Raw genomic sequence first — 114,226 nt, forward strand, 5'->3', positions numbered from 1 at the left:
CGACTCTTCCAGGGTCACTTCTCCGCCTTCCAGCAGGGTAATCACGCGCTCTACACCCGGGAAAAGTGAAAACTCGCCGTTTGCTGCGATGGAGGCGATACTCGCCCGCCAGTGAAAATCTCGTGTTGCTGGCGGAAAACAGCAAATCTCACGCGTTTCTCCCGCACCATTTCGCCAGAGATTAACCGGCATTTTGCGGATATCAAAGTATTCCATTATCCCTCCAGAAAGGAGCAGCATGGCAGCCTGCCGTAAACAGACAGCCATAAATCATCATTATTATGTTCACCCTGCAGATTATTGTTATCGGCAGCAGAGTTGATTTGCCTTAGCGATGAACCCGGCATTTTGCAAAAAAGAATAACGCGCTGATCCAGGTAGAATTTTCGCGGGCTTCAGGAGAATAGCGCGTCGTGCGTCCGGTGCAATAGGCAGAAATGAAAAAACCGCCGATCCTGCCCACATCGTTATACGTGTTGTGGACAAGAGCGGCGGTCTTGAGTTTTGTTTCACACTGTGCGGCAATCAGCGCGACACAGTGTGAATGATTTAGTGTAGACGCTGATCGATTACTCGGCAGCTTCCGGCATTTTACCTTTCTGCGCCGCACGTTCTGTCAGACGCTTCTCAAAATTGGCATTAAACTGCTTTTTCTGTTCCGGGGTCAGAATGTTGTAAATTTTGTTCTGAGTTTCCATATGCGCCAGCATGTTGGCTTTGCGCTGTTCTTCCATCTTCGCAATCTGCGCTTCGGCTTTCGCTTTATCGAAGCTATCGCTGGCGATGATATCGTGCATTGCACGGCGTTCTTCCAGCGGCGGACGTTTCATCTGATCGCGCTGGCCTTTCATGATCTCGCGAATCTGCTGTTTCTGCGCGTCGGTCAGGTTCAGGTCTTTAAACATCATGTCGTGATGCGGGGCAAATTTACCGTTGTGATGCATCATCGGTTTAGCATCCGCTGGTGCAGCTGTTGTAGTGTCAGCAGCATGAGCCAGGTTCGCAGCACCCAGCGCCAGAGTAGAGGCAACAAACAGAGCAGTCAGTTTACGCATAATTTCTATCCTTTCTTTCAGTTATTTTTACGACACTCATGCGACTCTTATGCAATGTGATGTCGTGTTGACGAGATTAACTTTACCGGCTTAAGCGTCAATTAATCAGAGCAACGGTAAAACAGTGAAAGTGTAAAAAACAAACTTTCATCAATTATGAAGAAAAAAAGAATAAATTGCGCAGAGTTGCAATAAAAAATTACAACAGGATGATTTTGAAAGGATTATGGAGAACTATACCTGAACCCTGTTTATTAAGAAAGCAACTCACCAGGAATAATCCGTAATAAATAAAAACAGCACGCAAAAATAAGCCCTAAAGGATAATCCTGCAGGGCGAATATATTGATCACAACTTTTCGAGCATCAATCCGGCACGTAAACCGCAGGCCACGTTAGGGTTGGGAAAAAGAACGTATTCAACATCATGGGTGACGATAAAACGTTCATCTCCGTCCTGCGCCAGCAAGGTGCCTTCTTTAAAGGGGGTAAAGTTTAGCGTCTGGTTATCCATGTGGAGAATGAAATCGTCGCTACGACGCGTGATTTGCGACACCACGCGATAACGCAGCGGGGATATTTCTCTCGTCGACACCCGCTCGCCCTGCAGCAGTTTCTCCAGCGCGTCTGCCGTTTGCGCAAACTGGGTGAGATCGTTTTGCCCGAACGGCAGCGCTTTCCCCAGTTCCAACGTACAGGCCAACGCACCAAAATATTCACCACTAAAATGGGTGAACGTGCCGCCAGGCGTCTGATGGAAAACCAGCGCTTCCAGTCCCGCATCTCCCAGCCATTCAAGAAAATCCTCGTCCCAGGCAACGTTGCGTTGTGGCAATACGCCAAAGCGCAGATGCTGTGAACCGCGGATCGCGGTGTGCAGATCCAAATGCCAGCGCACAGGCTCCTTTGCGCGCGAATAAAAATCTTCAAGACACAGCTCAAGCTCGTGGGCTCGGTGCGTTTCTTCACTCGCGGTAAAAATCTGCCACCGGCCGCCAAACATACGATTCAGGTCGCTATGACAATATCGTTTTCCCGCAGCCAGCGCATGCGGGTTTCCCAGAATCACCAGCAGCCGCCATGTCAGTGTCAGCTCGCCGCTAAACAGACTGGAAAGCAATGAATCGAGTATCTCTACCGGCGCGGTTTCATTGCCATGGATCCCCGCAGACAGCACCAGAGAATGTTCAACGGGTGCAAGCGGCGTCAGTTCCAGAATTCCGTGACCGATCCACTGCCAGTCAAAACCATGAGTGGTTCCTTGCGTTTTCTCTGGAGTGGCGCCTGCGAGCGTGATCGCCAGAAAGTTATCCATGGTGCATCCCCTCCTGCTGGAAAGGATACACTGAACCGAGGTTGAGCAATTGCGTCAGCGTATCCAGCGCTTCACGCCCCTCGCGCAACAGCTGTGGGTCGGCAAGGTCGGCAGCGGTAAGACGATCGCGATAGTAACGGTCAACCCAGTTATTCAACGTGTTAAACAGCGTGTCGTTCATGATAACCGCCGGATTCACCGCCTGCTGTTCCTGCGGGGTGAGCACCACTCTCAGGCGCAAGCATGCCGGACCACCGCCGTTGGACATACTTTCACGCAGATCGAATACCCGCAGATCATCGATCGGATTGTCTTCCTCGAGAAGCCGGTTCAAATACCGCCACACGCCAGCATGCTCCCGACACTCCTGCGGCAGGACCAGCATCATCGAACCGTCACTACGACTCAGCAACTGACTGTTAAACAGATAAGTGGTCACGGCATCCTGCACCGACACTTCCGCTGTCGGGACTTCCAGCGGGGTAAAACCTGCCACCTGACTGCGCAACTGCTCTAACAATGCCTGCTGTCTGACAAACGCCTGCTGATGACAAAACAGCACCTGGCGATTCGATACCGCAATCACATCGTTATGGAACACGCCAAGATCGATAACGTCCGGGTTTTGCTGGGCAAAAATGCGCTGATGTGGGTTGACCTGATTCAGTCGCGCGACCGCTTCGCTGGCCTCACGGGATTGCCTTGCCGGATAGCGCTTCGGTTGGGATGCATTGCCTTCTTCACGACCGTAAACAAACAGCTGTACGCCGGGGTCACCGTAATCTCCACCCAGGCGGTTATGGTTTGCCGCCCCTTCATCACCGAAAAGCGCAACCTGGGGCAACGCGCCGTGGACCGCAAAGCTATTCTCATCACGGAAAATCGCCCGTAACAATGCTTCGGTAGTAGGCGCTTCCAGTGAACGGTGGAACTTATTATTCAGATTTGCCACCGTCAGATGCACTTTCCCGTCCAGCGAGTCTGCCGAAGGGCAAACCGTTGCCGCATTCGCTACCCACATAGGCGATGCGGAGCTGGCACTGGAGAGCCAGTGAGGCGCCTGACGTGACACTTTCTCCAACACCTGTTCGTCACTGCCGCTAAAACCCAACTGACGCAGAACCGGAATATAAGGCCGCTCGTGGGGCGGGATCACCGCCTGAGGAAATCCCGCATCCGCCAGCGCTTTCATCTTTAGCAGACCTTGCTTTGCCGCCAGACACGGGTTCGACACCTGAAATCGATGTTTGGTTGAGGCCTCATTACCAAATGACAATCCAGCATAGTGGTGAGTTAGCCCCACCAGACCATCAAAATTTACCTCACGGGCTTTCATAGCTTATCCTCGCGAGAAAAATCCAGTCCGGGGCTAAGCGCCGATGGCAGCGTTAAGGCCGGGGATTCCAGACTTGCCATCGGCCAGGCGCAATAATCTGCGGCATACCACGCGCTGGCGCGATGGTTCCCGGAAGCGCCTACACCGCCAAACGGTGCGGTACTCGCAGCGCCGGTTAACGGCTTATTCCAGTTGACGATCCCTGCCCGCGCCTCCAACAGTAGCTGTTCAAACTGGCCGCGATCGGGCGAAACTAACCCACACGACAATCCAAAGCGGGTGTTGTTCGCCAGACGAATCGCATCATCAAAGCTGTCATAACGCCAGACGCCGAGCAGCGGACCGAAAACCTCTTCATCAGGTACGTTCCCCGCCCCGGTCAGTTCGATGATTCCAGGGGTCAGCAGTGACGTTCCGGCATTTACCAGACGTGGCGCTAACAACGTACGGCCGCCCAACGACGCCAGACGCTGCCAGGCATCATAGACGTGCTGCGCGGCCTGTTCGGAAATCAGTCCACCCATAAATGGCTGCGGTTGTGCATCCCAGTTGCCGGGCACTAAACGCTGACTAACCTCCACCAGACGCGTCAGGAACGCATCACCCTGCGCGCCTTTTTTTACGAGCAGGCGGCGGGCACAGGTACAGCGCTGTCCGGCGGTGACAAATGCGGATTGAATAGTCAGATGCACCGCGGCATCAATATCCTCCGGATTCTCAATAATCAGCGGGTTGTTGCCCCCCATCTCCAGGGCAAGGATTTTTTCCGGCTGGCCGGATAACTGCTTATGCAGCTGATAACCGGTATTCGCACTGCCGGTAAACAGCAGGCCATCGAGGTCTTCCAGCGCACTCAGCGCCTGCCCCGTTTCACGTCCGCCCTGCACCAGATTCAGCACGCCCGGCGGCAACCCCGCCTGCTCCCACAGTTTTATTACTGCTTCACCGGTCCACGGCGTCAACTCGCTGGGTTTGAAAATCAACGTATTGCCTGCCAGCAATGCCGGAACAATATGACCATTGGGTAAATGTCCGGGGAAGTTATACGGACCAAAAACCGCCAGCACGCCGTGTGGGCGATGGCGCAACGTTGCCGCACCATCCGGTAGTTCGCTGTGCTGCTCACCGGTACGGGCGTGATAAGCTTTGACGGAGATGGCGATTTTATTGATCATCGCCGTCAGTTCAGTCGCGGCTTCCCAATGAGGTTTTCCGGTTTCCTTGGCGATAATCTGAGTTAGCTCGGCTTTATTGCTTTCCAGCAATAAAGCAAACTTTTCAACAATAGTCTGGCGTGCGCTGAAAGGCTGTTTAGCCCAACCGGCAAAGGCTGCGCGTGCGGCCTGGCACGCTTGCGTCACCTGCATTGCATCTGCATCATTACCGTGCCACAGCACATCACCGCTTACCGGGTTGGTTTTCACCCGACGCTCGCCCAGACCCGTCACCCAGTCACCGTTTATCCATAGTGTCATGCTGTTTTCTCCTCTGCACAAAGACGTACAAAACGTACATGGTCGCCCGCGTGGCATTTCAGGGCATCCAGTTGCGCCGCCGTCAGTACCAGACGTTGGGTATCCGGGTCTGCGCGAACCAGCATGACGCGGAAATTTTGATAGTTTTCATTGGCAACCAGACAGGCCGGATAATCGCCGGTTGCTGGCTGACCTTCCGCCACTTCCACCAGCCTGCTTTTACGAATAGCCCGAACCCGGTCGATATCGCATTCCAGCGTTGGCCCGCCGTCGAAAATATCGACATAGTTGCGGTAGCGAAATCCTTCTTTCTCCAGCACCGCCCGCGCCGGGGCAGTTTGCGGATGCACCTGACCAATCACGCCTTGCGCTTCATCAGACAGAAAATGGGTATAAATAGGATGCTTGGGCATCAGTTCAGCAATAAAGGCTTTCTGCCCTGTCCCGCAGAGAAAATCCGCCCGGCTGAACTCCATTGAGAAAAAGCGTTTACCAAGGCTTTGCCAGAACGGCGAGTAACCGTGCTCATCAATCACGCCGCGCATTTCGGCCACGACTTTCTCATTAAATCGGTCGCGAAAAGCCGCCATAAACATAAAGCGCGATTTTGACAGCAAATAGCCGTTGCCTTCTTTTCGCCAGTCCGGATCGAGAAACAGCGTGCAAAGCTCGCTGCTACCCGTGTGATCGTTACTCAGAAACAGTGTCGGCAGCGCGTTATAGACATTCAGCTCTTTCGAGGCGTGGACCAGGGTACCAACCCGGTAGTTGTACCAGGGATCGTTAAGCCCTACCGCTACCTCAATGGCGCAAATCCCGGCCACGGTTCCGCTGGTACTGTCTTCAAGCACAAACACATATCCCTGCTCACTTTTTGGCAACTCACCGCGCCAGGTTTGGAGTGAACGTTCGATACGCGCCATCAGCGTAGCTTCATTCGCCGGTAGCGAGGTCAACCCGCCGCCGGTCTTACTGGCAAGCTGCATCAACGCGGTGATATCCGCGCGTTCAATGGGACGAATCACCATCATGATGAACCTCCTGCTTTAATGCGTTCGCAGGCCAGCGCAAAGCGATCCAGTCCGGTGGCGACTTCTTCTTCGCTGACGTTGAGCGCTGGCGCAAAACGCACCACGTTAGCGCCAGCGATCAGTACCATCACCCCGGCAACAGCCGCTTCTTGCGAGATGAGTTTCGCTTTCCCGGCAAATTCCGCGTTCAGCACGCAGCCGATCAGCAGTCCGAGTCCACGAATTTCACTAAACAGTCCAAAACGTTCGTTAATGGCGTTTATACGCTCCACAAACCAGTCGTGGCGCTGTTTTACTCCGTTGAGCACTTCCGGTGTATTCACAATTTCCAGCAATTTACCTGCCACCGCCGTAGCCAGCGGGTTTCCGCCGTACGTTGTACCGTGTGTGCCAACCGTCATCACGCTGGCGCAACGCTCTGTCGCCAGCAGTGCGCCGATGGGGAAACCACCGCCCAGCGCTTTTGCTGTCGTCAGAAGATCCGGCGTCACGCCGTAGTGCATATAGGCATACAGTTCCCCGGTACGGCCAACGCCGGTCTGAACTTCATCAAAAATCAGCAGCGCATTATGGCGATCGCATAACTCACGTAGCCCCTGCAAAAAGGCTTTTGTTGCCGGTACCACACCGCCTTCACCCTGCACAGGCTCCACGATAACCGCACAGGTGGTGTCATCAATCAGTTGGCTGGCAGAATCGAGATCGTTGTATACGGCATGACGGATATCCGGCGGCAGCGGCGCGAAATCCTGTGAGTAGGCAGGCTGTCCTCCGGCGCTGACGGTAAACAGCGTGCGTCCATGGAAAGCATTTTTAAACGCTACAATCCCGCTCTTCTGACTGCCAAAACGATCGTGGGCATATTTACGCGCCAGTTTTAGTGCCGCTTCGTTGGCTTCTGCACCGGAGTTACAGAAGAAAATGCGCTCGGCGAAGGTGGCGTCAATCAGCTTTTTCGCCAGACGCAGTACCGGCTCGTTGGTGTAGCCATTTCCCGTATGCCAGAATTTGCTCGCCTGGTCGTTTAATGCCTCGCGCAATGCCGGGTGGGCGTGACCCAGCGCGTTAACCGCAATGCCTCCCGCGAAATCGATATACTCTTTACCCTGCTGATCCCACAGACGTGAACCTTCACCCCGCACCGGAATAAAAGGGGCCGGAGCATATACGGGCATCATCCATTCATCAAAATTTTCACGCGTAATTGACAGAGACATAGCGACCTCAACGGTAAATAAAAGGTTATTTATATGTTAATAAATATAGTGTTTGCGGTGTAAATGTAGATTGCAGGGTTCGTGCCAGCCAGCGAAAAAAGTGCATAAACGGAGGTCGATGACGAAATATCAACAGGTTACAACGTAGCGATATTCACTACATGTGCATATAAAGTGAATATGTTTGCACATCAGGCGACTAAACAGAGGAAAAAACGCAGTTTTATTCAGTCGCCAAATATAATTCTGGAATTGTGATCGTATACGAAATTTTTCGGAAATTATTGCCCCATTCCGACGCGCTTCGCGCCAAAACGGTGCAGTTTTTGCTCCATCGTTAACACCATTAGCAATCATTGTTGGAATCAGGTGACAAGAAGCAGTCAGCCTGCAGAAATTCTGCTACCATCCTTGCACTATTCATCTTGCAAAGTGGCAGCGACTATGAAATTTGTCTCTTTTAATATCAACGGCCTGCGTGCCCGTCCCCATCAACTGGCAGCCATTGTCGAAAAACACCAACCGGATGTTATTGGCTTACAGGAGACAAAAGTCCACGACGATATGTTCCCTCTCGAAGAGGTAGCAAAGCTCGGTTACAACGTCTTTTATCACGGCCAGAAAGGTCATTACGGCGTGGCGTTGTTAACGAAAGAAACGCCAATTGCGGTACGTCGTGGCTTCCCGGGCGATGACGAAGAAGCGCAGCGTCGGATCATCATGGCAGAAATTCCGTCCCCTCTGGGCAGCATCACGGTGATCAACGGCTACTTCCCGCAAGGAGAAAGCCGTGACCATGAAACCAAATTCCCGGCCAAAGCCGCGTTTTATCAGAACCTGCAAAACTATCTGGAGACTGAACTGAAGCGCGACAATCCGGTATTGATCATGGGCGATATGAATATTAGCCCAACCGATCTCGATATCGGCATTGGCGAAGAAAACCGTAAACGCTGGCTGCGTACCGGTAAATGTTCCTTCCTGCCGGAGGAGCGTGAGTGGATGGAACGCCTGCTGGGCTGGGGTCTGGTGGATACTTACCGTCACGCAAATCCTGAAAAGAATGACCAGTTCTCGTGGTTCGACTATCGCTCAAAAGGCTTTGACGATAACCGTGGCCTGCGTATCGATCTGCTGCTGGCGAGCAACCCATTGGCGGAACGCTGCGAAGAAACCGGCATCGACTATGAAATTCGCAGCATGGAAAAACCGTCCGACCATGCGCCTGTATGGGCTAAATTCCGCGTCTGACCTTCTGCGTCTTTTTACTCTCCAGGCCTGGTCTGGAGAGTCTGTTTATTCTGTGCAAAATCAATAAAGTGACAGTAATACATTGTTACGGCCGGGAATTTATTATATCTTCGCGCGCGCTTTTCGCTGATGAAAATGCTCCATTGCCCTCGGTTTTACAGGAGAACCCCCATGAAAAAGAAGTTCGCATAAAGCAGAATACCGGCTGCTGATTGTCGCGGTCCTGTTCTGCGTTCTGGCGGGAGTTTTCCATCATTATGGTCTGACCGACCTGATAACCAATTTCCATCATTTACAAGACGTCATCCGCCAAAGCGGTATGTTCGGCTATACGCTTTATATCCTGCTGTTTATTGTTGCTGCGCTGTGTCTGATTCCAGGCAGCATCCTGGTGATCGTCGGCGGTGTGCTGTTTGGCCCCGTGGCTGGGACGCTTATCTCGTTAGTGGCAGCAACCATGGCCTCAGCGCTGTCGTTTTTGCTGGCTCGCTGGCTTGGACGGGATCTACTACTGAAATACGTTGGGCACACGGCGACGTTTCAGGCTATCGAAAAAGGCATTGCCCATAGCGGAGTAGACTTTCTAATCCTGACCCGGCTCGTACCGCTGTTCCCCTATAATATTCAAAATTACGCCTATGGGCTGACGGCCATTCCGTTCTGGTCATTTACCGTAATATCGGCACTTACCACCTTACCCGGCATCTTTATCTATACGCTGATGTCGCATGAACTCGCCAGCGAAGGCATTACCCTGGTATTCATCGGTAAGCTCAGCGTGGCAGGGCTGGCGTTATTCGCCCTCGTTCAGGCAGCCAAAGCCTGGGCCCGATATAAGCATATCGATCCGTCAGCCAACCATGAGTGTACGGGTAAATGATAAAACGGAATAAAGCGCGGCTGGCTCGCTATTACCGGGCGGGTTTGATTGCTCTGCTACTGCTCGGGCTAATGGCATGGGCATGGATACCTGGCGTGAGTGATTTTCTCCACAGCAGCCTGGCAGCATTTACCACACTCGATCAGCATGCTCTTGAGAACTTTATTCGTTCTTATGGAACCCAGGCGGCGGTGGTGTCGTTCTTCCTGATGATCTTACAGGCCATCGTTGCACCGCTTCCTGCGTTTGTGATCACGTTTGCCAATGCCTCGCTGTTTGGCGCATTTTGGGGCGGCGTACTATCCTGGAGCAGCGCAATGGCAGGTGCGGCGCTGTGCTTTTTTATTGCCCGCATTTTAGGTCGCGGTGCGGTAGAAAAGCTGACCGGAAAAACGGTGCTGAACAATATTGACGCTTTTTTCGAGCGCTATGGTAAGCACACTATTCTGGTCTGCCGCCTGTTACCTTTTGTGCCGTTCGACCCGGTAAGCTACGCGGCAGGCCTGACCTCAATTCGTTTTCGCCATTTTTTCATCGCCACAGGCATCGGACAGTTACCCGCCACTATCATCTACTCATGGGCGGGAAGCCTGTTAACCGGCGGCACATTTTGGTTTGTGACGGGTCTGTTTGTCCTGTTTGCCCTAAGCGTGGTGATATCGGTGGCGAGAAGCCTTTATCTTGAGCGCCAACGGAAAAAAAGCTGAGACCTTCCCCCATTTTTAGCCATGGAGATATTATGCGTTACTGCTTATTGTGTCTGAGTTTGTTGCTCTGCCCGCTGGCGACGTTTGCCCAGGACGCCAGCTGGCAACAAATCAAAAATGACGCCCGTGGTCAAACGGTGTGGTTCAACGCCTGGGGTGGCGACAATGCAGTTAACCAGTATCTCGACTGGGTTAGCGGCGAGATGAAAACGCACTACGACATTAACCTGAAAATCGTGCGCCTGGCGGACGCCGCCGATGCCGTAAAACGCATCCAGACGGAAGCGGCATCCGGGCGAAAAACCGGCGGCTCTGTCGATTTACTGTGGGTTAACGGCGAAAACTTCCGTACGCTAAAAGAAGCCGGGCTACTGCAAACCCAGTGGGCGCAAACGCTGCCTAACTGGCGCTATGTTGATACACAAAAACCGGTGACCGAAGATTTCTCCGTTCCAACAGAGGGGGCTGAATCACCGTGGGGCGGTGCCCAACTCACCTTTATTGCCCGGCGCGATCTTACCGCGCAGCCGCCGCAATCTCCGCAGGCACTGTTTAAATTCGCGCAGGCGCACCCTGGCACGGTGACCTATCCACGCCCGCCAGACTTTACCGGAACGGCTTTTCTTGAGCAGTTGCTAATTTCGCTCACCACCAAACCACAGGCATTGAAAGTTGCGCCAGATGCAGCGACATTCGCCGAAGTTACCGCGCCATTGTGGCAGTATCTTGATACCTTGCATCCTGTACTTTGGCGTGAAGGCAAAGATTTTCCTCCCACGCCAGCACGAATGGATGCACTGCTCAATAGCGGCACCCTGCGTTTATCATTGACCTTTAACCCTGCCCACGCGCAGCAAAAAGTGGCGAGCGGCGAATTGCCTAAAAGCAGCTACAGTTTTGGTTTCTCACAGGGCATGCTCGGCAACGTGCACTTTGTTGCCATTCCGGCGAATGCCCACGCCAGTGCCGGAGCAAAAGTCGTGGCAAACTTCCTGCTTTCTCCTGAAGCACAACTGCGCAAAGCTGACCCGGCTATCTGGGGAGATCCTTCGGTGCTTGATCCACAAAAATTGCCTGACGAACAGCGTGATGCGCTGCTGGCGCGGATCCCACAGGGGCTCCCTGCCGTGTTGCCAGAACCGCATGCAGCCTGGGTAAACGCTCTGGAACAAGAATGGCTACGCCGCTACGGTACGCATTAATTCTGCTACTCTGGGCCATCATGGCGGCAGTTTATCTGCCGTTGGCGCCAGCGGCATGGTCTCTGATAACACCGGCGCTTAGTACCACACACTGGCTGGCGCTCTTTGCCGATCCTCAACTCCCGCAGGCGTTACTGGCAACGCTGGTTTCCGTCGGCCTCGCGGCTGGGGGCGCGCTGATTATCGCGCTGCTGGCGATCCTCGCCTTGTGGCCCGGCGCAGGCTGGGTACGTCTGTATACGCGTCTTCCGTGGCTGCTGGCAATTCCGCACGTTGCCTTCGCCACGAGCGTGCTGTTGGTTTTTGCTGAAGGCGGCATACTTTGGCAATGGCTCCCGCTCCTCAGCCCACAGCCGGACCGCTACGGCATTGGACTTGGCGTAACGCTGGCGGTGAAAGAGAGCGCTTTTTTGTTATGGATTCTCTCGGCCCTGCTGAGTGAAAAACAACTTTCTCAGCAGGTTATCGTATTGGATTCGCTGGGTTACAGCCGACTGCAATGCCTGAACTGGCTGGTTCTGCCCGCTATCGGCCCGGCATTAGGTAAAGCTATGCTGGCGATTGTTGCCTGGTCACTCTCCGTTGTTGATGTGGCAATCGTTCTTGGCCCCGGCAATCCGCCAACGCTTGCCGTATTGAGCTGGCAGTGGCTCAGTCAGGGCGACGTCGAACAGCAGGCGAAAGGCGCACTTGCCAGTCTGTTGCTGGTGCTGTTACTCCTTGTTATCGCGCTGGTGGGTTATCTGCTCTGGCGTACCTGGCGACATACTATTCCGGCAGTAAACGGTGAACGCCAGCATTTTTCATCTATGACAATCGTACGCCCGCTGGTACAGATTTTGCCCGTCAGCGGTGTGGTATGCGCGCTGGTGCTGGCGCTTATCGCCAGCTATTCCTCGCTAAACAGCGAGGCGCTCAGCAACAGCCTGCAACTGGGGCTCCTTTCCAGCGTGCTGGCGCTTCTGATACTTTTTGCCTGGCTGGAATGGGGTCCACAAACCGGACACCGCTGGGTCTGGCTACCGCTCATTTTGCCTGCGCTACCGCTGGTAACCGGACAATATCTGCTGGCGTTATATGCCGAACAAGATGGACTGATGACTACCATTATCTGGGGCCACCTGCTGTGGGTGATGCCCTGGATGCTATTTGTGCTTAAACCGGCGTGGCAGCGCATTGACCCACGATTAATTTTGATTGCGCAAACCCTGGGCTGGACGCGGTGGCGGATATTCTGGCTGGTGAAATGCCCACAGCTGGCACGCCCTGCATTGATTGCCTTCGCGGTTGGCTTCTCGGTTAGTATCGCCCAGTATATGCCAACGCTGTGGCTAGGTGCCGGACGCTATCCCACGTTAACCACCGAAGCGGTGGCATTAAGCAGCGGCGGTAGCAGTGCGATTCTGGCAACACAGGCGTTGTGGCAGTTGCTTTTACCACTGCTCGTTTTCGCACTTGCAGCCTTTCTCACCGCGTGGATTGGCCGCTTTCGACAAGGACTTCGCTAATGCTTACTGTACGAGGCGCTTCGTTGTACCAGGGCGCGAAAGCGCTGGTGAAAGACGTTAATTTTCAGGTTAACAAAAGTGACATCGTCACTATTATGGGACCTTCCGGCAGCGGGAAATCTTCGCTGTTTTCATGGATGATCGGGGCGTTGTCTCCCCAGTTTCAGGCATCAGGCGAACTGTGGCTTAATGAACGACGCATCGATACGTTACCTACCGCGCAGCGCCAGATTGGCATTTTGTTCCAGGATGCGCTGCTGTTTGACCATTTCAGCGTTGGGCAGAATTTACTGCTGGCCTTACCCGCCAGCCTGCAAGGTCCCGCCAGACGCCATGAGATTGAATGCGCTCTCGCGCGCGCTGACCTGGCAGGTTTTTATTCGCGCGATCCGGCGTCACTCTCCGGCGGACAACGCTCACGTGTCGCCCTGCTCCGCGCACTACTGGCGCAGCCCCAGGCGCTGTTACTTGATGAACCCTTTAGCAGGCTGGATGCGTCGCTACGCGATAACTTTCGCCAATGGGTCTTCACCGAGGTGCGTAAGCTGGGGATCCCGGTGGTACAGGTGACCCATGACGCGCAGGACGTTCCGCCTGCAGGCCACGTATTTCAGATGGAAAACTGGGCGTGAATGTGGCGATATGCTGCGTTAACGCAAGGTTTTTACGTAACTGGCGGCACAGAATGTCGTCTTCTTTTTTTCAACGTCGGGCTATTCGATGAAACGTGTTTCTCAAATGACCGCGCTGGCACTGGCTTTAGGGCTCGCTTGCGCTTCTTCCTGGGCTGCTGAAACAGCACAGACGCTCACCCTCAACCAGTTACAGCAAAAGCAAGGCGCGGCGATCGATACCCGTCAGAGCGCTTTTTACAACGGCTGGCCACAATCGCTCAATAGTCCTTCAGGACACGAACCTTCCGCACTGAACCTGTCTGCCGCCTGGCTCGACAAGATGAATGATGAACAACTCAGCGCCTGGGTTAAGTCACATCAACTTAAGACCGACGCTCCGGTGGCGCTGTATGGCAGTGATAACGACATGCAGGCCGTTAAATCCCGTCTGCAAAAAGTTGGCTTTAACCAGATTTCAACCCTCAGCGATGCGCTGACAGATCCTGCGCGTCTGCAACGTCTGCCGCACTTCGAACAGTTGGTCTACCCACAGTGGCTGCACAATCTTCAGCAGGGTAAAGACGTGACTGCCAAACCGGCGGGTGACTGGAAAGTGATTGAAGCCGCCTGGGGCGCGCCGAAGTTGTATCTGCTCAGCCACATCCCCGGCGCGGGCTACATTGATACCAATGAAGTTGAAAGCGAACCGCTGTGGAATAAAGTTTCCGATGAGCAGCTTAAAGCGATGCTGGCGAAACACGGTATCCGCCACGACACCACGGTAATTTTATACGGCCGCGATGTCTATGCCGCCGCACGCGTGGCACAAATTATGTTGTACGCAGGCGTGAAAGACGTTCGTCTGCTCGACGGCGGTTGGCAAACCTGGTCCGACTCAGGTTTACCGGTCGAACGCGGCACTCCGCCAACGGTGAAACCAGAACCTGATTTCGGCGTAAAAATCCCTGCCCAGCCGCAGCTGATGCTCGATACGGAACAGGCGCGCGGTCTGCTGCATCGCCAGGATGCGTCTTTGGTAAGCATTCGTTCATGGCCAGAATTTGTCGGTACTACCAGCGGCTACAGCTACATTAAGCCAAAAGGCGAGATCGCAGGCGCGCGTTGGGGCCACGCGGGCAGCGACTCTACCCATATGGAAGATTTCCATAATCCGGATGGCACCATGCGCAGCGCGGATGACATCGCCGCCATGTGGAAGCAATGGAATATCCTGCCGAATCAACAGGTCTCTTTCTATTGCGGTACCGGCTGGCGTGCTTCAGAAACGTTTATGTATGCCCGCGCAATGGGCTGGAAAAACGTCTCTGTTTACGATGGTGGCTGGTACGAGTGGAGCAGCAATCCGAAAAACCCGGTCGCCAGCGGTGAACGGGGTCCAGACGCCAGCAAGTAAGACTGGCATTATTGCCGGATGCGGCGAGAACGCTTTACCAAGCCTGGATATATCATCGTTGTAGGCCGGATAAGCGAAGCGCATCCGGCAACGCATTACCTTACGCCTGACGCTGAACGGTTTTCAGCGTCAGATATCCGCTCCAGATCCGGGTGAACGTTGTCATCCAGCACAGCGCGCCAAAGACCCACGCCAGCACGGCAAAATAGTCCGGGAACAGACACCCCAACACAAACAGCAAAATTGTCTCAGTTCCTTCGGTCAGCCCGCCAAGATAATAAAACGATTTATGCGCGTAACCGGGGTTATCGATCTGATGTTTCGCTGCCAGTGCGGCGAAGGCCAGAAAGCTGCTACCGGTGCCAATAAACGCGAACAACAGCCAACTGCCTGCCAGCGCATTTTGCGCCGGAGCGGCAAGAATAAAACCAAACGGCACAAGGGCGTAAAACAAAAAATCGAGCGAAATATCGAGAAATCCGCCCGCGTCGGTTAGTCCTCTGCGCCGCGCCAGCGCCCCATCCAGCCCGTCAAACAACCGATTGAGCACAATGGCCACCAGCGCCGCCAGATACCAGCCTAACGCCAGAAATGGCAACGCCAGCACGCCAATGGCAAATCCGACCAGCGTAAGTCCGTCCGGGGTAATCGCCGGTTTATCGATAATACCTACGCACCGATGCAACAGCGGTTTTAATCGTGGATGAAGATGGCGGTCAAGCATGCGGGCGTCCTTTAAAACTGTCGCACAGTCCCTGCGAGGGAATATCGAGAGCGGCATTAAAACGCGCCGAGAGATTTTGAAACGCAATCAGCGCGGTCATTTCCGTAATGGCATCATCGGTAAAATGCTGCTTCATCTGCACTTTCAGCGCATCGTCAACCTGTGGAGGCGTTGCGGTAACCGCATCGGCATAGGCCAGCGCTACGCGTTCTTCAGCGCTAAACAGCGTCGAATCTTGCCAGGTGGCAACCTGCATGACTTTATCCAGCGCGCCACAGCGTTCTGCCAGCCGTAAACTATTCGCATCAATACAGAAAGCGCAGTGGCAGACCTGAGAAACGCGGGTCATCAACAGCGCACGCATCACCGGCGTTAAGCGCGCCTTTTTACGCTCCAGAAACCCGACAAACAGCGCCACCAGCCAGAACAGAAACGGCATCCGCCCCCACCAGCGCGTGGGATGCAGCACATCGCCATAATGTTTTTTCTGCGTTGCAACGAGCGGTTTTAAACTGGAAGGGATACGCGTTAACGGCTTTACCCACGACTGAGGTTCGTTCAACGGTGGCTCCTGAATACTTTAGATAAAACAAAGATAACGATAGTATGTCATTTTCTGCTGTTAGATCTTGATGAATATGATGAAAACCCTCGACGTGGTCGCCGCTATCATTGAACGTGATGGCAAAATTTTACTGGCTCAACGTCCGCTGCATGCGGATCAGTCAGGCATGTGGGAGTTTGCCGGCGGTAAGGTTGAATCTGGCGAAAGTCAGCCCGAGGCGCTGATCCGTGAACTGCGTGAAGAGTTGGGCATTGAGGCGGTCGTGGGGCGCTACATTGCCAGTCATCAACGCGAGGTTTCAGGCCGATTGATTCACCTACACGCCTGGCATGTACCGTCTTTTCAGGGGGAATTGAGAGCGTTTGAACATCAGGATATCGTCTGGTGCTCACCCGAAGAGGCGCTGCGTTATCCGCTGGCACCCGCCGATATCCCGTTGTTAGAGGCGTTTATCCTTTTACACGCCGCCAGACCAGCGGATTCGTGCTGATCGTTTTATCATCGCGCTGGCACTGCAACAGAACGCCATCGGCTTTAATCACCGCCCCTTCAGAGTAGTTTTGATCCTGATAAATACAGCACTGGCTACAGGGCTGCGCCCGCTGACCGCTGGAACTGAACACTTCCGGCGGTACATTCACCTGCACGTCCGGGCGATAAAGCTGATTTGCCAGCGTCGCGCAGGACACCAGTACCAACGCTCCTGCCATGATTAAACGGCGCATTGTCTTTCCTTTTTAACTGACATTTATGCTCAGTATAACGGTATAAATCGGCAGAAACTTTAGTCCCTTCCATCATCGCTTTTGGTTATGACCCACGGCGCAATATTAATTTACTTAGCGGGGTTAATTTTTTCTTGCGTCACGTCACACTGCTGATGGTATAGTCAAAAACTGCACAACACATAACATAAATATCAAAAATATAACCATATCAATACATAAGAGGTTCTTATATCTATGGATCAGACATGTTCTCTGGAGTCATTTCTCAACCATGTGCAAAAGCGCGACCCGAATCAAACCGAGTTCGCGCAAGCCGTTCGTGAGGTAATGACGACGCTGTGGCCCTTTCTTGAGCAGAACCCGCGTTATCGTCAGATGTCGTTGCTGGAACGTCTGGTTGAACCGGAGCGCGTGATCCAGTTCCGCGTAGTTTGGCTGGACGATCGCAATCAGGTGCAGGTCAACCGCGCGTGGCGCGTACAGTTTAGCTCTGCCATTGGCCCGTACAAAGGCGGTATGCGTTTCCACCCTTCCGTGAACCTGTCGATCCTGAAATTCCTGGGTTTCGAGCAGACCTTTAAGAACGCCCTCACCACGCTGCCAATGGGCGGAGGTAAAGGCGGGAGCGATTTCGATCCGAAAGGTAAAAGCGAAGGCGAAATCATGCGTTTCTGCCAGGCACTGATGACCGAACTGTTCCGCCATTTAGGTCCTGATACCGACGTTCCGGCGGGCGATATCGGCGTGGGTGGTCGTGAAGTCGGCTTTATGGCCGGGATGATGAAAAAACTGTCCAACAACAGCGCCTGCGTCTTTACCGGTAAAGGTCTCTCTTTTGGCGGCAGCCTGATCCGCCCGGAAGCCACCGGCTACGGTCTGGTGTACTTCACCGAAGCAATGCTCAAACGCCATGGTCTGGGCTTTGAAGGCATGCGCGTGGCGGTTTCTGGCTCCGGCAACGTAGCGCAATTCGCCATAGAGAAAGCCATGGAGTTTGGCGCGCGAGTAGTTACCGCCTCCGATTCCAGCGGTACCGTAGTTGACGAAAGCGGATTTACTAAAGAAAAACTGGCGCGTCTGTGTGCGATCAAAGACAGCCGTGACGGTCGCGTGGCGGATTACGCCCGTGAGTTTGGCCTGACCTATTTGGAAGGAAAACAGCCGTGGTCGGTTCCGGTCGATATCGCCCTGCCGTGCGCCACTCAGAACGAACTGGATGTCGATGCAGCGCGCGTACTGATCGCCAACGGCGTGAAAGCTGTCGCCGAAGGGGCAAACATGCCGACCACTATCGAGGCCACCGATCTGTTCCTCGAAGCGGGCGTACTGTTCGCACCGGGTAAAGCCGCCAACGCCGGTGGCGTAGCGACATCCGGTCTGGAAATGGCGCAAAACGCCGCTCGTCTGGGCTGGAAAGCGGAGAAAGTGGATGCGCGCCTGCACCACATCATGCTGGATATTCACCATGCCTGCGTTGAATACGGCGGCGAAAGCAAGCAGACCAACTACGTACGTGGCGCCAACATCGCGGGCTTCGTGAAGGTTGCCGACGCGATGCTGGGTCAGGGCGTGATTTAATATTGTCTCTGCAGGCCAGTAGGCCGGATTAGGCACGGGAGCCGCATCCGGCTAAGCCTGATGCGCTATGCTTATCAGGCCTACAAACTTACAGGCCCGCCTCTTCAGATGGCGGGCTTTTTTTCGCCGGACGTTTACGCGGCGCGCTTTTTTTCTTATCGCTACCACTACCGCCCGGCGCGGCAATTCCACGAAAGCGTCGTACCGGTGTGCTGCACGCCTGATCAATAAGCTGATACAGCGTCCCCACCAGCGGTTGCATGAAATCCTGATAGCGGCACTGCTTTTCGCTGATTTGGGTCAGGATAGATTCCCAGTGCGCTGTCATGTCCGGGCGCGTCGCCATTTCTGGCAGCGAGTGGAACAGCGCTTTTCCCGCGTCGGTCGAATGGATATAACGTCCTTTTTTCACCAGGAACCCGCGCTTAAACAGCAGCTCGATAATTCCGGCGCGCGTCGCTTCCGTACCTAAACCATCCGTTGCGCGCAGGATCTTTTTCAGATCTTTATCCTGCACGAATCGCGCAATCCCGGTCATCGCTGACAGCAGAGTTGCATCAGTAAAGTGCCGCGGGGGCTGGGTCTGACGTTCAACTACTTCGCCTTTTTCGCACAGCAGTTCGTCATCTTTTGCCACCACCGGCAGCGGCGTCCCGTCATTATCTTCGTCGCGCTCTTTGTTGCCGAGCAGCGTGCGCCATCCGGCTTCCGCCAGAAAACGCGCTTTGGCGACAAACTTGCCTTTGGCGATGTCCAGCTCAATGACGCACTTCCTGAATACTGCATCTGCGCAAAATTGCATCAGATACTGACGGGCAATCAGGTTGTAAATTTTCGCTTCGTTGTCATTCAGGTTGATGGATGAACTACGCGCGGTAGGAATGATGGCGTGGTGCGCATCCACTTTTTTGTCGTCCCAACAGCGATTTCGCGTATCGGGATTGACCGCCGGCTGCGGGAGCAAATCCGGCGCATGGACGCTAATCGCGTTCAGTACCGCGTGACGTCCGGCAAAGTGTTCTTCCGGCAGATAACGGCTATCCGAACGCGGATAGGTAATCAACTTATGGGTTTCATACAGCTTCTGGCAGATATCCAGAACGTTTTGCGCACTTAAACCGAAGCGCTTCGCCGCTTCAATCTGCAACGCAGACAGCGAGAACGGCAACGGCGCGGATTCTGATTCCCGTTTATCGTTATAGCTGGTGACTATCGCCGGCTGACCGTTAATGCGGTTCACCACGTGTTCAGCCAGCGTGCGGTTCAGCAAGCGCCCTTCTTCATCCTGATACGGCTCACACGCTTCGCTCGGCTGCCAGATAGCGGTAAACCGCTCATCGACGGGCGTTACGATATGCGCTTTCACTTCGAAGAAGTCTTTGGCGACGAAGTTCTCTATCTCTTCATCGCGGCGCACAACCAGCCCGAGCACCGGCGTTTGTACGCGCCCGACCGAAAGTACGCCCTGATAGCCCGCGTTACGTCCAAGAATGGTGTAAGCGCGCGTCATATTGATACCGTACAACCAGTCCGCACGCGCTCGCGCCAGTGCCGACACGCACAGCGGGATAAACTCACTGTTGGCACGCAGCCGCTCAATAGCCCGCTCAACGGCCTGCGGGTTGAGGTCGTTAATCAGGCAACGCTGCACCTTCTGACGCTTTTCAGGTGCCAGTTGCAGGTAATCCAGCACTTCATCTACCAGCAGTTGCCCTTCACGATCGGGGTCACCGGCGTGAATAACTTCGCTGGCCTCATGCAAAAAGCGCTTAATGACGTTGAGCTGTTTGGTCACCGAGGGGCGCGGTTGCAGTTGCCACTTTTCAGGGACAATCGGCAGATCGACCAGACTCCAGCGAGCATAACGACTGTCGTAGGCATCCGGCTGCGCCTGTTCAAGCAGGTGACCAATACACCAGGTCACCACTTGTCCATTTCCGCATTCGATAAAACCATCGCCTTTGCGATGCGGCTTCGGCAGCACATCGGCGATAGCACGCGCCAGACTTGGTTTTTCGGCAATAAACAACCGCATCGAGTTAACGAATCTCAACCATGGCGCGACCGCCACGAGCTTCCACTAACTCACCAATGGCGGTGAGATCGATACCGAACTGCGCCGCTGCCGCTTTCACTTCGGCTTCAGCTTCCGGCGTTACCGCCAGCAGTAGACCACCTGAAGTTTGCGGATCGCACAGCAGATCGCGTACCGATTGCGGCATTTCACCCATCAGGTGTCCGTAGCTGGCAAAGTTACGTTGGGTACCACCCGGCACCGCGCCCTGCGCGATGTATTCTTCAACGCCAGGCAGCTTAGGAATATCCTGGTAGACGATCTGTGCCTGAACGCCTGCGCCCTGGCACATCTCACTCAGATGCCCCAGCAGACCAAAACCGGTAACATCGGTCATGGCTTTCACGCCGTCAATATCGGCGAATGCAGCACCGGCAATGTTCATCCGGCACATCACTTCTGTCGCCAGTCCTTTATGTTCTTCCTTCAGCAGTGATTTTTTCTCTGCGGTTGTCAGAACACCTATGCCCAGAGGCTTGGTCAGGAACAACTTACACCCTGCCTCAGCGGTGCTGTTTTTCTTCACGCGTTCGGTCGGCACAACGCCGGTTACCGCAAGGCCGAAGATAGGCTCTGGGGCATCAATAGAGTGGCCGCCCGCCAGCGCAATACCCGCCTGACGGCAGGCAAAGCGTCCGCCTTCGGTGACTTCGCGGGCGATTTCCGGTGCCAGTTTATCCAGCGGCCAGCCCAGAATAGCAATTGCCATAATCGGTTTGCCGCCCATGGCGAAAATATCGCTGATGGCGTTAGTCGCGGCGATGCGTCCAAAATCAAACGGATTATCGACAATCGGCATAAAGAAATCGGTGGTGCTGATAACGCTGGTGCCGTTTCCCAGATCGTATACGGCCGCGTCGTCGCGGGTTTCATTACCCACCAGTAAGTTCGGATCAACAAACTTCGCCTGCTCGCTGTGCAGGATGGTTTCCAGCACTTTTGGGGAAATTTTACAACCGCAACCGGCTCCGTGGCTGTATTGCGTTAAACGAATAGCTTGCTCGCTCATGGACATCTCCTGTCATTGCAATCCGGATATGGTAGCGCTCATTCCTTGATGTGGTAAGAGTGACTGTCTGAATTCGGGTGTCTTTGCTCAGAATCCAGACAGTTTTGCCGTTGATATCAGAAATAACGGACGAATGCGCTCGGATCGGCAAGGTTAATCGTCGTGGATGCTTTTAGCTGCGGTGTGCCCAGATAGAGGAAACCGACGATTTTATCTTGCGGGCGACAGTCGAATGCTTCGCGAACGACCGCACTTTCGGTTAATGCACCACTGCGCCAGATACCGCCAAAGCCCTGGGCAATTGCGGCCATCTGCATAGCCATCACCGCACAACCGGCAGACATTTCTTGTTCCCACAGAGGAACCTTGTCGTTTTCTTCACATTTCGCCACCACGGTAATAATCAACGGCGCGCGAAACGGTGCGCTGCGCGCTTTTTCCTGGGCTTTCTCGTCACTGCCTGCGGCAATCGCCCCTTTTTCAAGCACCGCGCTAAAACGCTCACGCCCTTCGCCCTCAATGACAAAGAATTGCCACGGTTGCAGCGTTTTGTGGTCTGGCGCGCGCATTCCCGCACGCAGAATGTTTTGTAGCTGCTCTCCTGTCGGGGCTGGCTCGACGAGACGAGAGGCGCTACGACGGGTAATCAGTAATTCGAGTGCATCCATTTGCTTAACTCCAACAATGAGATTTGTTCACAAAATTAACACGTGAGCGGATTTTGTTACAGCACAGGCGGTGATTCCTGCTGACAAGTGCCTGTCGGGTCATTACGATAGCCTCATCTTATCGCCTTTCTCCGGAATTTCGGGGTGGCGTGTTGTTAATCGGTAGGGAGAATACATGCGAACCCTGTGGCGATTTATTGCCGGATTTTTTAAATGGACATGGCGATTACTCAATTTCGTCCGTGAATTTGTGCTTAACCTGTTCTTCATCTTCTTGGTGCTGGTGGGCGTGGGCATCTGGATGCAGGTCAGCAGCAGCAATACCAGTGAACACGCTGAGCGAGGCGCACTGCTGCTGGATATCTCGGGGGTGATTGTCGATAAGCCTTCGAGCACCAGTCGCTTAAGCGTTATTGGTCGTCAGCTGTTTGGCGCCAGTTCCGATCGTCTGCAGGAAAACTCCCTGTTCGATATCGTGAATACTATTCGCCAGGCAAAAGATGATCGCAACATCACCGGCATTGTGATGGATCTGAAAAATTTTGCCGGGGCCGACCAGCCTTCCATGCAGTATATCGGTAAAGCGCTGCGGGAATTCCGCGACAGCGGCAAACCGGTCTTTGCCGTGGGCGATAACTTCAGCCAGGGGCAGTACTACCTCGCTAGTTTCGCCAATAAAATTTATCTCTCTCCGCAGGGTTCCGTTGATCTGCACGGCTTTGCCACCAACGGTTTGTACTACAAGTCCCTGCTCGACAAGCTGAAAGTTTCCACACACGTGTTCCGTGTCGGGACCTATAAGTCTGCCGTAGAACCGTTCATTCGTGATGATATGTCTCCTGCCGCGCGCGAGGCCGACAGCCGCTGGATCGGCGAGCTGTGGCAGAACTATCTCGACACGGTCGCTGCCAACCGCCAGATCCCTGCTCAGCAGGTGTTCCCGGGCGCACAGGCCATGCTGGACGGTTTGACAAAAGTCGATGGTGATACCGCGAAATATGCGCTCGACAACAAACTGGTGGATGCACTGGCCTCCAGCGCCGAAGTCGAAAAAATGCTGACCAAACAGTTTGGCTGGAGCAAAGCGGATAAAAATTATCGCGCCGTCAGCTATTACGATTACTCGCTGAAAACGCCAGCGGATACTGGGGACAGCATTGGCGTCGTCTTCGCGAATGGCGCAATTATGGACGGTGAAGAAACCCCTGGGAATGTGGGCGGTGACACGACTGCCGCGCAGATCCGCGAAGCGCGTCTTGATCCGAAAGTGAAAGCAATTGTGCTGCGCGTGAACAGCCCTGGCGGCAGCGTCAGCGCTTCCGAAGTCATTCGCGCTGAGCTGGCTGCGGCAAAAGCGGCAGGCAAGCCGGTTGTCGTGTCCATGGGGGGCATGGCGGCATCCGGCGGGTACTGGATCTCCACCCCAGCAAGCTACATTGTGGCGAACCCCAGCACGCTGACCGGTTCAATCGGGATCTTTGGCGTGATCAACACTGTGGAAAACAGTCTGGATTCCATTGGTGTACACACCGACGGCGTGGCGACATCCCCACTGGCGGATATCTCCATCACCAAAGCGTTACCACCTGAAGTGCAGCAAATGATGCAACTGAGCATCGAGAACGGCTATAAGCGCTTTATCACGCTGGTCGCAGATGCGCGTAAGACAACGCCTGAGCAGATTGACAAAATCGCGCAGGGCCACGTCTGGACCGGCCAGGATGCGAAAGCCAACGGTCTGGTAGACAGTCTGGGTGATTTTGATGACGCCGTGGCGAAAGCGGCTGAGCTGGCCAAACTGAAGCAATGGCACATTGAGTATTATCAGGACGAACCGACATTCGTTGATATGGTGATGGATAGCATGTCCGGTTCCGTTCGTGCCATGCTGCCTGAAGCTATCCAGGCGATGCTCCCGGCGCCGCTCGCTTCTGCGGCGAGTACGGTTAAAGCGGAGAGCGATAAGCTGGCCGCGTTTAACGATCCGCAAAACCGCTATGCGTTTTGCCTGACCTGCGCCAACGTTCGCTAATCTGCCAATGCTGCCCCAAGTCGGGGCAGCATTTTTTATGCATTCTGATGTCGCGTACTGCGACAATCTCCAGGCGTACAGCCAAACTCCCGACTAAACAAACGAATAAAGTGCGCACAGTCGCTAAATCCCAGACGCAGCGCAATCTCCGTGACGCTCTCTCCAGAATTCATTAGCAGCCAGTGGGCATAACGCAAACGCGCACGTCGGATAAACTCTCCCGGCGATTGGGCGAACTCGGCGTTAAACAACCGGGTAAGCTGTCGCGGACTCAGGTTGACTTCAGCGGCCAGCCAGCGGGTCGAAATGGGCTTTACCAGTCCTTGCTCAATTAAAAAGACCGCTTTGCGTAACCGACTGTCGCTCACGTGGGTAAAACCTATCGCTCTGGAGACCGCCACTGACGTGCTGTCTATGCGGTTGGGGACGGACATCTGGAAGATGGCTTTTGTCGCCCTGTCGGGACCACAGTGGCGGCGAATAAGCTCTGTTGCCAGCCCTATCGTCGAAATGCCCCCCGGACATGTCAGAATCCCTTTTTCCTCAACAAAATCGATCCCGCTACGGGCAGCCAACTGAGGAAATTGCGTTTTAAAATCATTCAGATGCCAGGGATGGATCGCCGCCATCAGCCCATTGAGGAAACCTTCTTGCGCCAGAACAAAGCTCCCCGTGCAGATACCTACCAGCGGAACGTTGAGCTGATGCGCAAGATGCAGGTAACGTCGCGCGGCCCGATCGGCTTTCGCCATACTGCGCAGCAAGCCGCCAATCACCACCACATAATCAAATTGTTCCGGTGCAACGAATGCGCTATCCGGCATCATCGCCATTCCTGAACTGCTTAGAACTGGTCGGTCTGGTGTAGCGCTCATCAGACGCCAGGAGCAGCGAATTTTCTGGCTATCATCCCCCATATCCGCCGCATGACGTAACGCATCGGTTAGCCCCGCCAGCGCCAGCAGAGGAAATTCCGGCCACAGAAGAATGCCGACATTCAACTGTGGTCTGCGCGGTGTCTCTGTCTGACTCGCATCGATAGCCGTAATGATGTCTCCATCCGCCCACTCGCCTGGCTGAAAAATTCTCAGGTCTTTCTTCACTTCAGGCTCCCGTTATAAACGTGAAAGGCGGCGTAAATTCGCGCTGGGGGGTAATGAAACACAAAGCAATCCAATCAATATCAAGAGAGCGCCTGCGATAAACGCGGGCTGCAGGGATTCACCAAGAAAGAGTACCCCGGCAATGATTCCCATCGCTGGCGTCATTAAAATCAGGGTTCCCAAAGATGCGACATGATAATAACGCAGCAGGGTAAACCAGATCAGGTAACTTAAAAAGGCGACAATCACCGTCTGAAAAGTCAGACTCATCACCAACACAGTCGTCAGTTGTACCGTCGTTTCTCCCAGCATCAGTCCGATAAGCAATAAAATCAGCGCGGTAGTCGCCAGTTGATAAAACAGTGTGCAGGACGAGGGAATAGTGGCGAGTCGGCTACAGCGGATCGCCACACTGGACGCCCCCCACGCCATACCGGCGAAAAGCCCGCACAGATCGCCCGTCAGGCTCCATTGTGTATTGCCATTTTGAGGAACCATCGTAACGGCGATGGCGATGCCCAAAAAGGCGATCGCAAGCCCACACCATTGCAGACGACTCAGTCGCTCTTCAGGTAAAAGAAAATGTAATCCAATGGCCGAAAACAAAGGCGCAGTATACAGATAAAGCGCCATATGGGAGGCCGTCGTTAACGTGATCCCTACGGAAACCAGCACAAATTCAAGCGCAAATAGTAATCCAACGATTGCGCCCATTTTGGCGATATTACGGTCACGCAGAAGGCCAAAAATATTATCTCGTCGCTGAAACAGCAATCCAATAAACAGCGCGGCGATTGCGGAACGCAAACCGACCTGCAAAAAAGGTGACATATCATCAGCAGCCGCTTTAATTGCCACCTGCTGACTGCCCCAGACACCGCAAATCACCACCATCAGCAAAATAGCCGCATTATCAATTCTCTTTCTGATCATTTCTGCACTCGACAACAACACACACCATAGAAGGCTGCTACTGTAGGGCCGAGGGTGCAAAACCACACTGAACAAACGGGACAAGGCACTGAACATAAATGACATATTGATCGGATGGCAGGTATGCGTCATTTGCACTGTATTTTTTCGGGGGGGACTTTATACTGCGCCTGTTTATGCACAACTTAACCTGTGACGCCCATGCAAAAGAAATCGATTTACGTTGCCTATACCGGCGGTACCATTGGTATGCAGCGCTCAGAACAGGGTTATATTCCTGTTTCCGGTCATCTCCAGCGTCAGCTGGCACTGATGCCTGAATTCCACCGCCCAGAGATGCCAGACTTCACCATCCACGAATACGTCCCGCTGATGGATTCCTCCGATATGACGCCAGAAGACTGGCAGCATATTGCTGAAGACATTAAGACGCACTACGACGATTACGATGGTTTTGTCATTCTGCACGGCACTGACACCATGGCGTTTACGGCTTCGGCGCTCTCATTTATGCTGGAGAATCTGGGCAAGCCAGTCATTGTGACAGGGTCACAAATCCCATTAGCAGAGCTACGTTCTGACGGACAAATCAATTTGCTGAATACGTTGTACGTTGCAGCAAATTATCCGATCAATGAAGTGACCCTGTTTTTCAACAACCGACTGTTTCGCGGTAACCGGACCACTAAAGCGCATGCTGATGGTTTTGACGCGTTTGCCTCACCCAACCTTGCACCACTGCTGGAAGCCGGGATCCACATTCGTCGGCTGGGAACACCGCCCGCACCTCACGGCACAGGTGAGTTGATTGTCCATCCTATCACTCCGCAACCGATTGGCGTGGTCACTATTTATCCTGGGATCTCCGCTGATGTAGTACGCAACTTCCTGCGCCAGCCGGTAAAAGCATTAATTTTGCGCTCCTACGGCGTGGGTAATGCGCCGCAGAATAAAGAGTTCCTGAAAGAACTTGAAGATGCTAGCTCGCGTGGCATTGTGGTGGTGAACCTTACGCAGTGTATGTCCGGCAAGGTGAACATGGGGGGCTACGCGACAGGGAATGCGCTGGCGCATGCTGGCGTGATTGGCGGCGCGGATATGACCGTCGAAGCCACACTCACCAAACTGCACTATTTGCTGAGTCAGGGACTGGATACGCAGACAATTCGTGAAGCAATGACGCAAAATCTGCGTGGTGAGCTCACGCCTGACGATTAAAGGAGTCTATGCCCATGGCCCGAGCCTTACTGTTGGTCGATTTACAAAATGACTTTTGTGCCGGTGGTGCCCTCGCGGTCCCACAAGGTGACAGCACAATCGATATCGCCAACCGCCTGATTGACTGGTGTGCCATACGCGGCGACACGGTCGTTGCCAGTCTGGACTGGCACCCGGCTAATCACGGTAGTTTTGCCAGCCAGCATCAGGTCGAGCCCTACAGCCAGGGACAACTTGATGGTCTGGCGCAGACGTTCTGGCCCGATCATTGCGTACAAAACAGCGAAGGTGCTGCCCTGCATCCGCTGCTGAACCAGCGTGCGATAACTCAAACGTTCACTAAAGGTGAAAACCCGCTGGTCGATAGCTACAGTGCTTTTTTTGATAACGGTCGTCGTCAGGCAACCACGCTGAATGCATGGCTACTCGAACACCGCATTGCCGAGCTCATCATCATGGGTCTGGCTACCGAATATTGCGTTAAATTCACCGTTCTGGATGCGCTCGATCTTGGCTACACCGTCAGCGTTATAACCGACGGCTGCCGTGGCGTTAATATTCACCCCCAGGACAGTGCAAACGCCTTTATGGAAATGGCAGCTGCGGGCACAACGCTGTATACGTTGGACGACTGGCTGGAAACCCAGCCGTAAGCGATGCCGACAGGGTCACTCCTGTCGGCGCGTTATCTCAGGCCAGCGCTGAAATCTCTTCCAGCGATACTTTGCGTGTTTCGATGCCAAAACAAAAAAGAATCAGCGCGCATAGCACCAACATTACTCCTAGCACGATAAAGACCGTAACCGATCCATAGCGGGTCAACAAAATAGCGACGCCATAAGGCGTAAACACAGCGACAATCCTCCCCACCGCATTCACAAAACCCGATCCTCTCAATCTAAGATGCGTGGGCCATAGTTCCGGGACATAAACTGCAGAGGCAAAGCAGACATACATATACAGAAAAAAAATCATCACCAGCCCGTAGCTCAGAATTGCCCACTCTTCAGTTTGAAGCGAATAGAAATACCCAAGCAAGGCGATAATAATCAACAAGAATGAGCCAAACAATCGCCGAGGAAAGCGATCGATAATTAACGCGGCAATAAATATCCCAACCGGCGCGCCAATCATAATTATCGCGGTCATAAATATGGATTTCGTTACATCGATTCCCGAATTAACAAATATCGTCGGGATCCATACCGTAATGGTATAGAGCGAAATATTCATTGCAATAAGCACCGTGATCGCCACCAGTGTACAGCGCAACATTGGCCCCTTAAACAAGAGCCAAAATGAACCACTTATCGTGCTTAATTCCGCCGACGAGCATTCGTTCCGGCAGGATGGTAAAGTGATGTTTTTTTCTTTCTCAATTTGCGATTCCACCTGCATAAGATGTTTTTCAGCTTCGCTTCTCTGCCCTTTGCCAGCCAGCCAACGCGGGGATTCAATATAGTATTTTCCCGACAGATACCAAGCCAACAGCATTGCCATGCCGCCGAGCAGAAACATCACCCACCAGCTTAAAAGTGCAATAATCACGACGCCAATTGCCGCAGATAGCATTGGTGCCCAGTTGCCGACAAATGACAGACGGGCAGACCATTTCCCACGAACCGCGGGTGGAATGAATTCTGTAAATGAGGCATAGCCCACCATAATTAGCGCCCCCATTCCAATCCCCATCAGACAGCGGAAGAAAATAAGCCAGTACATGTTGGGCACAAACGTTGCAGCGCAGGCTGAGGCCCCGACGATTAACAAATTGACGCGGAACGCTTTGCGTCGACCGAGATAATCACCAATAAAGCCACCGGCTAGCGAACCGATAAAGTAACCGAACATCAGCGCTGAGGTAAACGCGGCATTGAGATAATTGTTTGACCAGCCTGTGCTGACTAGTTTTGCTAATACCACATTCCCGGAATAGCTGAGAAAACCAGTTATTAACAAACTAAAACTAATAATTCCAAAAATACGAAAATGAAATCGAGATAAAGGTAAGCGATCTAATCTTGCGCCGATAGGGTCACATTGTTCCATCTGGATGCCTCAAATTCAGCTAAATAGAAAGTATGGCGATCGCGGCAGAAAAATTTTTGCCGCGCCATCCATCATCATTAGATTCTTATGGCATTTACCAGGTGCAAACTTAAAATAATATCGACACAACCCTCGTTATAGCTAATAAACGAGTTGAATATTATTCTCTTTGCAAAATGCAATCCACTCTGCACCCGGTGCCTTATTGGTTATTAGGTAATTAATATGGCTAAAGTCCACGAGCTGAACGAAAGCTTTACGGTCAAACTTTGAGTGATCAACTAACAGGGCCACCTCAGTCGCCTGGCGGATCATGGTTTTTTTGATTTCCGCTTCCGCTTCATTAGAATCAAGCGCCCCACTCTGCATATCCAAACCTTTGCAGCTCATCACCATGATATCAACATGATAACGGCTGATAATCTCCTTGGTGATTCTTCCCTGCAGCGACAGCGTATTCTTATTCAACTCACCGCCGGTAGAAACCACGTTAATTTCTGACTGCGCCAACTCATGAAATGCTTCAGCCGAATTGGTAAGCAACGTCAGATCGTTTCTTTCCTTCAACAGCTTTAATAATTCCATCGCGGTACTGCTGGAGTCGGCAGCCATTGTGGTCTTATTTTTAATAAACGGTAATGCATTACGGGCAATAATCTGCTTTTCTTCGAAGAAAGATTTTGCACGCTTATAAAAATGAATATTGTCGGACAACGCGGTGGTATTGAGCACTGCACCGCCATATGTTCGGGTCAAAAAACCTTCATCTTCCAGTTTTTCAAGATCGCGGCGAATCGTTTCCTCAGTCACCTGAAAGATTGAACTTAAATTAGATACCGCCACTTTCTTATCGTTAGCCACCATTTGCTTAATGGCTTGAATCCTGTCTTTTGCCGCCACGATGACACCTCTGTTTCCTGCAAAGTAATAATAAGACCCTAGTATCTCACAGGCTATGTTTATTTTCAAAAGAACATGTCTGAATCACAGATTTCAATACTTTTTTACGCAGAAACAGAGGTCAATTCTATCCGACTTAATTTATATCCAACGCTTCCGCCATTCGCCTCATCAATAATGAATCATCATCTGTCAGGGGAATGGTTAACGCCTCGACGTTCTCGCGAACCTGTTCAGGTGCGGTTGCACCACTCAGTAAGGTGATCAAATCGCTTTGCTTTAAAATCCACGCCAGAGCTAATGCGGGGATTGTGCAGCGGTATTTTTCACACAGTGGCTGCCACTGCTCTAGCATATCAATCACCCGCAGCATATTTTCCCGCTGAAACCAAACCTTGTTAGCCCGTGCGCCGCCAGGAACATAATCTCGGGTGATAGTACCAGTCAACAACCCCTGCTCAAGCGGTGAATATACCTGCACGATGATGCCATTCTGCTGGCATAGCGGCAGCAGATCAGCTTCCAGCGCCCGGTCAAGAATGCTGTACTTGGCCTGGATGATATCCAGCTCACCGTGTTTGAGATACTCCCTTATATGCCCGGCATCGACGTTCGCCGCACCAATCGAACGGATTTTTCCCTCTTTTTTCAGTGTATTCAGCGTGTCTACGGTTTCCGCAATCGGCGTAAAACAGGGTTCAACCGACTGCCAGTGGGTCATATAAATATCAATACTGTCGATACCCAATCTTTGCAGGCTGGCATCAACCTCCTCACGAATCGACTCAGGCGTGAGGTTTTTATACAGCTGGCGATCGCCCACTTTGTTAAACAGGCTGCCTGTTCGCTCCCAGACGATGCCGCATTTGGTTTCAACCACTACCTCGCTGCGCGGCAGCTTTTTCAGCGCCTGACCGACTATCACTTCACTGTTGCCAAAGTTGTATCCTGGCGCGGTATCAATCAGATTAATACCGCAGCGATGCGCCTCAACAATGGTATCAATACAAATCTGCAAATCGAGATCGCCATTCCATGCCGGACCGCCGCCAATGGCCCATGTACCTAATCCCATGCGGGAAAGCGTAATATCCGTACTGCCTAAAGGAATCATTTTCATCTGCCGCTATTACCCTTCGTATTCGTCAAGAAGTTGTTCAACCAGCTTTCTGTTCTTCACACCCGTCGTCGCACCCACGCTCAGTACCGATATTGCCGCCGTTGCATTAGCAAACAGCGCGCAGTCGCGAAGCGGCTTACCTTCAAGCAGCGCGGAGATAAATCCTGAAGCAAAGTTATCCCCCGCGCCGATGGTGTCGATGGCGGTAATCCCCGACACGGCAGGGACTACCATTTTCATATCGACACGTTTGATAAAGCAGCCTCTTTTGCCGGTCTTAATCACGACGGTTTTCACACCACAGTTCAGGAAACTGTCGGCAATCTCATCCAGCGTATCTTTCCCGGTGAGCAGTTTTGCCTCTTCAAAATTGGGAAACAGATAATCCACGTAGCTCAGCGCTTCACGGATGTCGTCCAGCGTTTCGTTAAGCCGTGGCTTAATCATGTCGGCGCAGATAATTAATCCATGCACTTTGGCCTGAGTGAAAATATCCGTTAACGCCTGGCCATCAAGCAGCGGACTATTAAAAATACTCGCCAGCGACAGCAGCTTTGCCTGCGAGAATCGGTCAAAATCAACATCGTTTATATTCAGTTTCCATAAACTGCCGTTACGGTTAGTCACAAAGGTGCGTTCACCATCAGCGGTGACTAAACCCACGTTAATGGAAGTATCAATATCAACATCCTGCTTCAGGCTTTTAATATCAATATTCTCCCGATGGCAGTGGTCGACAATAAAATAACCGGCTGCATCATTACCTATCCGACTCATTAACGCCGTGCGATGGCCAAGGCGAGAAATAATCGTCGCCTCATTAATAGCGTCACCTCCCGTGGTCATTGCTATTCGTTCTAATGGATAAGAGTCAACATCAAAGATATTTTTACTCACTGGTTGCAAGGGAATATCAACAATTGCCGCCCCTATACAAATAACCTCGATATTATCCATATTGTCATTCCGCTTTACCGTCAGAGCCAAACAGTTTGATTTTCTCCAGCGCGCGCTCTTTTACCGCTTTGCGAACTTCACGCTCAACGTGCAGGAACGGCTGATTCTGGTTCTCCTGCACCGCCGCCATTGCCGCCTGGCACAGTTCGGTATGAATATTGATTTTCGAAATACCTAATGAAATGGCTTTTTTGATATCCGCATCGCTAATGCCGGACGCGCCGTGCAGCACCAGCGGAACGGATACCGCCTCGCGCACGCGTTTGACCACATCGAAATTCAGTTTCGGCTCAGAGGTATAAACGCCGTGCTGGTTACCAATCGCCACCGCCAGAGAATCGCAGCCGGTACGCTCGACAAATTCCGCCGCCTGGCTCGGGTCGGTATAGTGATAGCCCGCCAGCGCTTCTTCATAAACCGTTTCATTCCCCACGTGGCCCAGCTCCGCCTCAACCGGAATACCCAACGGATGGAAGAAGTCCACCGCCTCTTTAGTCAGGCGAATATTCTCTTCGAAATCAAAAGCGGAGGCGTCGCGCATCAGTGAATTCATGCCGTGAGTCCAGGCGTTATGGATAATTTCCATACTGCGCCCGTGGTCCCAATGGGTAATAACCGGCACTGAGGCTTTTTTCGCCATCGAAACCATCATATGCGAAAAATCTTCAAACGATGTATTACCCACAAAACCGGTGCCGAATGAAATAATTACCGGCGATTTAGACTCTTCCGCCGCATCCATCACCCCCATTAACATTTCCGCATTCCACACGTTAAAGTGGGCAATCGCATAATGTTTATTCTGGGCATCATTTTCCCAATATTTAATATCTGCCAGCATAGTTGTTTCTCCCTTTTCAATAAATTAATGGTTAACTTTAATAACGCCTTTGATAATTTCGCGTTTGTTGTTGACTGACTCATCAAACGCGCGCTGAACATCTTCATAATCATAAATATGCGTCACCATCGACTTGACATCGAAACGCCCGGAGGAAATGGCTTCAATAGTGACCGGATAGCGGTTGGCGTAGCGGAAAACGGTCTGAATGGAGACTTCGCGGTTAATTTTGAGGAAATTAATCGCCGAATCACCGGGAACTGTCCCAACGATCATGATTTTCCCACCGCGCATCACCAGGTACGGAGCCTGCTTAACGGTGATCGCCGAGCCGGCAGTTTCAAAAACAATGTCAGCCCCCATATCGCCGGAGAATTGCTGACAGCGGGCAACGGTGTCCTCTTTCGCCCCGTTGATCACAGTCGTCGCGCCAAGCTGCTCGGCCATGGCCAGACGCTTTTCCAGGACATCAACAACGGCGATGTCGGTAGCACCCAAACATTTACAGGCTTGCAGGGTCATTAAACCAATACAGCCCGCCCCCAAAATGACGATTTTCTTGCCCGGTTTAACGTCCGCCAGCATTGCGGCATGCATCCCTACCGCCGCAGGCTCTACCAGCGCGCCTTCCATGGTGTCCATGTTATCGGGCAACTTGTAAGTGAAGCTCTCCGGATGGCACAGATAGTGGGTTAGAGCGCCGCGATAATTAGGCTGCGTGGCCATAAAGTCGACATCAGGACAGATGTTGTATTTGCCCTCCAGACAGTAGCGGCAGTGACCGCACGGCACGCCGGGTTCAATGTTCACCCGGTCGCCCGGTTTAAATTTACTGACGCGATTTCCTACCGCCACCACCGTACCGGCACATTCATGTCCGAGGCCAATTTCCTGGTTCGGGTCTTTTGGCGGAATAAAGGGACCTGATTCGAAACCGTGAACATCTGAACCGCAAATACCTACGTATTCAATTTTGATCAGTACTTCATGCTCTTTGGGTACCGGGATATCGGCGGCAATAATTTTCATCGTGCCCGGCGTTTTTAATATCGCTTTTGAATTTTTCATTTTATTTCCCATCAATATTATTTGCTGGTAACTGCATCAATACCGAGACTTTCGACAGAGACGCCTTTGGTTTCAATTCCGATGGTAGCAATGGCGACAGCGACAATAATGGAGACCGCACCCAGCAGTACAAATACACCCGTCACTCCATAACCGTTAAGCAATACCGCGACCGCATAAGGCGCGGCGATACCGCTGATACGCCCTACCGCATTCGCCAGACCAGAACCGCGAAGTTTCGCTTCGGTCGGCCATATTTCCGGAACATAGACTGCCGAGGCGTAGCAAACGTACATATAGACAAAAGTAATCAGGAAGAAACCTATTAGCGTAATCAGTAGCATGCTGGTTTGCAGTGAATAGATATATCCCAGCACGGCAATTAACACTAATAATCCCACACCCGTTGTCTTCCTGGGAATTTTATCCATTACCAGCATGGCTATAAAAATCCCAAACGGCGCGCCGAACATACTCATGGTATTTAAGACAATGGAGTCTTTCAGATTAATTCCCTGAGTCATAAATATTGTCGGTAGCCAATTAATTAAGGTGTACTGGACGACGTTCATGGCAATCAGGACAAAGGAACCTAAAATAACGCGCTTCAGTAACACACCCGTTAATAAGGCCGAGTAAGGAACCGTGCGCGGGGCTTTGCCGTCATCTTCAAATACCACAGGCGGCAGTGGCTTGCCGGTCTGCTGAACAACCCCTTCTTCAATGGCCCGCATCACCTTTTCAGCTTCGGCGTAGCGTCCGCGGGATTCCAGCCAACGAGGCGACTCCGGGAAACTACGCCAGGCAATAACGGTCGCCACCAGCGACAGTACGGCCGGGATCAGCAACTGCACGCGCCAGTTCCATTCGGCGCTGATCAACGGCGTCAATCCCATCGCGATCAGCGAACAGAGCGGATAAGACCAGTTACCGATAAACGAGACCCGGCTTGACCAGGTGCCGCGATTCCTGCCTGGCATATATTCGGTGAACCCGGCAAACAGAGTCACCAGCAGCGCGCCTAATCCAACTCCCATTACAAAACGGCAGGCGATCAGGAAAGTCATATTGGGTGAAAACGCGCCAACGATCATAGAAATAATATGAATCGCTTCATATAAAATAAATGCGTTTTTACGTCCGGTTTTATCGCCGATAATTCCCCCACCGAGCGCGCCGAGAAACATTCCCGCTGTCGTAATGGCTGAAAACGTGGCGGTGGTGGAATTATCGGTCCAACCAAGCTCTTTTAACTGCGCGAGAATTAATCCGCCAACGGCATTACTCCAACAAACCAGTAATCCAAAGGCAACCATCGCAAACATCGATGTGTGCCAACGGCAGTCAGGTAGCCTGTCCAGCCTGGCGCCGCAGTGCGGTTTTGCTATTTGTTCCATGCGATAACGTCCTTTTAATAAACATGTTATTCATCAAAGTCGTAAGTCATGATGACTTTAATCGCGGTTTTATCGACCATGGCGTCAAACCCTTCGCGCCATTGCGACAGGCCGATACGGTGAGTGATCATCGGTTTAACGTTGATTGCGCCGCTGGCCAGCAGGCGTATGGCGTTGCGCCAGGATGTGGAATCGTAGGCCATATGGCCAATGATGCTTTTATTCCACGCGGTGATGTCGTTGATGGAGAAATCGAGAGGTTTAAAGCCCATACCGACGCGAACGACTTCACCATTCGGGCGCAGCATTTCGATTGATTGTTTAAGGGCGATATTCGCACCAGAGCATTCGATGACCAGCCCCAAATTGTCTTTACCGCAGATTTCCTGGCAGCGTGCAACCACATCTTCGGTCGAACCGTTAACGACAGCTGTCGCGCCCAGCTCTTTGGCGATCGGGAAGCGTACGGCAACATCCTCTTCCAGCCCGACCATCACAATATTAACGGCCCCCATAATGCGCGCCATTTGAACAGAAAAGAGTCCTAACGGACCGGTACCAAAGACCACCACATCCTGGCCTGGAAGAAATTTGGATTGCTGAGCGATAGATTTGTAGGCATTGCAGATAGGATCCAGTACAGACGCCTCTTCATAATCTACCCCTGCCGGGATTTCCCACAGAGCATGGCGGTGAATTTTGAGGATTTCCCCAGGGACCAGACAATATTTAGAAAACCCACCGCCCCAGGTATTGTTGTCCAGACCTAAATTCACCTTTTCTGTACAACAAAGAAAATCGCCCTGTTCACAGGCCGGACAAACGCCGCAAACGTGCCCGCTGTTGTCAGACACAACTCGCTGTCCCACCTTCCAGTCCTTAACCTTGTCGCCAACCTGCACAATTTGACCCGCAAATTCATGACCACGAATCGAATTAAACTGCTCGGATCCACTGTCGACATTGTAGTGTTTCATGTCAGCGCCGCAGATAGCAGCAGCCTTAATTTCAATCACAACGTCATCCGGACCACATACCGGTTCCGGAACATCAATCATCTTGTAGCCGCCAAAGGCCTTGCCAAATCTCGCCAGTGCTTTCATGGAATTTTCCTTTGTGTTTAGTTTTGCATCAGTGACCATCATACTTATCCATATAATTTTTGAGGTCAACACCAAATCTTTAAAACACAGATTTTGATCTGTATTTCACAACCAAGATCACAAATAAATGCAAAGATGAACTGAAACCCAAGTGAACGTGGCTGCCGCTTCGCTAAAATGGCGTGAACCCCTTCGCATTTTTCCTGTTATGAAACTGTTAACCTGCGGGTGCTGTTTTTTTCGCCACGCCATTTCCGTGGCATGTTTGCTTGTTTAAATGTCAAAGAGGAACACCGATGAAACTATTGCCTTTGTTGGCAGCATTACCCCTGCTCTGCGCCAACGTTGTTTCCGCCAGTTCACTGATGTCAGTTGGCTACTTTAATGGTGGTGGCGACGTCACTGCCGGTCCCGGTGGCGACATCAATAAACTGGATGTTCGCCAGATAACCCATCTCAACTATTCGTTTGGCCTTGTCTACAACAACGAAAAAGACGAGACCAATGACGCCTTAAAAGACACCAGCAAACTGCATCAGATTTGGCTTTCACAGAAAGTGCAGGATGATTTGCTGAAAATTCCACAGCTGCGTAAACAAAATCCAAACCTGAAAGTTTTGCTTTCCGTCGGCGGTTGGGGAGCGCGTGGATTCTCTGGCGCGGCAGCAACGAAGGAAACACGCGCAGTGTTTATTCAGTCTGCACAGGAGATAATTGCGAAATATGGTCTGGATGGCATCGATCTCGACTGGGAATACCCGGTTAACGGTGCCTGGGGACTGGTCGAAAGCCAACCGGCTGACCGCGCTAACTTCACCGCACTGCTAACAGAACTGCGCGCCGCATTGGGGCATAAAAAACTGCTGACCATCGCCGTGGGCGCGAATGCGGAAAGTCCGAAAAGCTGGGTGGATGTAAAAGCCATTGCCCCATCGCTCGACTACATCAACCTGATGACCTATGACATGGCTTACGGCACCCAATATTTCAACTCGAACCTGTATGATTCGACGCAATGGCCGACGGTCGCCGCGGCGGATAAGTACAGCGCCGATTTTGTGGTCAATAACTATCTCGCAGCCGGTCTGAAACCGAGTCAAATGAATCTGGGCATTGGCTTTTATGGACGCGTACCAAAACGCGCCGTTGAGCCAGGTATTGACTGGAGCAAACCTGACGCGCAGAAAAACCCGGCTACCCAACCCTATTTCGAGTCAGCTCAAATTGAGTTGTTCAAATCACTGGGCGTCGACCTGAGCAAAGACACCTACGTGAAGTACAACGATATCGTGGCGAAATTGATCAACGATCCGCAAAAACGCTTTAGTCAACATTGGGATGATGAAGCGAAAGTGCCGTGGCTGTCGGTACAGTCTGCGGATGGAAAAAAACTCTTTGCCCTCTCCTATGAAAACCCGCGTTCGGTGGCGATCAAAGCCGACTACATCAAAAGCAAAGGGTTGGCAGGCGCCATGTTCTGGGAGTACGGCGCAGATGACAATAATCAGTTGGCGAAGCAGTTAGCCGATTCGTTAGGCATCAAACACTGATCCCAACGCCTGACACAATAGGTTATGATTAGCGCATTCTGCTGCGCCAGCTTTTGGCGCAGCTCTTCATTTTCTACTGGAGGCATGCGCTTTTATGGCTTTTATCCCTAAAAATTACGCCCGTCTGGAAGTCGGTTACCGGGAAAAGGCGCTTAAACTCTTTCCCTGGGTCTGCGGACGCTGTTCCCGTGAGTTCGTGTATTCAAATTTGCGCGAGTTGACGGTACACCATATCGATCACGATCACTCAAATAACCCGGAAGATGGTAGCAACTGGGAAATGTTGTGCCTGTACTGCCACGATCACGAGCATTCCAAATATACGGAAGCGGACCAGTATGGTTCAACGGTGGTTGCAGGAGAAGATGCGCAAAAGGCCGTGGGCGAAGCGAAATACAACCCGTTCGCCGATCTGAAAGCGATGATGAACAAGAAATAACATCAACTGCAGGCCCGACACAGATGTTTGCCGGGCCTGGGTAATCAGGATTTAAACGTCGCAATCGGTTCTGGCGTAATACCAAACTCAACCTTCAACTGCTGCTTGCTCTTCATCACCATCTCACCGTTGGTATCAATCGTCATATGCTGCGCGTCAATATTGTTTCGCGCCTGCCATAACATCACCAGCTGTAAGCTATTCTCTTTTTGTTCTGCCGTTAGCGCTACGCCATCCGGCCATTTTCCGAGTTCAACGGCAGTCGATAAGCGCTGATAAACTTCCGGCGTCATGCTGTTGATCATCTCATCAAGATTCATATTAAAACCACTCTCCGTAGAATAATTTGCTGAATCGTTTCTTCAACCCTTGGTTTGCTCACCGTTTTCACCATCGGTGAAGTTCAAAGACGCTGAGTTAACGCAGTACCGTTCACCGGTAGGTTTCGGACCATCCGGGAAGACGTGTCCCAGGTGTGCATCACAGTTTCCGCAGCGGATTTCAATGCGCTGCATGCCGTGTGACGTATCTTTTATGTAACGGATAGCCTCATCGCTGACAGGCTCGTAAAAGCTGGGCCAGCCGCAGCCTGAGTCATATTTTGTCTCGGAACGAAATAGCGGATTGTCGCAGATCAAACAGTGGTAGATGCCGTCACGTTTGTTATGTAGCAAACGTCCGGTAAATGGCGGTTCTGTCCCGTGATTCTGCGTCACATAGAACTGCATTTCGGTTAAATTTTTTTTCAGTTCTTCTGGAGAAGGTTGATTAGCCATTTGCTCACATCTCGCTTTATCTAAACTCACATCGCGAGACAGATTCTAACAAAACATTAACACCGGAGTGCGAACTTTTGTTCTAAACTTGATCCTTGCGAAATGGCAGCCTGCAATTCGTGATCAGAATCACGTTTTTATCTTGATTGCCCTTTAAAATTCGGGCCGCCGACCCCATGTGGTTTCAAGCCCAAAGGAAGAGTGAGGCGAGTCAGTTGCGCAAAGCTTAGGCAGCAGATTGATTTGTCGCAATGATTGACACGATTCCGCTTGACGCTGCGTAAGGTTTTTGTAATTTTACAGGCAACCTTTTATTCACTAACAAATAGCTGGTGGAATATATGACTATCAAAGTAGGTATCAACGGTTTTGGCCGTATCGGTCGCATTGTTTTCCGTGCTGCTCAAGAACGCTCTGACATCGAGATCGTTGCAATCAACGACCTGTTAGACGCTGACTACATGGCTTACATGCTGAAATATGACTCCACTCACGGCCGTTTCAACGGTACCGTTGAAGTGAAAGACGGTCATCTGATCGTAAACGGTAAAAAAATCCGTGTTACCGCTGAACGTGATCCGGCTAACCTGAAATGGGACGAAGTTGGTGTTGACGTAGTAGCTGAAGCTACTGGCCTGTTCCTGACAGATGAAACCGCTCGTAAGCACATCACTGCTGGCGCGAAAAAAGTGGTTCTGACTGGTCCGTCCAAAGATAACACTCCGATGTTTGTTAAAGGCGCTAACTTTGACAAATACGAAGGTCAGGACATCGTTTCTAACGCTTCCTGCACCACTAACTGCCTGGCTCCGCTGGCTAAAGTTATCAACGACAACTTCGGCATCATCGAAGGTCTGATGACTACTGTTCACGCGACCACCGCTACTCAGAAAACCGTTGATGGCCCGTCTCACAAAGACTGGCGCGGCGGCCGCGGCGCATCCCAGAACATCATCCCGTCCTCTACCGGTGCAGCTAAAGCTGTAGGTAAAGTACTGCCAGAACTGAACGGCAAACTGACTGGTATGGCGTTCCGCGTTCCTACCCCGAACGTATCCGTTGTTGACCTGACCGTTCGTCTGGAAAAAGCTGCTTCTTACGAAGAAATTAAGAAAGCAATCAAAGCTGCTTCCGAAGGCCCGATGAAAGGCGTTCTGGGTTACACCGAAGACGACGTAGTATCTACCGATTTCAACGGTGAAGTTTGCACTTCCGTGTTCGATGCTAAAGCTGGTATCGCACTGAACGACAACTTCGTGAAACTGGTATCCTGGTACGACAACGAAACCGGCTACTCCAACAAAGTTCTGGACCTGATTGCTCACATCTCCAAATAAGTTGAGATGAAACAGTAATCTGTAAGAGCGACTCAGGTCGCTCTTTTTTTTGCCTGAAGAAAGGATTGCGTAATGATTAATAAAATTTTTGCACTTCCGGTAATCGAACAAATTACCCCTGTCCTCTCCCGCCGTCAGCTTGATGAGCTTGAGGTTCTTGTTGTCGATCACCCACAGGTTAAAGCTTCTTTCGCGCTGCAGGGCGCACATCTTCTTTCCTGGAAACCAAATGGTGAAGAGGAAGTCCTGTGGTTAAGTAATAATACCCCATTTAAAACCGGCGTAGCGCTGCGTGGCGGCGTACCAATTTGCTGGCCGTGGTTTGGTCCGGCTGCTAAGCAGGGCCTGCCTTCGCATGGTTTTGCCCGCAACCTGCCATGGACGCTGAAAGCGCACAACGAAGACGACAATGGCGTGGTGCTGACGTTTGAACTGCAAAGTAGCACTGAAACGCGTCAGCTTTGGCCACACGAGTTTTGCCTGCTGGCCCGCTTCAAAGTGGGAGCCACCTGTGAGATGGAGCTGGAAGCTCATGGTGAGTTTGAAACCACCTCGGCACTGCATACCTATTTCAACGTTGGTGACATTGCGGCAGTGAAAGTCAGTGGTCTTGGCGATCGTCTGATAGATAAAGTGAATGATGCTAAAGAAGATGTGCTGGCTGATGGTATCCAGACCTTCCCGGACCGCACCGATCGCGTTTATCTGAATCCGGAAGCGTGCAGCGTGATTCATGATGATGCGTTGAATCGCAATATAGATGTTGTCCACCACCACCATCTGAATGTCGTGGGCTGGAACCCTGGCCCGGCGCTGTCCGTCAGCATGGGCGACATGCCGGATGATGGCTACAAAACGTTTGTTTGTGTAGAAACGGCTTACGCGACCGCTCCGCAGAAAACCACCGAAGAAAAACCATCTCGCCTCGCGCAGACTATCCGTGTAGCTAAACGCTAACATAGCTCTGCGCACCATGCCGGATGCGGCTAACGCCTTATCCGGCCTACACACTACATGCAGCCGTAGGCCTGATAAGCACAGCGCCATCAGGCAGTTCCGCGCACCGTGCCGGATGCGGCCAACGCCTTATCCGGCCTACAAACTACACGCAGCCGCAGGTCTGATAAGCACAGCGCCCTCAGGCAGTTCCACGCACCATGCCGGATGCGGCTAACGCCTTATCCGGCCGACAAACTACATACAGCCGCAGGCCTGATAAGTGCAGCGCCATCAGACCGCTCTGCGCAACGTGCCGGATGCGGCTAACGCGTTATCCGGCCTACAAACTACACGCAGCCGCAGGTCTGATAAGCACAGCGCCCTCAGGCAGTTCCACGCACCATGCCGGATGCGGCTAACGCGTTATCCGGCCTACAAACTACACGCAGCCGCAGGTCTGATAAGCACAGCGCCCTCAGGCAGTTCCACGCACCATGCCGGATGCGGCTAACGCCTTATCCGGCCTACACACTACATGCAGCCGTAGGCCTGATAAGCACAGCGCATCAGGCAGTTACACGTCCCCATGCCGGATGCGGCTAACGCCTTATCCGGCCTACAAACTACATACAGCCGTAGGCCTGATAAGCACAGCGCATCAGGCAGTTCCGCGCACCGTGCCGGATGCGGCTAATGCCTTATCCGGCCTACAAACTACATACAGCCGTAGGCCTCATAAGCTGTGGGAACATCGGCATTTGGCAAATCAGGCCATATCCAGCGCGGTTTTACCGTTTGGCGCCGGATACGCCTTATCTAACTGCTTCAACTCATCTACAGAGAGCATTATCCCCAGCGCGGCGGCATTTTGTTCGACATGCGCTACGCTTGCGGCTTTCGGGATGGCTATTACACCCGACTGACGAATCACCCATGCCAGCAAAATCTGCGCAGCGCTAACATTGTGCGCACGCGCGATGTCATTCACCACAGAGTTAGAAAGCAAATCTCCACGCAGTCGTCCCGCCTGAGCCAGCGGACTGTATGCCATGACCGGCATCTGCTGCTGCTGGCACCACGGCAGTAAATCATATTCAATACCGCGCGAGGCTAAATGATAAAGCACCTGATTAGTGGCACACTCTCGTCCACCGGGTACCTGCCATAACGCCTGCATATCATCATAATCGAGATTTGAGACGCCCCAACGGCGGATTTTCCCCTGCGCAATCAGTGTTTCCATGGCATCGATGGTCTCTGCAAATGAAAAATCGCCCATCCAGTGCAGCAAATAGAGATCCAGATAATCAGTTTTCAGTCGACGCAGACTCGCTTCGCAGGCGGCAATGGCTTTCTGTCCACCGGCATTCCATGGGTAAACTTTCGAGACTAAAAAAGCGCTATCACGCCGTCCCGTTAATGCTTCACCCACCACCTCTTCCGCTGCACCATCAGCGTACATTTCTGCGGTATCAATCAATCGCAGGCCGAGATCCAGTCCGGCCTGCAGCGCAGACACTTCATCCCGGCGTCGGCTTGGATCCTCGCCCATGTACCATGTTCCCTGCCCAATAGCAGGAAGCGATACCTGGTTTGTAAACGTCACCTGTTTCGCTGTCATCGCACCCTCCTGTGTTAATGCACCACAGTAAAGCAAAACAACGTGCATGTGTCCTGTTAGGGTGCACAAATTGCACCATCATGGATTGGAAACCGATTGTTAAGGCGAGCGCAATAAAAAGCCCGGGAACAGCAGATGTTCCCGGGCCGAAAAAATACAAAATCTTATCTACGAAGTGGTTATTTCAACCGACCTAAATATTTCCCCTCTTTCATAGCGTTGATTTTTCCGTTTTTATAGACGATAACGGAAATCAAACCTGCGCTATAAGACTGAGCTTCAGCACTATTCTCATCATTTGCCGCAGGTTTGCCATTAATATAAGCAATGCCATCAGCACCACGTTTAAAGTCCACTCCAAGTTTATTCACATGCACGGGCGTGATTTTACTGGCGTGTACCGGGGCATTCGTGTCACTGACCATGGTTTTATGTTCATGCTGTAACTGTTGACGATAAGCCTCACTGATGGCATACGCAGGCGCAGCAGAGGAAGCCACCAGAGCAGCGATAATAATTAATTTCTTCATTAGTTAAACCTTAATATTTATCGTGTTTGTGGTGGTGACTGGAATTTGTATCATTTGTGCCATACAAGTTTTGCGCATTTTCCATAGCCTGTTTTTCAGCGGCAGCATTGATTGTCGCCTGACGGTTTTGCTCCGCAACATAACAGGCATCACGGCTCACACCCTTGCTTTCGCAAGCATTCATGCGTGAAGCCTCGGAGGAACAACCAACCAGAATCCCGCCCATCACAGCTATCATGATTAACTTTTTCATTATATATACCAGGTTTATTCTCAAAAAATCCACATGGCGAATTATATTTAATGCCATGAATAGTTGCTGTCGATACTTTAAAGTTTAATTAATATCTGCAATGGGATATTTAATGTCAATTTTATTTTTTTCAGATAAATACCTAAAGATGTAAAATTAAAATCAATCGATTAATTTTTGTTTTTTTCACATGAAAGTTAACTTTCGCCATGAGATAAACATGCTAAAAGAGTTATCAATAATTTTCATTGTGCTTAACAATAAGAAAATAACGCTTACCTCAATCATAAACCCTAGTATTATCAACGCATTGTATAGCTACAAACCATTACCTCATGACAATGACTTGCTAAACCTTCACGACTATATTTCATTCAAAAATGAATAGATAACAGGCTAATAAAATAGCAGGTTTATTTTTAGTAACAGCGACAGGAATAATACGTTAAAAATTCGTTGTCGCCTGACAGAATGCCAAAACAGCACAAAAAATCAAATCTCATGTTTTAGATCAATATTCATCTCCGTCACGCACAAAAAAGCCCGCACTGATGCGGGCTAGTGCTTGACGCGCAGTAGCATCAGAACTTGTAAGTTACACCCACCGAGAAGATGCCAGACCAGGACTTATCGACCATCGGACTGTCCTTCACTTCATCACTCAAGCGCACATAACGGCCAGTTCCGTATACGTTCCAGTTTCCAATGAAGTTATAGCTCGCGGTCAACTCCAGGTACGGATCCCATCCATCGTCAGCGTTGTAGCTTTTCAGACCACTGCGGCGAGACTCGTGATTGGACACGCCATAATAATAGTCGTTGTAGTTTTCGCTGCTGTACTGCACACCGATACCCGGCGTCAGAGTCAGCCCACCATTAGTGTAACGGTAGAGCCAGGCCAGATCCCAGATAAAGCCGTTGCTGTTATCCAGAGTATCACCCGCCAGTGCAGTACGCAGGAAACCATACTGGGTGTTATGTACATACGAAAGGCCAGCCATCATGCTGCTTTTACGCTTGTCGAGTTGGCGCAAAGCATGGCTATCGCTATCACCTGGCTTGAAATGCGTCGGATCATAGTACGCCATGATGGAAAGCTTATCTGTCGTATCATTCCACAAATAGTAACCGCCACCCAAGCCGTGGAACCAGACATTATCGCCTTCATAGGTGACAACCGGAACAGGGTAAACATCGCGGTCATACTGTTTGTACGGGCTGTTAATCACGCCGACACCCGCGCCAACAGTCCACTGACTTTCCGCCTGTGCGGTGCTAACTGCGGTTGCGGCAAGGACGCCAAGTGCCAGAAGTTTGAGTTTGGTCACAATCCATAATTCCTTATTCAAATGTGTAGCGGTCAAAGTGTAACCGCCAATACGCTTCAGCCCAACTATTTTACGTATTCGCCCCAGAATGTAACCCCCTAATTTCTCAGCGAGTGATGACATTTTGCTTGCAGGACGGTGAACACCGCATGAATCCCGCTCCAATTCTTTACATAAGATGTGCTTTTTTTGCTGATGAGTTATTGATATGCCATTGAAATTCATTTGCGCACACAGGCAAGTTTTGCAAATGCCATCTACGCTTAATTTTAGAAGGTGTATCACCGAATACGTTGATCTCCTGACCACCAAAATGGCATGAGAGTTGCTTATTTCTTCAGCAGCGACGTCGTTCAGTTTACCTCTTCAGGGGCCTCTACTATTCATATGAACGGCTCTTAACATGTGCTAAAAAACGAAAGGACGGCATACCATGAATATATTCGATCACTATCGCCAGCGTTATGAAGCTGCCAAGGACGAAGAGTTCACGCTGCAGGAGTTTCTTACCACTTGTCGGCAAGATCGCAGTGCTTATGCCAACGCGGCAGAGCGGCTATTAATGGCTATTGGTGAGCCTGTCATGGTCGACACTGCCCACGAACCTCGACTTTCTCGACTCTTTTCGAATCGGGTAATTGCACGCTATCCCGCCTTTGAAGAGTTTTACGGCATGGAAGATGCCATTGAGCAGATTGTTTCTTATTTGAAACATGCGGCTCAGGGTCTGGAAGAGAAGAAGCAGATCCTGTATCTGCTGGGGCCTGTGGGAGGGGGGAAATCATCTCTTGCTGAGCGACTGAAGTCGCTGATGCAGAGAGTACCGATTTATGTCCTGAGTGCCAATGGCGAACGTAGCCCGGTCAACGATCATCCGTTATGCCTGTTTAATCCGCAGGAAGACGCGCAGATCCTGGAAAAAGAGTATGGGATCCCGCGTCGCTATCTCGGTACGATCATGTCGCCCTGGGCTGCGAAACGTCTGCACGATTTTGGCGGGGACATTACAAAATTCCGCGTCGTCAAAGTCTGGCCGTCTATTCTGGAGCAGATCGCAATCGCCAAAACGGAGCCTGGTGATGAAAACAACCAGGATATTTCTGCGTTGGTCGGGAAAGTGGATATTCGTAAACTCGAACACCACGCCCAGAACGATCCTGATGCCTACGGTTATTCGGGTGCACTGTGTCGTTCAAACCAGGGGATTATGGAATTCGTTGAGATGTTTAAAGCACCGATTAAAGTGTTGCATCCTCTGCTGACCGCAACCCAGGAAGGAAACTACAACGGGACAGAAGGTATCTCCGCCCTGCCGTTTAACGGGATTATTCTTGCCCACTCGAACGAATCCGAATGGGTAACGTTCCGTAATAACAAAAACAATGAGGCGTTCCTTGACCGTGTTTACATCGTCAAAGTGCCTTATTGCCTGCGTATCTCTGAAGAGATCAAAATTTACGAAAAACTGCTTAACCACAGTGAGCTGACCCATGCGCCTTGCGCACCGGGCACACTGGAAACGCTCTCTCGCTTTACCATTCTTTCTCGCCTGAAAGAACCTGAGAACTCGAGCATTTACTCGAAGATGCGCGTTTACGATGGCGAAAGCCTGAAAGATACCGATCCGAAAGCGAAATCCTATCAGGAGTATCGGGATTACGCCGGGGTTGATGAGGGAATGAACGGTCTTTCCACGCGTTTCGCGTTTAAGATCCTCTCTCGCGTCTTTAACTTTGACCATGCCGAAGTGGCAGCTAACCCGGTACATCTGTTTTACGTACTGGAGCAGCAAATCGAACGTGAACAGTTCCCGCAGGAGCAAGCTGAGCGTTATCTTGAGTTCCTGAAAGGCTATTTGATCCCGAAATATGCTGAATTCATCGGCAAAGAGATCCAGACGGCTTATCTCGAATCCTATTCCGAGTACGGACAGAACATTTTCGACCGTTATGTCACTTATGCGGATTTCTGGATTCAGGATCAGGAGTATCGCGACCCGGATACCGGTCAGCTGTTTGACCGCGAGTCACTGAACTCAGAACTGGAGAAAATTGAGAAGCCGGCGGGTATCAGTAACCCGAAAGATTTTCGTAACGAGATCGTCAACTTTGTTCTGCGTGCCAGAGCGAATAACAGCGGTCGCAATCCAAACTGGACCAGTTACGAAAAACTGCGCACGGTTATTGAGAAGAAAATGTTCTCCAATACCGAGGAGCTGCTGCCGGTCATTTCGTTCAATGCTAAAACCTCGACTGACGAGCAGAAAAAACACGACGATTTTGTCGACCGTATGATGGAAAAAGGCTACACGCGTAAACAGGTGCGTTTACTGTGCGAATGGTATTTGCGCGTACGTAAATCGTCTTAACATAAGTGCCCGGTGGCGCATGCGCTTACCGGGCTTGCAAAACAATGTTCCGTAGGCCGGATAGCGCCAGCGCCATCCGGCACTTACAGGCATGGCGAACAGTTGGCAGTACGGGGGGCTTATGACCTGGTTTATTGACCGGCGTCTTAACGGCAAAAACAAGAGCACGGTAAACCGCCAGCGCTTCTTACGCCGTTATAAATCGCAAATTAAACAGTCGATCTCCGAGGCCATTAACAAGCGTTCGGTGACTGATGTGGATAGCGGCGAATCTGTCTCTATTCCGACTGATGATATTAGCGAACCAATGTTTCATCAGGGACGTGGTGGCCTGCGCCATCGCGTGCATCCGGGTAACGACCATTTTGTGCAGAATGACCGCATTGAACGCCCACAGGGCGGCGGTGGCGGTTCAGGAAGCGGACAAGGCCAGGCCAGCCAGGATGGTGAGGGTCAGGATGAGTTCGTCTTTCAGATCTCTAAAGATGAATATCTCGATCTGTTGTTCGAAGATTTAGCACTTCCTAACCTGAAGCAGAATCAGCAGCGTCAGCTAACGGAGTACAAAACGCACCGGGCAGGTTTTACCTCTAACGGTGTGCCTGCCAACATCAGCGTGGTGCGATCCCTGCAAAACTCACTGGCGCGCCGCACGGCGATGACAGCGGGTAAGCGTCGCGAACTGCATGCTCTCGAAGCGGATCTGGAAACCATCGCGAAAAGCGAACCAGCACAGTTGCTGGAAGAGGAACGGTTACGCAAAGAGATTGCCGAACTACGGGCAAAAATCGAACGCGTGCCATTTATCGACACCTTTGATTTACGCTACAAGAATTATGAAAAACGCCCCGACCCTTCCAGCCAGGCGGTGATGTTCTGCCTGATGGACGTTTCTGGTTCAATGGATCAGTCGACCAAAGATATGGCTAAACGTTTTTATATCCTGCTGTATCTGTTCTTAAGCCGGACCTATAAGAACGTGGAGGTGGTTTATATTCGCCACCATACCCAAGCGAAAGAAGTGGATGAGCATGAGTTCTTCTACTCTCAGGAAACCGGGGGAACCATTGTCTCCAGTGCGCTGAAGTTAATGGATGAAGTGGTGAAAGAGCGCTACAACCCTGCCCAGTGGAACATCTATGCTGCACAGGCATCGGACGGTGATAACTGGGCTGATGATTCACCGCTGTGTCATGAGATTTTGGCAAAAAAACTGCTGCCAGTGGTCCGCTATTACAGCTATATCGAAATCACTCGCCGCGCTCACCAAACCTTGTGGCGTGAATACGAACATCTGCAATCAACTTTTGATAACTTTGCGATGCAACATATTCGCGACCAGGATGATATTTACCCGGTATTCCGCGAACTGTTTCATAAACAAAGTACGACCAGCAATAGTTAACCACCTAAACAAATCAGCCAGAGGTTATCTTCTCTGGCTGATTTTTTACGGGTGCTGTTTTTTCATCTTATCAATATTCATCCGTTTATCCTTTTTATTTTCCCTTTACAGAGCAGCAGGCAATGTAATTGAGTTGATGACGTTGCGAACGGAAGAAGCGAAACATTTTCAGGAAACGACGACGATTTTCGCTCGTGCGTAAGCCGTTAAACACAATTTTTACCGCCCCCGTAAGCCCTTCATCACGAACTAATCCGCGCGGCGACATCAGCGACATGTTGCCATTCTGCTGCAGGACCTGTTCGAACCCGCAGTTAAGAAACAAATCACGCCAGCCTTGTCTGGTCATTGGGCTAACGTTTGATTTCACCACATCGACAAGCTGGCCCTGATCGCCCGCGCCCAGTTTTTGGGCGGTGAACATAATATCGTGGGTGAGCAGACGCCCACCGGGCTTCAACACGCGATAATATTCGGCAATTAACTTCGCCTTCGCTTTATCGGCATACATTGTCAGCATGGCTTCGTTAATCACAACATCGAAACTGTTATCCGCAAAAGGAAGAGTGTTGGCGTTAGCAGCCATCACATGAATATGATTTTCCAGACCATTTGCCGCTACGTTATTCCTTGCATTTGACAGTGCGGTTTTATCCATATCAATGGCGTATACGGTACAGCCATAGCGTTGAACTAACTCTATCGCCGTCGTGGCCATGTTGCACGCCACTTCAAGTACCTGGCTGCCGGGCGTCAGCTGTGACTGGCTAAACAACCATTCTGTTGCTTCAACACCGCCCGGACGCAGACGGGTTTTGCCCAGGCTGGCTAAAAATGTATGACCCGCTTTTTCAGTCGCGCTCATTGGCCTGTCTCCTTTTTATAAGTTGCATTATAAATACAACATTAAGAGTTAAAGGTGAAGTACGCGAATGATTTTTATTTCAAAATGTCCTTTCCCGTAGCGTTAGAGCGGATGTATGCCGTGTGATAGACTGAAGTATCAGACTTACAGGGCTGTAAATCATTATGAAATTGCATCATAAAGCGCTCAGGATCTTTATCTCCGTCAGCGTAATTGTTTTGACATCTTCTTTTTTGGTTTATGAGCTCATTGCTAGTGATAAAGCAATGAATGCGTACATGCGCTATATCAATGAGAAAGCCGACTCCTCGTTTCTCTATGATAAGTACACAAATCAGAGCATCGCAGCCCATCTGATGCGCACATTTTCGTCCCCTCAGGGGCCTGCTTCTCTCGAACAGCAAAAAGTACTTTGCAACGCTTTCGACAGCGTTAACGGCACTCATGGGCTCAATCTCACTAAGCGCAACTATCTGCCATTACACGGTACGTTGCAGACCACCTCAACAAAATGTAGCGAACAGCTTGATGACATTTTTCTGCTGCCCTCTTTTGACCGGGCGGTCAATGTTAATCGCCAGCAGAAAGATTACGGTCAGGGATTAGGGACGCTGGAGTATAAATTTCGATATTACGTCGATCTCAAAAATAACTACGTTTATTTCTATGATGTGATCGACTCGCGGAAATTTGCGATACACAACTGGTCATTTTTGCAAAAAGGTACTTTGGGGATCGACCAGAATGATATTGACGGTATTTTTACTGGCCGCACGGTGATCTCCAGTATTTATGAAGATAACCTGACCGAGAAAAAGGTGATGAGCTTTTTAACACCGGTTTACTACGCCAATAAGCTAAAAGGCGTGGTGATGGTGGATATTAATAAAGAGAATTTACAGAATATTTTCTATACCAGCGACCGCCCTCTCGTCTGGCGTTATCTTAACGTAACGGTCTCTGACACCAGTTCAGGTAAAGAGATCCTCGTTCACAAAAGTGAAACCGATCTGTTCCGCTATGTTCACTATGAGAAGGACATACCTGGCGGTATACGTATCACCCTCTCACTTGATGTTATGTACTTTATTGTCTCGTCCTGGAAGATATTCGCCTTCTATCTACTGGCAACGATATTGCTGCTGAATATGGTCAGAACGCATTTTCGCTTGTATCACAACGTCACACGGGAAAATGTCAGTGATGCGATGACAGGGCTCTACAACCGTAAAATTTTAACGCCAGCGCTTGAGCAGCGTTTGCAACAGTTGGTGAACACAGGAACGCTCGTGACCTTTATCGCCATTGATTGCGACAAACTAAAAGTTATTAATGATACGTTGGGGCATAAGGAAGGCGATCGCATTATCACCATTTTGGCCAAAGCTATTCAAACGTCCATTCGCAAAAGCGACTATGCCATCCGCCTCGGCGGCGATGAGTTTTGCATTATCCTCATCGATCATCCCAGTGAATTAACGCCCCGCCTGCTGGAGAGGATTCGCTATAACTTACAAATTATTGCGCAAGATAGATCAATCAGCTTCTCTGTCGGGATTTATAATATGCAGCCAAACGACACCATTGATGATGCCTACAAAGCATCTGATGCACAGCTCTACCTGAACAAACAGAAAAAACGCACCGATGCGTAATTATTTTTCTGACAGGATTTTCATTGTTGTACCAGGAGTAAGTCATGACGGAAGTAAACAAAGGTAACGCAACGCACCAGCGTTTAATCTCCCTGTTGTCAGAACACGGTGCGACCTACCGCGTAGTCAGCCATGAAGCCGTAGGCAAATGTGAAGCTGTCTCTGAAATTCGCGGTACCGCACTGGGTCAGGGTGCAAAAGCGCTGGTCTGCAAAGTAAAAGGCAACGGCGTCAATCAGCATGTTCTGGCGATCCTCTCTGCCGATCAGCAGGCCGACCTGAGCCTGTTGGCCAGCCATATTGGCGGGTTGAGAGCGTCACTTGCCAGCCCGGCGGAGGTAGATGAACTGACTGGCTGCGTATTTGGCGCTATCCCACCGTTCAGTTTTCATCCGAACCTCAAGCTGGTCGCCGACCCGCTGTTGTTTGAGCGTTTTAATGAAATTGCGTTCAATGCCGGAATGCTGGAAAAATCTGTGATCATGGATACCGCAGATTACCTGCGCATCGCGCAACCGGAATTAATCCCGTTCCGCAGAGAACAATAACTTCACAAGTTAGCAGTAAAAAACATCGCTTCGTGCGTTAGCCCAAAAAAAATCATAATCATTAAAAAAAGCCTGTTCCGTCACGCATTTACGCGTACAGTAAGCAGGCTTATTTTTTCTTTTGGCAAGGAAACTACGATGTTTGATGTCACTCTGCTGATCCTGCTCGGACTGGCAGCTCTGGGCTTTGTCAGCCACAACACCACTGTCGCTGTTTCAATTCTGGTGCTGATTATTGTCCGTGTTACCCCTCTGAATACCTTCTTTCCCTGGATTGAAAAACAGGGCCTGACCGTCGGGATTATAATTCTGACCATTGGCGTCATGGCGCCGATCGCCAGCGGAACGCTACCGCCCTCCACGCTCATCCACTCCTTTGTGAACTGGAAATCACTGGTTGCTATTGCCGTTGGGGTATTTGTCTCCTGGCTTGGCGGACGCGGCGTTACGCTAATGGGCAGCCAGCCTCAGCTTGTTGCTGGTTTACTGGTTTACTGGTGGGCACGGTACTGGGCGTGGCGCTGTTTCGCGGTGTGCCAGTGGGGCCGCTTATTGCGGCAGGTCTGGTCTCATTGATTGTTGGGAAGCAGTAGCCAGCCCGTTCAGGTAACGGCCTGGTGTCTGTCCCAGGCCTTTTTTGAACATAGTGATAAATGCCGTGGTCGAATCGTACCCGAGCATTTGCGCGACCTGTTGTACATTGCGACCATCAATTAACGCCTGCAGCGCCAGAATCAGCTGGAGCTGGTGACGCCAGCGCCGAAAACTCAACCCCGTTTCTTTGACGACCAGGCGAGCAAGGTTACGTTCACTCATCGCAAATACGCTGGCCCATTGCCCCAACGTCTGCCATTGTGCGGGCTCTCTCGCCATCGTTGCGACCATTCTGCGAATTTTCGGGTGATCGGAAACCGGCAACTGCATTTGCTCCTGGGGTTGCTGCGGCAGTTCATCAAACAACACTTGCGTCAGCCGCTGGGTTGCCGGTTCCAGCCGTTGGGCATCCGTTTTGGATGCCAGCGCCAGAATAAGCTCCCGGCACAACGGAGCAATTTTCAGCGTGCAGCAACGATCGGGCATCACGACGGCCTGCGGCTCAATAAACAAAAAGCACAATTGTGCGCCAACGGTAACGTGGTTGCTGTGTGGAATTTCACCGGGGATCCACACCGCATATTGCGGGGGCACCATCCACATAGCATTCTCAACCTCACAGGTGATCGCGCCATGCAACGCCAGAATCAACTGGCCTTTACGGTGCTGATGCAGCGGGCTGAAAAGTTCATCTTCACGGGCCTGAATACAAAACGCCACCGCCGGATCGTGGTGAAGATCGGGTTCGTATCCATCCAGCCTCAGTCCTAACATAAAAATGTCCGATTTAAGCGATAAACTGTCATTTTAGCTTGATTCATCCATTGAGTAAAAACGCTAAGGTATCGCCTCGCCTGACGATATGAGAAAAAAATGACAAATACACCTTCCTCCCGTGGCAAGAACGCAGCGTTGCTGATCGCGGGGATCCTGATGATTGCCACCACATTGCGCGTCACCTTTACCGGTGCAGCCCCGTTGCTGGATGCAATTCGCGCCGACTACGGTCTGAGCACCGCCCAGACGGGGCTTCTGACCACCCTGCCACTGCTGGCTTTCGCACTGGTTTCACCTCTGGCTGCCGCCGTTGCGCGCCGTTGGGGTATCGAACGCAGCCTGTTTGTCGCTATGCTACTGATTTGCGCGGGTATTGCGATACGTTCTCTGCCCTCACCAGGGTTCCTGTTTAGCGGCACCGCTATCATTGGTTGCGGAATCGCATTGGGAAATGTGCTTTTACCCGGACTGATTAAGCGTGATTTTGCTCAGCATGTGGCGAAACTCACTGGCGCATACTCGCTGACCATGGGCGCAGCAGCGGCACTGGGTTCCGCCATTGTGGTGCCGCTGGCGTTGAACGGGTTTGGCTGGCGCGGTGCGCTGATGGTACTGATGGCCTTTCCGCTACTGGCACTGATTATCTGGTTACCCCAATGCCGCCAGATGGCCAATGCCAGCTTGAGCAGCTCGCGCGCTCTGCATTCCCGCGCGATCTGGCGCTCCAGCCTCGCCTGGCAGGTGACGCTGTTTCTGGGGATCAATTCGCTTATCTACTACGTCATCATCGGCTGGCTGCCCGCCATTTTGATCAGCCATGGCTACAGCGAGGCGCAGGCCGGTTCGCTGCATGGTTTACTGCAGCTGGCGACCGCCGCGCCGGGATTATTGATTCCTCTCGTCCTGAACAGATTTAAGGATCAGCGCGCCATCGCCGCACTGGTTTCATTAATGTGCGCCGTCGGCGCGGCGGGATTCGCCATAATGCCCGACCAGGCATTGCTATGGACCATCCTGTTTGGCTTTGGCTCAGGCGCGACGATGATTCTCGGCTTGACCTTTATTGGCCTGCGCGCAAGCTCAGCGCATCAGGCTGCTGCCCTGTCCGGCATGGCACAGTCTGTCGGATATTTACTGGCGGCCTGCGGACCACCACTGATGGGGAAAATTCACGACCTCAACGATAGCTGGCTGATTCCTCTTGGCGGGGTCGCCGTGTTAGCGATGCTGATGGCGGTATTTGGTTTGTGCGCGGGGCGCAATCGGGAGATCGCGAGCGCATAATGCACAGGGCAGGTTCGTGAACAACCTGCCCGTTTTTTATCCGCGCGCGGCGCGCAGCATCGCCTGAACTAACGGTACGGGTTTTCCCGCCAGCGCTCCGCGTTCATGCTGAAAGAGCGTGCCAACATAAAATGGATGCGTCACCAGCTCAATGGCACGAATATCACCAGCCTCATCCCAACCGGTCACCCGAAGATCGCCGCTTTCAAGCTCGGCGGCAAAATCCTCCGATACGCCATAGTTGCAGTGATATCCCTCGGTGATAACATCCCGCCCGTAGGCTTTGGCAATCAGCGTATTGGCCCGCAGCTCAATATCATCCGTTTTTTCTACCAGCGAGCAGGTCAACGGTGCTATCACCATCCGACCCGTGGTGTCCGTCTCGGCGTGGGCGGCATCGCTCCAGCCCAGCACGTTGCGGGCGTACTCCAGAATCGCATGTTGAAAGCCGCCGCAGGTCCCCAGGAACGGGATGCTGTTTTCACGCGCGTAGCGTATCGCTATCAGCGCCCCTTCAAGATGGCGATATGGACTGCCTGGAACGACCCAGATGGCATCATAGCCAATCAAGTCCTCACTGCTGTTGATATCAGATGTAGTTAGCCAGTCATAATCAGCCACCAATTCCAGGACGGCGGCAGCATCATCGATAGCAAGGGGAATAGCCTGGTGCGCCACAATATCGGGGCTGTAATCGCCCACCAGCGCAATGCGAAGCGTATCTTTAATTGGGGAAATTTCCATTAAGCTTTCCTTGTGTCCTGACAATAAGGGACAGCATAAGGAGCCTCAGCCTACCGACTTTTTAGTGGTATCACAATCCCTTAAATTGGGAGTCAGGGCGGGCAAAATGCTATAATGGTCACGTTTTACGATCTTATTTAACCGTAATAAAGTTGATGATAAATACCTGAGCGGTAGCTGAAAGGAGCGGATGAAGAGATGAAGATTCAGTGTAAACGCGTGTATGACCCGGCAGAAAAAAGCGATGGTTATCGCGTGTTAGTCGACCGGTTGTGGCCACGCGGGATAAAAAAGACTGACCTTGCTTTCAAGGAATGGAATAAAACGCTGACGCCATCCTCTGAATTGCGCAAAGCATTCCACGCAGAACTGATCGATTTTTCACACTTTTCCGAGCAATATCGCGCAGAGCTGGCCCAACAGCAGCAGGAAGGAAAGCGCCTCGCAGAGATTGCCCGACAGCAAACCTTAACGCTACTGTATGCGGCGAAGAATACCCAGCAAAACCACGCGCTGGTGCTCGCTGAATGGCTACGTCAATGCTGACCGCGTATTACTTGGCCGTTGCCGGATGATCTCTACGCCAGAGTGACCATTCATCAATTACTTCCCCGTTGGGTAGTTTGCAGTCAGACTTAACACCTTGCGGAGTCTGCACCGCAATCAGCGAACCACCCTGTTGTTCGCAATACACCGATGCTGGATTCGCCATGCCAATTTTTGGTGGCACAGGCGCTTCCGGTTCCGTGGTACACCCCGCCAGCACCAGCAAGCCGGGCAAAACAATAGATGCCAGTTTCATATTTACTCCTGTTAAAAACCTTATCCTGGCAGGTTACCCCGACTTTCCATCTATCTCCATATTTTCCTGCCAGCTATCCATTTTATGTTTACATTCTGAGCTGGATGGCGTGTTTCATCTTTCACCTCGATGTTCTATCATGCGGGCAACGTCAGCCCAGTCATTACTCAGGAGCATTTACATCTCATGTCGGACATGATCCTTGCCAGAGTCTCACAATCCTTAGCCACGGAGCAGTCTGTTGAAAGTCTGGTTCGGCAACTTCTGGAGATGCTGGAGATGGTGACTGAGATGGAATCGACCTACCTGACCAAGATCGATCTGGATGCCCGTCTGCAGCATATTCTGTATGCACGTAATAGCCGCCAAATGCAGATCCCCGAAGGGCTATCCGTGCCGTGGGATGAAACGCTGTGCAAACGCGCTATTGAGGAAAACTGTCTGTACAGTGACAACGTGCCCGCACGCTGGCCGGAATGTACCGCCGCTCGCGCACTGGACATCACCACCTTTCTGAGCACTCCCGTTCATCTTCCTGACGGAACGTTTTACGGTACACTCTGCGCTACCAGCCGCCGCCAGCAGGCATTGAGCCAACGTGGAGAACAAGTATTACATCTGTTTGCCGGTCTGATCGCCCAGTCGATTCAAAAAGAGTCGCTGGTTGCTCAGTTACGTGAAGCGAACGCTGCGCTGATTGCTCACTCCTACACCGATGCCCTGACCGGTTTACCAAATCGGCGCGCAATATTTGAAAATGTGGAAACCCTTTTTTCGCTTGCCCGCCATCTCAGGCAGAAGATAGTTGTCGCCTATATCGATTTGGATGATTTCAAACTGATTAATGACCGCTTTGGCCACGAGGTTGGTGACCAGTTCCTGATCCAGATTGGGCAGCGCCTGCTCCGTGAATGTAATGATAATGACATTCTCGGTCGACTGGGCGGTGACGAATTTTTAGTCGTTCGCCTGTCAGCGGAAGATGAACTGGATCAACTTATGCGTCTGCAGCAGGTGAAAAATCAGCTACAACAGCAGATTTGCGGTGACTACCACCTGGGTGACATTCATCTGTATTATCCTGGTGCCAGTCTGGGTGTGGTGGAAATTGATCCGCTGGAGACTGATGTAAACTGTGCGCTTCATCTTGCAGACAGCGCAATGTATCAGGATAAAAAACGTCAGGATAAAACCCCTTTTGTCGTACATTAAGCCCTGCTATGCTGGCTCGTCTTTAAATAACTCTGGTAGATAATCGTATGCGACTCGGTATTATTTTCCCTGTCATTATTTTCATTTCCGCTGTCGTTTTCTTATCCTGGTTTTTTATTGGCGGCTACGCTGCGCCGGGAGCATAACGATGAAAAAAACAACGATTATTATGATTGGCGTGGCGATCATCGTGGTTCTGGGCACGGAACTGGGGTGGTGGTAACCAAAATAAAGGCCACTTCTCAGTGGCCCCTATTGTCTGTATGTTTAGTTAGCTTTTGATTTTTCTATAGATAAACAACACCACAATCGCACCGATAACCGCTACCACGAAACTGCCGAAGTTGAAACCATCAACTTTACCAAAACCAAAGAAGGTACTGATCCAGCCACCCACTACCGCACCGACAACCCCTAAGATAATGGTCATAAAGAATCCGCCGCCATCTTTACCCGGCATAATCCATTTTGCCAAAATCCCAGCGATAAGACCGAAAACCACCCATGAAATAATGCCCATAATTTTCCTCACTTATGTTTTTAAATTAACGATTCACTCGTTGTATAAAAGCATAGCATAGCGCTGAAAAATTAAAATTTGTGATCGTCATCACTTCATATTTTCATCTTTTTCCGATGTTTCATAAGGTTATGACTGCTGACCGGCAGGCTAAATTTTTGCCGCTCCTCGTCATTAATGTCGAATCGTCAGTCATTATGCTTAACTCTTTTGCCCTCAGCCCCGTTATTGCTGGGTTTTCACTTCTGGCACACTTTATGCTTAAACAACTTGTCGCTACGACAAATCGTAGTCCGCGGTGCTTATCGCGTGGCTGCGTCTACAATTCGCGCTATTTCAGCATTTAACAGGTCTGTTATTGATGAAAAAAATCACCAGTGTTTGCCCATACTGTGGGGCCGGGTGCAAGCTTAAGCTTGTTGTCGAAAATAACAAAATCATCCGCGCCGAAGCCGCAGAGGGTGTAACGAACCAAAATCAGTTATGCCTGAAAGGCTATTATGGTTGGGACTTTCTTAACGACACTCGCCTTCTGACTCCCCGTCTGACTCGCCCGATGATCCGTTATGAAAAAGGTGGCAAATTCACGCCCGTTAGCTGGGATGAAGCCATTCGTTACACCGCAAAACGCCTGTCTGAAATCAAAAATACCTATGGCCCTCGCGCCATCATGACTACCGGCTCTTCCCGGGGAACCGGAAATGAAACTAACTACGTGATGCAAAAATTCGCACGTGGCGTACTTCATACCAATAATGTCGATTGTTGTGCCCGCGTCTGTCACGGTCCTTCCGTTGCCGGGTTACAAGAAACGTTAGGCAATGGCGCCATGAGCAATTCCATCAGCGACATTGAAAACTCAAAATGCCTGCTGATCTTTGGTTATAACTGCGCCGACTCGCACCCAATCGTAGCCCGCCGGGTAATTAAAGCTCGCCAGAACGGCGCAAAAATCATTGTCTGCGACCCACGTCGTATTGAAACCGCCCGTATTGCTGACCAACATTTGCAGTTGAAAAACGGTTGCAACATGGCGCTGGTTAATGCCTTCGGTCATGTTCTTATCGAAGAGCAACTCTACGATCGCGAGTATGTGCAAAAGCATGCGGAAGGGCTGGAAACATACTGGGAAACCGTTAAGGACTATGCGCCTGAAGCCGTTGAACATTTAACCGGCGTTCCCGCACAGCAGGTTCGTCAGGCAATGCGTACATTTGCCGCAGCACCATCGGCAACCGTAATGTGGGGGATGGGCGTCACCCAGTTTGGTCAGGCCGTTGATGTGGTTCGCGGTTTGTCGAGCCTGGCGTTGTTGACCGGGAATCTGGGTCGCCCTAACGTCGGCGTTGGTCCGGTGCGCGGGCAAAATAACGTGCAGGGTGCGTGCGATATGGGGGTACTACCTAACCAGTTCCCGGGGTATCAGGATGTGACCGATTCCGCCGTCAGGGAAAAATTCGCCAGCGCATGGGGCATTGACGTTAATCAGATGGATGACAAGGTTGGAACGCGCATCACTGAAGTTCCACATCTGGCTCTCGAAGGCAAAATAAAAGCCTACTACATCATGGGAGAGGATCCGCTGCAAACTGAAGCCGATCTGGGCCTGGTCCGCGAAGGGTTTAACGCGCTCGATTTTATCGTCGTGCAAGACATCTTCATGACTAAGACAGCGGAAATGGCCGACGTTCTCCTGCCTGCCACCTCATGGGGCGAACATGGCGGCGTCTTTACCTGCGCCGATCGCGGCTTCCAGCGTTTTGAGAAAGCGATTGAGCCCACCGCTGACGTAAAGCGTGACTGGGAGATTATCAGCCTTTTGGCCAGCGAAATGGGCTATCCAATGCAGTATCAAAATAACCAGCAAATCTGGGATGAGATGCGCGAGCTGTGCCCGCTATTCTACGGCGTGACCTATGAGAAAATGGGGGAAATGGGGCATGTTCAGTGGCCGTGCCCCGATCTCGATAGTCCTGGTACGCCGTACCTTTACGCGCACAGCCAGTTTGATACCGCCAACGGCAAAGGCAAACTGTTTGCCGCACCGTGGCGAGCGCCCGCAGAAGTTCCGGATGACAATTATCCGCTGGTACTGTGTACCGTGCGTGAAGTTGGGCATTACTCCTGTCGCTCGATGACCGGTAACTGCGCAGCGTTACAAGCGTTGGCTGATGAACCAGGATATGTGCAAATCAATACCCAAGATGCCGAAAAGCTGGGTATTCGTCATCGTGATCTGGTGTGGGTCAGCTCGCGTCGGGGTAAGGTCATCAGCCGCGCAGACGTCTCCGAGCGCATCAATTCCGGAACGGTGTATATGACCTATCAATGGTGGATTGGAGCATGCAACGAGTTGACCCAGGATAACCTCGATCCAATCTCGAAAACGCCGGAAACCAAATATTGTGCCGTAAATATCGAGCACATTAGCGATCAGAGATGGGCTGAAAAGTATGCCGCTCAATCGTATAGCGACATGAAATCACGCTTATGTGAGGCCATTGCGTAATTCCCCACCATCGCGACCTGAGTCTGGTTACCCAGACTCAGGTCTTATCTCATTACTTTACCAGGTGAGGTTCGCTGAAGCGGATGGAGGCAGTTTCCTCCTGCTTATCCCGCTGCATAAAGCCAAGGTTCATCAGGAACAATCCCGCCATAAACGGTAGTTCATACAGTTCTTCAATCAGATCGCCATAATGGGCATTGTGCAGGAAGATGGGAGCCAGCAGACGATGATGCTCTACCGTATCGGAAATCAAAAATGCGCAGGCGGTAATCGCCAGCATCCAGATAGGTAACGGTTCATTACGTAGGCGTCGGACAATATCCAGGCGTAAACGCTTCGACAACAGCACCGGCAGAATAATCATGGCAATTAATACGACGGAGATGGCTCTGAAAAGGAGTTTAGGATGCTCAGGGAAATAGTCACGGCCCCAACTGGTGCTTCTCCCCAGCAATACCAACCACCACACGGCTGCCCAAAGCCAAAATTGCTTCTCTCCTTCAGGGCGTGATAAAGGCCGGATATAGCCAAGGGTAAATACCGCACCAAACAGTAGCCATAGCGCCTGCCCATTTTCGATCCATCTGACGACAGTGCCGTTAAGCAGCGGAAGATTCCAGTTCGCGGTGAACGGAATCGCCACAATGACCAGTCCTAGAATAAGTGTGGGGAATGTAATTTGGGTATTCAGTTTCATAAGCGCGATGTTCTGTATTGTTACTTTTTTGCGATCATAACGCCTGTGAATGATCGACAATTAGCATTCAATGCGGATTTCTTAAGGTATTCTTAAGGAATCTTTTTCGGACATCACTACGTTCAACACAAATAAAAAAACCGCACGGCGCCGTCAAAACGCTGTGCGGTTAGTACATTAAAATTCTGTGTATTCAATCAGTAAGAGTATTTAATACCTACCATCCGCAGACTTCGTGCTCATTCTCGGTATCGTACGAACGGACGGTATTGACCAAGTCTTTGACCACTTCTGCTGCCACATCCGGCACCAGTAATGTCATAGGCGCTTCTGTTTCATAATCCACAGAAACACCGTTGCTGTTATTGGTCACTGTTACGGTATAGGTTGCTTTCCCCATGATTTACTCCTTGCCGGTGCGCACGACTTTTCGTTGATTTGCGCTCTCCATCAGAACTTCCGGGGCAACGAAAAAATCGATATTAAAGTAAGTGTCGTCGGTCATCACTTCGATGTTATGCCATTTTTCCGGTGGAAAAACGCCAAACTGACCGGCTTCAATAACCATCACCTCTACTGGCTCCGGACTGTGTTCATCGGCGTATCCGAGATATTTGACCGCCCCCTGCATAACAGAAAGTCGTGGATAAACCCCGGCACGAGTTCCTTTATCAAGGTGGCGTTCGAAAATTCCGGCAGGCGCAGTTTCTTTGTTCCAGAATGGTGTAGAGCGTGTATGGATATGATTCTGTGGAATTTGAAGCATTTTTCTTCCCTTTTCCAGTCGACAACCAGCGAGTCTTATTGAATCGCTGCTGTACACAGGGTACGCCTCAAAATATACATTTAAAATACCATTTATTGGTTATAACCCTGCAATTACAAATGAAAAGCAAAGCGTCATATTGAAGGCCCGCCGCAACCAGCGGGCCGATAGCATCACGACTGAAGCGTGGCCAGACGAGCGGCAAAACCAACGAAAATCAGGCCGATTAGGGAATTACCCACTTTGGCCAGTTTTTTCTTGGTGCGAATATACTGCGTCACGAACGCGCCGGAGAAAATAAGGAAGCTCAGATAGAAAAAACTCACTACTTCAAGCGTAATGGCCAAAATAAAGAATGACAGCCCTGAGTGCGGTGCATTGACATCAATAAACTGCACGAAGAACGAAACATAAAACAAAATAGCTTTGGGATTCGTCAGGCTTAGAATTAATGCTCGCTTAAAAATAGCGCCAAACGGGACTTCCTCAGGTGCGGCGTCGCTTGCTTTCGATTTCAGTGTCGCATACAGGATCTTCGCACCGAGATACAGCAGATAAAAAGCGCCGAGATAACGAACGATGTTGAACAAAACGGGCGTTGTTTTGATCAATGCGGCAACACCGGCATAGGCCAAAAACATCAACACGGCATCACCGATAAACACACCGCTTGCGGCGAGATAACCACCCTTCACTCCCCGACCGACGCTGTTCTTCAACACAAATATCGTATTTGGCCCCGGTACCAACACGATAAAAATGGCTCCCACCAGATACGTCCAGTAATTCAGAACTCCATACTCTGCGAACACGTTAACCTCTTCCTGAAAAAACACATGCACTTGCTGCGATACAATATGCTAACGAATGCATCGGGTGATGGAAAGAGAAGGTTATGAATTAAAAAACCCGCCACTGGTGACGGGTGTGTACAGATAAGGTTAGTCCGGATTAATGGTGCAGCATCTCATCCACAACCTCTTCTCCCTTCAACTGATAAGGGTAGTAGGTAGGCCAGTTTTCCATCTCTTCAAGCAAGGCTGCCTGCGAGGTATTTCCCATAAAGATATGGAAGTGGCTCGATTTACGCGGCGCGATAATATGATCGCTAAATTGCACATATTTAGGCGCTTTGCTGTCAGCGGCTTTACACTCAAACAGATACCGTACACCTTTCTTGCCTGATTTATAATTCAGGATCTTATATCCGGCGTAGTCGTATTTACATGATGCAACCTGATTCCCGGTATGAAACTCCATCACGCCATTTTCAATACCGATAGTGTCTACGTTGGTTGCATAGCCTGTACGGTAATACGCTTTGATTTGTTCTGCCGTTTTGCTTTTATCTTTCTCCGCTTTCTTTTTGAATACTGGATCAAGTTCGCCGCTGACCAGATACGGATAAACAGATTGCCACATGCCATCCCAGTCGGTCAGCGCCCTGTTCTGCACCTGGTTATCATCAAATACCCCTTCCGACGCCTTTTGTTCTGCTTCACTCATTGGCGCACCATGGGAATGATGACCATGCGCCAGAACCGAACTACTGACTAAAAGCATCCCCAGAGCGATTGTCAGTTTCTTAAAACGAATAGCCAAAATTTCACCCTCAAATCATTTGCGAGTGAGTTGTTATAATATAACATCACATTTAAATCAACGGCGTTGTGAAGCATTTAACCGCTCTGGTGCGCGATTTTCCAACGGCTGTCAAAATGGGCCTGATACTGCGCAACAACGGCAGGTTCGTCACGAATAACTAACACATTTTCAGAGTTGGCAAATTCTGCGGATTTGGCAAAGTTGAATGAACCGGTTTCCAGCGTGTCGCCATCAATAATCATTACCTTGTCATGCTGGATGTGGTAGTGACCATCCAGTTGCACATCAACCCCATTCGCGGCAGCAAAAGCGATGGCCTTCTGGCTAACCTTGCCCTCGTTACGTTTCTTATCGATAACAGCCCGAACCACTACGCCTCTCTTTTCAGCGTTTACCAGGGCCTGAACAATATCTGCAGACTGAAATGAATAAGCCATCATATCGATGCTGTGCTGCGCATGGTTAATTGAATCCAGCACTAAAGCCCGAGCCGACCCTTCCGGTGAAAAACCCACCTGAATGGAAGCATGTGCTGCAAAAGCACCCGCCCCGTACATTAGCGCAGCCACAGCGATAGTTTTTACGATCACGTTAGTTATTTGCCTGAAATGCGAAAGAGACCTAAGAGAGTAGCGCTCGCGTGCAGATCTGATCAAGCAGCGCCTGCTGATGACTGATAATGAGCATACCCAATGGTCGACGCTGAGATTCTTCAAGCAGCAGCGCCCAGATATCCCGTTGAATAGAAGGATCAAGCTGGGCAGTAATTTCATCGGCAATAAGAAAACGTGTCCGCGGGTCCAGCGCACGAAGTAAAGCAATTCGCGCCAGTTCACCGCCAGAAAGTTGTCCGGGACGGCGGGTTAACCACTCTGGATTGATGTGAAGACGGGTAAGCATTGCAGCATCCGGTCGCCATGCATCATGCACCGCATCACCTGTGCTGCGTCGGGGGTTAAAAGTTAATTCTGGATGCTGTGGCACCAGTTGCACCGGACAATACTGGTGCATCGGCAACGGTTGGTCATCAATCAGAATGTCACCGGAAGTTGGTTTCTGCCAGCCCGCCAGCACGCGTCCCAGCGTCGTTTTGCCAGTTCCACTGGGCGCACAAATCCCAATACGTTCTCCAGGGCGTAGAGAAAAGGTCAGATTTTGCCACAGAACCTTTTCCCCCTGACGGATTGTTACATCACGACAGCACAGCATCGCGCTCTCCAAAAAGTTGATTTCTTTCAGGCAGCGCCCGCCATTGTCGTTGCAGGTGTTCGCTAATCTCTCCGCGTAACAGCTGTTCCCGGCTGACGTTATCCGACACCCTTCCCTGATGCAGTGCGACAATACGATCCGCATGGCGGGCCGCCAGCGTGAGGTCATGCGTTACCCACAAAACACCAGCCCCTTGCTCACATTGCTCACGCAACTGTTCAAGCAGTTGATTAGCGAGAGGTGCATCAAGCCAGGCGGTAATTTCATCCGCCAGAATATAGCGAGCCTGACTCAGAGACGCATGACAAGCCAGAACACGTTTTGCCATACCGCCTGAAAGCTGACGCGGAAAAGCATCTAATACGCGACTTTCCAGTCGGCTACGCTGGAGCAATCGTTCAATTTTTCCGGCATTCCATTGCTGGTCAGAAAGCTGGCATGCCCTGCGCAGATGCTTTTCAATCGAGAGCAGCGGGTTAAGTGCCTGAATACCTTGTGGGACGTAGCTGAAGGTATTGCCACGACATTTGCGAAGATCATCACTGCCCAGCGCTTTACCTTCCAGGGTAATAACGCCGTTGAAACGCAAATTGTCTGGTAAGAGATCGAGCAGACATTGCAGCAACAGGCTCTTACCTTCCCCACTTCCCCCAACTAGCGCCACCATCTGACCAGGCGCTACGTCGAAAGAGATATCCTGCAACAGCGAAGACCAGTTTTTCGCGCCGTACCAGCGATAACGCGCCACGTCCAGCGAGACCTGCCTTAAACTCAACATGCGTCACCTCGTAACCACAAACGATGCACCGCCCTTGCGAGCTGATCGAATAACATCACCAGACTGAACAGCATCAGTCCTGGAAACAGCACTAACCACCAGTCACCATGACTGATAAACCGCAGCGCATCCGCCAGCAGCAGGCCCAGCGACGGTTCATGCGGTGCCAGTCCAAAACCGAGGAAGCTTAACGCCGCGCTGTGCAACACTGCATGGGGAAACATCAGCAATGTCCCGGTTAGCCACTGGGGTAACAACGCCGGTAGATAGTGATGCCGCCAGCAGTAAAAATGGCCGTGTCCCAGACGCCAGGTCAACGTCAGATAGTCACTGTGGGCCACGCGCTGCGCTTCAGCACGCAGGATCAGCGCCAGACGCGGCCAGTGCGTTAGTGCAACCGCCATGATTACCCCGTTTTTCCCACCACCCAGCGTAAAACAGATCAAAATAAGCAACAGCAGATGCGGCATCGATAGCATGGCATCAGTAATTAGACGCATAAGCACATCCAGACGCGGATGTATGCGCGAAACCGCCGCCATTAGTAGCGCAATCAAGCCACTGCACAACGCCGCACCAATACCAATTTGCAGACTGGTTAGTGCACCCTGAAAACAACGGATCCACAGATCGCGACCGAGGTTATCGGTGCCAAACCAGTACATCGCATCAGGTGGAAGATGACGGGCAAGCAGATTAACGCTCAACGGGTTATCCAGCATTGCGGCACCATACACTGCAATGAATAACAGGCAGCTAAAAGAGAACAAAAGACGAATTAGCGTCGGCGTCGGGTTATAGAGCATCAGGTCGCTCCAGAGCACGGTTCAACATACGGACAAGCCAGGTAGACAGCGAGTTGCCAATGAACACCAGTACGGTACTGAACAACACAATCCCCATCAGTAACGGCAGATCGCCGCGTAACCCGGCATCAATAGTGGCCTGCCCCAGTCCTGGGTAAGCAAAGACTTTTTCGGCCAATAGTGCACCTCCCAACAGTTCTCCCAGTGAGGCAAACTGCAAACACAGCGCAGGCGTAATTGCATGACGCAGAACCTGATGGCGTAACAGTGACCAGCCTTTATCTCCCTGGGAATGCGCAAAACGGACAAATTCGCTTTTCATTACGCTGGCGATGCTTTCCCGCGTATGAAGCGTAATTTGTCCCAGCCCCAGCAAACTGAGCGCGCAAACGGGAAGCACCAGATGACGCAGACGCTCGGTCAGCGTCACCATATCGCCGCTGTTGCCCGGCTCCCACGCGCAGCAGACCGGAAATACCGGCCAGCGCACGGCAAATAGCGCCAGCAGCAACATGCCAATCCAGAAGGTCGGCAGCGAAGAAAGCAGATAGCTGAGGCGACAGATTGCTTTGTCCGGCCAGCGATTCAGGTAGCGACCCGCGACAAACCCCATTGCCGTTCCCAATATGCCGGAGAGTAGCCACGCGCCGCCAAGCAGCGCAAACGAGGTGGAAAAGCGTTCTTTGATCACGCTGGCAACCGGCGCATTAAACAACATGGAATAGCCGAGATCGCCCTGCAATACACGAACAAACCAGTGACCAAAACGCTCCCATAGCGGCTGGTCCAATCCCCAGCGAGCAGCAATGCGTGCATATTGCTCCGGCGGCACATGCAGGAGATCGTTGCCGATATAAGCACGAATCGGATCGACCGGAGAAAAGCTGAGCAGCACAAAAGTGCCAGCCGCAACCAGCACTAATAACACTATCAGCCGTAGAAAATGACCCACAACAGACTTCATCAACGGCAGGTCCAGGTCCATTCGTCCAGATTATTGAGCAGTGACCAGCTACCGTGAATCTCCGGTGCGCCTTTGCCTAAATCAATACACGGATTTGCCAGGTAGGTATGCTGAATATTCAGCAGCCATGCCCAGGCAGCATCGCCCTGCACGCCAGCCCCTTGCTTACCATCCCACTCCACCTGTTGCCAGAAAGGCAACGCCTTTTGCCAGTCTGGGGCGTCGATAGCCTGTTTAAGGTGCTGTTCAACAACAGGATTGCTGTAATAGCCTGGGTTGTAATATTCCACGCCCGCGGCCTGATTACTGTAATGATGGAAAAGCTCCATCGGATCCAAGCTTCCCCAACCAAATAACGTCGGGTTCGCATGCATGTGACGTTCAACGGTTTCCCAGCTTCCTGATTGCAGCGAGATCTGAATACCCACCGGCTCCAGCATTGCGCGAACAGCTTCGGCTAAATCCCGGCGCGTACTGTCACCGCTGGCGTACCATAAAGTCAGTCGAGCCTCTTTGCCGTCTTTCACTCGCACGCCATCTTTACCTACCTTCCAGCCGGCTTCTTCCAGAATCGTACGTGCTTTTTCGCTATCACCATCTTTGAACGCAACGGATTGCCCCTGCCATGGCAGCCCTTGCACTGCGCTATATGCAGGAATCGCATGACCTTCCATGACCTGATCGGCAAGCTGCTTACGGTCGATGGCATAGTTTATGGCGCGCCTGATGGCAACATCGGCAGTGATATCGTTCCCAATCGGATAGCCATTGGCATCTTTTTTACCTGCAGGAACCATCGGGAACACAATGCCCCGGTTTTCCACGCTATCGCGTACCCAAAGTTTCAAATTTGTCTGCTGAGGAGCGACCGCCATCGACGGCGCGATACGTACGAGTCCCAGTTGGCCACTGCGCGCTGCGGCATAAGCGTTATCTTCATCAAGGAAGACAAACACCAGCTTACTGAAATCATTTTTCTTACCGGCATACCAGGGATTAGCCTCCACGATCAACTGCTGTCCCGGCTGAAAACTCACCAGCCGATAAGGACCTGCGCCAATCGGATTTTTGGCAAATGTTTTTTCGTCATACCGTTTCGCCGGAACAATACCCAAAGAACCCAGCACATTCACAAAAGTGCTCTGTGGGCTATTCAGCATAATTTCTACCGTACGGTTATCTTTCAGGCTGGCATGGGTGAAGTTTCCCATGTCGATTTTGCCACCGCTTTTTGCTGCTTTGTTATAGGTGAACACCACATCTTCAGCGGTTAGCGGGGAACCATCAGAGAATTTAAGGTCAGGTTTTAACGTCAATGTCCAGGTTTTGCCGTCTGCGCTGGTCTCGACTTTTTCCGTCAGCAGGTTTCCCCAGCTCATATCTGCATTTTGTTTTAATAATGGTGCATGTAAAAGCAAATAGCTGCCATGACTCCAGCCCAGCATCGGGTCAAACCCTTCCGTTGGTTCTGGGCCAATTGCCAGTTTTAACGTCTGCCCTTCGTTCGCATTTTGCGCGGCAAGAAGTGGTGAAGTTAATGCGAGAGTCAATGCGCACGTAAGCAGTGCCAGCTTGCCTTTGATCATTATGTTATCCAGATTTACGTTATTTTTATGCCGCATAACGATTTACCGTCGTTAAGCAGTCTCCTGGGGAAGGGATTATGGCGGACAGAAATGATGAAAAAAATGATGCGGCGCAGAAAAGTATGACGATTTTCTAAAATTATCATACTTTTTTCTGATACTCCGTTATGAGTACGATGTGAATCTCAGAAAATAGATTAATCCCTCGCCATTTATTCACAGGAATATTAATCCCGAACTAATAATTGCCTGTGCGGACTATTGGCCCTTCCTGCTAATTCCTTATCTAAAACTCATGACAATTTATGTATATTTATTCAAGAAAAACACCAGAAGTGACAAGTTATGTAAATTTGTAATGATAATTATTTGTATTATCATTTCCATCAATTATCTTACTGCCTTTGAATTTTAACAAAGGAAGTTTGACTATGCGTTTAAAACCTGTTGCCTCTGTCGTTCTGTCCTGTTTAGGATTTTCCAGCCCCCTGGTATTTGCTGAAGATGTCATGGTGGTAACCGCTTCCGGTTATGAAAAGAAAATCACCAATGCCGCCGCCAGCGTCTCTGTTATTTCTCAGCAAGAGTTACAAACCAATAAATATAATGACTTAGGTGAAGCCCTGCGTTCTGTTGAAGGAGTAGATGTTGAAAGCAGCACCGGTAAAACCGGCGGTCTGGAGATCAGCATCCGTGGCATGCCTGCCAGCTATACCTTGATCCTGATTGACGGTATTCGTCAAAACGGCAGCAGCGACGTAACGCCAAACGGTTTCTCTGCCATGAATACCAGCTTTATGCCCCCGCTGGCGGCGATCGATCATATTGAGGTGATCCGCGGCCCGATGTCGACGCTTTATGGGTCCGACGCAATCGGTGGCGTGGTGAATATCATCACCAAAAAAAGCACCGATAAATGGAGCACTTCCATCAATACCGGCGTTAACCTGCAAGAGAGTAATAAATGGGGTAACAGTACGGTCGCCAACTTCTGGTCAAGCGGCCCGTTGATTGCGGGCGTACTGGATATGCAGGTTCGGGGGAGCACAACCCAGCGTCAGGGTTCCAGCGTCACCTCCCTCAGCGATACCGCCTCCACCCGCGTACCTTATCCTACCGAATCGGAAAACTATAATATTGGCACGCGCCTCGACTGGAAAACCAATGAGAACAATACGCTGTGGTTAGATCTCGACTCCGCCAGACAGCGCTATGACAACGATGACGGGCAGTTGGGCAACCTGACAGGGGGGTATGATAAAACGCTACGCTATGAGCGTAACAAAGTGACCCTCGGCCACGATACAGCCTTAACGTTCGGCACCTGGAAATCCTCCCTCGGCTGGAATGAAACCGAAAACAAAGGCCGGCAATTGGTATCTTCCGCACTCACACCAGAGAACGCAGGCCGGGCCGGTGACGCGCGTGAACTGAAGAACACCAACGTCATTCTTGACTCAGTGCTGCTGACGCCATTAGGTGATTCGCACCTCTTAACCCTTGGCGGAGAATACTGGGATGCCCGGATGAAAGATGGTGTGGTACTGGCCAATACCGGCGAGACGTTCCATCAAAAAACGTGGGCAGCCTATGCGGAAGATGAATGGCATATTCTCGACTCGCTGGCCTTAACCGCAGGAACACGCTATGAGCATAACGATGTCTTTGGCGGTCATCTCAGCCCGCGTGCCTATATGGTCTGGGACGCATCCGACGAATGGACCCTCAAAGGCGGTGTAACGACAGGTTATAAAGCACCATCACTAAGCCAGTTGCATAACGGGATCAGCGGTGTAACCGCACAGGGAACGGTGAATACGGTCGGTAACCCGGACCTCAAACCTGAGGAAAGTATCAGCTACGAAACCGGGCTGTATTACGAGAACGACGCCGGGCTTAACGCCAACATTACCGGCTTCTATACCGAATACAAAAATAAAATTGTCTCATATTCTATCGATGATAATACCAACAGCTATACCAACAGCGGCAAGGCAAGGACCGATGGCGTTGAATTTGCCAGCACCTTCCCTCTATGGTCGGATGTGCTGACCTTATCTCTCAACTACACCTACACTCAGAGCAAGCAAAAAGATGGTGACAATAAAGGCGCGCCATTAAGTTACACACCTAAACATATGGCTAACGCCCGTCTGAACTGGCAGGCAACGGAAGATATGAACGCCTGGCTCAGCGCACGTTATCGCGGCAAAGCCCCACGCTTTACCGAAAATTACGACAACCTTAGCGCGGTACAAAAGGCCGTCTATGACGATAAAGGCGCTGATTTAAAAGCCTGGACCGTTGTCGATATGGGGATGTCTTATAAGCTGACTAAAGATCTGACGCTTAATACGGCGGTTAATAACGTGCTGGATAAAGACTTTAGTGAGGTCAAATTGTACCAGGTGGGGCGTAATAGTACCTACGCAGGTGATTATTATCAGACTGCACAATCCACTACCGGATACGTAAACCCTGGTCGTAACTACTGGGTGTCTTTAAATTATCAGTTCTAATTTTATAAGATCCTGTTGGTCGGGGCACACTAATACCCCGACCAGCAGAATATTATTGAGAGAAGACACAAGATATAATCATCATCTTATTTTAACATATAAGAATATTTAAACAATTAATACAGAAATACCCCTTCCTGCACCATTAGATATAATGCCAAAACAATAATCCCGACGATACCGCCTAAAAACAGGACTGCGGCAATCGCAAGCTGATTGCGATTTGTGTTCTTCGCTTTGCTTCGCACATCCAACTTATTTTTCGCCGCTTTGTGACTTGAATCACGCTCCATCGCGAATGTTATATCTGCCATACCATTATCCAGTTGCTGTATATGAAAACACAAATAACCACCACATCGATAAGGGTATAGATTTTAAATAACAGAATCCGAGATTTGCCTCACGATAAAGATAATCGTCGGATTTTTGCTACCGAAGCAGATTTCATGCTCACTTTTCATCAATTAGGTTATCTTGTATTTATTCGACAAAAACCTTCACTTTAGGCTTTGACAGCAGAATCATGACGAACTCAGTGAAGGTTACTGGTTTATAGAAATAGTACCCTTGCAGGAAAACAATGTTGTTTTTGTTGAGATAATCAAGCTGAGCCTTCGTTTCAACCCCTTCAGCAACGATGCTTAAAGACAGCTTGCGCGCCAAATCGAGAACACAATCCAAAATTCGGGTTGAATCGGGAAGCTCATTTACCCTTCCCACAAAGCTCTGATCGATTTTAATGTAATCAATGTGCAGGTCATGCAAATAAGAAAGCCCAGAATAGCCCGTACCAAAATCATCCAGCGCAATCACAAAGCCATTCTCATGCAGGATATTGAGCCTCTGCACAAGATCTTCATCCACATCTAACGGCTCGCGCTCAGTAACTTCGATTACCAGATTGAGGTCATCGCGGTTAAAGCTATCCCTGTAATGCAGGCACTCCTGCACGAATGTAGGGGATGTGATATGGGATGCGCTGAAGTTAATGCCGACATGGAAGCCGGATGGCAGTTTGCTGGCAATGGCGTTCATATTCGCAGCGACCTGCCTCATCAGACTTTGAGTTAGTGGCACTATCAGGCCTGATTTTTCCGCTACAGGTATAAAGGATGCAGGAGAAATATACCCGGCTTTTGGATGTTTCCATCGGGCCAGCACTTCAACACCGCGTAACGTCCCCTCGCGACCATTTACGATAGGTTGATAAAAAGGCACGATCTCTCCTTTTACTATCGCCCTGCGCAACGTTTCTTCAGGGGTATCGTTCTTGTTCAGATACTTATCAATGGCATAAGCGGCTGCAAAAGACATTAACAGGATAAAAACCAGAATCCCTGAACCCTGTGTAACCAGTCTTTTTGCACTAAACAGTGGCGGTTTATTATAAATAATACTGAACGGATACTTTGCGGAATTAACTTGACCAGACGCACGTGCGCTTGTTGTAACGGTTTTTACATCGCCCAATAAACCGAGTGCTGCGTCACCCACAAGCAACGAGTACGTTACTCCCGCTAACGGGACATTCATTGCCCCTCGGATATGCACGCCACTTATGGTGACGATGATACGGCCTGTGTGAAAACGTGTTTGATACAGCAGAACAGGTATTTCATTCTCGGTATTGCTTGCGGGAGTCAGTTGTAAATTAGTATCAGCTATAACGGGAATATGCTTAAGTAATATCCGATTACCCGGCAAAGATGTACACCAAACCTTCCCCTGTCGAATAATGATCAGCGTTCGCAAATGGGGTCGGAGCGCAGCTTCGGTTCCAAGTTGGTATTGCCCCTCCAAATCGCATTTTTTTTCAGCGATGTTCATAGCGGTACGGGTTGCCTGGAAAGCTTCATCAAGTATGTTATCCATATTTTTCGCGGCATATCTGGCCCCCCCGAGGTTTTCCATCGAAGATGAATACCAAAGCTGCATATTAAGAATAAAAACACCGATTAAAAAAAGACACACCGCAGCAGTTACCGGTAAAAGTGCTTTGCGCATTCTCATATCCTGTGGTGAAAGCCGATCGGTCGTTGCGATGAGCATTGACGTGTTCTAATTTATATCTACAGAGCATGGTAGACAGAAACAAAAGCCGCCATGCGCCCAGTCACATTTCCTCAATAACAACGTAACTTACTAATTTATTGATAAAATCATTACTGAAATTTGCAGTACAAAACCGGCGTTGCACCTCATCCAATTTTGCTATCATAGGAATGCACTAATAAGAGGTAATCAAATGAAAATCTTTATCACTGACAATGACGGGCACCTGATTCCTGTTGACGGAAAAAGCGTTGTCATCGAATTGAATAGTGGCGGAACCATCGAGATCGCCGAGGAGTACAGCCGGGACGATGTTCCTGAAGGCATTAATCTGTGGGGCGGACGAGAACCCTCCCCTTCACTCTCTTTCGAGGAAATCAAAGCCAGAACAGAAGGCCTGGGCGTTTATCCCATCGCAGCCAACGCTCTGCATGTATTTCCGTACAAACTTTCATCAAAAGAATGATCGCACACAGCAGACGAAGCGTTTTTCTCAAACCAAAGTAAGGCCATGGTTATCAAAAAAAACTCTGGCTTTGGGGGAAGTCAGTTCGCCGATATCTGCTACTTTTTAATTGCAGCCCATGCCGGCGCTGCATTATTTCATCACTATATACAGAAGGATAATACGCTTTTGAGAGTGATGCCTGAGCATAACCATTTGAATAATTAATAGATGATTAAAATATCAAGAACATAAGCACTCAAGACCGTATGTGCATGTTCTTAAATATTAATCGTCATCATAATGCTTATGTTTCTTGTGATCACTCATAGCCTCTTTGAAAGCATCCGCTTGTGTATTAGCGGCCTGCAGTCGACTCATATTAGCACTGTAATTATTCCAATATTCTTTTTCTTCGTGATAACAAACATCACGGCTAATTCCCTTCGCTTCGCACTTTGCTAAGCGTTGTTCTTCTGATACACAACCAGACATCAATGAAACAGCAGAAAACGCAACCAATATTATCATTAATTTATTCATATAAATAACCTTAGAATGTCCAGCCGGCGCCGACTACAATACTATTAGCTTGTGCGCCAAAGACCTTAGAACCTTCATAGCCTGCATCAACAGTGAAACCTGCAATGGGGGTAAACTGAATACCAGCGCCATAGGCAAAACCTGTAGAAGTGTCAGTTTCACCATTAGCTTTGATCGCACCTCTCCCAATACCCGCCATTACATAAGGTTTTACCACATCATTTACTTTATAACTTGCGCCGACTAATGCAGAACCATAACCACGATCTATATCATTATCGTCATTTGCTGAAATGGTTAAGGATGTCATAACACCAAAATCACTCTCATCTGGGGTATAACCATATTTAGCGTTAAAACCATTAAGGTTCTGTCCATCTGTCCGGGTATGTACATAACCGCCGGTGACTACGCTTTCTCCTGCATAAACTGTCATAGCAAAACATAATGTAACAGCCACTAAACCTGTTTTTAAACTTAGCATTTTAATAACCATTTTCATCATCAACTAATAGTAAGTAACACACATAATAAGGAATCATGCTTTGAATTTTATTTCTCAAGCATGTTGCCAACAGAAAAACAGAAAGGTAAAAAAACATCAATCGGAGAAAATGTTCTTTTTTGGACATTACTAATATTCAGAATAATCAACTGTCATAACACGCTGATAAAAATGGACTTAAAATTAGAGTAAAAAATCTTAAAACGCTTCTTCCTTTTACATATTCCCGATATTTTCCTTATTGTTAAAATGATTATTTTCCATCTGATAATCAATAAGATACAAACACCACTCAATTATAGTTAGTTCTCATACCCGAATAGAGTTAAATAAAGAAATATTGACAGCCATGGATATTTTTTATCAAAAAATAAAATTGTAATGGCAAAGATAAAAATTTGATCTTCAGTGCTATTTAAATGAGTTTAATAGTATGAGCGCCAGGAAAGCATTTTACAGGTAAAAAAAACGGGAACCACTCGGCTCCCGTTCTCATACAACCCAGTATCTGGATTACATGTTTTCGATGATTGCGTCACCAAACTCTGAACATTTCAGCAACTTAGCACCGTCCATCAGACGTTCGAAATCGTAAGTTACGGTCTTGGCGTTGATCGCGCCTTCCATACCTTTAACAATTAAATCAGCCGCTTCGGTCCAACCCATATGGCGCAGCATCATTTCAGCAGACAGAATGATGGAACCTGGGTTTACTTTATCCTGACCTGCATACTTCGGTGCAGTACCGTGGGTAGCTTCGAACAGAGCGCATTCGTCACCGATGTTTGCACCCGGCGCGATACCAATACCACCAACCTGTGCGGCCAGCGCATCGGAGATGTAGTCACCGTTCAGGTTCATACAGGCAATCACGTCATACTCAGCCGGGCGCAGCAGGATCTGTTGCAGGAACGCATCGGCGATAACGTCCTTAACCACGATCTCTTTACCGGTTTTCGGGTTCTTGATTTTCACCCATGGACCGCCGTCGATCAGTTCACCACCGAATTCTTCACGCGCTAACTGGTAACCCCAGTCTTTGAACGCGCCTTCGGTGAACTTCATGATGTTGCCTTTGTGTACCAGGGTAACTGAATCACGATCGTTGGCGATGGCGTATTCAATCGCTGCACGTACCAGACGTTTAGTCCCTTCTTCAGAACACGGTTTGATACCAATACCGCAATGTTCCGGGAAGCGGATTTTCTTCACGCCCATCTCTTCGCGCAGGAATTTAATCACTTTCTCAGCATCGGCAGAGTCAGCTTTCCACTCGATACCCGCGTAGATGTCTTCGGAGTTTTCGCGGAAGATGACCATGTCGGTCAGTTCAGGGTGTTTAACCGGGCTTGGTGTGCCCTGATAATAACGCACCGGACGCAGGCAGACATACAGGTCAAGTTCCTGACGCAGAGCTACGTTCAGAGAGCGAATACCGCCGCCAACAGGGGTGGTCAGAGGGCCTTTAATGGCAACACGATATTCACGAATCAGATCTAAGGTTTCAGCAGGCAGCCAGACGTCCTGGCCATAAACCTGAGTGGATTTCTCGCCGGTGTAGATTTCCATCCAGGAGATTTTACGCTCGCCTTTATAGGCTTTCTCGACAGCAGCATCGACAACTTTGATCATCGGTGGGGTTACATCAACGCCGATACCGTCGCCTTCAATGAACGGGATAATCGGATTTTCAGGAACGTTGAGTTTGCCGTTTTGCAGGGTGATCTTCTTACCTTCCGCCGGAACAACTACTTTGCTTTCCATTCACCTCTCCTTCGAGCGCTTCTGGTTCTGCTCGTCTGTCATCACGCTGCATGTGCGTTTGCGTCCTGCTACACGGATGCGTTAGAGCAATTTTTTGTTAATGATTTGTAATGAGCGTGTCAATACTACCCTATTGTTCGCCGCCATGAAAGACACTCGTTCTTAGGCTATAATGCGGCAATTGATATAATCTGAAAATACCATGCAAAAAACTTCTTTTAGAAATCACCGGGTTGAGCGATTCAGCTCACGACAAGTCACTAAGCAGCGTAAAGAAAACCAGCCAAAACGCGTGGTTTTGTTCAATAAACCCTACGATGTTTTGCCACAATTTACTGACGAGGCTGGCAGAAGCACGTTAAAAGATTTTATTCCCGTGCCGGGAATTTATGCGGCGGGCCGACTCGACCGGGACAGCGAAGGGCTTTTGGTGCTGACCAATGACGGCGCTCTGCAGGCGCGGTTAACGCAACCCGGTAAGCGTACCGGGAAAATTTATTACGTCCAGGTTGAAGGTGAGCCGACAGCAGAAGCGCTGGACGCCCTGCGTAACGGAGTAACGCTCAATGATGGCCCCACTCTACCCGCAGGCATTGAAGTAGTAGAGGAACCCGTATGGCTGTGGCCGAGAAATCCGCCGATTCGGGAACGGAAAAACATTCCCACCAGTTGGTTGAAAGTTACCTTATATGAAGGTCGCAACCGTCAGGTACGTCGTATGACAGCGCATGTTGGATTTCCTACGCTGCGCCTCATCCGCTATGCCATGGGGGATTACACGCTGGAAAATCTTGCTAACGGCGAGTGGCGGGAACTGAAATCGTAACCGTATGGTTTAACGTGAGTGTTAACAGGGAAGAATGAAAAAAAATGGATAAGCAGCTTTTTGCAGCACTCATCCTGCTCGGCGTGTCACCGTTTTGTTCAGCAAAACTGGACTGTGAGACAATTGCCGGAACAGCAGCAGGAGAGGCAAACTACCTTTATGAGTCTGCCAAAGTAAAAACCGACTCACGCCTGCATTTCTATTCTGCACCAGCAACAGAGTGTCAACTCCCCGCGTTCATGGTCAATGGCGACACCGTCGAGGTACTCAGGAGTTCACAGCGCTACAAAAGCACGGACATGCTTTCCAAAGATGAGCCTTATCGTTACGTACGTTATCGGGACGCTAAAGGAACCTTCGCCACCGGCTGGGTCTCAGTTAATGGATTAACGCCGTTATCCAGTCCGCTTGCAGTAAGCGCGTCTTGCCAGACATGGGCAAATAAAGCGATGTCGCAGCGCGGGTTCTTACCCTCCTCCTCCGCAAACCACTATCAGGTAACAGGAGACACCCGCGCATGGTTCTATGCGATGCCAACCGAACAGTGTCGCAGCCCGTCCTTATTTTTAGTGCCCGGCGACCTCATCTCTGTACAAGAACAATCCAACGATGATTTTATGGAAGCGGTCTATTACACCACCGATCGCCAAATCATACGCGGCTGGTTAAAAAAGTCGCAGTTACAGGCTATAAACAGCGGTGACCACTATCGCGACGACATCAACCCGCTGTCGACAGAAAAGGCAACGAGAGTCGCCACCCTTGGGCTACGTCACGACCACCAATGTGTCTTTTATGAAAGCTGGAATGCTAAAAAGGCCATTGAGATTATCGTGCGCGAGGATCATCAAACCGCATTGTGCCGTGGAGGGGCCGACCCGCAAACGTCACCTCCCGTGGCTTATATCAGTATCGACAAGGCCAGCGGTGAAATTAGCTGGCCAGATGTTACCGAAGGATTTGCTGAGGAATAAGGGGAAAACATGTTCAAACCGCACGTCACGGTCGCCTGCATTGTGCATGCAGAAGATAAATTCTTAGTCGTTGAAGAAACGATCAATGGTAAAGCCTTGTGGAATCAACCCGCAGGACACCTGGAAGCCGATGAAACGCTGGTGCAAGCCGCAGCACGCGAACTGTGGGAAGAAACGGGCATTAAAGCGCAGCCACAGCATTTCATTCGTATGCATCAATGGATTGCGCCAGACAGAACGCCCTTTTTGCGTTTTCTTTTCTCTATCGAGCTTGCCAATATGTGCGCTACAGAACCCCATGACAGCGATATAGATTGCTGTCGTTGGGTCAGCGCAGAAGAGATTTTCTCTGCGCCAAACCTGCGTTCGCCGTTGGTTGCAGAGAGTATTCGCTGTTATCAGAGCGGACAGCGCTACCCACTGGCCATGATCGGCGAATTTAACTGGCCGTTTACAGAGGGTGTCAAGTAAAGGGCTGCGTGCTAGAATATGCCGCCTTGAAGTTCAATGTCGTGAGTATTCCTATGTCTGAAAGCCCAAAAAAAGTGATCGTCGGCATGTCCGGCGGTGTCGATTCCTCCGTTTCTGCCTGGCTGTTACAACAACAGGGCTATCAGGTAGAAGGCCTGTTCATGAAGAACTGGGAAGAGGACGATGGCGAGGAATACTGCACAGCGGCCGCCGACCTTGCGGATGCTCAGGCTGTCTGTGACAAACTCGGCATTGAACTGCATACCGTCAACTTTGCCGCAGAATACTGGGACAACGTCTTTGAACTGTTCCTTGAAGAGTACAAAGCGGGCCGTACGCCGAACCCGGATATTCTGTGCAATAAAGAAATTAAGTTTAAAGCCTTCCTTGAGTTTGCCGCCGAAGATTTAGGTGCCGATTACATCGCCACCGGTCACTACGTGCGTCGCGCGGATGTCGACGGCAAAAGCCGCCTGCTGCGTGGGCTCGATGGCAATAAAGACCAGAGTTATTTCCTCTATACGCTCGGCCATGAGCAAATCGCGCAAAGCCTGTTCCCGGTCGGTGAACTGGAAAAACCGCAGGTGCGTAAAATTGCCGAAGATCTTGGTCTGATTACGGCCAAGAAAAAAGACTCCACCGGCATCTGCTTCATTGGCGAACGTAAGTTCCGCGAGTTTCTTGGTCGTTACCTGCCGGCTCAGCCAGGCAAAATCATCACCGTTGACGGCGAAGAGATTGGCCAGCATCAGGGGCTGATGTACCACACTCTGGGTCAGCGTAAAGGTCTGGGTATTGGCGGAACGAAAGAAGGGACAGAAGATCCATGGTATGTGGTGGATAAAGACGTTGAGAACAACATTCTGGTTGTCGCTCAGGGTCATGAACATCCACGTCTGATGTCCGTTGGCCTGGTGGCGCAACAGCTGCATTGGGTCGATCGCGAACCGTTCACCGGCACCATGCGCTGCACGGTGAAAACCCGCTATCGTCAGACCGACATTCCGTGCACCGTTAAGGCACTGGATGCTGAGCGTATTGAAGTCATTTTCGACGAGCCAGTCGCGGCGGTCACGCCGGGTCAGTCGGCTGTCTTTTACAATGGCGAAGTGTGCCTCGGCGGCGGCATTATCGAACAACGATTGCCTCTGCCGGTATAATTACTTACACATTTGATACAAGGAAGCAGTGAACGTGGCAAAGAATTATTATGACATCACCCTCGCCCTGGCAGGCATTTGTCAGTCGGCACGCCTGGTGCAGGAACTGGCGCACCAGGGGCATTGTGATGCCGATGCATTACACGTTTCACTGAACAGTGTCATCGACATGAATCCCAGCTCTACGCTGGGCGTGTTTGGCGGCAGCGAAGCCAACCTGCGTCTTGGCCTTGAAACGCTGCTTGGCGTGCTGAACGCCAGCAGTCGTCAGGGACTGAATGCGGAACTCACCCGCTATACGCTAAGCCTGATGGTGCTGGAGCGTAAGCTGTCAGCAGCCAAGGGCGCTATGGACACGCTGGGAGACCGTATTAGCGGCTTGCAGCGCCAGCTGGACCATTTTGATTTGCAGTCAGAAACGTTGATGAGTGCGATGGCTGGCATTTATGTTGACGTCATCAGCCCACTCGGCCCGCGTATTCAGGTCACGGGTTCCCCGGCCATCCTTCAGAGCCCACAAGTACAGGCTAAAGTACGCGCTTCGCTGCTGGCTGGCATCCGTGCTGCCGTGCTCTGGCATCAGGTTGGTGGAGGCCGTCTGCAACTCATGTTTTCTCGTAATCGCCTGACGACTCAGGCAAAACAAATTCTTGCTCATTTAACCCCGGAGTTGTGATCTATGGAATTATCCTCACTGACCGCCGTTTCCCCTGTTGATGGACGCTACGGCGATAAAGTCAGCGCGCTGCGCGGGATTTTCAGCGAATACGGTTTGCTGAAATTCCGTGTACAGGTTGAAGTACGCTGGCTGCAAAAACTGGCCGCGCACGCAGCGATCAAGGAAGTTCCTGCTTTTGCTGCCGACGCAATCGGTTTCCTTGATGCGATCGTCGCTAACTTCAATGAAGAAGATGCTGCGCGCATCAAAATCATTGAGCGTACGACCAACCATGATGTGAAGGCAGTTGAGTATTTCCTGAAAGAGAAAGTGGCGGATATCCCGGAACTGCATGCTGTTTCCGAATTTATCCACTTTGCGTGTACTTCAGAAGACATCAACAACCTGTCTCACGCGCTGATGCTGAAAACCGCACGCGACGAAGTGGTTCTGCCGTACTGGCGTAAGCTTATCGACGCAGTGAAAGATCTGTCTGTACAGTATCGCGATATTCCTCTGCTCTCCCGTACCCACGGTCAGCCAGCCACCCCGTCTACGCTAGGCAAAGAAATGGCTAACGTGGCTTACCGTATGGAGCGTCAGTATCGTCAGCTCAACCAGGTTGAAATTCTTGGTAAGATCAATGGTGCAGTCGGTAACTATAATGCCCACATCGCTGCTTACCCGGAAGTTGACTGGCATCAGTTCAGCGAAGAGTTTGTCACCTCGCTGGGCATCCAGTGGAATCCGTACACCACGCAGATTGAGCCGCACGACTACATTGCCGAGCTGTTTGACTGCATCGCCCGTTTCAACACCATCCTGATCGACTTTGACCGCGATGTCTGGGGTTACGTGGCGCTGAACCATTTTAAACAGAAAACCATCGCGGGTGAAATCGGCTCTTCCACCATGCCGCACAAAGTTAACCCCATTGATTTCGAAAATTCCGAGGGTAACCTGGGTCTGTCTAACGCGGTACTGCAGCATCTGGCAAGCAAACTGCCGGTCTCCCGCTGGCAGCGTGACCTGACTGACTCTACCGTTCTGCGTAACCTGGGCGTAGGTATTGGCTATGCGCTGATCGCGTATCAGTCCACGCTGAAGGGCGTGAGCAAACTGGAAGTGAACCGCGATCATCTGCTGGATGAACTGGATCATAACTGGGAAGTTCTGGCAGAGCCGATTCAGACCGTGATGCGTCGCTACGGTATTGAGAAGCCGTACGAGAAGCTGAAAGAACTGACCCGCGGTAAGCGCGTTGACGCCGAAGGTATGAAGCAGTTTATCGACAGTCTGGCGCTGCCGGAAGAAGAGAAAACTCGCCTGAAAGCAATGACGCCTGCCAATTATATTGGTCGCGCCATCACCATGGTTGATGAACTGAAGTAATCTGTTTGATGCCGGAGCGCGCTTGCGCCTGTTCCGGCCTTCCGTTCATATCGTAGTAAGCCGGAAAGCATCAGCGCCTCCGGCTTTTTTTTGCCTGCGAGATTATCCCTTCCCCCGGTTTATTAAATGTTTATCCCCACAGCCACATAATCAGCGTTAAACTATTCATACCATTATTTTAGGGAGAAACGATGATGCGCGTACTGGTTGTCGAGGATAATGCTTTATTACGCCACCACCTCAAGGTTCAGTTACAGGATTTAGGGCATCAGGTGGATGATGCAGAAGATGCGAAGGAAGCGGACTATTATCTGAATGAACATCTGCCGGATATCGCGATCGTTGATTTAGGACTCCCCGATGAAGATGGTTTGTCGCTGATCCGCCGCTGGCGCAGTAATGAGGTTTCGCTGCCGATTCTGGTATTAACCGCGCGTGAAGGCTGGCAGGATAAAGTGGAAGTCCTCAGCGCCGGTGCTGACGATTACGTCACCAAACCGTTTCACATCGAAGAAGTGGCTGCGCGCATGCAGGCACTGATGCGCCGCAACAGCGGTCTGGCATCGCAAATTATCTCCCTTCCGCCTTTTCAGGTGGACCTCTCTCGACGCGAGTTATCCGTCAATGATGAAGTTATCAAGCTCACTGCATTTGAATACACCATTATGGAAACCCTCATCCGTAATAATGGCAAAGTGGTCAGTAAAGATTCGCTCATGCTGCAGCTTTACCCGGATGCCGAGCTGCGCGAAAGTCACACCATTGATGTTCTAATGGGGCGTCTGCGTAAGAAAATTCAGGCGCAGTATCCGGACGACGTCATCACCACCGTGCGTGGTCAGGGATATCTTTTTGAACTGCGCTAATGAATAAACTATTGCGTCATTTTTTCCCGCTATCGCTGCGGTTGCGCTTTTTACTGGCAACCGCAGGCGTGGTGTTGGTGCTCTCGCTGGCCTACGGCATGGTTGCTCTGGTGGGCTACAGCGTCAGCTTTGATAAGACAACGTTTCGCCTGCTGCGGGGTGAAAGTAATCTGTTTTATACCCTGGCAAAGTGGGAAAACGGCAAGATAAACGTCGAGCTGCCTGAACATCTCGATATGCAAAGCCCAACAATGTCGCTGATCTATAACGAAAGCGGTGAGTTGTTGTGGGCTCAGCGCAATGTTCCCTGGCTGACGAAAAGTATCCAACCGGACTGGCTAAAAACGAACGGTTTTCATGAAATTGAAGCCAATGTAGACGCCACCAGTACTTTACTGGGCGAAGATCACTCCGCTCAGCAGCAGTTAAAAGAAGTCAGAGAAGATGATGACGACGCCGAAATGACCCACTCCGTGGCGGTGAACGTCTACCCCGCCACAGCCAGAATGCCGCAACTGACCATTGTGGTTGTCGACACTATTCCTATAGAGCTAAAGCGCTCGTATATGGTCTGGAGCTGGTTTATTTATGTGCTGGTCGCCAATCTGTTGCTGGTCATTCCGTTGTTATGGGTGGCTGCGTGGTGGAGCCTACGGCCGATTGAATCACTGGCGCGTGAAGTCCGTGAGCTTGAGGAACATCATCGTGAGATGCTAAATCCCGCCACCACACGCGAACTGACCAGCCTGGTTCGTAATCTCAATCGGCTTTTAAAAAGCGAACGTGAGCGCTACGATAAATACCGCACCACATTAACCGATCTCACTCATAGCCTGAAAACGCCACTGGCGGTACTGCAAAGTACGTTGCGCTCAATGCGTAATGAAAAGATGAACGTCAGCGACGCAGAGCCTATCATGCTGGAACAAATCAGCCGTATTTCCCAACAGATAGGCTATTACCTGCATCGCGCCAGTATGCGTGGCAGCAGTGCCCTACTCAGTCGCGAGCTGCACCCGGTCGCGCCGTTGCTGGATAAGCTCACCTCGGCGCTGAATAAGGTGTATCAGCGTAAAGGGGTCAACATTAATCTCGATATCTCACCTGAGATCAGCTTTGTGGGCGAACAGAATGACTTTGTCGAGGTGTTGGGCAACGTCTTGGATAACGCCTGTAAATATTGTCTGGAGTTTGTCGAGATTTCGGCGCAACTGTCTGAGGATCAGCTGCATATTCTGGTCGAAGACGATGGTCCTGGTATTCCGCAAAGCAAACGGGAAGTTGTGTTTGACCGCGGACAGCGCGTAGATACGCTACGTCCAGGACAAGGCGTCGGTCTGGCGGTGGCGCGAGAAATCACCGAACAGTATGACGGGCAGATTATTGCTGGTGATAGCCTGCTGGGTGGTGCGCGCATGGAAGTTATTTTTGGTCGACAGCAGCCGGGCCAGAAAGACGAGTAATCGTCGCATGTAATAAATATGTACTGACTTCACGCTTGAGGTTAAGTATCCGTTATAATCGGTTGCAGATACCAGCCTGCGGGATGCTCACTATGGAATACCAACTCACACTTAATTGGCCCGATTTTCTTGAACGCCACTGGCAGAAACGCCCGGTGGTCTTAAAACGCGGGTTTAATAACTTTATTGATCCTCTTTCTCCTGACGAACTGGCTGGACTGGCAATGGAAAGCGAAGTCGACAGCCGACTCGTCAGCCATCAGGATGGTAAATGGCAGGTTAGCCATGGTCCCTTCGAAAGCTACGACCATCTTGGCGAGAACAACTGGTCTTTGCTGGTGCAGGCGGTCAACCACTGGCACGAACCTACCGCCGCGCTGATGCGCCCGTTCCGTGAATTACCGGACTGGCGTATCGACGATCTGATGATTTCTTTCTCTGTACCCGGTGGAGGCGTTGGCCCGCACCTGGATCAGTACGATGTATTTATCATTCAGGGAACCGGTCGTCGTCGCTGGCGCGTAGGCGAAAAGCTGCAGTTGAAGCAGCACTGCCCTCACCCGGATCTCCTTCAGGTCGACCCGTTTGAAGCTATCATCGATGAAGAGCTGGAACCCGGCGATATCCTGTACATTCCACCGGGATTCCCGCACGAAGGCTATGCGTTAGAAAACGCGATGAACTATTCGGTTGGCTTCCGTGCGCCAAACACTCGCGAGCTGATCAGCGGCTTCGCCGATTACGTTTTACAACGCGAACTGGGCAGCACCTATTACAGCGATCCTGATCTGCCACCGCGCGATCATCCGGCAGATGTTCTGCCGCAGGAAATGGACAAGCTGCGCGAAATGATGCTGGGCCTGATTAACCAGCCAGAACATTTCCAGCAGTGGTTTGGCGAGTTTATTTCTCAGTCTCGTCATGAGCTGGATATTGCTCCGCCGGAGCCACCGTATCAGCCAGACGAAATTTATGATGCCCTGAAACAAGGTGATGTGTTAGTGCGTCTGGGCGGATTGCGCGTATTGCGCATTGGCGACGACGTCTACGCTAACGGTGAGAAAATTGATTCACCGCATCGTCCTGCGCTGGAAGCGCTGGCCAGTCATATTGTGCTGACGGCTGAGAACTTTGAGGATGCGCTGGAAGATCCTTCTTTCCTTGCCATGCTTGCCGCGCTGGTCAACAGCGGGTACTGGTTCTTCGAAGGGTAATGCGGACTGTGCCTGATGCGACGCCATGCGTCTTATCAGGCCTACTGGAGTGAAATATTGTAGGCCGGATAAGCAAAGCGCCATCCGGCAACTACACATATTTTATTTTTGTTTCGCGGCCAATTCAGCAATACGCACAATCACCTGCACCGCTTTTTCCATTCCTTCCAGGGTTACAAACTCCTGCTTACCATGATAGTTGTAGCCACCGGTGAACAGATTCGGACACGGTAATCCCATAAATGACAGCTGTGCGCCGTCAGTGCCGCCACGGATCGGTTTCAGCACCGGCTCAATATCGCAATCGCGCATCGCCTGCTGGGCGATATCCAGCACGTGCGGATGCTCAATCACTTTTTCGCGCATATTGTAGTAACTGTCTTCAATCACCAGTTCGATATAGCAGTCCGGGTGTAACCCTTTGCCGACCTTCTTGGCGATATCCATGATCTTGCGTTTACGCGCTTCAAACTGCTTACGGTCAAAATCACGAATAATGTAGTGCATATCCGCCCGATCGACCGTCCCTTTCATGCTCGCCAGATGATAAAAGCCTTCGTAGCCTTCCGTCTTCTCCGGGCTTTCATCTGCCGGGACCTCAGCGTGAATACGCGCCGCCAGCGACAGCGCATTCACCATCACCCCTTTTGCGGTGCCGGGATGCACATTGTTGCCAACAATTTTGATATTGACCGACGCGGCGTTGAAGTTTTCAAACTCCAGCTCACCTACGCCACCACCGTCAACGGTATAGGCCCACTGCGCATCGAATGCCGCAACATCAAAATGCTTCGCCCCTTTACCCACTTCTTCGTCCGGCGTAAAGGCTACGCGGATATCACCGTGCGGAATATCTTTTTGGATAAGCACAGCCAGCGCGGTCATGATTTCCGCCACGCCTGCTTTATCATCCGCGCCCAGCAACGTTTTACCGTCTGTGGTGATCAGCGTCTGACCCAGAAGTTGATGCAGCACCGGGAACATCACCGGCGATAAAACTTCATCACCAATGCCTAACGCAATATCGCCACCGCGATAGTTTTCAACGATTTGCGGATTGACATTTTTACCGCTGAAATCCGGTGAGGTATCCACATGGGAAATAAAGCCGATCGCGGGAATATTGCCAGCAACGTTTGCGGGTAACGTTCCCATCAGCGTACCTTTTTCGCTCAGTGAAATATTAACCAGCCCCATCTCTTCGAGCTGTTGTTTGAGCAGTTGTAATAATTTCCACTGTCCTTCGGTGCTGGGAACCTGCCGCACGCCCGATTTTGATTGGGTGTCCAGCGACACGTAGTGTAAAAAACGCTCAAGTAGTTTATCCATGCAGTCACCCTCACTTTTTGTGACAACATTATCAATAAGCAACAAAAGACAAATATTGCGTCAGGTCACTTTTATCCCCGCAAGTGAGAATATTTCGCCCTGACATCCCCTCTGACTATAGGGCTAAGTCAGTAATTCGCAACAAGGATTGGCGATTACAATGGTTTGCCGTAGAATAACGGCCCTCATTAAGAGTCATCAAGGTGGTTAACCACAAACCCCGCATCGGTCAGCCATCCGTTGCGTTTACATGGGACAGAGTAAAAAATTGAATAAACAACCGCGTTCGCTTTCTCCACTGGTGCAATTAGCGGGAATTCGCAAAAGTTTCGATGGCAAAGAGGTGATTTCCAGCCTGGATTTGACCATCAATAATGGCGAGTTTCTTACGCTGCTTGGCCCCTCTGGCTGCGGTAAAACAACCGTTCTTCGCCTGATTGCCGGTCTGGAAACGGTTGATTCCGGTCATATTTTGTTGGACAACGAGGACATCACTCACGTTCCAGCGGAAAATCGCTACGTGAATACCGTCTTCCAAAGCTATGCGCTATTCCCCCACATGACTGTGTTTGAAAATGTGGCCTTTGGTTTGCGCATGCAAAAAACGCCCGCAGCCGACATTTCTCCCCGCGTTACCGAAGCCCTGCGCATGGTGCAACTGGAAGAGTTCGCCCAGAGAAAACCGCATCAACTTTCCGGCGGACAGCAGCAGCGCGTAGCGATTGCCCGAGCAGTGGTCAACAAACCCCGCTTACTCTTGTTAGATGAATCCCTCTCTGCGCTGGACTACAAACTGCGTAAGCAGATGCAGAATGAACTGAAAGCACTGCAGCGTAAGCTTGGTATCACTTTTGTCTTTGTCACACACGATCAGGAAGAAGCGCTAACCATGTCCGACCGCATCGTGGTGATGCGCGATGGTAAGATTGAGCAGGACGGTACGCCGCGCGAAATCTACGAAGAGCCAAAGAATCTGTTTGTCGCCGGGTTTATCGGCGAGATCAATATGTTTAACGCCACGGTGATTGAACGTCTGGATGAACAGCGTGTTCGTGCTAACGTTGAAGGCCGCGAGTGCAATATTTATGTCAACTTCGCGGTAGTTCCCGGACAAAAGCTGCACGTCCTGTTACGCCCTGAAGATTTGCGCGTTGATGAAATCAATGATGATAATCATATCGAAGGCCTGATCGGCTACGTGCGCGAACGCAACTACAAAGGCATGACGCTGGAGTCGGTTGTAGAACTGGAAAATGGCAAGATGGTGATGGTCAGCGAATTCTTCAACGAAGACGATCCTGACTTTGACCACTCGCTCGACCAGAAAATGGCAATTAACTGGGTAGAAAGCTGGGAGGTCGTACTGGCTGATGAAGAGCACAAGTAAATTCCAGAGTGTGGTGATCTTCACCATTGTCGGTTGGCTTGTGTTATTTGTCTTTCTGCCCAACCTGATGATCATCGGCACCAGCTTTTTGACCCGTGACGACGCCAATTTCGTCAAAATGGTCTTTACGCTGGAGAACTATACGCGCCTGCTCGATCCGCTCTATTTTGAGGTACTGGTTCACTCCCTCAATATGGCGCTGATTGCCACGCTCGCCTGTCTGGTACTCGGCTACCCGTTTGCCTGGTTTTTGGTGAAACTGCCGGAAAAAGTACGCCCGCTGCTGCTGTTCCTGCTGATTGTTCCGTTCTGGACCAATTCTCTGATTCGCATCTACGGACTCAAAATTTTCCTCAGTACCAAAGGCTATCTCAACGAGTTTCTGTTATGGCTCGGCGTTATCGATACACCCATTCGCATTATGTTTACTCCCAGCGCGGTGATTATCGGGCTGGTATACATCCTGCTGCCGTTTATGGTGATGCCGCTCTATTCCAGCATTGAAAAGCTCGATAAACCGCTGCTGGAAGCCGCACGCGATTTAGGCGCCAGTAAGCTTCAGACCTTCACCCGCATCATTATTCCGTTGACGATGCCGGGGATTATCGCCGGATGCCTGCTGGTCATGCTGCCCGCAATGGGGCTGTTTTACGTTTCCGACTTAATGGGCGGCGCGAAAAACCTGCTGATTGGTAACGTAATTAAAGTTCAGTTCCTGAACATTCGCGACTGGCCGTTTGGCGCCGCCACCAGCATAACGCTGACTATCGTGATGGGGCTGATGCTGCTGGTCTACTGGCGCGCCTCCCGCCTGCTGAATAAGAGGGTAGAACTCGAATGATCGGTCGACTGCTTCGCGGCGGTTTTATGACCGCTATCTACGCGTATCTGTACATTCCAATCATTATTTTGATTGTGAACTCCTTTAACAGCTCGCGCTTTGGCATCAACTGGCAAGGTTTTACGACCAAGTGGTACGGTCTGCTGGTGAACAACGACAGCCTGCTGCAGGCGGCGCAGCACTCGCTGACCATGGCGGTGCTCTCCGCCACGTTCGCCACGCTGATCGGTTCACTTACTGCGGTCGCGCTTTATCGTTACCGTTTTCGCGGTAAACCGTTCGTCAGTGGCATGCTGTTCGTGGTGATGATGTCGCCGGATATTGTGATGGCAATATCTCTGCTGGTGCTGTTTATGCTGATCGGCATTCAACTGGGCTTCTGGTCGCTGCTGTTCTCGCATATCACTTTTTGTCTGCCTTTTGTGGTGGTGACGGTTTACTCTCGCCTGAAAGGTTTTGATGTCCGCATGCTTGAGGCGGCTAAAGATTTGGGTGCCAGCGAAGTAACTATTCTGCGCAAGATAATACTGCCACTGGCTATGCCTGCGGTGGCTGCGGGTTGGTTGCTGAGTTTTACGCTGTCGATGGATGATGTTGTTGTTTCATCTTTCGTCACCGGACCGGGTTATGAAATTTTGCCATTAAAAATCTACTCAATGGTTAAAGTCGGCGTATCACCAGAGGTGAACGCGCTGGCGACCATTTTGTTGGTTCTGTCGCTGGTTATGGTGATTGCCAGCCAGCTTATTGCACGTGATAAAACCAAGGGCCGCTAAGGCCCTTAATTCAGGGGACGTTAAATGATGAAAAAATGGTCACGCCACCTGCTCGCGGCGGGTGCTCTGGCACTGGGCATGAGCGCCGCTCACGCGAATGACAACAACACGCTCTATTTCTATAACTGGACCGAGTACGTCCCACCGGGGCTGCTGGAGCAGTTCACCAAAGAAACCGGCATTAAGGTTATCTATTCGACCTACGAGTCGAATGAAACCATGTACGCCAAGCTCAAAACCTATAAAGACGGCGCATACGATTTGGTGGTCCCGTCCACCTATTACGTCGATAAAATGCGTAAAGAAGGCATGATCCAGAAGATCGACAAGTCGACGTTGACCAACTTCCACAACCTCGATCCGGAAATGCTCAACAAGCCGTTTGACCCAAACAATGACTACTCCATCCCGTATATCTGGGGTGCAACGGCCATTGGCGTCAACAGCGATGCTATCGATCCGAAAACCGTCACCAGTTGGGCCGATCTGTGGAAGCCGGAGTACAAAGGCAGTCTGCTGTTAACGGATGATGCGCGAGAAGTGTTCCAGATGGCGCTGCGCAAGCTGGGATATTCCGGCAATACCACCGATCCTAAAGAGATTGAAGCCGCCTATAACGAGTTGAAGAAGCTGATGCCTAACGTTGCGGCATTTAACTCTGACAACCCGGCCAACCCGTATATGGAAGGCGAAGTTAATCTGGGGATGGTGTGGAACGGCTCCGCGTATGTTGCGCGTCAGGCGGGCACACCGTTGGAAGTGGTATGGCCGAAAGAAGGTGGCATTTTCTGGATGGACAGCCTGTCTATTCCGGCTAACGCGAAAAACAAAGAAGGTGCGCTGAAGCTGATTAACTTCCTGCTGCGCCCGGACGTCGCGAAAGAAGTCGCAGAAACTATCGGTTACCCGACGCCGAACCTGGCAGCACGCAAGCTGTTAAGTCCTGAGGTCGCGAACGACAAAACGCTCTACCCTGACGCGGAAACCATCAACAAAGGGGAATGGCAAAACGATGTCGGTTCCGCCAGCGCTATCTACGAAGAGTATTATCAGAAGCTAAAAGCAGGACGCTAATACTCGTGCAACCCGGCAGGCGTCGCTGCGCCGGGTTGCTACCTGCCAATCCCTACTTTTTACGCCTTTCGGCTGATTCCCGCTCCCCAGTTTCTGGCTATGCTTACAGTATTCCAGGCCGGCTTCTGAGGCTTCCAATGACAACGCTCTGGCTGCTACTTGAGTTGGCTAATCTGATCGTATTTACGCTGGTGATTATCTCGTGCAGCCTGGTTTACATTACCCGACTACCCATGTGGCTGAGCGCACTGGGGCTGATCTGTTGTTTTTACATCGTTGGATTTTTGATTATGGCGGCCCTGCGTGAGGACCGCCAGCTTGTACAGGCTTAAACAGTATTATCCGGATAGCCGTTACAGCCCTTTCAATAACTTCTCAACGAACTCAGGCACTACCTGGCTTGCCGGACCGTAATACTTCTCTTCAAACTCACTGCCTACCTGGCTCGGTTCGAGATTGAGTTCTACCGTATGTGCCCCATGCAGCCGCGCCTCATGCACAAAACCCGCTGCCGGATAAACATGTCCCGATGTGCCAATCGCAATGAACACATCTGCCATTGCCAGTGCCATATAAATTTCATCCATACCCAGCGGCATTTCACCAAACCACACTACGTGTGGTCGCAGCGGTGCCGGAAACTGGCAGCAATGACATTTATCTTCCGGTGTCACATCGCCCGTCCATTCCAGAATCTGCCCGCTTTGCGAACAGCGAACTTTGAGCAGCTCGCCGTGCATATGGATAACGTTCTGGCTGCCCGCACGCTCATGCAGGTTATCAATGTTCTGTGTCACCAGTAAAAAACGATCGCCCAGCTCGGCTTCGAGTTTTGCCAGTGCGATATGCGCCGCGTTGGGTTGGATTTCAGGCTGCTGCAACTGATGGCGACGGGCGTTATAAAACGACTGAACCAGTTCCGGGTTTCGACTAAATCCTTCCGGAGTCGCAACGTCCTCTACCCGATGTTCTTCCCAGAGACCATCCGCCGCGCGGAATGTTCGAATTCCTGACTCAGCGGAGATTCCCGCTCCAGTCAGTACCAGCACTCTTGGTTTTTCCATCAATTCAGGCACCACTCTGTCTCTGAAAAAGATTCGTTGACGCAGGCGATCGCGCAAATGGCGTTTATTTTTACGAAAGCGGCTTAACCGATGACCCCGACGCGACAGCATAACAACCTCTTTGTATTAATCGGTAAGATGTAGGAAAGCAGCCCCGCGCATCCCGCCGGCATCACCGTGCCGTGCCTGCTCAATACGCGGTACCCGGGCAACCGGCAGCAGATGACGTGGCAGTCGATCCGCCAGTTGCGTCGTAATAGCGGTAAAATTCGACAAGCCTCCGCCAATCACCACCAAATCAGGATCGACGATAGTCAGGATATTCCCAAGACACACCGCCAGCAAATCCAGATAGCGTTCAACGTGGGCACGCGCGTGTTCATCACTCTGCTCCCACAGCGCGATAATTTCGCGGGCATCCAGCGGTTGATGGTAGTAATGCTGATACAACCACGCAAATCCACCGCCGGAAAGATAGCTTTCGATGCATCCCAGTTGACCGCATCCGCAGCGGCGCAGCGGGAAATCAAAGCCCATCAGCGTCAGCGCATCGACCGGCAAACGAATATGACCAAACTCACCGGTGATATAGCTGCGTCCGGTGATGGATTTCCCGTTAAGCACCAGGCCGCCGCCGACGCCCGTACCGAGGATCAACCCCATCATCAGCGGATATTGGGTGAACTCGTCATCCCAGGCTTCGGAGAGAGCAAAACAGTTCGCATCGTTATCCAGACGCACATCGCGGTCAAGGCGAGCGCTGAGATCGGCGCGGAGCGGTTTGCCACTGGCGGCAGGAACATTGGCCGCGTACAGCGTGCCGTCTTCGGTTTCCGGCATGCCCGGAATGCCGATGCCTACCGAACCTTTGATGCCGAACCGCTGATCCGCTTCCGTCACCAGATTGCAGACCGCATCAAGGAAAGCGTCGTAGCTGTCGCGAGGCGTAGGAACGCGAGTTTCCCATTGCAGACGACGTTGCTTATCAAACACGCCCAGCGCAATTTTGGTCCCGCCGATGTCAAATCCGTAATACATCACCGCTCCTTGATACACGTCATCCTTCGAGATGCCTCTACGTTAGTTACGCCTTGATGCAGCATGAATGCTGTCGTGTATTATTGTTGTTATTGGCCGCTAAGTACTCTCGCAGGATCAATATTGCTGGCGCGACGCGCCGGATACCAACTTGCCAAAAGACTCAGCACGAGTGCTGTCACCAGCACGTAAATCACATCCAGCCAGTGTAATTCCGATGGCAGGAAGTCAATGAAATAGATATCGCCGGACAGGAACTGATGGCCGATAAGCGCCTCAATCCCGTTTATGATCGGCGTCAGTTGCAACGAGACAACCACCCCGATGACGACGCCTATCAGGCTACCGAACAGACCCGCCAGCAGGCCGTACCAGACAAAAATGGCACGGATCAACCCATCTTTCGCCCCGAGGGTTCTTAATACCGCAATATCGCCGCTTTTGTCTTTTACCGCCATCACTAACGTGGAAACGATATTAAAACAGGCCACGCCAATCACCAGCACCATAGCCAGATACATAATGGCGCGGATCATCTGAATATCGCGGTACATATAGCCGTAGGTGCCGATCCAGCTCTTGATGTAAACATAGTTATTGGTGACTTCACCCGCGTCTCGCACCAGCTTATTGGCGTTAAACACGTCGTTAACCTTCAGCGCGATCCCGGAAACGCTGGTTCCCATATCAAGATATTGCTGCGCATCTTCCATTGGGATCATGGCAAAGCTGTGATCGAGCTGACCGCTCAGTTGCAGGATCCCCATCACGTGCAAACGCACGCGTTTAGGCTGCTGTAGCTTATGATCCGCACTGGCGTTAGGGATCATAATCGACACCCAGTCACCCTGCTTCACCTTCAGCGCATCGGCAATACCCTTACCAATGATGATTTGTTGTTCACCGGCTTTAAAATTATCCCAGGCGTGGTTTTGCACAAAGGATGGCAACGCGCTTAAACGCTGTTCCTGTTTCGGGTCAACGCCCTTCACCTGCACCGCGCGTAAGTTCGCCCCGCTCTCCACCAGTCCGGTAAAGTTGATATAAGGCGCCGCGGCGACAATACCCGGCACTTTTTGTACCTTGTCGAGCGCTTCCTGCCAGTTATTCCACGGCTGATTTACGGCTTCAATCTCTCCGTGTGGGACTACGGCCAGAATACGGTTGTTCAGCTCACGCTCAAATCCGTTCATGGCACTTAAACCGACGATCAACACCGCCACACCTAACGCGATGCCAACGGTAGATATCACCGAAATTAACGAAACCATACCGCCGCGCCGCCGACCACGGCTAAAGCGCAGACCAATCAATAACGATAAAGGCGAAGCCATTACTCAGCTCCCATCAGGCTCAGTTCAGCCGTCAGGCGACCATCGCGCATTTCAAGCTGGCGACTCATCCGCTTCGCCAGTTGCAGATCGTGCGTCACCACCAGAAATGCCGTGCCCTGAGAGCGGTTCAGCTCACCCAAAAGCTCGAAAATGCTGTCCGCGTTACGCGCATCCAGGTTACCCGTTGGCTCATCTGCCAGGACCAGACGCGGGTTATTCACCAGCGCACGTGCGATGGCCACCCGCTGGCGTTCGCCGCCAGACAGTTCAGACGGGCGATGACTGGCACGATGATCCAACCCTACCGCTTTCAGCATATCCCGTGCGCGCTCGGTGATTTCAGCCGGTTTTTTCTTGCCGATCAGCAGCGGCATCGCTACGTTTTCCAGCGCCGTAAAATCCGGCAGCAAATGGTGGAACTGGTAAATAAAGCCAAGCTTCTGATTACGCAGTTCCGCTTTCGCCGCCGACGAGAGCTTACTCATTGGCTGACCGCTAAAAATGACGTCGCCGGAAGTCGGGGTATCCAACCCACCTAACAGATGCAGCAACGTACTCTTGCCGGAGCCTGAGCTGCCGACAATCGCCATCATCTCACCTTCGCCGACGCAAAAACTGACATCGTGCAGTACATCGGTCTGCACAGTGCCTTCCTGATAGCGTTTGCACAGGTTGTCGCATTGCAACAGGATCTTATTCATAACGTAAAGCCTCAGCGGGTTGAGTGGCGGCAGCGCGCCAGGAAGGATAAAGCGTAGACAGCAGCGCGATGGCCATCGCCCCCAGCGCAATGACGATAACCTGCAGCGGCTCGATAGCGACCGGCAGCGCAGCGCCATCCAGCAGCACACCAATAATTGGCATCAGATTGTTCAGTTGGCTGGCGAGCAAGGCACCCAGTACAGCGCCCAGCAGCGCGCCAATCACCCCGGCACTGGCCCCCTGAACCATAAACACCATCATTATCTGCCGCGGCGTTAGCCCCTGCGTTTGTAAAATCGCCACTTCCCCTTGCTTCTCCATTACCATCAGACCCAGCGAGGTAATAATATTAAAAGCCGCCACCGCCACGATCAGGCTAAGCAGCAGCCCCATCATGTTCTTTTCCATGCGCACGGCCTGGAACAGTTCCCCTTTGCGCTCGCGCCAGTCCTGCCATTTGGTGCCCTGCGGCAGCGTTTGCTGGCTCAGCGTGTCAACTTTTAACGGTTCGTTCAGCCACAGACGCCAGCCAGTGATATTACCCACCGGATAACGCATCAGACGCGAGGCATCCTGAATGTTGGTCAGCATCTGGTAACCATCGACTTCGCTGTTGGCGGCGAAAGTGCCAATCACCGTAAACAAACGCTGGCTCGGCAAACGCCCCATCGGCGTAAACTGGCTGGCCGAGGGCACCATCACACGGATTTGATCGCCACGGTTCACGCCCAACTGCCCGGCAAGCTGCTCGCCGAGGATGACATTATACTTACCCGGTTGCAGATCTGTTTGCTTCACATTGACCAGATACGGCGTTAACGGATCTTTTTGCGCCGGATCGATACCGAGCATCACGCCGACCGCCACGCTACGCGCACTTTGCAGCACCACATCTCCCGTAGTTATGGGTGCAACGCGGTTGACGCCGTTCAACACCACCGCTTTTTCCGGCAGTTGTTGCGGGTTGAGGGAACCCTGTTCAGACGAGAGTACGGCCTGAGGCATCAGGCCAAGAATATTGTTTTGCAGCTCGCGCTCGAAACCGTTCATCACCGACAACACCGTGACCAGCGCCATTACCCCGAGAGTAATGCCTATGGTGGAGAGCCAGGAAACGAAGCGACCGAAGCGATCTGCTGCACGCCCACGCATATAACGCAGGCCGATGAATAGAGCGACAGGTTGGTACATGAAATCCGTCTGGTTGCTGTTAGCAAAGTCACGAGTATATAAGCGAAAGCGGAATGGGTAAATGACTGAACCGTAAGTGTTCGTCAGCACTATTCCTAAAAGTATAAATAAATCAATTCGCTAAAGTTGTCCCTCTACCCTTCAGCCCGGATCCCTGATCTTTATCTTAAAAAAACAAAATGCAGACAGTTACGCATTACAGCGCACAGCGGGTTGCGCAGGATGGCAGGCTATAGCCAACAATATGGATACGCCGTCTCGATGAAGAAAAAAGAACTATGGATTAATCAAATCAAAGGGTTATGTATTTGTCTGGTGGTGATTTACCACTCGGTAATCACGTTTTACCCGCACCTCACTACTTTTCAGCATCCGCTTTCAGAGCTGCTGAGCAAATGCTGGATTTACCTCAATTTGTACCTGGCGCCGTTTCGCATGCCGGTCTTTTTCTTTATTTCGGGGTATCTGATCCGTCGCTACATTGATAGCGTCCCGTGGACCACCTGCGTGGATAAGCGGATCTGGAGCATTGCCTGGGTGCTGGTGCTTTGGGGAGTAGTGCAATGGCTGGCGTTAGTCGCGCTCAATAACTGGCTGGCCCCACAGCGCGATCTGAGCCATGCTGCCAACGCCGCGTATGCCGATTCGATCGCGGGTTTTACCCACGGAATGCTGACCGCCAGTACCAGCTTGTGGTATCTGTACGCGCTGATTGTCTATTTTGTTCTGTGTAAAATTTTCAGCCGCTGGGCGGTGCCGCTGTTGGCGGTATTTGTGGTGCTAAGCGTGGCGATCAATTTTGTCCCGACGCCGTGGTGGGGAATGAACAGCGTGATTCGCAATCTGCCCTGGTACAGCCTCGGTGCATGGTTTGGCGCAACGCTGATGGTATGGATTAAGGAGGTGCCCCTGCGCCGCCATGCGGTCATTGTTCTGGTTAGCGCAATCGCCGCCGTCGTCGCGTGGCTGGCAAATGTCTCACTATTACTTTCTCTGCTTTCCATTGTGCTGATCATGAAGCTGTTTTATCAATTTGAGCTGCGCTTTGGTATGCGTGAGTCCGGCCCGTTAAGCGTGATTGGTGCCAATACCATCGCCATCTACACCACCCACCGTATTCTGGTTGAGCTGTTCAGCTTAACGCTAATCCCCAAAATCAATCATACCGCCTGGCCTGCATATGCGGAGCTGGCCCTGCTGCTGGTGTATCCGTTCGCCTGCCTGCTACTGTGCACCTTGTTTGGCCTGTTGGTACGTAAAATTTCACAAAAAACAGTGGCCGACCTGCTCTTTTCCCCGCCTTCTTTATCGGCTGTCTCGCGCTAACCCCTACGCGCTTTTTGCCCCCATCAGGGGGCGAATCAATTTGCTTATGAGAAACGATCACGGATAATAAAGAACATTGCTTATCAGATGTATATCTAAACGAGATCCTGACAACCGAATGCCTGAACAACATCGTTACACGCTCCCGGCGAAAGCTGGCGATCAGCGCCAGTTAGGTGAGCTTACCGGTGCCGCCTGCGCAACGCTGGTCGCCGAAATCGCCGAACATCACGCGGGTCCAGTGGTGCTGATCGCGCCGGACATGCAAAATGCGCTGCGTTTGCATGATGAAATTCGTCAGTTTACTGACCAGATGGTGATGAACCTGGCCGACTGGGAAACGCTACCCTACGACAGCTTTTCTCCCCATCAGGAGATTATCTCCTCGCGGCTCTCCACGCTGTATCAGTTGCCTGCCATGCAGCGCGGCGTGCTGATCGTTCCGGTAAATACACTGATGCAGCGCGTTTGTCCGCACAGCTATCTGCACGGTCATGCGCTGGTCATGAAAAAGGGCCAACGACTTTCACGTGATGCTCTGCGTGAACAGCTGGACAGTGCGGGCTATCGCCATGTTGATCAGGTCATGGAACACGGCGAATATGCCACGCGCGGCGCGTTGTTGGATCTGTTCCCAATGGGCAGTGAATTGCCTTATCGTCTGGATTTCTTTGATGACGAAATCGACAGCCTGCGTCTGTTTGATACCGACACCCAGCGCACGCTGGAAGAAGTCGATGCCATTAATTTGCTTCCCGCACACGAATTCCCGACTGACAAAACGGCCATCGAGCTATTCCGCAGCCAGTGGCGTGATACCTTTGAGGTGAAACGCGACGCCGAACATATTTACCAGCAGGTCAGCAAAGGCACGTTACCTGCGGGTATTGAATACTGGCAACCGCTGTTTTTCAGCGAGCCGCTGCCGCCGCTGTTCAGCTACTTCCCCGCCAATACGTTATTGGTGAATACCGGTGATATCGAGACCAGCGCAGAACGCTTCCAGGCCGATACCCTGTCACGCTTTGAAAATCGCGGTGTTGATCCGATGCGCCCGCTTCTGCCGCCGGAATCGCTGTGGCTGCGGGTTGATGAGCTGTTTTCTGAACTTAAACGCTGGCCGCGCGTTCAACTGAAAACCGAGAGTCTGGCGAACAAAGCAGCGAATACTAACCTCGGGTTCCAGAAGCTGCCGGATATCGCCGTTCAGGCACAGCAAAAAGCGCCGTTAGATGCGTTACGTAAATTCCTTGAAGGCTTCACCGGTCCGGTGATTTTCTCGGTGGAAAGTGAAGGCCGCCGTGAAGCACTTGGCGAACTGCTCGCCCGTATCAAAGTGGCGCCGAAGCGGATATTGCGACTCGATGAAGCCGTAGATAACGGTCGTTATCTGATGATTGGCGCAGCTGAGCACGGCTTCATCGATAGCAAACGCAATCTGGCGCTGATTTGTGAAAGCGATCTGCTTGGGGAACGCGTGGCGCGCCGCCGCCAGGATTCTCGTCGCACCATCAACCCGGATACGTTAATTCGTAACCTCGCAGAGCTGCATCCCGGTCAGCCGGTGGTGCATCTGGAGCATGGCGTGGGTCGTTATGCCGGTATGACCACGCTGGAAGCGGGCGGCATCACCGGTGAATATCTGATGCTCACCTATGCCAACGACGCCAAACTGTACGTGCCGGTGTCGTCACTGCATCTGATCAGCCGCTATGCAGGTGGCGCAGAAGAGAATGCGCCGCTGCATAAACTTGGCGGCGATGCCTGGTCACGTGCCCGACAGAAAGCCGCTGAGAAGGTGCGCGATGTTGCGGCAGAGCTGCTGGATATTTATGCCCAGCGCGCGGCGAAAGAAGGCTTTGCCTTTAAGCATGACCGTGAACAGTATCAGCTGTTTTGCGACAGTTTCCCGTTTGAAACCACGCCTGACCAGGCGCAGGCGATTAACGCGGTACTCAGCGATATGTGTCAACCGCTGGCCATGGACCGCCTCGTGTGCGGCGACGTCGGCTTTGGTAAAACCGAAGTCGCGATGCGCGCGGCCTTTCTCGCCGTAGAGAACCACAAGCAGGTTGCCGTGCTGGTGCCGACCACCCTGCTCGCACAGCAGCACTTCGACAACTTCCGCGACCGCTTTGCCAACTGGCCGGTACGCATTGAGATGTTGTCCCGTTTCCGTAGCGCCAAAGAGCAAGCGCAGATTCTGGAGCAAGTTGCCGAGGGAAAAATTGATATTCTCATCGGCACGCACAAACTGCTGCAAGCGGATGTGAAGTTAAAAGATCTGGGTCTACTGATTGTCGATGAAGAGCACCGTTTCGGCGTGCGCCACAAAGAACGCATCAAGGCGATGCGCGCAGATGTCGATATTCTGACCCTGACGGCAACGCCAATTCCACGTACGCTCAATATGGCAATGAGCGGCATGCGCGATCTGTCGATTATCGCCACGCCGCCCGCTCGTCGTCTGGCGGTCAAAACCTTCGTGCGCGAATACGACAACCTGGTGGTACGCGAGGCGATCCTGCGTGAAGTTCTGCGCGGGGGACAAGTTTATTATCTGTTTAACGACGTCGAAAACATCCAGAAAACCGCTGACAGATTAGCTGAACTGGTGCCGGAAGCGCGTATTGGTATCGGTCACGGACAAATGCGCGAGCGCGAACTGGAACGCGTGATGAATGATTTCCACCATCAGCGTTTTAACGTGCTGGTGTGTACCACCATTATCGAAACCGGGATCGACATCCCCACCGCTAACACCATCATCATCGAACGAGCGGATCACTTCGGTTTAGCGCAATTACACCAGTTGCGCGGTCGTGTGGGACGTTCTCACCACCAGGCTTACGCCTGGCTGCTGACGCCGCATCCGAAAGCAATGACCACCGACGCGCAAAAACGTCTGGAAGCCATCGCCTCGCTGGAAGATTTGGGCGCAGGTTTTGCGCTGGCGACCCACGACCTCGAAATTCGCGGCGCCGGGGAGTTACTGGGTGAAGATCAGAGTGGTTCCATGGAAAGCATCGGCTTCTCACTGTATATGGAACTGCTGGAAAACGCGGTCGATGCGCTCAAAGAAGGGCGTGAGCCGTCACTGGAAGATCTCACCAGCCAGCAAACCGAAGTTGAGCTGCGCATGCCGTCTCTGCTGCCGGATGACTATATCCCGGATGTAAACACCCGACTGTCGTTCTACAAGCGCATTGCCAGTGCGAAAGGCGAAAACGAACTGGAAGAAATTAAGGTTGAGCTGATAGACCGTTTTGGCTTGCTGCCCGACCCGGCTCGTACGCTGCTGGATATCGCCCGTTTACGCCAGCAGGCGCAGAAACTGGGGATCAGAAAGCTCGAAGGCAATGAAAAAGGCGGTACCATTGAATTTGCCGAGAAAAACCACGTCAACCCGGTCTGGCTGATTGGTTTACTGCAAAAGCAGCCGCAGCACTTCCGTCTGGACGGTCCAACCCGGCTGAAATTTATGCAGGAGTTGAGCGAGCGTAAAACGCGGATCGACTGGGTCCGCCAGTTTATGCGTCAGCTTGAAGAAAACGCCGTAGCATAGTGAACAGGCCGGGTGAGCACACCACTCACCCGGCCTGATGAATTTACAAACTCTTTGCACTTCCCTGCACTTCCCGACACAGCAAACAGCCATAATTCTCGTTTACTTTTACATAATAAAAACCACGTAAAAACAATGGATTTATGGTGATGTTAAACAATAAACGACTCTCTCGCTGGCTCGCGTTTTTTACGCTTGCAGCGACATTCGCGTTAGCACTTCCGGCTCAGGCAAACACCTGGCCGCTGCCGCCACCGGGAAGCCGTCTGGTGGGTCAGAATGCCGTTCACGTTGTTGAAGACAATGGCGGTTCTCTGGAAGCGATTGCAAAAAAGTACAATGTCGGCTTTCTCGCGCTGCTGCAAGCCAACCCTGGCGTTGACCCTTACGTACCACGTCCGGGCAGCGTTTTGACGATCCCGTTACAAACTCTGCTACCTGATGCCCCGCGCGAAGGTATTGTTATCAACCTCGCCGAACTGCGTCTTTATTATTACCAGCCGGGGACCAATTCGGTGACCGTGTATCCTATTGGGATTGGCCAGTTAGGTGGTGACACGCTGACGCCTACGATGGTAACCACCATCTCTGATAAACGCGCCAACCCCACCTGGACGCCGACGGCAAATATCCGCGCGCGATACAAAGCAAACGGGATTGACCTGCCTGCCGTTGTGCCTGCCGGTCCGGATAACCCGATGGGCCATCATGCGATTCGCTTAGCGGCATACGGCGGCGTGTACCTGTTGCACGGTACAAATGCTGATTTTGGCATCGGAATGCGCGTCAGCTCCGGCTGTATTCGTCTGCGCGACGGTGATATAGAAACCCTGTTCCGTCAGGTAACGCCCGGAACTAAGGTCAATATTATCAATACGCCGATCAAAGCATCCGTTGAGCCTAACGGCGTGCGCCTGGTGGAAGTACACCAACCGCTGTCCGAAAAAATCAATGACGACCCGCAACTGCTGCCGATCGTGCTGAACGCGTCCATGCAGACATTTAAAAATGCGGCGCAAACAGATACCGCCGTCATGGATCATGCGATGGAGATTCGCTCAGGCATGCCGGTCGATGTGACCCGTCATCATGACGTTGCTCAACAACCGCTGTAAACGTAGCGTATAAAAAAACCCCCGCTGGATTTTATTCCGCGGGGGTTTTTTATTTAACTCGCAGTGGCATTGCGATGGGTTAAATCTTATTTGTAGATAACAGCAGTTCCGTGAAGAGTGTTAGGACCGGTAACGGAAGTAATACGGAAAGACTTCGCACCCATCTCATCGGCTTTCTGCGCCAGTTGATCTTCCAAAGAACCTAAGTTAGTCCCCGCATTCGCAGAAATAGTACCGACTTTCTCTTGACCCGCAGGGGTGGACTGAACTTCAACAGCGGCAAAGCTTGCAAATGACAGTGAGCTAAGAACAGCAGCGACAAACAGTGTTTTTACGTTTTTCATGATAGTGACCTTTAGCAGATGAATGGGTGTCGAAAAGATTAACTTAACGATCGATAGGTAAATCATAGATGTGATCCAGGTCACACGTCAACATTTTTTTATAATGATCGTTATATAAAATATAAAGGTCTTATTTTTCATGCTAATAGCTATAAATTATTTTTATCGTGAATCCGCTGGAGTGTGCAGTCGAATATTTTTATAATGGTTATTCAATAAACCCAACAAAGGTACATCGGCACCATGACAACTGAAACGACAGGTTGTGCAAAAAAAAGCCGTGGCCGACCAAAAGTGTTCGACAGGGAAGCCGCGCTTGATAAGGCCATGACACTCTTCTGGCAGCACGGATATGAAGCGACCTCGCTCGCCGATCTCGTGGAAGCCACCGGCGCAAAAGCGCCTACGCTGTATGCGGAGTTCACCAATAAAGAAGGGTTGTTCCGTGCCGTACTGGACCGCTACATCACCCGCTTTGCGGCGAAACACGAAGCCCAGCTGTTTTGTGAAGAAAAAAGCCTTGAGTCCGCACTGGAAGACTATTTCACCGCTATAGCGACCTGCTTTACCAGCAAGGACACCCCGGCTGGATGTTTCATGATTAATACTTCTGCGACGCTGGCAGCCTCTTCCCGCGATATTGCGTACACGGTGAAATCCCGCCATGCAATGCAGGAACAGACGCTTACCCAGTTCCTTCACCAGCGCCAGCAACGAGGCGAAATTCCGGCCCATTGCGACGTGCAAAAACTGGCCGAATACCTGAACTGTATTTTACAAGGTATGTCGATCAGCGCCCGTGAAGGCGCAACGTTTGAAAAACTGATGCAGATCGCGCACACAACTCTGCGGCTGTGGCCCGAACTCGTCAAAGCTTAACCCTTTCCCGCAATTCCCCGCTGTACTCACACCACCGGGAGCTGATAAAGCCCCCGGTTAGATTCCCGTTCTATTGTCCCTACATTTCTCATTGTTTTCATCGTGTTACCCGATCATTTTTTGTAAAAAGTATTGATAACGACAATTATTATCAGCAATATTCGCATTTGTTTTAATACCTGTTTCACAATGTAACCATCGGTTTCTCTACCGCTATAACAAAAACAGACCGACTTTTTTTAAAAGGAATACAAATGCATAAGCGTCTCTGGGTGCTCAATCCTCTTCTGTTATCTTTAACTCTACCCGCTGTTGCGGCTGAGGAAGAGAACCTCATCGTCAGCGCCAACCGTAGCCAGCGCACAGTGGCAGAAATGGCGCAAACGACCTGGGTTATTGAAGGAAGCGAGATTGAACAACAGGTTCAGGGAGGTAAAGAGTTCAAGGATGTTCTTGCTCAGCTAATCCCAGGAATCGATGTTAGTAGCCAGGGACGCACAAACTACGGCATGAACATGCGCGGTCGCGCCATTGTCGTGCTAATTGACGGTGTCCGTCTGAACTCCTCGCGAACCGACAGCCGTCAGCTTGACTCCATTGACCCATTTAACATTGCGCACATTGAAGTCATTTCAGGCGCAACCTCACTTTATGGCGGTGGCAGTACCGGCGGATTAATCAACATTGTTACCAAAAAAGGTCAGCCGGAGCGTGAAGTAGAACTCGAACTGGGGAGCAAAAGCGGCTTCAACAATAGCAACGATCATGATGAACGCGTTGCCGCGGCGGTGAGTGGCGGAACCGATCGCGCTTCCGGGCGTATGTCCGTCGCGTATCAACGATTTGGCGGCTGGTATGACGGTAATCACGATGCCCTGCTGCTCGATAACACCCAAACCGGGTTACAGCACTCCGATCGTCTGGACGTCATGGGCACAGGGACGATTGAACTTGACGACAACCGTCAGTTGCAACTGGTTACGCAGTACTATAAAAGTCAGGGGGATGACGATTACGGGCTGGATCTCGGCGAGAACATGTCCGCCGTGACCGGAAACGGCAAAGCATATACCAGCAGCGGACTGAATTCCGATCGTATTCCCGGCACCGAACGTCATCTTATTAGTCTGCAATATTCAGATGCAGATTTTTTTGGCCAGAACCTGGTCAGCCAAATCTATTACCGTGACGAATCGCTGAAATTCTACCCCTTCCCTACGCTCAGCAAAGGCAAAGTCACCAGTTTCTCCGCATCACAGCAGGACACCGACCAGTTTGGTGCCAAAATTACCCTCAACAGCCAGTTGATGGATAACTGGGAGCTGACGTGGGGTGTCGATGCCGATCACGAAACCTTCGACTCCAATCAGAAATTCTTCGATCTGGCCTGGTCCCTGCCCTCCGGCGGCATGGACAACCGTACCGCTTATACCACCGGGCGTTACCCCGGTTACAGCATCACCAACTTCGCGCCTTTCCTGCAAAACAGCTATGACATTAACGACATTTTTACCCTCAGCGGCGGCGTGCGCTATCAGTGGACCGAAAACAGGGTTGATGATTTCGTTGGCTATGCTCAACAGCAGGGAATCGCGACCGGGCTTGCGAACTCTGCCGATACCATTCCGGGCGGCAAAACCGATTACGATAATTTCCTGTTCAACGCCGGTATCCTTGCCCACCTGACCGACCGTCAGCAAACGTGGTTTAACTTTTCTCAGGGCGTGGAGCTTCCGGACCCAGGGAAATATTACGGTAACGGTACCTATTTGCTGGTTGGCGATCATTACCAGCTCCAGCGCAGCGTCAACGTGGCGGATTCACGTCTGGAAGGGATTAAAGTTAACTCGTACGAACTGGGGTGGCGCTACACCGGCGATAGTCTGCGCACGCAACTGGCCGCTTACTACTCGACTTCAGATAAATCGATCGTTATCAACCGTAGCGATATGACCATTAACGTTCAGCCCGACGATCGCCGCATTTATGGCGTTGAAGGTGCGGTGGATTATTTCATTGCGGACACGGACTGGAGCCTGGGTGGCAACTTCAACGTCATTAAATCGGAAGTGAAACAGAACGGTAAATGGCAAAAATGGGATGTCACGCTGGCCTCACCGTCCAAAGCAACCGCGTGGGTCGGCTGGGCACCAGAACCGTGGACCTTGCGCGTACAGAGCCAGCAAACATTTGATCTGACCGACGCCAGCGGTAACAAGCTGGATGGCTATAACACGATGGACTTTATCGGCAGCTATCAGCTCCCGTTGGGTAAGCTGACCTTCAGCGTGGAAAACCTGCTGAATGAAGAGTACACCACACTGTGGGGACAACGTGCGCCACTGCTGTATAGCCCAACCTACGGCAGCCCGTCACTGTATGAATACAAGGGCCGGGGTCGTACTTTTGGTCTGAACTACGCCTTAACCTTCTGATAAAAAAAGCCCCCCAGCCTGAGCGAATGGGGGGCTAATGTTCAGGATAATGCTATTTTACGCTTTGTTATTCAGTACCAACTGTCCGTTGTTATCCAACGGAATTTGCGCGCCGGGATCCTTATCCATACGGATTTTCCCCTGCTGATCGCCAATTTTGTACGTCACGTCGTAGCCCAGCATCTTTTCAGATTTGTCATACACCGTTTTACAACGCTGCTGCGTGGTGGTGTAAGTATCGTTTTCCTGCATCGAACCCTGAATCTGGTTACCTGCATAGCCGCCGCCTAAAGCACCGGCCACGGTAGCAATATCTTTACCACGTCCACCGCCAAACTGATGCCCAATAACACCACCCGCAACCGCGCCCAGTACGGAACCCGCGATACGGTTTTCATCTTGTACCGGCTTGCGGTGGGTGACCGTTACGTTCCGGCACTCCTGACGCGGTGTTTTTACCGACTCTTTAATCGGTGTTGCAGAGACAACTTGCGCATACTGTGGGCCACGCTCGAAAACGTTCAGACTGGCCACCGCTGCAACACCCAGCGCAGCAGCTACGCCAATCCCTATACCCGCCAACATTGATTTATTCACGGGACTACCTCCTTTTTTGCTATTAGCAACAACTTTGCAACAGAAGGTAAGGAATGCCAATCAGATTACGGATGAAAATAGCGGGAGGTGGAGCGAAAGCGGAATGATTCAGACAACTCTGAAGGAAGGCGTCGGATGCGTAAAATCATCCGACGCCACAGGTCGATATTAATGCAGTTTCAGACGCGGGCGAATCACCCGGTTGATACTGCCGACCAGCATCATCAGCCCGGTTTTGAAGTAGCCGTGCAAAGCAATCTGGTGCATGCGGTACAGTGAGATGTACACAAAGCGCGCAATACGTCCTTCCACCATCATCGAACCACGGGTCAGGTTGCCCATCAGGCTACCCACGGTAGAGAAGTTAGAGAGCGAGACCAGAGAGCCGTGATCTTTGTACTGATACGCTTTCAGCGGCTTACCGTTCATCTGTGCCAGAATATTGTTCATCGCGCAGGTCGCCATCTGGTGTGCTGCCTGAGCGCGCGGAGGCACAAAACCGCCTTCCGGGCGAGCGCAGGAAGCGCAGTCGCCAATCGCGTACACGTCAGGATCGCGCGTGCTCTGCAGAGTTGGCTCAACCACCAGTTGGTTAATACGGTTCGTTTCCAGACCGCCAATGTCTTTCATAAAGTCTGGCGCTTTGATACCCGCTGCCCACACCATCAGATCGGCTTTAATGTATTCGCCATCTTTGGTGTGCAGTCCGCCTTCATCAGCGCTGGTTACCATCGTCTGGGTCAGTACGCGTACGCCCAGTTTGGTTAACTCATTATGCGCAGCACCGGAAATACGCGGCGGCAACGCAGGCAGAATACGCTCACCGGCTTCGACCAGCGTAACGTTCAGCGCGTCATTGGTCAGCCCTTTGTAACCATAGCTGTGCAGTTGTTTTACCGCATTGTGCAGCTCAGCGGAGAGTTCAACACCCGTCGCACCGCCGCCCACAATGGCGATATTCACTTTTCCGTTAGCGCCCAGATTCGCGGAATACTTCAGGAACAGATTCAGCATCTCCTGGTGGAAACGACGCGCCTGATGCGGGTTATCGAGGAAAATGCAGTTTTCTTTCACGCCAGGGGTGTTGAAATCGTTGGACGTACTGCCCAACGCCATCACCAGCGTGTCATACGGCACTTTACGCTCAGGAACCAGCAGCTCACCCTTCTCATCGCGCAGCTCAGCGAGAGTAATGGTCTTCGCTTCACGATCGATATCCACCACCGAGCCTAACTGGAACTGGAAGCCATGGTTACGAGCATGAGCCAGATAACTCAGCGCATCCACACCTTCGTCCAGTGAACCCGTCGCCACTTCATGCAGTAACGGTTTCCACAAGTGACTGTGGTTTCTGTCTACTAGTGTGATTTTGGCCTTTTTCTTACGCCCGAGTTTTTTACCCAGCTGCGTCGCCATTTCCAGTCCGCCAGCACCGCCGCCGACAATCACGATCCTTTTCAATGGTGTAGTCAACGTGACCCCCTCAAATTTATTAACCAATTGTTAATTAAAAGTTATGAGTATAGCCTTTAATTAACAACAAGTTACGGTAATGAAAATGTTCTTCGAGAGTGAGAATAACACGAACGGTGCATTGGTCATACCAAAATTGATATGTATCAAGTTTTGATGCTGAAAAGATAGACAACCGGAACTTTAAGAACAAAAAAACCAGCCCGATGGCTGGTTTTTTACACACTCAATAAGGATTAACCTAACGTCTTGAACGCTTTAATGCGCTGCAAATGCGGAGAGATATTCTTAAACTTATGCGTCTGCTCTTCGTCCCAGACTATCTCGTAAAAATGATGCAGCTCTTCCGACGAACGCTGACTGTTAAGCACTTCATCATGACGTGACAGGATCACCAGGCAGCGATCGCGATTCTTCTCACGGAAATTGGTCACGCATTTTGTTGCGATGTCTGCATACTCCTCAGGTCTGTCGATTTTGCCTTCCATGTTCTCATACGGGAACAGGTTGGGATTAAACACTACCTGACGAATATCACACAGGAAACCAATCCGTTCAGCCCAATATCCCCCGAGCCCCACACCACAAATCAGCGGACGGTCATCCACATTCAGCTGCAGCATTTTGTCCACTTCTTTCAGCAGATGCTGCATATCATGTTTAGGATGCCGCGTACTGTAGCTAATCAGCCTGACATCCGGGTCGATGAATTGCAGCTGCAACACCTTCTCATGGTTGCCCGGGCTGTTAGAGTCAAAACCGTGTAAATAGATAATCATCGCATCCTCGCCAAACTTGCGTTAATGACCTGCTTTCTCTTCCTGCCAGCGCTCATGAAGCTGGTTAAGCTGAGCGCTTACCGTCTTCCAGCGTGCCGAGTCCATCAGTTCCTGACGTGAAAATGAACCTTTATGATACAAACGTGTAACACGTTCTGCATTGATCGGCGACAGATTATCTAACACACTGACCGCTCCCTTACGATTATTGCAGACCAGGATCATATCGCAACCTGCATCCAGCGACGCCTGTCCACGCTCCGCATAGCTTCCCATAATCGCCGCCCCTTCCATCGACAAATCGTCGGAGAAAATGACACCATCGAAGCCAAGTTCCTGGCGTAGCACCGTTTTCAACCAGTGAGGTGAACCACTCGCCGGACGCGGATCGACATCACTGTAGATGACATGCGCAGGCATAATGGCATCCAGTTTGTTTTCCGTAATCAACGTCTGGAACACGGACATATCTTTCGCACGAATCTCGGCTTCTGGGCGTGGATCGGTTGGGGTTTCTTTGTGTGAATCCGCCGTCACCGCCCCATGTCCTGGGAAATGTTTACCGGTCGTTTTCATGCCAGCAGCATGCATCCCGTCAATGAAGCGGGTCGCCATCGCCAGCGCTTTTAGCGGATCGGCATGGTAAGAACGCTCGCCGATTGCCGCGCTGATATGGCCCACATCCAGCACGGGTGCAAAGCTGATATCAATGTCCATCGCGATCATTTCGCTGGCCATCAACCACCCGGCGTCCTGAGCCAGTTTGCCGCCCTCTTCCAGACCGTGCAACGCAGCAAAGGATTGAGCTGCAGGCAGGCGGGTAAAGCCCTCACGAAAACGCTGTACGCGTCCGCCTTCCTGATCTACCGCCACCACCAGATGGTTACGTGACGCAGCCCGGATCTGACGCACTAATTCACGCAGCTGTTCCGGGTCATGATAATTTCGGGTAAAGAGGATCAACCCACCTACCAGCGGATGTGCCAGAATCTCACGCTCTTCAGCGTCCAGCTCATACCCTTCGACATCCAACATTACTGGGCCCACACTGCTCTCCTTATCCTTTCATTGTTAGCTGCCGCCAGGTTTCATCGGCCAGCCTGATAAATTGTCGATCGCCGGTTTGCCGCCAGCGATACTCAAACCACCCCGCCTTCAGCATCATTATCCAGGGTTGCCATTGTCTGACCTGTCGCCACAAAACGTCTGGCTCAATGTGCGCTCGTTGGGCGTAGGTGCTAACCAACTGTTGGTGCTGGGATTCATCGCTAACCCATACTGCCGCCAGCTCCAGGGCAATATCACCGTCTCCGGCGTATTCCCAGTCAATCAGCCGCAGCCCTGATGCCGTACGTACGATGTTGTCACCGTGAACATCCATATGCAGCGGCCCCAGACGCAAAGGTCGAGGCTCACCTCGTTTCCTTAGCCGCTTCAGCGCGCGCAGCCAGCATGGTGTACGACGCGCCGGATCGCCACACTGCCAGTACTGTTCAAGTAGCGGAAGCAGGTTGATTCGCCAGCCCAATCGGGGTTGCTGGTGCAGATGAGACAGTAAGCCTGCGAGTTCGTCGGCTTCCGGTAATCTGGATTCTACCTTACCGTGAAAAAACTCGACTGCCATCCACCCACGCGTATAAAAATGGGGACGTGGCGCAAGGCTTTCTGGCAGGTGTTTTAGCGCATGATATTGGCGTAAGAAATGAGATTCCGGCGCGTCAGGGTCGTGATGGCAGCGCAGTACCAGTCGGTGGGAACGGTGTTCAATGATGCAGCTCCCGCCGCTCAGGCCGGTTTGGCTGGTTGCGACGGGATGATACTGCGGGAAATAGCGCGACAACACTTCGCCGCGCGTGAGTCTGTTATTGTTGCTGAACGGCACCTTTACCTGACCAGATTATCTCGCCAGTTTGTACCAGCATTAATTGCATTTGCAGCGCAGGCGAATTGACGTTGCCGGATGCGCTGGAATAAAGCACATACTGCGCGCCAACGTTACGGGCGATACCAATCGCTTTACTGCGCGTTCCCAGACTGTCATTCGGCGACAGACCTAACTGCTGTTTGGCGACAGCCAGCTGTTGGGCAGAAATCAGCGTAAACTTACCGTTATTCGCCAGCGCGTTACGTAAGGTTTCGGTGGCCTCACCCGCGTTCAACGAGCCGTTGGTGCGGTTATTCACGCTATCAACCAGCAGAACGCCGCCCGCTTTGACGCCGTCTGCCTGCAGCATTTTGCCGACCATCGGCTGCATAGCCCCGTTCCAGTCATAGTGACGTTGACGTGGCGTAGGCTGCGCCGTTTGGTCCTCGTGCTCAATTGGACCCGGCTGCTGCGGTATGCTTGGCACCGTTGGCACAACCGGCACCGGCTGTTGCGGCTGCGCAGGCTGTTCCGGTACCGGCTTCACTTCCTCTACCGGCGCGGGCTCACGTTGCACCACACAGCCTGAGAGAAACATCGCCAGCGCGGCAATCAGTGCGTAGCGATTCATTTTGTTCATCAAGATTCACCCCTTACAAATAAAGATAAAGTCTAACCTTGTGCGCCCCCAGAAAATTGGCGCTGCCGTACAGCGTCACCGACGAATGGGCCGGAATAATCACACTGCGTGGCGCTTCCAGAGGGTGCATTTCCAGCCCTCTGGCGTCATACCAGTAAAACCGATAATGAACGGTAACGGGTTCTTGCCTTTCGTTATAGAGTCGCGAGGATGCCGAGGCCTGAATATCAGACGTTGTTAACGTAGGCTGCTCTGCTGTAATACCCGCCGCCAGAATTGTTGATTCCATCACCAGCGACTGTTCATCACTTACTGGGATTTCAGGGTGTGAACGACAACCCGCCAGCAACAACAAACCCAGTGAAAGCGCAATGCATCCTCTGGTCATGCTTACAGACCTTTATGCGCAAGCATTGGGCCAAGCGCACGTCCACCCAGCAGGTGCATATGAATGTGATACACCTCCTGCCCCCCGTGGCGGTTGGTGTTCATGATTAAGCGGTACCCATCTGCAGCAATGCCTTCCTGCTCAGCAATTTTCGCCGCAACGGTGATCATGCGGCCCAATGCCTGTTCATGTTCCGCCGTCACATCGTTGACAGTTGGGATCAGAATGTTAGGAATGATCAGGATATGCGTTGGTGCCTGAGGGGAAATATCACGAAACGCAGTGACCAGTTCATCCTGGTATACGATATCCGACGGAATCTCACGACGAATAATTTTGCTGAATATAGTTTCTTCTGCCACGACGTTTTCCTTTTTCATTAACAGCCCAAGCGTTTTGCCATGCTACGCCGGGTAACTCTGCGAGTATAGAGTATGAGCGAGTTACTCACGCTCTTTCAACTTTAACCCTCGATTTTTTAAGCGAAAACCCCAGTCAGTGCTGCTCTTATAACCATTTCCCTGCGCTATTGCTCAAGCATAGTACTGAAACAATATTTCATTTATGCCGTAGCATCTGTTTACACATTGAGTGCTAATGCGTATATTTCGCATTTGTATTTACATGCGCATTTAATAATTTACAACCAAAGGGTTCATCACAACTACCGGTGATTTGAACTTAATATTAATAATTATCAAGGACTTTTCGATGTCTTTCACAACACTCAACGGGAATGTTCAACGCCAACCGGGCCTTGCCCCTTCTTTGCTGGCAGCATGCATCACGCTAGCGCTTTTACCTTCCACCAGCCTCGCAGCCCCTGCTGAAGAGACAGTGATCGTGGAGGGTTCTGCTCCAGCCGCATCCAGTGAGGAGCAGGATTACAGCGTTAAATCGACGACCGCTGGCACAAAAATGCAGATGACACAGCGCGATATCCCGCAATCAGTCAGCATTGTCAGCCAGCAGCGCATGGAAGATCAGCAGTTGCAAACGCTGGGCGATGTGATGGATAACACGTTGGGGATAAGCAAAAGCCAGGCGGATTCAGATCGCAGCAGCTATTACTCGCGCGGATTTCAGATTGATAACTATATGGTCGATGGGATCCCGACCTATTTTGAATCCCGCTGGAATCTCGGTGACGCCCTTTCTGACACCGCCCTTTTTGAGCGTGTCGAAGTGGTCCGTGGCGCAAACGGGCTAATGACCGGGACGGGTAACCCTTCAGCCTCCATTAACATGATCCGTAAGCATGCCTCCAGCCGCGAGTTCACCGGTAATGTTTCAGCGGAATATGGCAGTTGGAACAAACAACGCTATGTGACCAATCTGCAAAGCCCGCTTACAGCAGACGGCAACGTGCGCGGCCGCATCGTGGCGGGTTACCAGAATAACGACTCCTGGCTTGATCGCTACAATAGCGAAAAAATGTTCTTCTCCGGGATTGTCGATGCCGATTTGGGTGACACCACCAGCCTGTCTGCGGGCTATGAATATCAGCGCATTGATATCAACAGCCCAACCTGGGGTGGATTGCCGCGCTGGAATACCGACGGCAGTAAAAACAGCTACGACCGTTCGCGCAGCACTGCGCCGGACTGGGCTTACAACGATAAAGACTTCAACAAAGTGTTTGTCACCATCAAACAGCGTTTTGCCGATACCTGGCAGGCGACCATGAACGC

At 51.2% G+C, this 114,226-nt stretch carries 112 protein-coding genes and 3 pseudogenes (2 of these 115 running past the window's edge); 50 read left to right on the plus strand and 65 right to left on the minus strand.

What is annotated here, in order from left to right:
• From ves to ACHHZ7_RS07925, 7 genes are all read right to left on the minus strand, one after another.
• Positions 1–216: the 5' portion of an environmental stress-induced protein Ves gene (ves, locus tag ACHHZ7_RS07895; protein ID WP_008784560.1), read on the minus strand. Its footprint begins 360 nt before the window's first position; 216 of the gene's 576 nt are visible here — the first part of the coding sequence; its start codon is at positions 214–216; its stop codon lies off the left edge, out of view.
• A gap of 353 nt (positions 217–569) precedes the next feature.
• Complete coding sequence (gene spy / locus ACHHZ7_RS07900; RefSeq protein WP_003832537.1) at positions 570–1,055, minus strand: ATP-independent periplasmic protein-refolding chaperone Spy; 486 nt, start codon at positions 1,053–1,055, stop codon at positions 570–572.
• Positions 1,056–1,404: 349 nt separating this feature from the next.
• Positions 1,405–2,370: a succinylglutamate desuccinylase gene (gene astE, locus ACHHZ7_RS07905; RefSeq protein WP_020996447.1), complete on the minus strand. Its 966-nt coding sequence runs from the start codon at positions 2,368–2,370 to the stop codon at positions 1,405–1,407.
• Positions 2,363–3,706, minus strand: a complete 1,344-nt coding sequence (gene astB / locus ACHHZ7_RS07910; protein ID WP_060682308.1) for an N-succinylarginine dihydrolase — start codon at positions 3,704–3,706, stop codon at positions 2,363–2,365. The genes astE and astB overlap by 8 nt, the downstream gene beginning before the upstream one ends.
• Positions 3,703–5,181: a succinylglutamate-semialdehyde dehydrogenase gene (gene astD / locus ACHHZ7_RS07915; RefSeq protein WP_048214343.1), complete on the minus strand. Its 1,479-nt coding sequence runs from the start codon at positions 5,179–5,181 to the stop codon at positions 3,703–3,705. Before astD ends, astB begins: the two co-directional genes overlap by 4 nt.
• Positions 5,178–6,212 carry an arginine N-succinyltransferase gene (gene astA / locus ACHHZ7_RS07920; protein ID WP_060682309.1) on the minus strand — a complete coding sequence of 345 codons (1,035 nt, stop codon included), beginning with the start codon at positions 6,210–6,212 and terminating at the stop codon, positions 5,178–5,180. The genes astD and astA overlap by 4 nt, the downstream gene beginning before the upstream one ends.
• Positions 6,209–7,429 carry an aspartate aminotransferase family protein gene (locus ACHHZ7_RS07925; protein ID WP_048214345.1) on the minus strand — a complete coding sequence of 407 codons (1,221 nt, stop codon included), beginning with the start codon at positions 7,427–7,429 and terminating at the stop codon, positions 6,209–6,211. Before ACHHZ7_RS07925 ends, astA begins: the two co-directional genes overlap by 4 nt.
• Positions 7,430–7,873: 444 nt before the next feature.
• Here ACHHZ7_RS07925 and xthA point away from each other — a divergent pair, with 444 nt between their 5' ends.
• From xthA to ACHHZ7_RS07960, 7 genes are all read left to right on the plus strand, one after another.
• Entirely contained in the window at positions 7,874–8,680 is an 807-nt protein-coding gene (gene xthA, locus ACHHZ7_RS07930; RefSeq protein WP_003030642.1) for an exodeoxyribonuclease III, read from the plus strand.
• Positions 8,681–8,903: 223 nt separating this feature from the next.
• The gene (locus ACHHZ7_RS07935; protein ID WP_192464029.1) at positions 8,904–9,560 is read left to right on the plus strand and encodes a TVP38/TMEM64 family protein; all 657 of its coding nucleotides are present in this window, start codon (positions 8,904–8,906) and stop codon (positions 9,558–9,560) included.
• Complete coding sequence (locus ACHHZ7_RS07940; RefSeq protein ID WP_060682312.1) at positions 9,557–10,267, plus strand: TVP38/TMEM64 family protein; 711 nt, start codon at positions 9,557–9,559, stop codon at positions 10,265–10,267. Before ACHHZ7_RS07935 ends, ACHHZ7_RS07940 begins: the two co-directional genes overlap by 4 nt.
• Before the next feature lie 32 nt (positions 10,268–10,299).
• Positions 10,300–11,469 (plus strand): ABC transporter substrate-binding protein, encoded by a 1,170-nt coding sequence (locus tag ACHHZ7_RS07945; protein WP_008784548.1) that lies wholly within the window; start codon positions 10,300–10,302, stop codon positions 11,467–11,469.
• A complete protein-coding gene (locus ACHHZ7_RS07950; protein ID WP_060682313.1) occupies positions 11,442–12,977 on the plus strand; it encodes an ABC transporter permease subunit in 1,536 nt (511 codons plus the stop codon). Before ACHHZ7_RS07945 ends, ACHHZ7_RS07950 begins: the two co-directional genes overlap by 28 nt.
• Positions 12,977–13,609: an ATP-binding cassette domain-containing protein gene (locus ACHHZ7_RS07955; protein ID WP_060682314.1), complete on the plus strand. Its 633-nt coding sequence runs from the start codon at positions 12,977–12,979 to the stop codon at positions 13,607–13,609. Before ACHHZ7_RS07950 ends, ACHHZ7_RS07955 begins: the two co-directional genes overlap by 1 nt.
• A gap of 88 nt (positions 13,610–13,697) precedes the next feature.
• Positions 13,698–15,005 (plus strand): sulfurtransferase, encoded by a 1,308-nt coding sequence (locus ACHHZ7_RS07960; protein ID WP_060682315.1) that lies wholly within the window; start codon positions 13,698–13,700, stop codon positions 15,003–15,005.
• A 100-nt stretch (positions 15,006–15,105) separates the two neighbouring features.
• Here the strand turns inward: ACHHZ7_RS07960 and ACHHZ7_RS07965 are convergent, their stop codons facing one another.
• Positions 15,106–15,729, minus strand: a complete 624-nt coding sequence (locus ACHHZ7_RS07965; protein WP_060682316.1) for a CDP-alcohol phosphatidyltransferase family protein — start codon at positions 15,727–15,729, stop codon at positions 15,106–15,108.
• On the minus strand, positions 15,722–16,291 hold the full coding sequence (locus tag ACHHZ7_RS07970) for a carboxymuconolactone decarboxylase family protein (RefSeq protein ID WP_032943126.1): 570 nt from the start codon (positions 16,289–16,291) through the stop codon (positions 15,722–15,724). The genes ACHHZ7_RS07965 and ACHHZ7_RS07970 overlap by 8 nt, the downstream gene beginning before the upstream one ends.
• Positions 16,292–16,370: 79 nt before the next feature.
• Here ACHHZ7_RS07970 and ACHHZ7_RS07975 point away from each other — a divergent pair, with 79 nt between their 5' ends.
• Positions 16,371–16,784, plus strand: a complete 414-nt coding sequence (locus ACHHZ7_RS07975) for a pyrimidine (deoxy)nucleoside triphosphate diphosphatase (protein WP_048227038.1) — start codon at positions 16,371–16,373, stop codon at positions 16,782–16,784.
• Here the strand turns inward: ACHHZ7_RS07975 and ACHHZ7_RS07980 are convergent.
• A complete protein-coding gene (locus ACHHZ7_RS07980; protein ID WP_171846094.1) occupies positions 16,744–17,004 on the minus strand; it encodes a YnjH family protein in 261 nt (86 codons plus the stop codon). The two genes, ACHHZ7_RS07975 and ACHHZ7_RS07980, sit on opposite strands and share 41 nt — an antisense overlap.
• A gap of 252 nt (positions 17,005–17,256) precedes the next feature.
• Between ACHHZ7_RS07980 and gdhA the strand changes: the two genes are divergently transcribed.
• Positions 17,257–18,600, plus strand: a complete 1,344-nt coding sequence (gene gdhA, locus ACHHZ7_RS07985; protein WP_003832501.1) for an NADP-specific glutamate dehydrogenase — start codon at positions 17,257–17,259, stop codon at positions 18,598–18,600.
• A gap of 88 nt (positions 18,601–18,688) precedes the next feature.
• Here gdhA and ACHHZ7_RS07990 read toward each other — a convergent pair whose 3' ends face one another.
• From ACHHZ7_RS07990 to ACHHZ7_RS08000, 3 genes are all read right to left on the minus strand, one after another.
• A complete protein-coding gene (locus ACHHZ7_RS07990; protein ID WP_060682317.1) occupies positions 18,689–20,635 on the minus strand; it encodes a DNA topoisomerase III in 1,947 nt (648 codons plus the stop codon).
• Positions 20,636–20,639: 4 nt separating this feature from the next.
• Positions 20,640–21,683, minus strand: coding sequence for a selenide, water dikinase SelD (gene selD, locus ACHHZ7_RS07995; protein ID WP_003832497.1), 1,044 nt, complete (start codon positions 21,681–21,683; stop codon positions 20,640–20,642).
• 116 nt (positions 21,684–21,799) lie between these two features.
• Positions 21,800–22,351: an NAD(P)H nitroreductase gene (locus ACHHZ7_RS08000; RefSeq protein ID WP_008784540.1), complete on the minus strand. Its 552-nt coding sequence runs from the start codon at positions 22,349–22,351 to the stop codon at positions 21,800–21,802.
• 175 nt (positions 22,352–22,526) lie between these two features.
• Here ACHHZ7_RS08000 and sppA point away from each other — a divergent pair, with 175 nt between their 5' ends.
• Entirely contained in the window at positions 22,527–24,383 is a 1,857-nt protein-coding gene (gene sppA, locus ACHHZ7_RS08005; protein ID WP_008784539.1) for a signal peptide peptidase SppA, read from the plus strand.
• A gap of 35 nt (positions 24,384–24,418) precedes the next feature.
• On the opposite strand, the gene ACHHZ7_RS08010 is transcribed toward sppA, so the two are convergent.
• Complete coding sequence (locus ACHHZ7_RS08010; protein WP_060682318.1) at positions 24,419–25,486, minus strand: GlxA family transcriptional regulator; 1,068 nt, start codon at positions 25,484–25,486, stop codon at positions 24,419–24,421.
• A gap of 12 nt (positions 25,487–25,498) precedes the next feature.
• On the minus strand, positions 25,499–26,419 hold the full coding sequence (locus ACHHZ7_RS08015) for a DMT family transporter (RefSeq protein ID WP_048214359.1): 921 nt from the start codon (positions 26,417–26,419) through the stop codon (positions 25,499–25,501).
• Positions 26,420–26,620: 201 nt separating this feature from the next.
• On the opposite strand from ACHHZ7_RS08015, the gene ansA reads away from it, so the two are divergent.
• Positions 26,621–27,637: an asparaginase gene (ansA, locus tag ACHHZ7_RS08020; RefSeq protein ID WP_060682319.1), complete on the plus strand. Its 1,017-nt coding sequence runs from the start codon at positions 26,621–26,623 to the stop codon at positions 27,635–27,637.
• 14 nt (positions 27,638–27,651) lie between these two features.
• A complete protein-coding gene (gene pncA, locus ACHHZ7_RS08025; protein WP_060682320.1) occupies positions 27,652–28,290 on the plus strand; it encodes a bifunctional nicotinamidase/pyrazinamidase in 639 nt (212 codons plus the stop codon).
• A 37-nt stretch (positions 28,291–28,327) separates the two neighbouring features.
• On the opposite strand, the gene ACHHZ7_RS08030 is transcribed toward pncA, so the two are convergent.
• The 8 genes from ACHHZ7_RS08030 to ACHHZ7_RS08065 form a co-directional block, all read right to left on the minus strand.
• Positions 28,328–29,686, minus strand: a complete 1,359-nt coding sequence (locus ACHHZ7_RS08030) for an MFS transporter (RefSeq protein ID WP_192464020.1) — start codon at positions 29,684–29,686, stop codon at positions 28,328–28,330.
• Positions 29,687–29,827: 141 nt separating this feature from the next.
• Positions 29,828–30,586: a DeoR/GlpR family DNA-binding transcription regulator gene (locus ACHHZ7_RS08035; protein ID WP_032943120.1), complete on the minus strand. Its 759-nt coding sequence runs from the start codon at positions 30,584–30,586 to the stop codon at positions 29,828–29,830.
• Positions 30,587–30,722: 136 nt separating this feature from the next.
• On the minus strand, positions 30,723–31,706 hold the full coding sequence (locus tag ACHHZ7_RS08040; RefSeq protein ID WP_060682321.1) for an aldo/keto reductase: 984 nt from the start codon (positions 31,704–31,706) through the stop codon (positions 30,723–30,725).
• 9 nt (positions 31,707–31,715) lie between these two features.
• Positions 31,716–32,663, minus strand: a complete 948-nt coding sequence (locus tag ACHHZ7_RS08045) for a sugar kinase (RefSeq protein ID WP_057068373.1) — start codon at positions 32,661–32,663, stop codon at positions 31,716–31,718.
• A gap of 4 nt (positions 32,664–32,667) precedes the next feature.
• A complete protein-coding gene (locus ACHHZ7_RS08050) occupies positions 32,668–33,504 on the minus strand; it encodes a ketose-bisphosphate aldolase (RefSeq protein WP_003832486.1) in 837 nt (278 codons plus the stop codon).
• Between the two features lie 24 nt (positions 33,505–33,528).
• On the minus strand, positions 33,529–34,572 hold the full coding sequence (locus tag ACHHZ7_RS08055; protein ID WP_003832485.1) for an NAD(P)-dependent alcohol dehydrogenase: 1,044 nt from the start codon (positions 34,570–34,572) through the stop codon (positions 33,529–33,531).
• Positions 34,573–34,589: 17 nt separating this feature from the next.
• Positions 34,590–35,969: an MFS transporter gene (locus tag ACHHZ7_RS08060; protein WP_060682322.1), complete on the minus strand. Its 1,380-nt coding sequence runs from the start codon at positions 35,967–35,969 to the stop codon at positions 34,590–34,592.
• A 26-nt stretch (positions 35,970–35,995) separates the two neighbouring features.
• Positions 35,996–37,072 (minus strand): zinc-binding dehydrogenase, encoded by a 1,077-nt coding sequence (locus ACHHZ7_RS08065; protein ID WP_060682323.1) that lies wholly within the window; start codon positions 37,070–37,072, stop codon positions 35,996–35,998.
• 296 nt (positions 37,073–37,368) lie between these two features.
• Here ACHHZ7_RS08065 and ACHHZ7_RS08070 point away from each other — a divergent pair, with 296 nt between their 5' ends.
• A complete protein-coding gene (locus ACHHZ7_RS08070; protein ID WP_060682324.1) occupies positions 37,369–38,622 on the plus strand; it encodes a glycoside hydrolase family 18 protein in 1,254 nt (417 codons plus the stop codon).
• Positions 38,623–38,716: 94 nt separating this feature from the next.
• A complete protein-coding gene (gene yajD / locus ACHHZ7_RS08075; protein WP_003832478.1) occupies positions 38,717–39,061 on the plus strand; it encodes an HNH nuclease YajD in 345 nt (114 codons plus the stop codon).
• Positions 39,062–39,105: 44 nt separating this feature from the next.
• Here the strand turns inward: yajD and ACHHZ7_RS08080 are convergent, their stop codons facing one another.
• Positions 39,106–39,381, minus strand: coding sequence for a YeaC family protein (locus ACHHZ7_RS08080; RefSeq protein ID WP_003030693.1), 276 nt, complete (start codon positions 39,379–39,381; stop codon positions 39,106–39,108).
• A 42-nt stretch (positions 39,382–39,423) separates the two neighbouring features.
• On the minus strand, positions 39,424–39,837 hold the full coding sequence (gene msrB / locus ACHHZ7_RS08085; protein ID WP_003832475.1) for a peptide-methionine (R)-S-oxide reductase MsrB: 414 nt from the start codon (positions 39,835–39,837) through the stop codon (positions 39,424–39,426).
• 341 nt (positions 39,838–40,178) lie between these two features.
• On the opposite strand from msrB, the gene gapA reads away from it, so the two are divergent.
• Positions 40,179–41,174 (plus strand): glyceraldehyde-3-phosphate dehydrogenase, encoded by a 996-nt coding sequence (gapA, locus tag ACHHZ7_RS08090; protein WP_003030697.1) that lies wholly within the window; start codon positions 40,179–40,181, stop codon positions 41,172–41,174.
• Positions 41,175–41,246: 72 nt separating this feature from the next.
• Positions 41,247–42,131: a D-hexose-6-phosphate mutarotase gene (locus tag ACHHZ7_RS08095; RefSeq protein WP_060682325.1), complete on the plus strand. Its 885-nt coding sequence runs from the start codon at positions 41,247–41,249 to the stop codon at positions 42,129–42,131.
• Positions 42,132–42,879: 748 nt separating this feature from the next.
• On the opposite strand, the gene ACHHZ7_RS08100 is transcribed toward ACHHZ7_RS08095, so the two are convergent.
• The 4 genes from ACHHZ7_RS08100 to ACHHZ7_RS08115 form a co-directional block, all read right to left on the minus strand.
• Positions 42,880–43,734, minus strand: a complete 855-nt coding sequence (locus ACHHZ7_RS08100; RefSeq protein ID WP_060682326.1) for an aldo/keto reductase — start codon at positions 43,732–43,734, stop codon at positions 42,880–42,882.
• A gap of 179 nt (positions 43,735–43,913) precedes the next feature.
• The gene (locus tag ACHHZ7_RS08105) at positions 43,914–44,264 is read right to left on the minus strand and encodes a hypothetical protein (protein WP_032943110.1); all 351 of its coding nucleotides are present in this window, start codon (positions 44,262–44,264) and stop codon (positions 43,914–43,916) included.
• A gap of 10 nt (positions 44,265–44,274) precedes the next feature.
• Positions 44,275–44,517, minus strand: coding sequence for a hypothetical protein (locus ACHHZ7_RS08110; RefSeq protein ID WP_032943109.1), 243 nt, complete (start codon positions 44,515–44,517; stop codon positions 44,275–44,277).
• A 581-nt stretch (positions 44,518–45,098) separates the two neighbouring features.
• Complete coding sequence (locus ACHHZ7_RS08115; protein ID WP_032943108.1) at positions 45,099–45,845, minus strand: MipA/OmpV family protein; 747 nt, start codon at positions 45,843–45,845, stop codon at positions 45,099–45,101.
• A gap of 433 nt (positions 45,846–46,278) precedes the next feature.
• On the opposite strand from ACHHZ7_RS08115, the gene yeaG reads away from it, so the two are divergent.
• Both yeaG and ACHHZ7_RS08125 read left to right on the plus strand, forming a co-directional pair.
• Positions 46,279–48,213, plus strand: a complete 1,935-nt coding sequence (gene yeaG, locus ACHHZ7_RS08120; protein WP_003030707.1) for a protein kinase YeaG — start codon at positions 46,279–46,281, stop codon at positions 48,211–48,213.
• A gap of 121 nt (positions 48,214–48,334) precedes the next feature.
• Positions 48,335–49,618 (plus strand): YeaH/YhbH family protein, encoded by a 1,284-nt coding sequence (locus ACHHZ7_RS08125; RefSeq protein WP_008784519.1) that lies wholly within the window; start codon positions 48,335–48,337, stop codon positions 49,616–49,618.
• 94 nt (positions 49,619–49,712) lie between these two features.
• Here ACHHZ7_RS08125 and ACHHZ7_RS08130 read toward each other — a convergent pair whose 3' ends face one another.
• A complete protein-coding gene (locus ACHHZ7_RS08130; RefSeq protein ID WP_008784518.1) occupies positions 49,713–50,483 on the minus strand; it encodes a class I SAM-dependent methyltransferase in 771 nt (256 codons plus the stop codon).
• Between the two features lie 164 nt (positions 50,484–50,647).
• On the opposite strand from ACHHZ7_RS08130, the gene dgcJ reads away from it, so the two are divergent.
• The 3 genes and pseudogenes from dgcJ (at position 50,648) to ACHHZ7_RS08145 (ending at position 53,279) form a co-directional block, all read left to right on the plus strand.
• Complete coding sequence (gene dgcJ, locus ACHHZ7_RS08135; protein ID WP_008784517.1) at positions 50,648–52,138, plus strand: diguanylate cyclase DgcJ; 1,491 nt, start codon at positions 50,648–50,650, stop codon at positions 52,136–52,138.
• Between the two features lie 44 nt (positions 52,139–52,182).
• Positions 52,183–52,686, plus strand: a complete 504-nt coding sequence (locus ACHHZ7_RS08140) for a YbaK/prolyl-tRNA synthetase associated domain-containing protein (RefSeq protein ID WP_032943105.1) — start codon at positions 52,183–52,185, stop codon at positions 52,684–52,686.
• A 138-nt stretch (positions 52,687–52,824) separates the two neighbouring features.
• Positions 52,825–53,279 (plus strand): annotated as a pseudogene (locus ACHHZ7_RS08145) (DUF441 domain-containing protein).
• Here the strand turns inward: ACHHZ7_RS08145 and ACHHZ7_RS08150 are convergent.
• Positions 53,256–54,054 (minus strand): annotated as a pseudogene (locus ACHHZ7_RS08150) (AraC family transcriptional regulator). The pseudogenes ACHHZ7_RS08145 and ACHHZ7_RS08150 overlap by 24 nt on opposite strands.
• A gap of 99 nt (positions 54,055–54,153) precedes the next feature.
• Here ACHHZ7_RS08150 and ACHHZ7_RS08155 point away from each other — a divergent pair.
• Entirely contained in the window at positions 54,154–55,341 is a 1,188-nt protein-coding gene (locus ACHHZ7_RS08155; protein WP_032943103.1) for a CynX/NimT family MFS transporter, read from the plus strand.
• Between the two features lie 36 nt (positions 55,342–55,377).
• On the opposite strand, the gene ACHHZ7_RS08160 is transcribed toward ACHHZ7_RS08155, so the two are convergent.
• On the minus strand, positions 55,378–56,085 hold the full coding sequence (locus ACHHZ7_RS08160; protein ID WP_020996459.1) for a CTP synthase: 708 nt from the start codon (positions 56,083–56,085) through the stop codon (positions 55,378–55,380).
• A gap of 198 nt (positions 56,086–56,283) precedes the next feature.
• Here ACHHZ7_RS08160 and ACHHZ7_RS08165 point away from each other — a divergent pair, with 198 nt between their 5' ends.
• Positions 56,284–56,631 (plus strand): DUF488 domain-containing protein, encoded by a 348-nt coding sequence (locus tag ACHHZ7_RS08165; RefSeq protein WP_060682328.1) that lies wholly within the window; start codon positions 56,284–56,286, stop codon positions 56,629–56,631.
• A 7-nt stretch (positions 56,632–56,638) separates the two neighbouring features.
• Here the strand turns inward: ACHHZ7_RS08165 and ACHHZ7_RS08170 are convergent, their stop codons facing one another.
• Positions 56,639–56,887, minus strand: a complete 249-nt coding sequence (locus ACHHZ7_RS08170; protein ID WP_060682329.1) for a DUF333 domain-containing protein — start codon at positions 56,885–56,887, stop codon at positions 56,639–56,641.
• 186 nt (positions 56,888–57,073) lie between these two features.
• Between ACHHZ7_RS08170 and ACHHZ7_RS08175 the strand changes: the two genes are divergently transcribed.
• From ACHHZ7_RS08175 to yoaJ, 3 genes are read left to right on the plus strand one after another with little or no spacing between them, the layout of a single operon-like run.
• Positions 57,074–58,099 (plus strand): sensor domain-containing diguanylate cyclase, encoded by a 1,026-nt coding sequence (locus ACHHZ7_RS08175; protein WP_060682330.1) that lies wholly within the window; start codon positions 57,074–57,076, stop codon positions 58,097–58,099.
• Positions 58,100–58,146: 47 nt separating this feature from the next.
• On the plus strand, positions 58,147–58,245 hold the full coding sequence (locus tag ACHHZ7_RS08180) for a YoaK family small membrane protein (RefSeq protein ID WP_032941789.1): 99 nt from the start codon (positions 58,147–58,149) through the stop codon (positions 58,243–58,245).
• A gap of 2 nt (positions 58,246–58,247) precedes the next feature.
• A complete protein-coding gene (gene yoaJ, locus ACHHZ7_RS08185) occupies positions 58,248–58,322 on the plus strand; it encodes a protein YoaJ (protein WP_095533175.1) in 75 nt (24 codons plus the stop codon).
• Between the two features lie 48 nt (positions 58,323–58,370).
• Here yoaJ and ACHHZ7_RS08190 read toward each other — a convergent pair whose 3' ends face one another.
• Complete coding sequence (locus ACHHZ7_RS08190; RefSeq protein ID WP_003832440.1) at positions 58,371–58,619, minus strand: GlsB/YeaQ/YmgE family stress response membrane protein; 249 nt, start codon at positions 58,617–58,619, stop codon at positions 58,371–58,373.
• Between the two features lie 361 nt (positions 58,620–58,980).
• On the opposite strand from ACHHZ7_RS08190, the gene fdhF reads away from it, so the two are divergent.
• The gene (gene fdhF, locus ACHHZ7_RS08195) at positions 58,981–61,128 is read left to right on the plus strand and encodes a formate dehydrogenase subunit alpha (protein WP_060682331.1); all 2,148 of its coding nucleotides are present in this window, start codon (positions 58,981–58,983) and stop codon (positions 61,126–61,128) included.
• 52 nt (positions 61,129–61,180) lie between these two features.
• Here the strand turns inward: fdhF and ACHHZ7_RS08200 are convergent, their stop codons facing one another.
• The 11 genes from ACHHZ7_RS08200 to ACHHZ7_RS08250 form a co-directional block, all read right to left on the minus strand.
• Positions 61,181–61,825 carry a hypothetical protein gene (locus ACHHZ7_RS08200; protein ID WP_060682332.1) on the minus strand — a complete coding sequence of 215 codons (645 nt, stop codon included), beginning with the start codon at positions 61,823–61,825 and terminating at the stop codon, positions 61,181–61,183.
• A 217-nt stretch (positions 61,826–62,042) separates the two neighbouring features.
• On the minus strand, positions 62,043–62,225 hold the full coding sequence (locus ACHHZ7_RS08205) for a DUF1869 domain-containing protein (protein ID WP_003832433.1): 183 nt from the start codon (positions 62,223–62,225) through the stop codon (positions 62,043–62,045).
• Positions 62,226–62,228: 3 nt separating this feature from the next.
• Positions 62,229–62,591, minus strand: a complete 363-nt coding sequence (yeaR, locus tag ACHHZ7_RS08210; protein ID WP_003030735.1) for a DUF1971 domain-containing protein YeaR — start codon at positions 62,589–62,591, stop codon at positions 62,229–62,231.
• A gap of 173 nt (positions 62,592–62,764) precedes the next feature.
• Positions 62,765–63,403: a leucine efflux protein LeuE gene (gene leuE, locus ACHHZ7_RS08215; protein WP_003832429.1), complete on the minus strand. Its 639-nt coding sequence runs from the start codon at positions 63,401–63,403 to the stop codon at positions 62,765–62,767.
• A gap of 139 nt (positions 63,404–63,542) precedes the next feature.
• The gene (gene zinT, locus ACHHZ7_RS08220) at positions 63,543–64,193 is read right to left on the minus strand and encodes a metal-binding protein ZinT (RefSeq protein WP_003832427.1); all 651 of its coding nucleotides are present in this window, start codon (positions 64,191–64,193) and stop codon (positions 63,543–63,545) included.
• Between the two features lie 77 nt (positions 64,194–64,270).
• On the minus strand, positions 64,271–64,786 hold the full coding sequence (locus tag ACHHZ7_RS08225) for a phospholipase D family protein (RefSeq protein WP_060682333.1): 516 nt from the start codon (positions 64,784–64,786) through the stop codon (positions 64,271–64,273).
• Positions 64,787–64,817: 31 nt separating this feature from the next.
• Complete coding sequence (locus tag ACHHZ7_RS08230; RefSeq protein ID WP_008784505.1) at positions 64,818–65,405, minus strand: ATP-binding cassette domain-containing protein; 588 nt, start codon at positions 65,403–65,405, stop codon at positions 64,818–64,820.
• Complete coding sequence (locus ACHHZ7_RS08235) at positions 65,389–66,183, minus strand: ATP-binding cassette domain-containing protein (RefSeq protein WP_060682334.1); 795 nt, start codon at positions 66,181–66,183, stop codon at positions 65,389–65,391. Before ACHHZ7_RS08235 ends, ACHHZ7_RS08230 begins: the two co-directional genes overlap by 17 nt.
• The gene (locus ACHHZ7_RS08240; RefSeq protein WP_060682335.1) at positions 66,177–66,989 is read right to left on the minus strand and encodes an ABC transporter permease; all 813 of its coding nucleotides are present in this window, start codon (positions 66,987–66,989) and stop codon (positions 66,177–66,179) included. Before ACHHZ7_RS08240 ends, ACHHZ7_RS08235 begins: the two co-directional genes overlap by 7 nt.
• A complete protein-coding gene (locus tag ACHHZ7_RS08245; protein ID WP_060683733.1) occupies positions 66,979–67,953 on the minus strand; it encodes an ABC transporter permease in 975 nt (324 codons plus the stop codon). Before ACHHZ7_RS08245 ends, ACHHZ7_RS08240 begins: the two co-directional genes overlap by 11 nt.
• Complete coding sequence (locus ACHHZ7_RS08250; RefSeq protein WP_100272598.1) at positions 67,953–69,575, minus strand: ABC transporter substrate-binding protein; 1,623 nt, start codon at positions 69,573–69,575, stop codon at positions 67,953–67,955. The genes ACHHZ7_RS08245 and ACHHZ7_RS08250 overlap by 1 nt, the downstream gene beginning before the upstream one ends.
• A 395-nt stretch (positions 69,576–69,970) precedes the next feature.
• Here ACHHZ7_RS08250 and ACHHZ7_RS08255 point away from each other — a divergent pair, with 395 nt between their 5' ends.
• A complete protein-coding gene (locus tag ACHHZ7_RS08255) occupies positions 69,971–72,058 on the plus strand; it encodes a TonB-dependent receptor (RefSeq protein WP_060682336.1) in 2,088 nt (695 codons plus the stop codon).
• A gap of 116 nt (positions 72,059–72,174) precedes the next feature.
• On the opposite strand, the gene ACHHZ7_RS08260 is transcribed toward ACHHZ7_RS08255, so the two are convergent.
• Both ACHHZ7_RS08260 and ACHHZ7_RS08265 read right to left on the minus strand, forming a co-directional pair.
• Complete coding sequence (locus ACHHZ7_RS08260; protein WP_003832412.1) at positions 72,175–72,372, minus strand: hypothetical protein; 198 nt, start codon at positions 72,370–72,372, stop codon at positions 72,175–72,177.
• A gap of 169 nt (positions 72,373–72,541) precedes the next feature.
• Entirely contained in the window at positions 72,542–74,065 is a 1,524-nt protein-coding gene (locus ACHHZ7_RS08265) for a cyclic diguanylate phosphodiesterase (RefSeq protein ID WP_020996464.1), read from the minus strand.
• 241 nt (positions 74,066–74,306) lie between these two features.
• On the opposite strand from ACHHZ7_RS08265, the gene ACHHZ7_RS08270 reads away from it, so the two are divergent.
• Entirely contained in the window at positions 74,307–74,579 is a 273-nt protein-coding gene (locus ACHHZ7_RS08270) for a hypothetical protein (protein WP_003832409.1), read from the plus strand.
• Between the two features lie 84 nt (positions 74,580–74,663).
• Positions 74,664–74,786 (plus strand): annotated as a pseudogene (locus ACHHZ7_RS08275) (cytochrome b); the annotation flags it as partial.
• A 60-nt stretch (positions 74,787–74,846) separates the two neighbouring features.
• Here the strand turns inward: ACHHZ7_RS08275 and ACHHZ7_RS08280 are convergent.
• The 3 genes from ACHHZ7_RS08280 to icd all read right to left on the minus strand — a co-directional run bounded on the left by ACHHZ7_RS08280 (position 74,847) and on the right by icd (position 77,370).
• The gene (locus ACHHZ7_RS08280) at positions 74,847–75,101 is read right to left on the minus strand and encodes a hypothetical protein (RefSeq protein WP_060682337.1); all 255 of its coding nucleotides are present in this window, start codon (positions 75,099–75,101) and stop codon (positions 74,847–74,849) included.
• A gap of 10 nt (positions 75,102–75,111) precedes the next feature.
• Complete coding sequence (locus ACHHZ7_RS08285) at positions 75,112–75,597, minus strand: outer membrane beta-barrel protein (RefSeq protein ID WP_060683735.1); 486 nt, start codon at positions 75,595–75,597, stop codon at positions 75,112–75,114.
• Positions 75,598–76,119: 522 nt separating this feature from the next.
• Positions 76,120–77,370, minus strand: a complete 1,251-nt coding sequence (gene icd / locus ACHHZ7_RS08290; protein WP_003841892.1) for an NADP-dependent isocitrate dehydrogenase — start codon at positions 77,368–77,370, stop codon at positions 76,120–76,122.
• A 202-nt stretch (positions 77,371–77,572) separates the two neighbouring features.
• Between icd and rluE the strand changes: the two genes are divergently transcribed.
• From rluE to roxA, 9 genes are all read left to right on the plus strand, one after another.
• Positions 77,573–78,196, plus strand: a complete 624-nt coding sequence (gene rluE, locus ACHHZ7_RS08295; protein WP_003832405.1) for a 23S rRNA pseudouridine(2457) synthase RluE — start codon at positions 77,573–77,575, stop codon at positions 78,194–78,196.
• A 44-nt stretch (positions 78,197–78,240) separates the two neighbouring features.
• A complete protein-coding gene (locus tag ACHHZ7_RS08300) occupies positions 78,241–79,170 on the plus strand; it encodes a hypothetical protein (protein WP_060682338.1) in 930 nt (309 codons plus the stop codon).
• 9 nt (positions 79,171–79,179) lie between these two features.
• On the plus strand, positions 79,180–79,641 hold the full coding sequence (locus tag ACHHZ7_RS08305; RefSeq protein ID WP_008784446.1) for an NUDIX hydrolase: 462 nt from the start codon (positions 79,180–79,182) through the stop codon (positions 79,639–79,641).
• 53 nt (positions 79,642–79,694) lie between these two features.
• The gene (mnmA, locus tag ACHHZ7_RS08310) at positions 79,695–80,801 is read left to right on the plus strand and encodes a tRNA 2-thiouridine(34) synthase MnmA (protein WP_003832402.1); all 1,107 of its coding nucleotides are present in this window, start codon (positions 79,695–79,697) and stop codon (positions 80,799–80,801) included.
• A gap of 34 nt (positions 80,802–80,835) precedes the next feature.
• Positions 80,836–81,477, plus strand: a complete 642-nt coding sequence (gene hflD / locus ACHHZ7_RS08315) for a high frequency lysogenization protein HflD (RefSeq protein ID WP_003832401.1) — start codon at positions 80,836–80,838, stop codon at positions 81,475–81,477.
• 3 nt (positions 81,478–81,480) lie between these two features.
• Positions 81,481–82,851 carry an adenylosuccinate lyase gene (gene purB, locus ACHHZ7_RS08320; RefSeq protein WP_060682339.1) on the plus strand — a complete coding sequence of 457 codons (1,371 nt, stop codon included), beginning with the start codon at positions 81,481–81,483 and terminating at the stop codon, positions 82,849–82,851.
• A gap of 194 nt (positions 82,852–83,045) precedes the next feature.
• Positions 83,046–83,717, plus strand: a complete 672-nt coding sequence (gene phoP, locus ACHHZ7_RS08325) for a two-component system response regulator PhoP (RefSeq protein ID WP_003846709.1) — start codon at positions 83,046–83,048, stop codon at positions 83,715–83,717.
• Positions 83,717–85,180, plus strand: a complete 1,464-nt coding sequence (gene phoQ / locus ACHHZ7_RS08330) for a two-component system sensor histidine kinase PhoQ (protein WP_003832291.1) — start codon at positions 83,717–83,719, stop codon at positions 85,178–85,180. Before phoP ends, phoQ begins: the two co-directional genes overlap by 1 nt.
• Positions 85,181–85,272: 92 nt before the next feature.
• A complete protein-coding gene (gene roxA / locus ACHHZ7_RS08335) occupies positions 85,273–86,394 on the plus strand; it encodes a [50S ribosomal protein L16]-arginine 3-hydroxylase (RefSeq protein ID WP_003030786.1) in 1,122 nt (373 codons plus the stop codon).
• Between the two features lie 102 nt (positions 86,395–86,496).
• Here roxA and pepT read toward each other — a convergent pair whose 3' ends face one another.
• Entirely contained in the window at positions 86,497–87,723 is a 1,227-nt protein-coding gene (gene pepT, locus ACHHZ7_RS08340) for a peptidase T (protein ID WP_060682340.1), read from the minus strand.
• A 250-nt stretch (positions 87,724–87,973) separates the two neighbouring features.
• Here pepT and potA point away from each other — a divergent pair, with 250 nt between their 5' ends.
• The 5 genes from potA (at position 87,974) to ACHHZ7_RS08365 (ending at position 92,133) form a co-directional block, all read left to right on the plus strand.
• Positions 87,974–89,110: a spermidine/putrescine ABC transporter ATP-binding protein PotA gene (gene potA, locus ACHHZ7_RS08345; protein WP_003832287.1), complete on the plus strand. Its 1,137-nt coding sequence runs from the start codon at positions 87,974–87,976 to the stop codon at positions 89,108–89,110.
• The gene (potB, locus tag ACHHZ7_RS08350; RefSeq protein ID WP_008784439.1) at positions 89,094–89,951 is read left to right on the plus strand and encodes a spermidine/putrescine ABC transporter permease PotB; all 858 of its coding nucleotides are present in this window, start codon (positions 89,094–89,096) and stop codon (positions 89,949–89,951) included. Before potA ends, potB begins: the two co-directional genes overlap by 17 nt.
• A complete protein-coding gene (potC, locus tag ACHHZ7_RS08355; RefSeq protein ID WP_006684943.1) occupies positions 89,948–90,727 on the plus strand; it encodes a spermidine/putrescine ABC transporter permease PotC in 780 nt (259 codons plus the stop codon). Before potB ends, potC begins: the two co-directional genes overlap by 4 nt.
• 27 nt (positions 90,728–90,754) lie before the next feature.
• On the plus strand, positions 90,755–91,801 hold the full coding sequence (potD, locus tag ACHHZ7_RS08360; RefSeq protein WP_003030797.1) for a spermidine/putrescine ABC transporter substrate-binding protein PotD: 1,047 nt from the start codon (positions 90,755–90,757) through the stop codon (positions 91,799–91,801).
• Between the two features lie 137 nt (positions 91,802–91,938).
• A complete protein-coding gene (locus ACHHZ7_RS08365; RefSeq protein ID WP_060682341.1) occupies positions 91,939–92,133 on the plus strand; it encodes a hypothetical protein in 195 nt (64 codons plus the stop codon).
• Positions 92,134–92,154: 21 nt separating this feature from the next.
• Here ACHHZ7_RS08365 and cobB read toward each other — a convergent pair whose 3' ends face one another.
• The 5 genes from cobB to lolC all read right to left on the minus strand — a co-directional run bounded on the left by cobB (position 92,155) and on the right by lolC (position 97,130).
• Positions 92,155–92,976, minus strand: a complete 822-nt coding sequence (gene cobB / locus ACHHZ7_RS08370; protein WP_003832281.1) for a Sir2 family NAD+-dependent deacetylase — start codon at positions 92,974–92,976, stop codon at positions 92,155–92,157.
• A gap of 15 nt (positions 92,977–92,991) precedes the next feature.
• Positions 92,992–93,903 (minus strand): N-acetylglucosamine kinase, encoded by a 912-nt coding sequence (nagK, locus tag ACHHZ7_RS08375; RefSeq protein WP_060682342.1) that lies wholly within the window; start codon positions 93,901–93,903, stop codon positions 92,992–92,994.
• A gap of 89 nt (positions 93,904–93,992) precedes the next feature.
• On the minus strand, positions 93,993–95,237 hold the full coding sequence (gene lolE, locus ACHHZ7_RS08380; protein WP_060682343.1) for a lipoprotein-releasing ABC transporter permease subunit LolE: 1,245 nt from the start codon (positions 95,235–95,237) through the stop codon (positions 93,993–93,995).
• Entirely contained in the window at positions 95,237–95,938 is a 702-nt protein-coding gene (lolD, locus tag ACHHZ7_RS08385) for a lipoprotein-releasing ABC transporter ATP-binding protein LolD (RefSeq protein WP_003832278.1), read from the minus strand. The genes lolE and lolD overlap by 1 nt, the downstream gene beginning before the upstream one ends.
• On the minus strand, positions 95,931–97,130 hold the full coding sequence (gene lolC, locus ACHHZ7_RS08390) for a lipoprotein-releasing ABC transporter permease subunit LolC (RefSeq protein WP_060682344.1): 1,200 nt from the start codon (positions 97,128–97,130) through the stop codon (positions 95,931–95,933). The genes lolD and lolC overlap by 8 nt, the downstream gene beginning before the upstream one ends.
• 261 nt (positions 97,131–97,391) lie before the next feature.
• Between lolC and ACHHZ7_RS08395 the strand changes: the two genes are divergently transcribed.
• From ACHHZ7_RS08395 to ACHHZ7_RS08405, 3 genes are all read left to right on the plus strand, one after another.
• Positions 97,392–98,456: an acyltransferase family protein gene (locus ACHHZ7_RS08395; RefSeq protein WP_060682345.1), complete on the plus strand. Its 1,065-nt coding sequence runs from the start codon at positions 97,392–97,394 to the stop codon at positions 98,454–98,456.
• Between the two features lie 118 nt (positions 98,457–98,574).
• Positions 98,575–102,021 (plus strand): transcription-repair coupling factor, encoded by a 3,447-nt coding sequence (mfd, locus tag ACHHZ7_RS08400; protein WP_008784434.1) that lies wholly within the window; start codon positions 98,575–98,577, stop codon positions 102,019–102,021.
• Positions 102,022–102,170: 149 nt separating this feature from the next.
• Entirely contained in the window at positions 102,171–103,136 is a 966-nt protein-coding gene (locus ACHHZ7_RS08405) for a L,D-transpeptidase family protein (RefSeq protein ID WP_032944376.1), read from the plus strand.
• Positions 103,137–103,222: 86 nt separating this feature from the next.
• On the opposite strand, the gene bhsA is transcribed toward ACHHZ7_RS08405, so the two are convergent.
• Entirely contained in the window at positions 103,223–103,480 is a 258-nt protein-coding gene (gene bhsA / locus ACHHZ7_RS08410; protein WP_003030810.1) for a multiple stress resistance protein BhsA, read from the minus strand.
• A gap of 243 nt (positions 103,481–103,723) precedes the next feature.
• On the opposite strand from bhsA, the gene comR reads away from it, so the two are divergent.
• Both comR and ACHHZ7_RS08420 read left to right on the plus strand, forming a co-directional pair.
• Positions 103,724–104,359, plus strand: coding sequence for a TetR family copper-responsive transcriptional repressor ComR (comR, locus tag ACHHZ7_RS08415; RefSeq protein WP_060682346.1), 636 nt, complete (start codon positions 103,724–103,726; stop codon positions 104,357–104,359).
• Positions 104,360–104,613: 254 nt separating this feature from the next.
• Positions 104,614–106,794 (plus strand): TonB-dependent siderophore receptor, encoded by a 2,181-nt coding sequence (locus ACHHZ7_RS08420; protein ID WP_060682347.1) that lies wholly within the window; start codon positions 104,614–104,616, stop codon positions 106,792–106,794.
• Positions 106,795–106,851: 57 nt separating this feature from the next.
• Here the strand turns inward: ACHHZ7_RS08420 and ACHHZ7_RS08425 are convergent, their stop codons facing one another.
• The 8 genes from ACHHZ7_RS08425 to hinT all read right to left on the minus strand — a co-directional run bounded on the left by ACHHZ7_RS08425 (position 106,852) and on the right by hinT (position 112,897).
• A complete protein-coding gene (locus ACHHZ7_RS08425; protein WP_003030814.1) occupies positions 106,852–107,391 on the minus strand; it encodes a glycine zipper 2TM domain-containing protein in 540 nt (179 codons plus the stop codon).
• 168 nt (positions 107,392–107,559) lie between these two features.
• Positions 107,560–108,864 (minus strand): NADH-quinone dehydrogenase, encoded by a 1,305-nt coding sequence (ndh, locus tag ACHHZ7_RS08430; RefSeq protein ID WP_003832263.1) that lies wholly within the window; start codon positions 108,862–108,864, stop codon positions 107,560–107,562.
• A gap of 236 nt (positions 108,865–109,100) precedes the next feature.
• Positions 109,101–109,643 carry an alpha/beta hydrolase YcfP gene (gene ycfP / locus ACHHZ7_RS08435; protein ID WP_060682348.1) on the minus strand — a complete coding sequence of 181 codons (543 nt, stop codon included), beginning with the start codon at positions 109,641–109,643 and terminating at the stop codon, positions 109,101–109,103.
• A 21-nt stretch (positions 109,644–109,664) separates the two neighbouring features.
• Entirely contained in the window at positions 109,665–110,690 is a 1,026-nt protein-coding gene (gene nagZ, locus ACHHZ7_RS08440; protein ID WP_032943019.1) for a beta-N-acetylhexosaminidase, read from the minus strand.
• Between the two features lie 10 nt (positions 110,691–110,700).
• Positions 110,701–111,525 (minus strand): thiamine kinase, encoded by an 825-nt coding sequence (gene thiK / locus ACHHZ7_RS08445; protein WP_060682349.1) that lies wholly within the window; start codon positions 111,523–111,525, stop codon positions 110,701–110,703.
• Positions 111,506–112,147, minus strand: coding sequence for a penicillin-binding protein activator LpoB (lpoB, locus tag ACHHZ7_RS08450; RefSeq protein WP_057066440.1), 642 nt, complete (start codon positions 112,145–112,147; stop codon positions 111,506–111,508). Before lpoB ends, thiK begins: the two co-directional genes overlap by 20 nt.
• Positions 112,148–112,160: 13 nt before the next feature.
• Positions 112,161–112,535, minus strand: coding sequence for a YcfL family protein (locus ACHHZ7_RS08455; RefSeq protein ID WP_060682350.1), 375 nt, complete (start codon positions 112,533–112,535; stop codon positions 112,161–112,163).
• A gap of 2 nt (positions 112,536–112,537) precedes the next feature.
• Complete coding sequence (hinT, locus tag ACHHZ7_RS08460; protein WP_003030826.1) at positions 112,538–112,897, minus strand: purine nucleoside phosphoramidase; 360 nt, start codon at positions 112,895–112,897, stop codon at positions 112,538–112,540.
• A gap of 349 nt (positions 112,898–113,246) precedes the next feature.
• On the opposite strand from hinT, the gene fhuE reads away from it, so the two are divergent.
• Positions 113,247–114,226: the beginning of a ferric-rhodotorulic acid/ferric-coprogen receptor FhuE gene (gene fhuE / locus ACHHZ7_RS08465; protein ID WP_395148929.1), read on the plus strand. It continues 1,207 nt past the right edge of the window; 980 of the gene's 2,187 nt are visible here — the first part of the coding sequence; its start codon is at positions 113,247–113,249; its stop codon lies beyond the right edge, outside the window.

It is taken from the genome of Citrobacter freundii complex sp. 2024EL-00216 (assembly GCF_043945515.1).
In the GTDB taxonomy this organism is placed as follows: domain Bacteria; phylum Pseudomonadota; class Gammaproteobacteria; order Enterobacterales; family Enterobacteriaceae; genus Citrobacter; species Citrobacter portucalensis.

What these genes read in the sequence shown, in the direction of transcription:
- ACHHZ7_RS08100 (WP_060682326.1), bottom strand. Translation starts at nt 43,734, where the DNA reads ATGACAGCGAAACAGGTGACGTTTACAAACCAGGTATCGCTTCCTGCT.
- ACHHZ7_RS08160 (WP_020996459.1), bottom strand. Translation starts at nt 56,085, where the DNA reads ATGGAAATTTCCCCAATTAAAGATACGCTTCGCATTGCGCTGGTGGGC.
- ACHHZ7_RS08170 (WP_060682329.1), bottom strand. Translation starts at nt 56,887, where the DNA reads ATGAAACTGGCATCTATTGTTTTGCCCGGCTTGCTGGTGCTGGCGGGG.
- yeaG (WP_003030707.1), top strand. Translation starts at nt 46,279, where the DNA reads ATGAATATATTCGATCACTATCGCCAGCGTTATGAAGCTGCCAAGGAC.
- potB (WP_008784439.1), top strand. Translation starts at nt 89,094, where the DNA reads ATGAAGAGCACAAGTAAATTCCAGAGTGTGGTGATCTTCACCATTGTC.
- ACHHZ7_RS07940 (WP_060682312.1), top strand. Translation starts at nt 9,557, where the DNA reads ATGATAAAACGGAATAAAGCGCGGCTGGCTCGCTATTACCGGGCGGGT.
- ACHHZ7_RS08155 (WP_032943103.1), top strand. Translation starts at nt 54,154, where the DNA reads ATGACAAATACACCTTCCTCCCGTGGCAAGAACGCAGCGTTGCTGATC.
- ACHHZ7_RS08250 (WP_100272598.1), bottom strand. Translation starts at nt 69,575, where the DNA reads ATGCGGCATAAAAATAACGTAAATCTGGATAACATAATGATCAAAGGC.
- yajD (WP_003832478.1), top strand. Translation starts at nt 38,717, where the DNA reads ATGGCTTTTATCCCTAAAAATTACGCCCGTCTGGAAGTCGGTTACCGG.
- ACHHZ7_RS08095 (WP_060682325.1), top strand. Translation starts at nt 41,247, where the DNA reads ATGATTAATAAAATTTTTGCACTTCCGGTAATCGAACAAATTACCCCT.
- lolC (WP_060682344.1), bottom strand. Translation starts at nt 97,130, where the DNA reads ATGTACCAACCTGTCGCTCTATTCATCGGCCTGCGTTATATGCGTGGG.
- comR (WP_060682346.1), top strand. Translation starts at nt 103,724, where the DNA reads ATGACAACTGAAACGACAGGTTGTGCAAAAAAAAGCCGTGGCCGACCA.
- fdhF (WP_060682331.1), top strand. Translation starts at nt 58,981, where the DNA reads ATGAAAAAAATCACCAGTGTTTGCCCATACTGTGGGGCCGGGTGCAAG.
- ACHHZ7_RS08190 (WP_003832440.1), bottom strand. Translation starts at nt 58,619, where the DNA reads ATGGGCATTATTTCATGGGTGGTTTTCGGTCTTATCGCTGGGATTTTG.
- ACHHZ7_RS08050 (WP_003832486.1), bottom strand. Translation starts at nt 33,504, where the DNA reads ATGCTGGCAGATATTAAATATTGGGAAAATGATGCCCAGAATAAACAT.
- ACHHZ7_RS08395 (WP_060682345.1), top strand. Translation starts at nt 97,392, where the DNA reads ATGAAGAAAAAAGAACTATGGATTAATCAAATCAAAGGGTTATGTATT.
- ACHHZ7_RS07975 (WP_048227038.1), top strand. Translation starts at nt 16,371, where the DNA reads ATGAAAACCCTCGACGTGGTCGCCGCTATCATTGAACGTGATGGCAAA.
- ACHHZ7_RS08060 (WP_060682322.1), bottom strand. Translation starts at nt 35,969, where the DNA reads ATGGAACAAATAGCAAAACCGCACTGCGGCGCCAGGCTGGACAGGCTA.
- ACHHZ7_RS08165 (WP_060682328.1), top strand. Translation starts at nt 56,284, where the DNA reads ATGAAGATTCAGTGTAAACGCGTGTATGACCCGGCAGAAAAAAGCGAT.
- ACHHZ7_RS08130 (WP_008784518.1), bottom strand. Translation starts at nt 50,483, where the DNA reads ATGAGCGCGACTGAAAAAGCGGGTCATACATTTTTAGCCAGCCTGGGC.
- ACHHZ7_RS08105 (WP_032943110.1), bottom strand. Translation starts at nt 44,264, where the DNA reads ATGAAGAAATTAATTATTATCGCTGCTCTGGTGGCTTCCTCTGCTGCG.
- purB (WP_060682339.1), top strand. Translation starts at nt 81,481, where the DNA reads ATGGAATTATCCTCACTGACCGCCGTTTCCCCTGTTGATGGACGCTAC.
- ACHHZ7_RS08200 (WP_060682332.1), bottom strand. Translation starts at nt 61,825, where the DNA reads ATGAAACTGAATACCCAAATTACATTCCCCACACTTATTCTAGGACTG.
- pncA (WP_060682320.1), top strand. Translation starts at nt 27,652, where the DNA reads ATGGCCCGAGCCTTACTGTTGGTCGATTTACAAAATGACTTTTGTGCC.
- ACHHZ7_RS08420 (WP_060682347.1), top strand. Translation starts at nt 104,614, where the DNA reads ATGCATAAGCGTCTCTGGGTGCTCAATCCTCTTCTGTTATCTTTAACT.
- ACHHZ7_RS07955 (WP_060682314.1), top strand. Translation starts at nt 12,977, where the DNA reads ATGCTTACTGTACGAGGCGCTTCGTTGTACCAGGGCGCGAAAGCGCTG.
- ACHHZ7_RS08045 (WP_057068373.1), bottom strand. Translation starts at nt 32,663, where the DNA reads ATGGATAATATCGAGGTTATTTGTATAGGGGCGGCAATTGTTGATATT.
- phoP (WP_003846709.1), top strand. Translation starts at nt 83,046, where the DNA reads ATGCGCGTACTGGTTGTCGAGGATAATGCTTTATTACGCCACCACCTC.
- ACHHZ7_RS08305 (WP_008784446.1), top strand. Translation starts at nt 79,180, where the DNA reads ATGTTCAAACCGCACGTCACGGTCGCCTGCATTGTGCATGCAGAAGAT.
- dgcJ (WP_008784517.1), top strand. Translation starts at nt 50,648, where the DNA reads ATGAAATTGCATCATAAAGCGCTCAGGATCTTTATCTCCGTCAGCGTA.
- ACHHZ7_RS07960 (WP_060682315.1), top strand. Translation starts at nt 13,698, where the DNA reads ATGAAACGTGTTTCTCAAATGACCGCGCTGGCACTGGCTTTAGGGCTC.
- ACHHZ7_RS08255 (WP_060682336.1), top strand. Translation starts at nt 69,971, where the DNA reads ATGCGTTTAAAACCTGTTGCCTCTGTCGTTCTGTCCTGTTTAGGATTT.
- ACHHZ7_RS08040 (WP_060682321.1), bottom strand. Translation starts at nt 31,706, where the DNA reads ATGAAAATGATTCCTTTAGGCAGTACGGATATTACGCTTTCCCGCATG.
- ansA (WP_060682319.1), top strand. Translation starts at nt 26,621, where the DNA reads ATGCAAAAGAAATCGATTTACGTTGCCTATACCGGCGGTACCATTGGT.
- spy (WP_003832537.1), bottom strand. Translation starts at nt 1,055, where the DNA reads ATGCGTAAACTGACTGCTCTGTTTGTTGCCTCTACTCTGGCGCTGGGT.
- rluE (WP_003832405.1), top strand. Translation starts at nt 77,573, where the DNA reads ATGCAAAAAACTTCTTTTAGAAATCACCGGGTTGAGCGATTCAGCTCA.
- ACHHZ7_RS08260 (WP_003832412.1), bottom strand. Translation starts at nt 72,372, where the DNA reads ATGGCAGATATAACATTCGCGATGGAGCGTGATTCAAGTCACAAAGCG.
- astE (WP_020996447.1), bottom strand. Translation starts at nt 2,370, where the DNA reads ATGGATAACTTTCTGGCGATCACGCTCGCAGGCGCCACTCCAGAGAAA.
- potD (WP_003030797.1), top strand. Translation starts at nt 90,755, where the DNA reads ATGAAAAAATGGTCACGCCACCTGCTCGCGGCGGGTGCTCTGGCACTG.
- sppA (WP_008784539.1), top strand. Translation starts at nt 22,527, where the DNA reads ATGCGAACCCTGTGGCGATTTATTGCCGGATTTTTTAAATGGACATGG.
- ACHHZ7_RS07990 (WP_060682317.1), bottom strand. Translation starts at nt 20,635, where the DNA reads ATGCGGTTGTTTATTGCCGAAAAACCAAGTCTGGCGCGTGCTATCGCC.
- ACHHZ7_RS08070 (WP_060682324.1), top strand. Translation starts at nt 37,369, where the DNA reads ATGAAACTATTGCCTTTGTTGGCAGCATTACCCCTGCTCTGCGCCAAC.
- ACHHZ7_RS08205 (WP_003832433.1), bottom strand. Translation starts at nt 62,225, where the DNA reads ATGGGGAAAGCAACCTATACCGTAACAGTGACCAATAACAGCAACGGT.
- ACHHZ7_RS08000 (WP_008784540.1), bottom strand. Translation starts at nt 22,351, where the DNA reads ATGGATGCACTCGAATTACTGATTACCCGTCGTAGCGCCTCTCGTCTC.
- gdhA (WP_003832501.1), top strand. Translation starts at nt 17,257, where the DNA reads ATGGATCAGACATGTTCTCTGGAGTCATTTCTCAACCATGTGCAAAAG.
- ACHHZ7_RS08230 (WP_008784505.1), bottom strand. Translation starts at nt 65,405, where the DNA reads ATGCTGTGCTGTCGTGATGTAACAATCCGTCAGGGGGAAAAGGTTCTG.
- ACHHZ7_RS08365 (WP_060682341.1), top strand. Translation starts at nt 91,939, where the DNA reads ATGACAACGCTCTGGCTGCTACTTGAGTTGGCTAATCTGATCGTATTT.
- nagK (WP_060682342.1), bottom strand. Translation starts at nt 93,903, where the DNA reads ATGTATTACGGATTTGACATCGGCGGGACCAAAATTGCGCTGGGCGTG.
- cobB (WP_003832281.1), bottom strand. Translation starts at nt 92,976, where the DNA reads ATGCTGTCGCGTCGGGGTCATCGGTTAAGCCGCTTTCGTAAAAATAAA.
- lpoB (WP_057066440.1), bottom strand. Translation starts at nt 112,147, where the DNA reads ATGAACAAAATGAATCGCTACGCACTGATTGCCGCGCTGGCGATGTTT.
- astB (WP_060682308.1), bottom strand. Translation starts at nt 3,706, where the DNA reads ATGAAAGCCCGTGAGGTAAATTTTGATGGTCTGGTGGGGCTAACTCAC.
- ACHHZ7_RS08110 (WP_032943109.1), bottom strand. Translation starts at nt 44,517, where the DNA reads ATGAAAAAGTTAATCATGATAGCTGTGATGGGCGGGATTCTGGTTGGT.
- ACHHZ7_RS08455 (WP_060682350.1), bottom strand. Translation starts at nt 112,535, where the DNA reads ATGACCAGAGGATGCATTGCGCTTTCACTGGGTTTGTTGTTGCTGGCG.
- ACHHZ7_RS08280 (WP_060682337.1), bottom strand. Translation starts at nt 75,101, where the DNA reads ATGAATAAATTAATGATAATATTGGTTGCGTTTTCTGCTGTTTCATTG.
- ACHHZ7_RS08140 (WP_032943105.1), top strand. Translation starts at nt 52,183, where the DNA reads ATGACGGAAGTAAACAAAGGTAACGCAACGCACCAGCGTTTAATCTCC.
- ACHHZ7_RS08015 (WP_048214359.1), bottom strand. Translation starts at nt 26,419, where the DNA reads ATGATCAGAAAGAGAATTGATAATGCGGCTATTTTGCTGATGGTGGTG.
- mnmA (WP_003832402.1), top strand. Translation starts at nt 79,695, where the DNA reads ATGTCTGAAAGCCCAAAAAAAGTGATCGTCGGCATGTCCGGCGGTGTC.
- ACHHZ7_RS08300 (WP_060682338.1), top strand. Translation starts at nt 78,241, where the DNA reads ATGGATAAGCAGCTTTTTGCAGCACTCATCCTGCTCGGCGTGTCACCG.
- mfd (WP_008784434.1), top strand. Translation starts at nt 98,575, where the DNA reads ATGCCTGAACAACATCGTTACACGCTCCCGGCGAAAGCTGGCGATCAG.
- ACHHZ7_RS08080 (WP_003030693.1), bottom strand. Translation starts at nt 39,381, where the DNA reads ATGAATCTTGATGAGATGATCAACAGCATGACGCCGGAAGTTTATCAG.
- ACHHZ7_RS08265 (WP_020996464.1), bottom strand. Translation starts at nt 74,065, where the DNA reads ATGCGCAAAGCACTTTTACCGGTAACTGCTGCGGTGTGTCTTTTTTTA.
- ACHHZ7_RS08055 (WP_003832485.1), bottom strand. Translation starts at nt 34,572, where the DNA reads ATGAAAAATTCAAAAGCGATATTAAAAACGCCGGGCACGATGAAAATT.
- astD (WP_048214343.1), bottom strand. Translation starts at nt 5,181, where the DNA reads ATGACACTATGGATAAACGGTGACTGGGTGACGGGTCTGGGCGAGCGT.
- ycfP (WP_060682348.1), bottom strand. Translation starts at nt 109,643, where the DNA reads ATGATTATCTATTTACACGGTTTTGACTCTAACAGCCCGGGCAACCAT.
- icd (WP_003841892.1), bottom strand. Translation starts at nt 77,370, where the DNA reads ATGGAAAGCAAAGTAGTTGTTCCGGCGGAAGGTAAGAAGATCACCCTG.
- ACHHZ7_RS08240 (WP_060682335.1), bottom strand. Translation starts at nt 66,989, where the DNA reads ATGCTCTATAACCCGACGCCGACGCTAATTCGTCTTTTGTTCTCTTTT.
- selD (WP_003832497.1), bottom strand. Translation starts at nt 21,683, where the DNA reads ATGAGCGAGCAAGCTATTCGTTTAACGCAATACAGCCACGGAGCCGGT.
- bhsA (WP_003030810.1), bottom strand. Translation starts at nt 103,480, where the DNA reads ATGAAAAACGTAAAAACACTGTTTGTCGCTGCTGTTCTTAGCTCACTG.
- ACHHZ7_RS08405 (WP_032944376.1), top strand. Translation starts at nt 102,171, where the DNA reads ATGTTAAACAATAAACGACTCTCTCGCTGGCTCGCGTTTTTTACGCTT.
- xthA (WP_003030642.1), top strand. Translation starts at nt 7,874, where the DNA reads ATGAAATTTGTCTCTTTTAATATCAACGGCCTGCGTGCCCGTCCCCAT.
- ACHHZ7_RS08125 (WP_008784519.1), top strand. Translation starts at nt 48,335, where the DNA reads ATGACCTGGTTTATTGACCGGCGTCTTAACGGCAAAAACAAGAGCACG.
- msrB (WP_003832475.1), bottom strand. Translation starts at nt 39,837, where the DNA reads ATGGCTAATCAACCTTCTCCAGAAGAACTGAAAAAAAATTTAACCGAA.
- potA (WP_003832287.1), top strand. Translation starts at nt 87,974, where the DNA reads ATGGGACAGAGTAAAAAATTGAATAAACAACCGCGTTCGCTTTCTCCA.
- ACHHZ7_RS07965 (WP_060682316.1), bottom strand. Translation starts at nt 15,729, where the DNA reads ATGCTTGACCGCCATCTTCATCCACGATTAAAACCGCTGTTGCATCGG.
- ACHHZ7_RS08180 (WP_032941789.1), top strand. Translation starts at nt 58,147, where the DNA reads ATGCGACTCGGTATTATTTTCCCTGTCATTATTTTCATTTCCGCTGTC.
- ACHHZ7_RS07925 (WP_048214345.1), bottom strand. Translation starts at nt 7,429, where the DNA reads ATGTCTCTGTCAATTACGCGTGAAAATTTTGATGAATGGATGATGCCC.
- ACHHZ7_RS07980 (WP_171846094.1), bottom strand. Translation starts at nt 17,004, where the DNA reads ATGGCAGGAGCGTTGGTACTGGTGTCCTGCGCGACGCTGGCAAATCAG.
- gapA (WP_003030697.1), top strand. Translation starts at nt 40,179, where the DNA reads ATGACTATCAAAGTAGGTATCAACGGTTTTGGCCGTATCGGTCGCATT.
- ACHHZ7_RS08030 (WP_192464020.1), bottom strand. Translation starts at nt 29,686, where the DNA reads ATGGAACAATGTGACCCTATCGGCGCAAGATTAGATCGCTTACCTTTA.
- ACHHZ7_RS08175 (WP_060682330.1), top strand. Translation starts at nt 57,074, where the DNA reads ATGTCGGACATGATCCTTGCCAGAGTCTCACAATCCTTAGCCACGGAG.
- ACHHZ7_RS08065 (WP_060682323.1), bottom strand. Translation starts at nt 37,072, where the DNA reads ATGAAAGCACTGGCGAGATTTGGCAAGGCCTTTGGCGGCTACAAGATG.
- ACHHZ7_RS08285 (WP_060683735.1), bottom strand. Translation starts at nt 75,597, where the DNA reads ATGGTTATTAAAATGCTAAGTTTAAAAACAGGTTTAGTGGCTGTTACA.
- lolD (WP_003832278.1), bottom strand. Translation starts at nt 95,938, where the DNA reads ATGAATAAGATCCTGTTGCAATGCGACAACCTGTGCAAACGCTATCAG.
- ACHHZ7_RS08235 (WP_060682334.1), bottom strand. Translation starts at nt 66,183, where the DNA reads ATGTTGAGTTTAAGGCAGGTCTCGCTGGACGTGGCGCGTTATCGCTGG.
- potC (WP_006684943.1), top strand. Translation starts at nt 89,948, where the DNA reads ATGATCGGTCGACTGCTTCGCGGCGGTTTTATGACCGCTATCTACGCG.
- ACHHZ7_RS07950 (WP_060682313.1), top strand. Translation starts at nt 11,442, where the DNA reads ATGGCTACGCCGCTACGGTACGCATTAATTCTGCTACTCTGGGCCATC.
- lolE (WP_060682343.1), bottom strand. Translation starts at nt 95,237, where the DNA reads ATGGCTTCGCCTTTATCGTTATTGATTGGTCTGCGCTTTAGCCGTGGT.
- astA (WP_060682309.1), bottom strand. Translation starts at nt 6,212, where the DNA reads ATGATGGTGATTCGTCCCATTGAACGCGCGGATATCACCGCGTTGATG.
- ACHHZ7_RS08270 (WP_003832409.1), top strand. Translation starts at nt 74,307, where the DNA reads ATGAAAATCTTTATCACTGACAATGACGGGCACCTGATTCCTGTTGAC.
- ACHHZ7_RS07945 (WP_008784548.1), top strand. Translation starts at nt 10,300, where the DNA reads ATGCGTTACTGCTTATTGTGTCTGAGTTTGTTGCTCTGCCCGCTGGCG.
- yeaR (WP_003030735.1), bottom strand. Translation starts at nt 62,591, where the DNA reads ATGCTTCAAATTCCACAGAATCATATCCATACACGCTCTACACCATTC.
- phoQ (WP_003832291.1), top strand. Translation starts at nt 83,717, where the DNA reads ATGAATAAACTATTGCGTCATTTTTTCCCGCTATCGCTGCGGTTGCGC.
- ACHHZ7_RS08245 (WP_060683733.1), bottom strand. Translation starts at nt 67,953, where the DNA reads ATGAAGTCTGTTGTGGGTCATTTTCTACGGCTGATAGTGTTATTAGTG.
- roxA (WP_003030786.1), top strand. Translation starts at nt 85,273, where the DNA reads ATGGAATACCAACTCACACTTAATTGGCCCGATTTTCTTGAACGCCAC.
- pepT (WP_060682340.1), bottom strand. Translation starts at nt 87,723, where the DNA reads ATGGATAAACTACTTGAGCGTTTTTTACACTACGTGTCGCTGGACACC.